This window comes from Gemmata obscuriglobus (assembly GCF_008065095.1).
GTDB classification, from domain to species: Bacteria; Planctomycetota; Planctomycetia; order Gemmatales; family Gemmataceae; genus Gemmata; species Gemmata obscuriglobus.
This window is the reverse complement of record NZ_CP042911.1, coordinates 2,295,958-2,411,300: the sequence shown is the minus strand read 5'-3', so window position 1 is coordinate 2,411,300 and position 115,343 is coordinate 2,295,958. Positions and strand designations below refer to the sequence as shown.

The window sequence follows — 115,343 nt, the reverse complement described above, 5'->3', positions numbered from 1 at the left end:
GCACGTGCTGGACCTCGTACAGGTCCGGGCGGCGGGGCACCCGGCGCCCGCCCACGGCCCCGTAGAACCGCAGCGCCCGCTCCCGGGTGGGCTGCACGGCCGAGACCGCGCACCCTTCGGCCCGGGCCAGGTCGGCGACCTGCTTCGCCGAGCGGGTGGCCCCGCGGGCGACGAACAGGTGGTCGCTGACCATGTGCAGAAACGGGCGGCCGGCGGTGAACTCGCGGGCGAGCAGCACCGCGTGGCCGTAGCCGAGCGGCTCGGGCTGTTCCACGAAGGTGAGCCGCCCCGCGTGGGGGCCGGCGGCCGCCCGGTACGCGGCCGCGTCGCCCGGCGCGATCACCAGGCACACCTCCTCGGCGCCCGCTTCGACCGCCTCGTCGAGCACGACCTCCAGCGCCCGCTTTTCCGCGCCGTCGCGGTCCACGAGGGCCTGCACCGGCAGCCCCCGCTGGCTGCGGCCCGCGGCCGTGATCACCGCCTTGGTCACTTCCATCGCACCACCCGCTTGGAACGAGACGACCGTGTGAAGTGTAGGAATACGGTCGCGCAGGGGCAGTGGCGGCCGCCCGGCGCCCCGTTTCGCCGGGCAAGACGCCCGGGGCCTTCACGCGCCGGACGAGCCGGGACGGCGGCGCCGTTGTGCCGCAACCGGTCTTGCCACTGCGCAACACAGATCGGCCTCCAAAACCCTGACGCGCAGCGACTTTTGTCGGGGCCGTGTTCTAGATTTGCGGGGTTACAAAATTGACCAGTCCCGCCCTTCGGCCACCCCTCTCCGCACCGGAGCGCCGAAAACGTATGGAACCGCCCAGCACCGAGCAGCCGTGCGTCACCCTTTCACTCGCCGGCGACGGCACCGCCCCGCGCACCTGGACCGCGTCCGGGCACCTGCGCATGGGCCGGCTCCCGGAACTCGAGGTCGCCCTCGACGACCTGTCCGTGAGCCGGTTGCACGCCGAAGTGTACCTGCTCGACGAGGTGTGGGTGGTCCGCGACCGCGGCAGTTCCAACGGCACGGTCCTGAACGGCGTACGCATCGGCCGCACCCCGCAGCCGTTGAAGGCCGGCGACACGATCCAGATCGGCGCGCTGGTGTTCACGGTGGACCTCGTCCGGGTTCGGCCGATCGCGGTGCGGCTCGGGAACCAAACGGTTCACGTCGAGGCCGCGGCCCGGCGGCACCCCGACCCGATCGACACGACCGCCCCGGTCGGCGCCGGCCCCGAGCGGCCGGGCTTCTTGCGACTGATCCGGGCGGCACACCGGCTGGCCGAAGCGCCGCGGCCCGCGGACGCGCTTCAGGCGCTAATCAGCGACGCGCTGGTCTGTTTCGGGGCCCGCCGGGCGGCGGTGTTCCTCGTGGACGACGCGACCGGCCACCTCGCCGCCCGGCACTTTGCCGCCCGCGGCGGGCGCCCGCCCGGCAAGACGCTCGCCGCGGTCGCGCTGCGGCGCCGGCAGTCGCTGCTGTTCGCGGACCGAACCGAGGCCGCCCGCTACCAGGCCGAGAGCGCCGTCAGCGGCGACCTGAACTCCGTCATCTGCGCGATCCTCCAGGCGCCGGACCGCGCGTTCGGTGCCCTCCACCTGGACCGCGGGATGGAGGCCGAACCGTTCACCGCCGCGGACCTGGAGCTGGCCGACACGCTGGCCGACGCGGTCGCGCTCGGGCTGGACCGGCAGCAACTGATCGAGCGGAACCGGGCCATGTTCGTCCAGACCGTCACGGCGCTGGCCCAGGCCGTGGAGATGCGCGACGAGTACACCGGCAACCACACCCAGCGGGTCACCACCTACGCGCTGCTGCTGGCCGACGAGTTGGGGCTGCCCGACGAGGACCGCAAGCAGCTCCAGGTGGCCACACTGCTCCACGACATCGGCAAGATCGGCATTGATGACGCCATCCTCCGGAAGCCGGGGCGGCTGTCGGACGCCGAGTTCACGCAGATGAAGACGCATGTGCTGCGCGGGGCGGAGATCGTCCAGATGATCCCCGGGCTCGCGTGGGCGCTGCCGGTCGTCCGGGGGCACCACGAGCGCTGGGACGGGCGCGGGTACCCGGACGCACTGAAGGGCGAAGAGATCCCCCTGACCGCTCGCGTGGTGGCGGTGGCGGACGCGTTCGACGCGATGACCTCGGACCGCCCGTACCGGGCCGGGATGCCGGCCGCGCGGGCGTTCGCCGAGCTGCAAACCGGCGCCGGCACCCACTTCGACCCGGCGTGCGTGGAAGCGTTCGCGCGCCTCCGGCCGCGGTTGGAAGCGCTCCTGGAGCGCGAAGCGCGGGAGCGGCGTGACGCCGAAGCCGGGCTCCACACGCTGACGCGCCAGGAGCTGGACCGCGAGCGGGCGGCGCTGGCCGGCGCGGCGCTCGCGGCGCTCCGCGACGCGGTCCACGAGAAGGCCGGCGCGGACCGGGTCTGATCCGCTCCGCCGGACCGGCGGAGCGACGTCCCGCCGCGAGGTCCATACAACACCACGGTTGCACCCCACCACCCTCCCCCCGCAACCGTGGCCGACTCCATCCGCATTGATGAGTTCGATCCGCTCCCGGTCGAACGGCCCGGCACCGTCGCCGAGTTGGGTGCGCTGGTCACCCGCACCCGCGCTCGGAAGCACGGCCTGTACCCGGTCGGCGGGCGCACCGCCATCGACTTCGGCCGGCCGCCGATCAAGCCGGGCGCCGCGTGCGACACCACGGCCCTTTCGGGCGTGATCGACTACCCGGCCCGCGACATGACCATCACGGCGCGCGCCGGCACCACCTTCGCGGCCCTCCGGGCGGAACTGGCCAAAGAGGGTCAGTGGCTCCCGATCGACGTTCCTTCGCCCGAAAGGGCGACCCTGGGTGGCGCGGTGGCGGTCAACGCGAGCGGCCCGCGCCGGTTCGGGCACGGCACGCTCCGCGACTACGTCATCGGCATCTCGTTCGTAACGGACGACGGGGTGGAGGTGAAGGCCGGCGGTCGCGTGGTGAAGAACGTGGCCGGCTACGATCTGATGAAGCTGCAAATCGGCGCGCTCGGCACGCTCGGCGTGGTGACGCAGCTCACCTTGAAAGTGAAGCCCAAGCCCGAGGCGAGTGCGGCCGTTATGTTCGGCTGCGACACCGACTCGCTCGCGGGCGTGCTCGACACGATTGCCGCGAGCAAGACGCGACCGGTGGCGGTCGAGCTGTTAAACCAGACCGCGTGGCGAACGGCGGGGATCAGCGCCACAAGCTCCGGACCGGATGCCGCCTGGGTGTTCGTTGTCGGCTTCGAAGAGAAAGGGGCAACGGTGCGGTGGCAGGCGGCGGCGCTGTTGAACGAGCTGAAGTCCGCCCCCATCCGCCACGTGACCGAGCTACCCGACACTTCGGCTCTCGACGCGCTGACGGCGCTGCAAGGACGTCAGCGCTCGCGGTTCATCGCGAAGCTCGCGGTCCTGCCGAGCAAGGTGGCGGAGGCGGTGGCGCGGCAACCCGCTGGAGCCGCCGTTCACGCGCACGCGCTGTCGGGTGTGATCTGGGTTCACTCGGACGAAGCACAGCCGGACGGGGCGGTGCTGCACCGGTGCCCGCCGGAGCAGAAAAAGGGGCTCCCGATCTGGGGCGCCGTGCCACCCGGATGGGAGCTGATGCGGCACATCAAGAAGACGCTCGACCCGGATAACGTGTTCAACCCCGGCCGCCTGTTTGGCGACGTGTGAGCCCGCTCGTGTACACCCGGCACGTAACCGGCCGGCCAGGGTGACGCCCACGGCCCGATCGCTCGCGCCGCGAGCCGCGGGCGCTCCGCGGTCGAGTCGGTAACGGATTTCGCGGCCCGGCGCCCCGGCCTCAAAGCCCCCACCAGCCCGCACGGAACGACATGGCCACACCCACTCCCAACCTGGCCGATTCCGAAGCGCAGCGGACCGCGCTGCCAATCCTCTCCGCGAGCGTCGCCGCCCCGACCGCGACCGGAGCCCCCCTCCCCGCCCCGCCGCACGGTCACGGCACCGGCTCGCATGGCCCGCGGGTCGATTACGAGCTCGTTCTCGACTGCGTCCATTGCGGCCTCTGCACCGCGAGCTGCCCCACGTACATGGAAACCGCGAACGAGGCGGACTCGCCCCGCGGGCGCATCTACCTCATGCGGGGCGTCATCGACGGCACGCTCGCGCTCGACAGCGACGTGAAGCAGCACCTCGACCTGTGCCTCAACTGCCGGGCGTGCGAGACCGCGTGCCCGTCGGGCGTGCAGTACGGGCGCCTCATCGAGCCGTTCCGCGAGTTCATGAACGAACTCGAACCCGAGCGGCAGGTGCAGTCGCTCAACGCGGTCCAGAAGTTCCTGCTGTTCCACGTGTTCCCGTACCGGTGGCGCAACCGGGCGTCGCTGGCCCCGGCCCGCCTGATGCAGTGGACCGGGTTGGACTGGCTCACCGAAAAGACCGGGCTCATGGAACTGGTGCCCGGGTCGCTCCGCAACATGAAGCGGATGCTCCCGGACCTGAAACCGCACTACGGACAGCTCCCCGAGGTGCTGGAGCCGATCGGCCCGAAGCGGGCGCGGGTGGCGCTGTTCTTGGGCTGCGTCGCGGACGCGCTCTACCCCGAAACGAACTACGCCACGGCGAAGGTGCTCCAGGCGAACGGGTGCGAGGTGTGGATCCCCCGGAACCAGGGGTGCTGCGGCGCGCTGCACTACCACGCCGCACAGGAAGGGCCGGCGCGGGAGTTCGCGGCACAGAACTGCGATACCTTCGGCGCGACCAACCCCGAGACGTTCAAAGATGTCGATGCGATCATCACCAACGCGGCCGGGTGCGGGTACCAGCTCAAGGACTACGCCCACATGATGCACGCCACGCCGCACGCGGAAGCGGCGGCGCGGCTCCAGAGCAAGGTCCGCGATGTCAGCGAGTTCCTCGTGGAACTCGGCCCGGTGCGACCGAAACACCCGCTCAACATCCGGGCCACTTACCACGACGCCTGCCACCTCCGGCACGCACAGCAGATTTTCAAACAACCGCGACAGTTGCTAGAAATGATCCCGGGGTTGGAACTGATACCACTGGCGGAAAGCGAACTGTGCTGCGGGGCCGCGGGCAGCTACAACCTGACACAGCCCGAAATGGCCGACCGGCTCGGGAAGCGAAAAACGGCCAACATCGCGGCCACCGGCGCAAAGGCGCTGTTCACGGGCAACGTCGGGTGCCTGATGCAGATCACGCGGCACTTGAAGGCGCTCGAACCGGGCGTGTGGTGCGCCCACCCGGTTGACGCGCTCTGGGCCAGCTACAGCGGCGAAATGCCGAAAGGACTTGAAGGGTGAGATCGGTGGCACGGGCAACTCGCACCCGGTCACGAGTTGCTCGGCAGGCGCTCCCGGCACCGAAGAGCGCTACTGCGGGCCGGTCACCTCGCGGTATATTTGCAGCAGTTGGGGGCCGTAACGCAGCGAGTCGAACTTCGCTTCGGCCGTCCGCCGCGCGTTCGCCCCGAGGCGCAACCGCAGTTCCGCACTTTCGGCAAAGCGCCGCACCGCCGCCGCGATTCCCGGCACGTCACCGGGGGCGGCGCCCAGTGCGTCATCACCGTCGGTAAACAGTTCGGCCGCTCCCCCCGCCGCAGAGACCACGACCGCGCGGCCGCACGCCATCGCTTCGGCGACCGTCAGCCCGAACGGCTCGGGCAGCGTGGACGCGTGGACCATAACGTCGAGCGCCCGATACACGTCCGCCGTATCGGTCTGAAACGGCACGAACGCGACCCGGTCCGCCAGCCCGCGTTCCGCGGCGGCGGCGCGCAGCTCCGCTTCCGAGAACTGCGCCGCGGTCGCGTAGATCGCACCGCCGACGATGTACCACCGCACCGGCAGGCTCGGCGCCTCGCGTGCCAGTTGTTGTGCGGCGTCGAGGAACGCGAGGTGCCCCTTCCAGCGAGCGTATGCGGCCACCAGTCCCACGCGCACCGTGCCCGCCGGGGCGGGCGCCACCCCGGCCAGCGCGTCAAGGTCGGTGCTACGGCCACCCGGCTCGAACCGGGTCAAATCCACCGCGTTCAGTGCGGTGCGGACCGGCACGCCCGGCAGCGCCTTCGCGGTGTCGGCGGCGACCGCCTCGGATATCGCCACCCCGGCGCGCACCCGCCCGCTCCCGCGCCGCAGCAGTTTCGCCGCCAGCGGGCGCAGCCCGTAAAAGTCGTGCAGGTGCCACACCACCGGCACCCGGCGCGGGACCGCGAACCGGGAGAGCAGGTGCGTCTTGATGCCGTTCGAGTGAACGACATCGGGCCGGAATCTCGCAACCGCAGCGCGAAGGGCCGCGACGTACCCCGCGCCGGCCGGTGCGGCCAGCGCGGTTCGCGCGAGCAGCGCCAGCCGGCCGGCCCATTTCCCACCCGACCGCAACTGGCTGTCGCCGAGCCGGGCCAGCGCGCCGGGGACCGGAACCGCCTCCACTTCGGCCCCGAGCGCACGCGCCTGGGCGAGCAACGGGCCGTCGCCCGCGGTCAGCACACCCACCGCAACCGACGGGTCGGCGCGGCGGACCCCGGCGACGGCCGTGATGAGCACCCGCTCGGCCCCGCCGAGCGTACTCACCGGGCTCAGAAACAGCACCCGCATCAGCCCCCCCCCGCCAGGCGCAGGTACGCGTCCGCGATGACCCGCGCGTGTTCGCGCCACGAATACAACGCCGCGCGCGCCAGCCGGTCCTCGCGCGGGGGCGCGAAGCCCGTACCGTTTAACACACGCGAAACCGCTTCGGCCCATGCGGGCACGTCCGCGACCGGCCGATACGCGACCGCCTCCCCGCCGACCTCACGTAAGACGGGGATGTCGCTCGCGACCACCGCCGCACCGCAGGCGAGCGCTTCGATCACCGGCAGCCCGAAGCCTTCCGCTGCGCTCGGCACCAGCACCACGCTGGCGCGGCGGTACAGTTCCGCAAGCTGCTCGCGCGACAGGCCCGCGAACCGCACGATGCGCCCGGCGGTGCCGAGGCGTTCGATCTGGTCCGCGAACGCCCGCGCCCACGGCGGGCCGACCTGCACCAAGCGCACGTCCGGGTGGCGCTTCAGCACCGCGGCGAACACGTCCAGCAGCACGTCGATGCGCTTCCGCGGAATGTGACTGCCGACGTGTAACAGGAACGGTTCGGGCGGGAGGCCCGGCGCGGGCAGTTCGACCGACCCGCCGTCCGGCGCGAACTCGTGCGCCACGCCGAGGGGCGCATGCACCAATTTTTCCGCGGGCACGAGCCCCGCATCGGTGAGCTGACGCCCCACTTCGCGCGAATTGTGAAACACCACGGCGGCGGCCTGCATCCCGCGAAGGGTGCGACGGGCCAGTCTCCGGAACCACCACGGGCGCGGCTCGCGCGCCGGCTCGAGTAGTGATCGGAACGCGTCGAGGTCGTGGCAGTACACACCGGCGCGCCCGGGGGGGAGGGCCAGAGTCGCGTGCGCGTAGCTGTGGTCGACAATGTGGAAGAGATCAAATTCGCGGGCGCGCGTTCGCAAGAACCGTGGGAGCGTCAGGTGCCGGTTGACAAGCCGGTCCACATTAAATGCCGCGTTCGTGCGGCCCACCACCGGTGACCGCTGGAACAGCCGCACGAACGGCGTTTCGAGGTCGGTCGCCGTTAGCGCCGTGCCCGGGAGGTGCGCGAGAAGTTGGTCCGCGCACAGGTCCATGCTGGGCCACGTTTCGGCGCGAAAGTCACGCACGACCCCGAGGCGCGCGGCGCTAACGGCGATCGGACAATGCTCTGGCGGCACGCAAAACACCCTGGGAAACGCAAGTTACGGAAGACCTACCCAAAGGTCCTAATTCCGCTTCTCTGCAAGGACGCGCTCGAAAAAGTTGAGGTACTGCCGCGCCACAACCGGCCAAGCGAACTCGTCCCGTGTGCGCTGCAACCCCTTGTCTGCAAGAACGCGGCGTTGGCCTGGGGACGCGATCAATTCTCCGATCGCGCGTGCCCAACCGGCAACGTCCTTCTCACCGACAATCAGACCGCTGTCACGAACGACGAACGGGATCTCACCGCTGTCGCTACCGATGAAGGGCACGCCGGCCGCGAAGGACTCCACGACCATGCGCCCGAATTGTTCTTTCCAGTTCGGCATTGTCTGGCTGGGGGCGCAGAGGACGGTCATCGCGTTCAGGTAAGCCGGCACAAAGTCGTGGGTCACGTCCGTGCAAATCCGGACGCGATCGCCATATTTAGAAGCCCATTCGCGCAGTTGCGATTCCGACGGCCCCGCACCGACGAACAAGGCGCGCCACTCCCCGGGCACCTCATCGAGTGCGGCGGTGAGCAGGTTCAGCCCCTTGTCCGGCACGAACCGGCCAAGGTAGCCGATCACTGGCGCCCCCCCCGCCCATCCGAGTTTCTGAAGCACGTTCCGCCCCGCCTCTGGGTCCGGCCGGAACGCCTCCGTGTCGACCCCCAGGGGGATGCGCGCGCGAGGCTTGTCGTACCCCCGGCGGGCGGACAACGTCTGCTCGACCAGTGAGCCGCTACAGATCCACCCCGCGGCTTTATGCATCGCGTACCGCTCGACGAGCGAGAACGGCAGCGGGTACGTCTTGTTGATACTCTGTGCGGTGCGGAACACGAGGGCCGAGTCGCGCGGGGTCCACCACGCCACCTCGCCCCCGGCAAGGATGTACGGCTCCTCCCACGCGTGAACCGCGTCCCAGCCCTCGCGCAGCAAGCTGCGGAGCTGCCGCCCGTACAGGAACAGGTGGGGCCGCCGGGTGAAGTACGCGTTCAGTGGAACGACCCGGCACGGTTCGTCGGCCCTGAGTTCGAGCCGCACCGGACGGAGGTCGCTGCCGTCGAAGTATTTCGGCGCCGCGGCGACCACTTCCCACGAGCCCCCGCCGACGCGGGACATCTCGTGCGCGAGTCGGCGGTTCATCCCGACCACGTAGGAGTGGGCGAGCGAGAGCAGCCGGCGGGGACGTTTTACCCGCACGAACTGGGGAGGGGCGACGACAGTCGTTTCAGCAGCATCACTCACACGCTCACCACTTGTCTTATTAAGCCGGTTGGCAGTCCGGCATGTGCGAATCTAAAACCGCAGCAGCGGCCCGAGCGGGCGCCCGTATCACGAACGCTCAGAGTCAAGCGTCAGTATCGTGCGCCCGAACCATGGACGCAATTACGACACGTTCGGCCCGCAGAGCGGGCTCAGGAGCAGTTCCGCGTCAGCCCACCTAAAACGGCGCGGCTACGCACCCGCGAGCGCTGGCGCCACGATCTGGAGCACCACCGTCGCGAAATCACGCACAACAGAGGGCCCAGTAGCCTGGTCGCCACTCCGCGGGCACTCATACACGACAATCGCCCCGATACAACCAGCAAAATTGATCAACCGCGATTATACCTGGAACGATCGAGCAACTCATTGAAAAAGTCCAAGTGTTGACCGGCAACGACCGGCCAGGCGAACGCGGTGCGAGCCCGCTCCAACCCGCGGGCCGCCAGTTCGTCGCGCGCGTTCCGGTTTTCGACCAGTTCGGCCAGTGTCACAGCCCACGCCGCCTCGTCGGCCTCGGGAACCACGCGCCCGGCGTCGCCAATGACGTGCGGGATCTCACCGGAATCGCTGCCGGCGACCGCAACCCCGCACGCGAACGCCTCGATCAGCATTCGACCGAGTTGCTCCTTCCACCGCGGCGTGGTTTGGCTCGGCGCCGCCAGTACGTCCATCGCGGCGAGGTGCGCGGGCACCCGATCGTGCGGCACCCCCGTAACCACCCGGACGCGGTCACCGTACTTCTGCCCCCAGGTCCGCAGTTCGATCTCGAGCGGCCCCCCCCCGACGAACAGCGCCCGCCACGGAACCGAGAGCATGTCAAGCGCCCGGGTCAGAAGCGGAAGCCCCTTCTCGCCGATGAACCGCCCCAAGTACCCGACCACCGGTGGGCCATTAACGTCCCACCCGAGTTGCCGGCGGACGGCCGCACCGGACACGGGATCCGGCCGAAACACATCAAGGTCAACGCCCAGCGGCATCACCCGGTGCGGCTTGCTGTCGTAGCCCGAGTCGCGTCCCAACTGTGCGTCCACCGTTGTCTGGCCGCACGCGAGCCAGCCGTCCGCCCGGCGCAGAACGGACCGCTCGAACCACCGGAACGGCAACGGGTACCGCTTTGCCAAGTTCTGGGCGGTCCAGAACACGAACGGCGCCCCGGCGGGCGCCCACCGGGCCACCTGAAAGCCGGAAAGCGTGTACGGCTCCCCCCAGCAGTGAACGAGATCCCACGGTTCGCGTAGCAGCGCCCGCACCCGCCGGCCGTAGGCCATAACGTGAATCCAGCGAGACAGGTACGCGGCGACCGGTTCCAGCCGGCACGCCTCGCCTGGATAAGGTTCCAATTCGATCTGCCGAAGGTCACCGTACACGAATTTCGGGGCGACCGCGGTCACCTCCCACGTCCCTCTTCCGGCAAGGGCCATCTCGTGCGCCAGCCGGCGATTTAGCGCCACCACGTACGAGTGGCCAACGGTTAGCAAACGACGGGCCTTCATTCGCTCTCCACCTGGAGCCCATCAGGGCCGCTTGCGGCTTTTTACCGCTACTGTCGATGTTACGGGTAGCAGCGGCCTAACAGCAGTGGCGCCCAAGGCGTTCGCTCACAACCGTCAGATGGCACGCGACTGGTTTAGAACTGTTCGCGCGAACAGTCTGTGAAAATGCCCTGCCGTTAGTGGGTAGCGAGTGGGTAGCGATGTACCAGCGGAGTGCCAGTTCGCGGCCAGCCGCGGTACCAGCGAACGTCTCATGACTCGGGCTTTATCCCGCCGCCGAGCGACCGCGAAGCACTTCGAGCGTATTCTCTAAACTAAATCGTTTGTGATACAGTTCCGCACCGCGCTGGCCGACGCCCTCCCGCGCCCCGGCGGGCAGCGCGATCAGGGCCTCGGCCTCGGCCGCCAGGGCGTCAGAACTGGCAGAGGGCGCAAGCGCGACACATCCCGCCCCCTCAACAGCCCACATCCTTTCCGTGGCCGCGCCCGCGTTCGACACCACGGGTATACCGTTCGCCAGCCCCGCCATCGCACTTCCGCGTCGGCAGCTGAGCCCATCAATGTACGGCTGAAGTAGCATGTCGCAGCGGTGGAAATGTTCCGCGATGCCGGAGCCCGACAGCCCCCCGACCGCGGTCACCCGGTGCGCCAGTGCGGGGTGCCGATCCCCGAACGAACCTGCGAACTTGCCCGCGCCGCGTCCGAGCAGTAACGCGACCCGTCCCGCGGGCGCGAGGAGGCGTGCGAGTGCGGGTTCGAGCAGGGGCGCGACGGCCGCCCCGTACGTCCCAAAATGGCCGATGGTAAAATTCCCATCCGCCTTGAGAGCCGGAACGCGCGGAACGTGCGGGATGTTACTCGGCACCGGCACCCACTCGCCTGGTCGCGCGCGCGGGCTGAGCCGGCGCAACCGCTCGGCCCACTGGGGCACCGAGACGAGCACTCGATCCGCCCCGCCGGCAACGAGCCGGGCCATAACCGCGTTCGCGGCTCCGAGGATCAGGTGCGGGTAGCGCCACGCGAACGGAAACGCAACCTCGTGAAACATCACCCAGACCGGTGCGATCCGGGGAGCCCGGGCCGCCACCCACGCAGCGAACGGTAGGTTCAGCGCCTTGTACCCGTAGGCGTGCGGCACGTACTGCACCAGTATCCGATCCGGGCGCAGCCGGGCGAGTTGGCCGTCGAGGGCGATCAGCCCGCGGGGGCCGAAATGGTCCAGCAACCGAACGACCGTCACACCTGGATCGTCCGCAGTCGGCCCTGAGTACCGGGGCGCGAACACCGTCACAGTGTCCCCGGCCGCGGCCAACCCACGAGCCACCAGTTGGGTGTAGTCCGCGACCCCGCCGGATTTCGTCGGGTACTCGCCGGTAATAATCGCCCAACGACGAGTCATTTTTAGGTAGCCGCCTGCCGAAGTACGTTGATCAATCGGCTGAGGTGCGCCTCAGCACTGAATCGCTTCGCGGTCTCCCACGCGCCAATACGTAGTTGGTGCCAATGGGCCTCGGTGGAGAGTATACGGACCAACGCCGAGGCCAACTCTTCGGCATTCGGATGGAGCCCCGGGGCAGACTCACCGGACACACCGGGTTCGAGCCAGTCCGGAACCCCACCCGTCGCAAAAGCTACAGCCGGCAGCCCGACGCAGCCGGCCTCGACACCGACCAACCCGAAGGGCTCCGGCCACACGCTGGGGACGGCGAGTACGTCGGCCGCTCGCATCTCGGCCGCCCGCCGGTCGGCCTTCACCCACCCCAGGAACTCAACCCGAACCCCGAAACGTGTCGCCTCGGTCGTCGCCGCTGAAAGCGCCGGACCGTCTCCGGCAACCACGAGCGTGAGTGTTCGCCCCAGTTCCGCACACGCCCGGGGCATCGCCTCAATCAGGTGCGTGAGCCCCTTCAGCGCGGTCACCCGGCCCACGAACAGCACCCGGTCGGACCGCCGGCGCGGCACGGGCGGCTCCGGGTCGGGCACGGCGTCCGGGGGGAACAGCGGCAGGAGCCGTAGCCGGTCCGCAGACACCCCGTGCCGCCCGTATTCGGCCGCCATGTGCCGGCTGGCGACGAGGACGGCACGGTACCGGTCCACGTTCGCGCGGCGCCGGCGCTGGGTCCGGTACAGGCCCAACATGGTGAGCGGGTTCCGCCCGCCGCACCCCCGCGGCAGGTACGCCGCGAGGCACCCCAACCCCAGCACCCGGTCGCAGGGCTCGAACCGGGGCCGCGAGTGGCACTTGGTTCCGCTCACGCAAGTGCCGTGGTAGTTGTGCGCGTAAAATATGGTTGGGAATCGGTCGGCGAGGGCGGCCTCCAGCACCGTGTCCGCCAGCCCTTGGCTGTACACCACGTCGGGCGCCCACCGCACCACCTCGCGAAAAGCCTCCGGCCCGACCCACACCGGCACCCCGGGGACGCCCGCGCCCACCCCCGCGTCGGTCGCGCCGTGCTCGGCCAGCAGGGCCACATCAAAACCGCGCGCACGGAGGTGCGGGAGCACGGCCCGAAGGTAGGTTTCGACGCCGCCAACGATACTCAAATGCTGTGTCGCAATCAGAACTCGCATGTCACCCTGCGGCATAGGCTTCCAGGCATCGCATCACGGTACCGCCCCAGGTGAAATGGTTCAGCACCCGCGTGCGGGCGGCCCGCCCGAGTTCGCCAACTGCGGTCGCATTGTCCCGGAGGAACTCGAGCCGCGCGCGGAGCGCGGAGGGGTCGTTGGGCGGCACCACGAACCCGGTTTCGCCGTCCGTGACCACTTCAGGCAGGCTGGCCACCGCGGTACAAATGCCGGGCGCACCGCAGGCCATTCCCTCGATCAGCGTCTGGCCGAGCAGCTCCGGCACCTTCGATTCATTGCCGTAGCAATCTCGATACAAACTTGGCAGCACTACGCACGCGGCCCGTCGGTAGGCGCGGACGATGTCGTCGTCCCCGCAGTCGGGCCGAAACGTGACCCGCTTGCCGGCCGCCAGCCGCTTCAGGTCGGCGAAGAACCGCTCGTGGTACGGCCGGCCGATCAGCTCCAGGTCCATCCCGCCGGGCAGCGCGTCAATAAGGACGTCCACGCCCTTGTGCGGCATCAGCCGGCCGACGAACACGACCAGCGGCTCGCGCGGCACGCTCGAATCAGGCGCGAACAGGTCGGTATTCACCCCGCCGTAAATGACGCCGGCACCGGGACGCCCGACGTGGCCAGCCACCTGGCGGCTGTACTCACTGATGTGCAAGTGCCCGTGGAACCAGCCGTCCGTATTCAGCCGGGAGGAGAACCCCCACCCCCCGGCGCCGAGGTCGGACGCGAACGCCCGCCGCCCGGTGGCGCGGGCGAGTAAAGCGCAAACCTCCGAGGCGAGCATGCGGGGCTGGTGGCAGTGGACCACATCGGCACCCGCAACCGCGCGCACGACCCCCGAGTGGAACCGGTTAAACGCCTGCCCGCGGACCCGCCACGCCGGCCCGAGCACGCGCACCCGGAGCCCTTCGGGGGTGGTGAACCGCCTGGGCTCGTCGCCGAAAGCCACAAGGGCAGTCGGCACGACCTTCGCCATGTGGCGGGCGAGTTCGAGCGAGTACCGCTCGGCGCCGCCGAACACGCCCCCCTCCCCGAACAGGGCGGGGGTGACGTGGACCACTCGCGGATGGCTCATTCGTCCAGAACGCATGGTTGGTACCGGCGCCGACGCGCCATCCGAGTTGCGTGCAAAAGGGCCAAGCCGAACGCGGCGTTCTTGGCCGCCAGTCGCCACGGCCACCGCGACAGCCCGACGTATCCACGGTACGCACGCCAGACCGCCGACCAACGCGCCGGGCCTCGCAGGTGGCGAAATAAGAAGTACAGGTTGTCGCGATAGTGCCGAAAGCTCTGCCGATAGATACCCCACTCGCGCCCCCAGTACCCGGCGGAGGTCTTCGCCTGGCGAGTGCCGCCGCTCGGCGTGCTCAGGTGGACGAGCCCCGCGGCGGGCGCGAACCGCACCTTCCACCCGCCCGCAATCACCCGTAGGGACATATCCGTGTCATCGCGGAAAATCTCGATGTTACGATCGAACCCGCCGAGCCGGCACAGTATCTCCCGGCGGAACGACATGTTACACCCCCGAGCAGTCAGCACGTCGGCCGGGGTGGTGTGGTCGAACGTGGCGTACTCCCAGCCCCGCCTCGAGTCGAAGGACCGGGGGTCGGGTTGCTCGGCCGCCGGCTCAACTCCGGGGTCCAGAATACGGCCCGCGACGCCACCGACCGCGGGATCGCGGTACGCGGCCAAATGCCCGTCGATCAGACCGGGGAGCGGCACGATGTCGTCGTCGAGGAACAGCACGATCTCCCCGCGTGCGCGGCGGATGCCATCGTTGCGGGCCGGGACCATCCCCGGCCGGTCCAGAGAGACGTACCGCAACCCGGGCGTGGCGAGGACGTCCGCGGGCAGAGGGCCGGGCGGTAACTGGTCGATCACCAGAACCTCGCCGACCGCCGGGTCGATGTGCGGACCGAGCGCGCGCAGCGTGTCGCACAGCGGTTCGTGGCGACGGTAGGTAACGATGACCACCGAGTACTGCAGGGCGGTAGGCGTTGGAGCTTGAACTTGTGCCATTCGTTCGCCTCGGTTGAGGCCGTCGCAGATTAGAAGGTCGAACGCCCGATGGCACGCACTTCCGCGGTGCGAACGTTCGAGCAGCAGCAACCCGAAGAACCACCACACCGTCGATCGCCCTTCACGAAATAAACGGAAGGACAGCAAAGCACTCTTTCGCAGTCTTGTTACGACCGTCGGCACTTGTTCAAGCGGCGGGCGCTCCGACCAAGCACCAATGGAGGAGCCGGCACCACGTCGTATACCTGTACTATGTCTGGTCGCACCGGCCAAGCGCCTTCTGATAAACCCGCCACGTCTGCTCAGCCATCCGGCTCACGGTATATTCCTCCGCCCGTGCGGCCGCCAACCGACCGAGGACAGAAGCGCGCTCGCTGTCGGCTAACAACCGATCGATGGCGCTCGCCAACTGCTCTGGATCGGCGGTTTCGACCAGCACGCCCGCGGGGCCTACCACTTCGGCCGGAGCCGAGGCAGTTCGCGCGACCACTCGCGCGCCCGCCGCCATCGCCTCAAGCACCGGATAACCAAACCCTTCGTACAAACTCGGGAACACAAACACGGACGCCCGGCGATACAACCATCTGAGCTCTGCGTCCGTCACATAGCCCACACGAATGACCTTCGGCGCGAGACCGAGTTCAGCAACTAAGGCATCAAACTCGGCCTCGCGTTGCGGCGTGACGGCGGCACGGCCATAGAGTACGAGTTGCGCACAGGCCGGGCGACACCGGGCGAAGGCGCGCAGCAGCCCTGCAAGGTTTTTACGCGGCTCAAGGTTGTACGGCGAAAGCACCACGCGATCGTGCGCCAGAACTTCTGCAACGGCCACTGCGGTCGAGTGGCCGAGAAAGTTGGTCCCCAGTTGAATCACATCAATCCGCGACGACGGCACGCGCCAAAGCCGCTTCACGTCATCGGCCGTGGTCGCGGAGATGCAGACGAGGCGCCGCGCCTGGTGCCGCGCCGCCCAACGGAACAACCGATACGGACGAGACCGTACCGCCTGCGCGTATTCGGGAAACAGCTCGAACATCAGATCAAGAACGGTCCCCACAACCGGGCACGGGGCTAAAACTGGCAGCGCGGTGTGCAGGCTGTGACACAGGTCAGCCTTCAGCCTCCACAGTACAATCGCAAGGCGGAGTTGGTCGAGCACCATTGAACCCCGCCCGTGCGTGCGGGGAAAGTGCTCGTATCGCCACCGGCTTCGGGCCTCGAACACGCCAGCAAATTCGGGCTGCGGTTCTGGAGTACCACCGAGGAATACGAACCGCGCAGGCGGGGCGATGTCTGCCAATCCACGAAGCAAGTCTGAGACGTAGCGAAACTGGCCGTTCCTCGGGACCGGAACATCAAGCCCGCCGCCGTCAAGAACGATGATCGGTCGGTTCATGCGGCCCCTGCTAGAATCACGTCACCTACGACCAGGACTATACGCGGCCGATACGGGCACTATCATTTAACATATCAGCAGTCGAAAATTACACGCAGCAGCACCAGGGCAACCACAGCCACCAAACAGCCCCCGAGTCACGCTGAAGCGACCGCCTTCAATCGGCACGACGGTTACGCGGGAGGGATGCTTGAACCGCCTGACGGCTCAGTTCTTTGAACAGCGTACGGCTCTGCCGGCGATTCACCAGCAGAAGCACCTTGAGGAGCCGCCTCTGCGCGGAGCGCATCAGACGCAGGAGGCGCAAAACCCAACTGGCGCCGGACTGACACACGGAACCCCCGGGTGTAGTCGCGCAGCGGGTCACGCCCAAGCAGCGGGTACAGCGCGAAGGCATAAACAATAAACCCAACGGCCGCGACTACCCCGGCCGCTGCGGGATCACTGGCCATTGACGAGTAGCCAAATGCCACGAATGGAATCAGCACTGCGGCTAACCGTACGATGAGCGGAGCGAGCCACCGGAACACCTCGACAGGGGCGAGCCCGAACCCGGTACGCAATACGTACAGCGTGACCGGGCCGTTCACGAGGCACGCGGCTGTCAGAGAGCCGAGTGGCACCCCGACCGGTCCAAGCAGGTACACCCACAGTGCAGCAGAAAGCACAAACACCAATCCATCCAACAACCCCATAACCGCCATCAATGCGTCGAACCTCAGGGCGGCCAGGACCACTCCGCTTGCACAAGCCATATGCCGAACGAACATCGCAACCACCGCCAAGAACGTGACCGTAGGGCCGACGTATTGAGCCGGCCCGACCCACAGCGGAACGAATGCGGCGTTCAGCGCCAGCACCGCAAGCATAAGGAGGCCACTCACCATCCCCATTCCCAGTCCCAACGCACGGCACGCCCGCCACACCCGCTCCCGGTTTCCAGCCGCGTGCAATTCAGCTACCGCTGGCAGTGACGAGATCGCCAGCAAATACGGCTGGTTATTCACCAAAGACACTATCTTAGTGGTACACACGTAAGCCACCACAACAGTCGGACCAGCGACCCATCCCAGCACGATCAACTCGACCCCGTTTAAAAGGAGCTGAGACACTTGCCTTATGCTCGTCCACAAGCTCGGTCCGATCAGACGCACCAGGCTTGCACGCCCAGGCCACCCGCTGACACCTTGAGCCGCAGGGAATCTCATCCGCACCCGCATCCACGTCGCCAGGACCGCGGCTACCTGCCCGGCAGTCCACCCCACCGACAGAGCAACGAGCCCGTACCCGGCCATCACAAGCCCCACCGACACCACCGTTGTCACGGCCCACGCCCCAGCCGCAATAGCAGATCCGAACGCCAGATCCTGGAGCCCTGCGAGAACGGCCCCGTACAACCTCAGAGGGAACTGGACCACAAATCCGACTAACACGATGGCCAGCGGCTCACCTAACTCGGGACGCACAAATGCAACCCCCATCCACACAGCAATCGCGGCCAGCGCAACCACTGGCGTCTGGAACCAGACCAACCACCTGGCCCGACGCACCACCTCTCCCACGGGTTCGACAGCGCCTACAGCCCGTGCAACCTCACGCGGCAGCACAGCCGTCACCCCGAGATCAAGCAGCGACATTAAGGCCAGCACCTGGCCCGCAACTAACCACCGCCCGTAGTCCACAGATCCAAGCCGCGACAGCATGAACGGGGTCAACATCAGCCCGGCAATCGCAACTGTGATTTGGAACCCATACCCGATGGTCAGTGCGCGGGCTATCTTCGCTGTGCGACTCACGAGAATCCTCTCAAGATTACGGTTGCCAGCACCTGCCCCCCACTCCGGTGACGAGTTATACACCCGACTCGCAGGGCCGCAGTAGCGCGCTCTCGCCCAAGACCGGCCATGCCCCAGAAGAGCGAACAAACAGTTCGCGAGAACGAGCCGTCGAGCCGCTAGGCTGGTCGCGGTCAAAGAACCATCAACACAACATCAAACAGACCGTTTACCGCCTACGCAACAGCTACGCCAGAAGCTCTCGCCACGTATCGCAACCGATCGGCTATCACCACAGCACATACAACACGCGTTGATCAAGGGTGTTTTGGCAACGGCGTCTATACTTCTCAGCGGCTCAGCTCTATACATCATTGAAGCCGCGTTACGCCCCGCAAGCCTGCACGAACCGCTTCCCCATATCATCCCAGGTAAATGCTCTGAGCGTGTCTGAAAGCACCTGAAGGTGGCCCCGAACCGCGGCCGAATCGGACCGCCACCGCCGCAAGCGCTGGACCAGATCGGGCGCGTCATCCGGATCGGGAAGCAGGAGGTGGGCCAGTTCGGGCGGGTACCGCTCGGCCACTCCCGCCGAAGCGGTGACCAGAGCCGGCAGGCCGCAACACAGCGCCTCATGCACCCCCAGCCCGTACGCCTCGTACCGCGTCGGGGCGACGAGCGCGTCCGCGGCGCGGAGCAGATCCGGAACGTCGCTGCGGAACCCCAGAAACCGGACACGGTCCGCCAACCCGCCCTGCCGCGCCCGCTCCTCCCACGCGGCGAGTTCTGCCCCGCGGCCGACAACGGCCAGAACCGGATCCCACCCCGACTCTTGGCACAGCGTCGACCACGCCGCAAACAGAGTGTCGAACCCCTTCCGCCGGTCACCGAGAGCGCCGATAAACATCACCACCGGCCGGTCGGACGGCCAGCCGAGTTTCGCACGTAGCTCCCTTCGGTCGTCTTCTGTTGCAGGCCTGAACAGGTCCGGATCGGTGCCGTAATAGACGACCACGGCCCGCTCCGGATCGACCCCACAGCGGTTGATGACGTCCGAGCGGGTCCGCTCCGAGTTGCAGACCACCGTTCGCGCGGCCCCCAGCGAGACACGCTCGGCCCGCAGCTCGAGCACCCGATCGACCCGCCCCTTTAACCGTCGGGCGAACGAGGCCGGCGCAGTCGGCCGGAACGCGGCGTGAACGTAATGAACCCAGTTGATGTCGGTCGAGACAAAATTGCCGCCGTTCGCCACAACCCGTTTGGACCCGCCCTCCCGAACGGCACGCGCCGCCGCCCACCGGAGCGGCCATCGGCCGAGGAAGTACGAGCCGAGCGGCTTGCGGGCCGTTCGCACGCGGACCCGGTCCAGGGCCGCGAGTTCAGGGCTCGCCCGGTGCGTAACCAGTTCGACGGCGTGCCCGGACCGAGCCAGATAGGACGCCAGGGCATAGTTCGCCCGATCCATCCCGCCCGTCGGAACAAAATCGCCTGTAACGATGGCAAAGGTAGTCGAGGGTGAGGTCACGCGATGAGCCGCCCTGGTGCGAATCGGTTCGGAGCGCAAGGAAAGGCACGGGCGTTCTGTACGCCCGTGAACACCCAGCACATCATTCCGGTCTGGCCCGTTGATCAAAAAAACGCGACCATTGGCCGCCCGAAAATCTAAAAACCCGCATACTATCCTCTCCCTAAACATCGCCAACCGCGTTGCCGACAGCTGGCCACAACTTCAGGCGCAAGTGTTGCCAAGTAACTCGGCGCCTCGTACACGCGGTGCGCCGTTTCGTCCGCCGGTTTGAGTACAGGACCGCGAAGCACCCAACCAATGGCGTACAATTTGTAACCATAGCTGCGTAGGATTTTGCCAACTGCTCCGCCTGGGCCAACGTGGTCTTCGAACACGATGTTTCGGATGCGGCCTGCCGCGAGGGAATGCGTGGCACCAGAGAGAACGGCTTGCTCATGCCCCTCCACATCGAGCTTCATCACCCCAACCTCCCGATTACCAAGAAGGGCATCAAGAGGAGCGACACGAACGGCAACGCTGCCGGAATCAGCTATACGCGCCAGTCCGTGGTTCTTATCGGAGCCATCTGGACAGGCGAGTCGAGCTTCGCCTTCATGGTCGCTTAGCGCGAGGGGAAACACCTGACAGTGAGCAAATTGGCCGGCCCCCGTGAGGCGACTCACATTACGACGCAACCGCTCAAGCACTGGCGGGTAAGGCTCGAACGCCCACACTTCGGCAGCCCGAGCCGCGAGCAGCCCAGACATCGAACCGATATTCGCCCCAACATCCAGCGCGAGCAGCGCGGGGTCCGCAGCTCGAAACAGCACCTCTGCGACAGCAAGATCAAACACACCAGCAGTCCACACACTACGGCCAATATCTTCACGAATATCAATTTCCAATGCACAACCCCACGGGAGTCGCACCACTTGGATGGGGTCCTTGGGCGGACGCAGGCCTCGCACTATTCGACGCAGCACCTGCCTGGGCCGGTAGACATACCACGGCTTTAGTACTGACAATGAAATCACAAACAACCCCTTTAATAACACGCTATAATAAATATAAAATCACCTCTTTAGCCCGCACCCCGGCCCAAGCGCAACGTCTCCACAAATCCAGCACGCCTGGACCGAGCCAGGTGGATGCCAGGGCGTAGTTCGCCCGATCCATCCCGCCCGTCGGAACAAAATCGCCTGCAACGATGGCAAAGGTAGTCGCGGGCGAGGTCACGCGATGGGCCGCCCTGGTGCGAATCGGTTCGGAGCGCAAGGAAAGGCGCGGGCATACAGAACGCCCGTGAACACCCAGCACATCATTCCGGTCTGGCTTGCAAAAATCGCATAGGAAAATGTGTTCGCGAGCGTGGCAATATTCATGGCAACGATCAACCCCCCCCACCCGGCTACAACCGGATCTTTCACCCAAAGCATGGCCCGGAGAGACGCCCAGCCCCCGACGAGCACGGCCACGTACCCCGCGAGCAGGAGGAACACACCGCCGTCATAAAGCCACGCCGTCGGTTGGATCTCGACCCACAGCGAGGGCGACTCCAGGTTCATCGGGTCGCCGAAGTAGGCCGTCATCATCCCCCAGCGCCCCGCGCCGGCCCCAACAGGGTACTCGGTGATCAAGTCAATCGTGTGCTCCAGGAAGCGACCACGGCTGGAGTAATAGACCTGATCGGCCCGGTCTGCGACCAGTGTTTCCAGCCGGGCCGTAACCGCGTCGCCGCCAACGGTCGTCGCCCAGACGAAGCCACTTGCAACTGCCGCCGCCGCCCCGCCACCGATCCAGGCCGCCTGAACGAGCCTTCCGCGAGACACCGCCAGAAGCAGTGACACGATGAGCCCAATGCCGGTGAGAACGATGCCGGTGCGAACTTGGCACACGTACAAGCAGAACATGCCTATGACCGCCCCGCCAGCACCAGCCAACCGGAGCAGTAACCTGCGCTCGTAAGAGACCAGAACCAAACCGGCGAGCACCGCAAACATTCCGGCACCGGCGGCACCGCCCGGCGTGTCAGTCAGACCGAACGGCCGCCACACGCGCTCGCCGTTGGCGAGTTCGATTTTTAGCCCCTCCGCCATTTCACCGCTCTGCGCCTTAACGAACTCTGGGTCCGGGGAGAACTGGTCCGGGTACATCACCTGCAAGACGCCAACGACCGCACTGAGCGTTTGAAAGCCCCACAGAAGCAGCATGGCCGTGCGAAAGTGCTGGGCGGTCAAGCGAAACCGGGTGGCCCAAAAAACCGGTGCCCAGATCGCAACAGTCAGCCCCAGTTGCGCCACGGCAGCGAGTCGCGAGTTGACATCCGGGTGAAGCGCCCCGAGCCCGGTCAGACCGATCACGAGCCACACCCAGGACGAGTTTGGGAGCGTCGGCCCGTAGCGCGGGAGCAGCACCAGCATCAGTAAGCTGCTCGCGAAAGTAGCAACCCGGAACCCGATCCGCAGCGGACCGAGCGGGGCAACAAGAGAGGCCTGGCAAACGAACTGGAAAAGTAAGAAGCCGTACAGCCAGCGTGCGGCGCCGGGACCGGTATAAGCGACCCCAACGGGATTCGGCGGTGCAACGGGCTGAGGGTACATTGCGATCACTTTACGCTGCGGAAACGGCTCGATAGTTTCACACCCGCCTGCGGCCATCACGTTCGACTTCGCACGGCCCGCAGGGGCCACCGCAATCATCGACGTTTTGCCTACCGATCGGAATGAACACCAGGGTCGCGTTCGAACCATTCCGCACCCCAGTCACCGGACCACTGACCGAGCCGGGGTGCCGGCACCTGATCATGTGCGATCGCCATTTGAGACCGGCCGCCGACCCACTACCAGCACGTTATCCGACAGCCTCCGGGGGAACAACCGGGACGCCCACCGAGGCCAGTGACGGCTGATGCCGGGAACACGACCGCTTTTGGTGTATTCGACAGCCACGTCGGCCAAGCCGCACTCACGAAAAATGCGCCGCAGATCGATCTCCAGCAGCGCCGTGATGTGCGCCGGGTAGAGGCCCGGGCGCTCCCGGAAACCGTTAAATTCGCCTTGCACAACCAGCGTGAGCAGGCTCAACAAGCTCAACTGATTCGGGGTCGTCACGACCACCCACCCGCCGGGCTTCACCAACCGCACGAGTTCACGGGCGAAAGCGCGAGGGTTTTCCAAGTGCTCGATCGTTTCCACGGCGACGACGCAGTCGGCGACGGCGTCCGGTAGCGCAACGCGGCCGCTGTCCAGGTCGGTGAGGTGGAACGCGCCTTCATCGGGGAAACCGTCGTAGCGGAGCACGTCCGTGCCGGCATACGACCCGAATCGGCCTTTGATGTACTGATACAACTCTCCACGCCCACAACCCACGTCGACGACGGTTCCCCCGCCGCTGTGACGCGCGGTCAAAACCGCTGCGACCAGTTGATAGATAGCCACACCACTGGTGCCGTGCGTTTGCTCGGCCCGGGCAAGAGTCGTCACGACGATACCTTTTGTAACAGACCCGCGATACGGTCCAGTTGACGGTGTGGGGCGCACAGTTCTTCAGCCCGCTTCGGCCCGCCCGCACCCAAGGCGGCGCGGCGGGCCGGATCGGAAATCAGTTCCGCCAGCGCGGCAGCAACCGCAGCAGGCTCGCCCGGCGGGACGAGCACCCCGCAGCTCGAATCGACCACCTCGCGCCCGCCGCCCAAGTCCGAGGTAACGACCGGCAGACCCGCGTACAGGGCCTCCACGAACACAACCCCGAACGGCTCGGGGCCGGCGTTCGGCTGGCAGTACACGTCCGCCGCGGCCATCAGCCGAGGCACGTCAGACCGCTGGCCCAAGAAACGCACCCGGTCCGAGATCCCAAGCTGAGCGACCGCCGCCCTGAGTTCGGCAAAAAATTCCGCTTCGCCGGCCTTCTGCGGGCCGCCCGCGAACCACACCTCCCACCCAGGCACACCCTTCAGCCGCCCCAAGGCCTCCACATGAACGCGCTGCCCTTTCCACCGCTCCAGCCGCGAGGCCTGGAGCAGCACGACCGCGTCGGCCGGCGCACCGAGTTCGGTCCGCACCGCGTGACGCGTGGCCGCGCGGTCGAACGACTCCGGAGGCGCAACCGGCAGGTACACGACTTCGACCGGTGAGCGGGCAAAGAACGTTGCCGCCGGGACGGCCGTAAACTGACTGTTGGCGAGCACCAAGTCAGGAGCGGTCCGGGCGGCCCACCGGTCCAACCAGATGGGCCGGGCGAGCGCGTCGTGAACCGCGTTGACCAACCCCACCCGGCTCCCACGTACCACCGGCGCAAACACCGCGTGCGGCCAGTTCGCGTGCGTCACCGCCGCACCGAACGGCGCCCCCCGGAGCACTCGTTTTAACCGCCGCCGCGCGCGGAGCACGGACCACGGGCGGCTGAACCGAACTGCTCCCAAGTCGTGAACCGGCACTCCCGCTGCAGACAACTCGTCCCACAGCCGCCCGCGGAAGCAAAGCCCGAACTCCGGTTCCATCTCTGGACACAGGTGCCGGGACCGGGCCAAGGTCACCAGGTATGTTTCGATACCACCGTACAAGTTCCCGGCAGTCAAATGGAGGACCCTCACATCGCCCTCCCCATTTGGCAATCGGCAGGCTCCCCACGGAGCACCCACTCGAGCTTGTTTACCACCGTCATCAGTGACTGATACCCTTCAGCGACCTGACGAGAACCGGCCGCAACCTCCGCGCGGTTTTCCAGGACCCGGCGGATCACCTCTCGCATCCCCGCGGCCGCAGCTTTCGGCGTGGCCGCCTCGAACGCAACCGAACTCGGTGCGATGCCTCAATTCGAGCCGCGCGGCGGGCGTAAACGCCCGTTTGACCGCGAGAACGCCTATGCAGGGTTCAGCAGCGAATTACTGGTCATGACTATCCATAAATTCGGAACCTTCTGCGTTATGTTGAACAACGTCTTCTTGCCGACGGTGAAGGCGATCTGCGTCACGTGTTTCTTAATCGGCTCAATCTAACCCGCCCCGCCGCCCGACGCAAGCGGCTACACCCGCCCGGCAACCTCGCCGTAAACGGCCAGACATCGCCTCCCCATCACCAGCCAGTCGAACTCAGCCGCGGCCCGCATACGCGCCGCAGCGACGAGTCGGTCCTTTAACCCAGCCTCTGTCAACAGACGGTTCGCCGCCGCCGCCAGGGCGGCCGAGTCGCTCACAGGAACCGTCAGCGATTCCTGTTCGTGCCGCGCGACCCAGGCAACACCGCTCGCAGGCACCGCGGTGTTGATCACCGGGCAACCGGCCGCCATGGCCTCCACTTGCACCAACCCGAACCCCTCACTCCGGGCCACGCTCGGAAACCAGAGAGCGGCGGACGCGAGGTACGCGCCAACGAGTTCGTCTGCGGACGCGTGCCCGTACCAGACCACCCGATCCGCAACCCCCAGCTCCTGTGCCTTACGATTGAGTTCGGCCCCGAGCGGGCCAGTGCCGATCACCACCAGCGTGCCGGGCACTCTTTTGAGCGCTTCGAGGGCGACGTGCAAACCCTTGTAGTAGATCAAACGGCCGACACAGAGCCACACCGGCCCCCGGAACCGCTCCCGGAACCGCTCCGCACACGCACGCGCTGCGGCCGAAGGGGTCTGAAACGGTGACAGGTCCATGCCGAGCGGAACCGGCGTGAGCTTATTCGCGAACTGCTGGAGCAGATCGGAGCCGTCAACGTACGACCCGCTGGTGGGGAGAATGCGGGCAGCCCTTCGGTACAGCGCCACTTCAAGCGGCCGGACGAAGTGCTTCAGCAACTTCTGCCGGACGATGTCGCTGTGGTGAGTGATGACGAGCGGGGCGAGCCAGCGGCACCGCAGCACCGCAAGCATCATCGTAATGTTCGGCGCATGCAGGTGCCACACGTCCGGCGGGTTCCGGGCCAGATCGTTGAGCAGACCAGACAGCCCCGGGGCCACATCCAGCTTCGCAACGTTCGCAAGTCGCCCGACCCGTGTGATCCGCACCTGGCCGTCGGCGTCTTCAGCCCACGGGGTGCGGGTCCATTTCTCGAAAGTCGCATCGTGGCCGTCGCGAGCGCGGTGGTTCACCACCACCACGCGCACATCGGCCCCAAGCGCCGCCTGCGCGCGGGCGAGAGATTGGGTGTGACCCTCGATTCCGCCGGGCGATGGCGGGTAATACTTGCCCAGGTGAATCACCCGCAGCCGACCGGTCTCGGGGGTAAACTGGTCCAGGGCAGCGCTCCGCGAGCCTTATGTCAGACATCCGACACAAGTCTTCAATGAATTCCGTTCAACCCGATCGAAGCAACGTCCGCCCGTGATCTTAGCGGCACCGCCCGAGTCGGCTTCATAATTGAGGCAAAATTTACGAACTTTTCGCCGTGGGTGTTAACAAAGGCTTGCGGATCCCGGAGGCAATTTCAGACCGCAATAACGCAATGAAGTGCAACGATCATTTTTCGTGAACGTGTTGCATCGACGCTCGAAACGCCCCTTGCACCCATCCCCCACCGGTATCGAGTGCTTGGCCACACTTTGCACGGCGGCAAACGGAAAAAGAGGCAGACTAAACGATTCGCTGCCGACGGCGCCCGTTTTTCTCCCGGCTCCTCGTAGTCCGCCTGAAAGTGTATTTCGACGCGCGTGCGGTGGAGCGGGGCGGTGCATGAACGCGAGCGATTACGGACGAAACACCAACACGACCCACAATTCGGACGAACTTCGCAAGACACGTCCCGTTGCTCCCATGCGAAGCCTTATCACTAGCGACCGTTTCACTTTCGGCCCAGAGCCGCGCAGCTTGAAGAGACCCTTAAAACACCGCGCCCGTGGCGACCGGGCGCGGCGATACGACTTCCGCGAAAGCCAAACGATACAGTAGCTGATTCAATGCGGCACGGGTTTTCGCCCCACACCGTCCCAGGATTCATCAGTTCGTATCGCCTAGATCGTTTCCACTGAATGTGTTGTTCGACTTAGTCGTGCCAATCGCAGACACCAGGTGCAGCCCGTAGCCGCCGTTGTTCCTGAGCGTGTAGTTTGTCACGCTGTTGTTGGCAGTGTCTTCGAGCAAAATGCCATCGAACCCGTTTGCGTTACTTGTGCCGAACGAAAGGGTATTATTACTACCCCGGAGCACCTTGACGCCATTCTGATCGTTCGCGCGAGTCGTGTTACTCGCCACGGTGTTGCTGCTCGAATCCTCAAGGAAAATGCCGTTGTAACCGTTGTTGCGTGAGACGTTGCTGCTGATCGTGTTGCCGCCCCCGCCGTACACATAAATCCCATCCGCCAGCACGTTGTCGAACACGTTATTCTCGTCGACCGTAATCTGGCTCGAATCGCCCAGCGCAATTCCGTTCAGAGTATCGTTGCTATACACCTCGTTGCCCGTGATCGACACGTCGGACGAGTCGATGACATCGATCCCAGCAAATCCAGTGTTGGAGTACACTTGATTGTTTGAGATCACGATGCTACCCGGGCCACCCGCGCTCGACTGCACCAAAATGCCGTCTTCGTTACCAAACACCCTGTTCGCGTCAACCAGAACGTCTTTCGCACCAACCTGATAGAGGAACACGCCGGCCGACACGTCGAACTGACCGAGATTCCCCGTGTCGTTGCCGCTGATCCGGTTGTACTCAATGCTACCGGAGGCCCCATAACTCATCTGCACGCCGTACTGCGTCACCCCGCCGTTAAGCCCCCGGCGGCCGATGATCGTGTTCTCGGTGACGGTCGCCGACGCAGCGCCCCCGTCCACCAGCACGCCCGCCGCAAAGTAATCGGTGATCTTGTTCTTTTCCAGAACCGCGTTCCCCGCACCAGCAACAATTCCGACCCGCCGGGAGCCGACCTGGATTCCGACACCGAACGCCGGATCAGCCGGAGCGTTGACCCCAGTTACGGTGTTGTTCCGAATGGTCGCGTCGCCACCTTTGATCACCCGAATGCCAGCGTTCGCGTTGCTGCCAGCGGCGTTTACCGTCAGCCCGGTGATCGTCACGTTCTTCGAATACACGTCGATCACCGCGCCACCGAGGGCGGCCAGATCGCTCGGGGCCGCGACCGTCGCCGGCGCCTTGATGATCGCATTCCCGCTCGCCCTCAGCGTCACCCCGAAGGTGTCGTTGATTACCACGGACTCAGTGTACGTGCCGGTTGGCACCACAACCGTGTCGAACCCAGTGCGCGCGGCGGCCGCGTTGAGAGCCGCCTGGATCGTGGTTAACCCGTTGGTGCCGACCGTGAAAGTCGCAGGCACGCTCCGGTCTTCTAGCACCTCCATCCGCAGCACCCTCGCCGGAGTTGGGCGAACCGGGACAGACGGCTTCGGGCTCAAGAGCTTCTTTAAGGTGGAACGCAACATCGGCAAGATCCTCCGAGGGGGGAAGGAGCGGTCATCAAATACCACCGCGGGATTGGCCCGTGGCAGAACGGTCCGCGTGCCGCTAAAGCGGCTCAGCGCGAATTATCGCGGGTACAAAAAAACTTACGACTCAAATAACACAAACCATCCATATCATTATCAAATTAGTAAAGCGGCGGCAATGAGCGGTCACCGCAACCCGGCCCGGGCGCGGACGATGGCGGCATTCAGATCGCGCGCCGCGGGCCAGTCCGGGCGGTCCCGGAGGACCTGCCGAACGTGCTCGGCGGCTGGTTCAATTTGGCCCTGCTCGAAGCACAGTTCGGCCAGCTCGAACCGCCACTCGGACCGACCGGGGGCTTTCAGCACGGCCCGCTCGTAAGCCCGCAACGCGTCCACCGGGCGCCCCACGTCGAGCAGGACCCGGGCTCGCAAGTGCAACTCGTCCGGGTCGCTGGCCGCCTCAAGCAGTTGCCCGACCCGTTCCAAAATGGCTACCCGATCCGCCGGCCGCTCGGCCAGCGCGGGAAGGCGCGACGCGGCAACCATCAGTTTCGGATCAGGAGGGAGAATTCGGTCGAGGAGCCCGGCCCCATCGAGCCGCGAAACCGCGGCCGCAACGATCCCTTCTAATTGCGCGTCCGAACAGATCAGGGACCGGCGCCAGCACTCCCATGCGGCGTCATCCGCGTTCGCATCAAGGTGCGCGAGGCCCGCAAGATACCAAAGGCCGGGGTCGGACGGGCGGAGGCGCGCCGCCCGGTCCAAATAAACTGCGGCCGGAGCCGAGTTGGTTAAGTGGGATCGCCCTGCGGCAAGCCGCGCGTGCGGTCGCTCCAAAAGCGGGTTCAGCGCCCGCGCCCGCAGGTAGCTCCGGAGCGCTGAACGCAGGCACTCACTTGCGGCGCCCGGGGCACGGCCCCGGAGCGCAAGGTGTTCCTCGTGCTGCACGTCAGCGAGCCGCAGCCACAGCGCCGCGTCATCTGGCGCAAACGCCACCGCAGCAGTGAGATACCCGACCACCGGCTCACGTTCGCCGGCCGGCAACCGCTTTTCCGCTCGGATCGCTGCGAGCCGGTAATGTTCGGCCCGCTCCCGGCGCCATCCTTCGGCCGGCAGCGTTACTGCCACGATGAGGCACCCCGCCACGACCGGTATAACGGCCCAACGCGGCCCGACGAGCCGGCCCGCGTGTACGGCCCCGGTCGCACCCGCGGCGGTCAAATGCGCGGCCAGCACCGTTACCAGGAATACGATCGCGGGCATGTGAAGCCCGAAGTCCGCGAGGCTGTGGAGCGCAACCGCGCTGAGCCCGAACAACCCACCGAGGCGCAACGCCGCGTCCGCTCGAGTGCCCGCGGTGCGAACCGCACGCACGCCGGCTCGGAACACCAGCGCTGCCACGAACAGCAGCAACACGAACTGAACGAGACCGCCCTCGACGAGGGTCTCAAGGTAATCGTTGTGTGCGTGCTCCCAGGTAACGAGTTGCGTGTCGCCCGGGTGCCGCTGCTGCGGCTCGGCCGACACGAACGTCCCCTGTCCCGTGCCCCAAATCGGGTACTTCAGTGCTAGCGGCAAAGTGCGCGCCCACAGGTCACGGCGGCCGACGTCAAGCGCATCGGCATCGCCCAAGGTGCCGAACCGCTTGCTCACCGCGTCCGCCCCGAACCAGCCGACCAGTCCCGCCGCGAGAGCCGAGATCAGCGCGACTACCGGGACAACTCGGGCCGCCCCGCCGGCTCGTCCGCCGATCAGTACGGCCAGCGCGGCACACACCACCCCGGCACCGACCAGGGCAACGATCCCACCCCGTGACAGGCTGTACAGGTTCGCTGCCAGCATGAGTCCCAGCGCGGCCAACAGCCACGGCGCGCGGGGGTCCCGTCCGAGTGCGGCCAAGCGCCCGGAGAGGCCGGCGGCCCGCTCACGAAACGCGTGCCCCCCGAGCAACAGCCCCAATCCCAGCCCAAAGCACACAGTGACGTAGTACGGGAAGTGGTTTTTACACACGAACGGGCCGAACACACTCCCTTGCGTCTCAAAGTTCCAGTAGATGGTGTGGGGGTTTGAGCTGAACCGCTGCGCGAGCGCGAGCACCGAAAGTGCAACCCCATTGGCGACGCACACCAGTGCGAACCGGCGGTAGCTGGCGGGGGTGGCTACGGCGTATCTTACAACTGCGAACAGGGCCATTACGGCGAGCAGCTTCGCGACCTCTCGCCGGGTCGCCCCCGGGTCGAAACTGATGCGGGCCGGCTCCGGCACCGGCACCTCACCGGTCAGCGATTCAGGTTCTGCGGGGACCAGTGAAGCGCGAGCCTCCGCCGTTGCCGGCGCCAGGGCGGAAAGGGCCGCAGGCGCAAGTGGCACGAGTTGCCACGCGCCGAGCGAGACGAACCCGGCGAAGCACACGAGCACCGGACACACCACCCCCACGAACCGGCGCTCGATCAGGAGCACCAAGGCCCAAAGCGCGAGGGCGACCGCAACTAAAACAAACAGTCCGAACACCGACACCGGGTGAACGGCCGCGAACGCCCACGGGGACAACACACACCCGCTCAGCACGACCGCTTCGATGGTCGCGCGCAGGAACCGCGTCCGCGGGTCGGGGGCTATGGGCGAATCGGTCGGTGAAGTCATCTCGCTCCGAAATGTCAGCGCGGCACGGGCCGCTCTCAGTGACACGTGCTCTTGAACCGGGACAACGGTTCTGTTCACGAAACGCCCCGCGCCCGCAGGGCGCGGGGCGCCAATAGACTTACCCCTTGGGCGAGCCACCTTTCCCCCTACCGCCGCCGGTCGGGTTCCACTCTCCGACAGCCCGCTCGGTATCCCCCTTACTCATGGCGACCGGGGCCACCGGGGTACCGACCTTATCGACCGGTTCGATCACGTTCAGACCGATGGCATCGGCCGGCGCGACGGCCGGCGCGGCCGCGGCGCCCGCCCACGGGTTCAGTGCGACCACGGCGCCGAGTGGCGCCACGAGGAGCACGAGTACCGCCCCCAAGGAGGCCCGTCGCGACGGCCCCCCTCTGAGCATCGACACTGCATTCATCAGTTCAAGCCCTCCAAGTAAATGAACTAGCCAAACCGGGCCGCCCCACGAAACAATCGCCGGGCCGCCAGCCGAGGACACCCCAGCCAGCCCGCGCTCACCGGTCCTCTTCGACGATCCATCCCAGCGCGTTCGCTTTGAGAAACGCCCGCACTTCGTCCACATGCACGTAATAGCCAGTTTTTCCGTCGTGCCCGGTCGCGACCCCAATTACCCGCCCCGACTCGTCGAGCAGCGGCCCGCCGGAACGGCCCTCCGCCTGTTTGCGAACCGTTTCGAAGCACGCCACCACGTTCGCCGCACCAGGCTTCCGCAAGCTCACTCGCCCCTTGAGCGACTCATCGAGTGCCCCCGGGGCGTCACCCTTTTCCCATCCGACGCTCAGAACCAGTTTCGGCTTGACCCCAGCGGGTGCGAGGGGCACGGCCCCGGGAACGCCCTCAACGGACAACCGCAGAACCGCCAAATCCGCCGCCGGCTCGCGTTCCAGCACCTCGGCCTTCAGCGTTTTTCCAGGTGTATCTTTTGTTCCAGGAACCCGCACCTCCACCACCTTCGCCTTCTCGACGACGTGACACGCCGTCAGCACAAACGCTTGCGTCTTGGTGCGCCGGATCACCACCCCGCTGCCGATCTTATCGTCGGCAGCGCTGGTAACCTTGACCGTCGCGCTCACCCCACGTTCGCGGGCCGCGGGTGAAAATCCGCTCGCAGGGTCCGCACCCACTATACCCGCGAGCACGACCACGGCGAAGCACACCCGCATAATGCCCCCTACTCACCGCCACCAAACCGCCCAGTCGGCACAATCAATCCTACCGTCAAGTCCGGTTCCCCGGCAGCCGATATTCTCTGCAACCGTCTGCCTGTGCGTCACACAGGCAGTTCCACTTGTTCGCGGGTCTGGCCCAATGAACCCAGTTCGTGCCGCACTGCTCGGGCTCGCAACGCTTACCGGGTCGGGGTGTTTCAACGCGCGTCTGTCCGGCCCCGATTGGTTTTACCACCATGCCGCCCGCAACCTGACCGAGAAACCGATCGCCCACCACGACGAGCGCAAATTCACCCGCATGGTCGAGCGCCGCGCGAAGGACGCCTGGGAGCAGGTGTGCGGCTCGTCCGGGTGGCGACACAGCGACCCGTACGGCCACGGGTTCCGCGAGGGCTTCGTCGATTACGTTGAGGCCGGCGGGACGGGCGAACCGCCCTACTTGCCCCCGTTCCGCTATCGGCTCACCAAGTACCGCACCACCGAGGGCCTCCGAGCCATTGAGGATTGGTACGCTGGGTTCCGGCACGGCGCCGCCGTGGCCCGGGGTAGTGGGTTGCGAGAGCTGAACTACATCCCGCTTCCCGGCCCGGCGATTCCAGTAGACGCACACGGCGCGCCCCCCTCAGCCCCCCATGCCGCAACCGTTCCACCCGCCCCAACGGGATCGGGTCCGAAATCCGAAGCGCTGCCCGCCCCGCGACAGGCGCCGGGCAGCCTTCCGCAGATGCCACCGCCGATCCCGCCGGCGTCCAAGTTTGGCGGCGCGCAGGCGACACCGGCATCGGCGATTGCCGCCCCAGCGGGCGAAGCCGCCGAACCCGCGGGCCCGTGGGAGCCCAATCAATCAACCGCCGAAAACCGTAAACCGGTAGTAAGGGTCAAAACCCACCCACCCACCGTGCTGGAGATACTCACTGCATCCAGCCGTTCGAAGCTAAAAGGCGATTTCGGCTCGTGGCAGTCGGCTGAAACGGTCGCGAAACTTCTCCGCACATCACAACTTGTTCGCGACCAGTGATTTCTGGCTTGGTGGCACCGCCGAACACCTAAAGGATAGCGACCAATGAACCGCCCCGGTTCCTCGCTCCGAATCGCTGCTACCGTGGTAGGCCTGGCGGCCGCACTGACGAGCGGATGCGCGTCGGTCACCAATCCGGTGGCCGACGGCATACCCGTCAGGCGGCTCCCGCCAGAGGCACTCGGCGAGAGCAAGGCGGACCTCCACTCGGTGCCGTTAGCAGCACTAATACCGCCCGTTCCACCCGTGCACCTGATCGGCCCCGGAGACACCCTCGGCGTGTTCATTGAGGGCATCCTCGGCGAGCGCGGCGGTCAACCACCGGTCCGTATCCCCGAGCAAGGGAGCGCGCCGCCGGGCATCGGCTTCCCCATTCCGGTTCGCGAGGACGGGACAGTCCCGTTGCCCCTCATCGCGCCCCTCAAACTCGAAGGGCTAACGCTAGCACAGGCACAAGATCGAGTGCGAGACGCCTATCTCAAACCCAAAGAGCTACTCGCGGATCCGGACAAAGCGAGAATCATCGTCACTTTGCTCCGGCCGCGACAGTACCACGTCCTCGTCCTCCGGGAGGATGCGGGCGGCACCACCTTCGGTTCGTCCGGCGGAGCGGGCGGATTCGGCAACACCGGCGCCACGTTCTCCCAAACCCGGCGTGCCGCTGGCTACCCACTCGATCTGCCCATATACGAAAACAACCTCTTGAACGCCCTCACTCGCTCGGGCGGGCTACCAGGTGCCGAGGCACAGGACGAGGTTCTCATTCTCCGCGGAGCGTACCAACCGGGTGCAAACGGGCAGGTGCCCGAAATCCCGGCCGCGGCCACTGAAAAGGCGCAGTCACTTCGCGTCCCCCTGCGATTGCGTCCCGGCGAGCCTCTGACCGTGCGCCCGGAGGACCTTGTGCTCCAGAGCGGTGACATCGTGCTTGTCAAAGCGCGGTCCGGTGAGCTTTTCTACACCGGCGGGTTGCTGCCGCCGCGAACGTTTCCGCTACCTGCAGACCGCGATCTTGATGTGATCGAGGCGCTCCTCCTCGTCGGCGGGCCGTTACTCAACGGCGGGTTGAACACCAACAACCTGTCCGGCCAGATCGTGCAAACCGGTCTCGGGTTCCCGTCACCGAGCCAAGTGACCATCTTGCGTCGCCTGAAGTCGGGGGCCCAGATCCCGATCATTGTGAATCTGAACCGGGCATTGAAAGACCCGCGAGAACGGATCGCGTTGCGATCCGGCGATATCATGCTGCTCCAATCCACAGTTGGAGAAGCCGGCGCGCAATACCTGACCTCGAACTTCCGGTTCAACTCGGCCTACCAAGCGATCCGGAGCCGATTCTTCAACACCGTCGGCACAGCAACCCTCCCGTAAGCTACGCCCGGCGGTTCGAGCAACAGCCGCCGCGCGAACTCAGGTACCAAAGAGCGTCCGGAAGGACCACCAACGCCGCTCCGCCAACGGCGGAGCAGGCGTCAAAACCTCACCACGCAATACCCTTTCACCATTACACCCGCAAATGGCCTGCGCAGCCTCACGCCCGACCCATTCCTGCACCTTGCCTGCCGCAGCAGCCAGGAGCGGGCGGCGCTTTCGCGGGGAGTGCCCATCCGACCCCAAAAGGTGGACGCAGCCGCGCCGGAACCACGCCCTGAGTGCCGCCTCATCGGCAGGAGTTTTCGGCCCAGTGATGTTACCAGATGACACCTGAACCAAGCACCCCATTCCAATCAGCTCTTCGATCCGCCCCGATTCGTGGAGCAGCTCGGGGTGCTGCTCGGGGTGCGCCAAAATGACGCGCACGCCGCGCGCCACGAACCGTTGCACGACTGGTCGCAGGTCGATGAACAGTCGGTGAGGCATTTCAATCAATATGTACTTTCGGTGGTCCCCAATACTTAGCAATCGGCCAGTATCCCACGCCTCAGGCAGGTCCGGAGCGGCCATCACCTCAGCACCCGGAAACACTTCGAGCGGGATTCCCTGCTCGACCAACAGTCGCCGGAGTTCCAGAACAGCGGTACGAATCTGGCCGGGTGTCACACCCCATCGTTCGCTTTGGTGCGCAAGGGCAACAGTGTGTCTAACACCTTCGCTGACCGCGATGCGGCACATCGCCAATGAGTCTTCCCAGGTGCGCGGCCCGTCATCAAGGGCGGCGAGCAGGTGAAGATGCAGGTCGGCGAGCGGAGTCACTACTCGGGCCTCACCTTCAGAAAGTCGCCCTTGCGGGACACAACCACGTGACGATCTCAGCCACCACAGGTGCTTGCATTATTCCGGGGCGTGCGCCGGCCCGTTTGCAACCGGCTCAACGTGACCGGCTGGTTCCGAGCTCAGCCGCGCAGGAGGAGTTAACGGTTGGCCTTCGCCCATACCTGGCTCGTCGTGATCGGCAGTGGTGTACGGAGCGCTGTAGTCGTCCGCGTGCCGATAATAATCGTACCCATAACCAGCCATCGCACCCTGTTTGCCGACACCGTTCACCACAACACCGAGGCAGTTCACTTTCAACCGGACAAGCAGGTCGCGCGCACGCTCGGCCGCCGGGCGTCCGTTTTTAGTGACCCGGATGGTCAGAACGAGGCCGTCGACTCGCGGGGCGACGACGCACGGGTCGCTCACTGCCAGAAGCGGCGGGCTGTCAACAAGAACGTAGTCGTAAGCCGCACGAAGGTCGTCGAGCACGTCCTCAAACGCCGGTGTCGTGAGCAACTCCGCCGGATTGCTTGGCCGGCGCCCGCAGGGCAGCACGGACAGGTTCGGGATCGCGGTCATCTGAATCGCATCAGCCAGTTCGGCGGTACCCGTGAGCACCTCCGCCAACCCGATCCGGCTGGTCAAACCAAACGCACGGTGGACCCGCGGGCGCCGAAGATCTGCGTCCAAAAGCAGCACCTTGCGGCCCGCTTGCGCAATCGACACCGCGAGATTAATGATGAGTGTTGTTTTACCGTCTCCCATGTGTGGGCTAGTCACCTGAATGACTTTATGCCGTTCGCCATGGGTGCTGAAGAACAGCGCCGTCCGAACCCCGCGATACGCCTCGGCCTCTGGCGACATGGCACTGTGGACCGTGGCAAGGCCCGAATCCAACTCGACCGCGTTACCGGCCGCGTCGGCCACCGTCACAGGAGCCGAAGGCTTATGGGCAAACGGGATGTGCCCAATGAGCGCCAGCCCGAGCCGCCTGCGGATCTCTTCAGGGGTGCGGAAGCTCTTGTCGGCCACGTCCAACAAATACGCCCCGCCGGCCCCCAAAGCCAGCCCCAAAGCCCCCCCCATAAAGATGAACTGCCACAAAACTGGCGACACCTTCAAACCGACACCCGGGGGAGTGATCGCCTGAGCACTAAACCCACCGGAGCCGCGGCTCGTATCGACCTCTTGGAGGCGCTTCAAAATTCCGTCGAGCCACACGGTGGTGCGTTTAATGTCTTCGCGGTACTGCTTATCGGCAGCATGCAACCCTTCTTGCGCCTTCGCCTGTTTGACCTCATCCTCGAGCACCGACTTCGCATATTGGTGATTGCCCTCGGCAAGCACCAATTCGATCTCGAGCGCGTTCAGCGCCGCCTGGGCGGGGCTCTGCTCGTTCGGCCCCTTTACCTCAGCAACAATGGCATCGAGCCCCTTGTAGAACACTTTTGTAGCTTCAATCTTTTGACGAATACGCTGAACGTCTGGATGATCCTTACCATAAAACTGGACCAGATCGAGCTCCTGCTGCTGCAAAGGAAACAGCGAGGCCTGCAACGCAGCAGCCCCGGCCGCTTCAGCTTTCGCCACCGGGGCGTCGCGATCGTACTTTTTCTCCGCCAAAGCCAAAATGAGGGGGAGCGGTTTGTTCTCGTCAATCGCCTTCCGAACAGTCGCAAGACGGTCACGCAACTCTTTCGCGTCGTCGCGTTTAGCGGCCTCCCTCCGCACATACTCTTGAATCTTTGTCTCGTTAAACGGCAGCCCATCAGCCGTCGTCAGTAGACTTTTATCCTGACGGAACTTGGCGTACGCGTCATCCTTTTCCTTCAGCTGTTTGGTAAGCTTCCGGGCTTCCTCCTGCACCAACTCAAACGTACCCTCGGCCGTCGTCCTATATGTACGATCGAGGAAATCCTTATAGCTCTCAATTACCGCATTTATAATAATCTCACAATCACCCGGATCCCCGCCGCTGTACGACAGGTTGATAATGTTACTGCTCGCCCCGACGGGGGCGTCCTTACTCACCTCGCGCTCAGCACGCAAACCGGCCTGAATGATAGTGGCCGGATGACCGCCCTGCAACGACCGGAGCGAGCCCAGGTCACGCTTCCGTACAGCCTCTTCGATCAGCAGCGGGCTGCGAAGCACGAGCAAGTGTGACCCGATGTAATCATCAACGAGGCGAGTGTTGGGGTCCGTTCTGTCACCAATGAGTGTGCCGATTGATTGCTTCTTAACGACGAGAACCTGCGCGTACGACCGGTACACAGGCTGCCTGCGAGAAAAGCCGAGCCCACCGAGCACCAACCCGACAACAAGCCCCAACAACAGCAACCCGCGGTGCTGCCAAAACACCTGAAACACGTCCCGCCCACCGCGAGCGGAACCAGAAGCATTAGGGGCCAGATCGGGCTGCTGGGAAAAATCGTCCATGGCGCGCTCGGGCGGTGCGAAGGAAAGGGCACACTCACGCAGAAACGGTTTCAGCCACAGTTGCGGCCGGCACGGTTACGGGCGGCCGGGCAGCTTCTGCAAGAACCGTTTCAGCCGCGTCCGTCACGCGACCGAGTGCGGCAAGCTTCTGCCACACCGGTTCGCCGTCGGGTAACCCACTCACCGTCACCTGCCCAACCGTTTGCCCCCACGCCGTTAGCAGCAGCACGGCCGACCAGCAGACCGGCTCTTCGCCACGGGTCTCCATTGGACGAGACCAGCGGGCGTGGTACGCCTCATGATGCGCCGGCGCGTTCACGTCGAGAGCGACGGTCCGCAAATTGAGCCGGCCGGCACAGTCAGTAAGCCGGGTCCACAGCTCACCCCACTCAGCCGTGCCTTGCAGGCGCACCTCCAACCGCTTACCGCACGGCGGCGCCCCCCCCAAAACCGAACGAGACAAGGCGCGAGCGGACTGCACGAGCAGCATAAACTCCGCGTGCCCAAACAATCGCGTAGCAACCAAGATCACAACAACAACCAGGGCCGACGCCACTGCCAGCGCCTCATTGTGGTAAGCAATACTGGCGAGCACCCCGAAAACTGCAACGATGCACAGGCTGGCGACCAGTAGGAGCACCCGCGGACGGGACAGGCCACCACGAAGGAGGCAGTGGTGGAGGTGCCCCCGGTCCGTGCTAAAAATGCTGCGACCGGTGAGCTTCCGCCGGACCACCGCGGCCAGCGTATCAAAAATGGGTAGCACCAACAGAGCGGCCGGCGCGGCGAGAGCTACGGTGGTCGGCCCCTTGAGAGAGCACCGAATGGCGAGGACGCCGATCACCAAGCCGATCAACATGCTGCCCGCATCTCCCAAAAAAATGGTTGCGGGGGGAAGGTTGTAGCGCAAGAAGCCGACCAGCGAACCGGCCAGAGTCACCGCGACGCACGCCTCCACGTACTGCCCGTGCATCGCAGCCATACCCGCAATGGCCAGGCAGATGATGGTAGCCACCGTGCCCAGCAGCCCATCCATACCATCAAGCAGGTTTAGCGAATTGATGGCCCCGAGCAACCAGAACGCGGTCAGCGGAATCGCCAAATAGCCCAGTTCAACAGTCCAACCGAACAGTGCAACGGAGGTGATCTGCGGCCCGGTCGCCACAACCACCATTACGGCAACAATCTGACCACATAGCTTGTAGCGCCCGCGCAACCCGCGAGCGTCGTCGACAACACCAACCAGACAGATTAGCGCTGATGCGATCAGCAGCCACAAAAGCGCGTTAAGGTGGCCAGCAACCGCTTCGGCCACTGCACCCGGAAGCAGCGAGGCCGGAGCCAAGACAAGCACTGTGGACGTGAAAACGGCAATGCCGCCCGCAACCGGCACCACGCGCCCGTGCATTTTCCGACGGCCGTCCGGCTTATCCACCAAACCGATCCGGCGGGCCGCAATCCGCGCCAAACCGGTAAAGCCGACGGAACATACAAGCCCTAGGGCAAAGAGCATTGCCAAGAAACCAACAGGCGAATTCATAGGCACCCTCTACGTCGAGTCGGGCGGCGCAAACCGGGACGGGCGATCGTCCCGGTACACATCAGCGGAGAGGTAAAGCTCGCAGCAGACCAGTTCGCGGCGCAACCTCGATCCGGAGCGGACATCCGGATATTACCCGAACGACGAACATAACCACCAGCCGCGACATCTCCGGTAGTCCGGGAGGATTGCGACCCGAGCCGCCTCCGAGCCAGACTCAGGCTACTCAATATATGAGTAAATTGCATGTGGAAAATTTATTTTTCCTGTGGAATCAACAAAATTTGTCAATTTAGCGCAATCATGCCGAGGGACACCTCCGAATGACCGGCAGAGGCATTGGCAGTGAACCAACCCATAAAAGCCCTGCCAGCAACTTCAGTATTTTTACGGCGTACAGCACCAAACTCATTCCGCGACAACCACAAAATCCATTACGCCGAGAGAAAAGCGATACAGCATTAACAGCAAAACGGCCGTACCTCATAGAAGCGTCAGAGGTGGTCGGTGAGCATCACGAGCCATGTCGGCCGGAAGCGAGCGCCAACCCTTCACCTCGAACACCTCATGAGCCATCTGTCGATCATCGCCCAAAAACACAAGAAACGCGTCATATCCGCAAGTTCTCGCCGGCACTCAACAACCTTGCAATTACCTATGCATTCACTTCGACAATATTGCTTGAGCGCCAAGGGAGCCCACTTAATGCAGTTGGCCGCAAAACACGCGACCATCACATCACTAACAACTGTGATTATTGTTTTGCACCACCCTCTGCCGCCCATCTCTCTCGCAGGTGCGACTGAAGCGCGACGAACAATTGCCGCACATCCTCTTCACCTTCAGCCGCGAGAGGGCTTGCCCCTTCCACAAACACTTGAAATTGGTAAGCCGCTCCCGTGGGCTCAGGGGGAGGCAGCGGTCGCCCTTCGAGCCGCCTTTGAATTCGGTCGAACGATGCTTCGTGCCGAAACAGCGGCTCACGCGCGCCACCCGGGCGAGCAAGAAACGGACGCCCCGAGCGATCAAACTCACAAAATACCAAGAACCCATGCCGAAACCCCGGCTTAGACAGCCGCACCTGCACAAACCCGCCTGGCACATTAGCCGGGGTCCGCACTTCCTGGCTGTCGATCTGCCAGCCGGTACTGCGGTAACACCACGTCAAATCGTGCCACCCGGGAAACGGATACGCCAGAGAGGATTTGACAGCCATTTCTGGACGAGAATAGAGCCAGTTCTGAGAGTGCTCGCCAAAGAAGTTGTGCGCCTCGCGAGTCTCGGTGCCGAAGTCGCGCCGCTCCCACTCGCCCACTTTCGCGGGGAGCAGTTCGGGGCTCGACGCTAGTTCCGACGGCACGGTCACGGGTGCAATCGATTCGTTACCCCGTGCCGCCCAGTGCAGGCCGGCAATCACGAGGAACGAAGGCACGACGACCGCAGCGACCCGCACGGCTTGTTTTGGGGGCACCGGCATTTGCACAGTAGCAGCAGCCGGCACCGGGCGCGGCGATTCGGCGGCACGTGCGCTCGGACGGGTCAGAAACTCAAGCAGCCGATCGGTGCTCAGCAACAGCCCAACGGCTACCGTAAACAGGCTCACCCCAATCGCCTCGTGTCGCCAACCGGTCGCAGCGGTCACCCCCCAACGGGTCTCAAGCATGGCAACCAGCACCACACGGGTCACGTTGGCTACCAGCACCCACCCAACCGCCGCCAACATCAAAAGCGTTCCGCGCCCCCACCCGCGACGGGTCAGCAAAACGAGGAACAGCGTGCAAGCCAATAGCGAGAACAACGAGTTAATGCCGCTGCACGCCTGCTCGACGAGCAAAGACCGACCGTCGATCTCGATCACGTTCCCGGCAGCAAGGTGAAACACCTCCAGCGCATCCAGAACCGCGCCGCTCCACACGGTCGTGAGGCCCTGGAGTTGGAGAATCAGAAGCCGATCGAAATCCATCGGCGGCGGCACGAGCAGCCAAAGCAGCCCCCACGCAGGAAGCACTCGCCGGAACACTTCGCGCCCACCGAGCCCGTACGCCAGCGGGGGAACCAGTATCATCACAGACACGCACGCCAGCCACGAGGAGCTTAGCACCTCGGCCGCAACCACCCCAACCCACCCAACTAGAAGACCAGCCCACATCATCCGCGGCGCCGCCGGCCCTTCGCTCGCACAAGTCAGCGGATGGCGGAACCGCACCCAAGCGAGGACGGCGGCGCCGAGCACAACGAGCGGGAACGCCTCGTAGTGCGCGCGCACCGACATCCAGCGCAGGTGCCATACAAGGAACGGCGCGACCGCCACAGCGACCGCCGCAACTGCGGCGGCAGCCGCCCAACCCCGTGAGCAGGTCTTGCCAGTCGGTATGGTTGCGGCGGTCGGCGCGGTCAGCATAGGCGTATGCTCGAGCAAAGAAATAGGACAACGCATTACCTGCGGCATGAAGCAGATGGCGAATGATATCTGTGGCGCTCTGCTAAAAACCGACACGTTGGACGGCACTTTGGTGAAAACAGTTCCACCAACCATCCTGAAAAATCAACCCAATTCAACTCGAACAGCTTTAACAAAACCCTCATTCACTCCTGAACAAAACGCAGCCCCCAAGGCCCTCCAAACTTGCCGTAGCCACCTCGGCAACGGCCGCGAGCAACGCAAACACCAAAAGACCTCGCAAGCCGCAACATCTCATCAGCCGACCACTTGCGACAAGAATACCAAGCTTACAGGGTTAGAGTACGCGATCGATCCCGTACAGGGGGAGTGAACATCAGCGTTTCGGATTATGTTTGCGGGGAACCTGCTGCCGGTATTTGTCGGCCAACTCAGTTTGCCCGATGCCATCGTAGGCGGCCGCCAGAGCGGCATGCACCCCGTCGATATCTGGAGCCCGAGTCAGCACAGCATCAAGATCACTTATCGCATCCTTCCACCGCTCCAGCTTCAAGTAAATGCGCCCTCGAGTATCAAGGAACACCGGGTTGGCAGGCTCACGCCCGAGCGCAACGTTAACTGTCGCCAACGCTCGCTGGAGATTGGAGTGAGGGGGCTCCATAAGAGCACAGGCCAAGTTGTTCGCTACCACCGCCGCTTGCGGATCTGCAGCGAGCGCAAGCTCAAGGTGCATCTTCTCTGTCGCGTGATCCTTCCGCATCCGAGCGTCTACGGCCAGCGCGAAGTGCACATGGGCCGACGCAGCAGTCCCCTTCGCGAGCAGATCACGCAGAACACCGCGAGCTTGATCCGCATCGCCGCCGCCGATCTGCAAATGGTACAACATGCGATCCAGCAGTTCTCGGCTCCCAGGCTCATGGGCGAGCCCTTTAGCGAGCAGAGCAATAAGCTCGCCGGCCGCCCCGTCTTGCCTCTTGCGCACGTCGTACCATCCAACGTACGTCTTAGCCAGTGCCGCACGGAAAATCGGCGCGCCGGTCGCGCCAAACCCCTCTTCAAGGATCGCAACGGCGCCCGAGAAGTCCTCAAGGAAGGCTGTTGCGGTGGCCCACGAGAGCCGCGCCGGATAATTATTCAAATCATCTTTGGTGCGGTCACGAAAGTGGTTCGCGGCCAGTTCGGCCTCTTTCCGGGCTCGTCCGATGTCAGGCGGTGACCTTTTGAGGTACAGTTGCGCGAGGTGCAATCGGCTCATCGGGATGGTAGACGCCGCCTGCCCAAGGCGAGTTTCGGCCTCATCGAACCGGCCGGCAACGAGGTACAACTGGCCGAGCAACCCGAGAGCCGCCGGGCGGTCGCCCCCGAGATCGCCGTCCAGAGCGCGCACCAAATGCGATTCGGCTCGCGCCCGGAGCGCGGGCGGCATCTTATCCAAGTTCGGTTCGGGCGACGAGGCGAGCAGTTGACGCGCCCGCCAGTAGTGCGCGGGCGCGTACCCGGGCCGGCCGTCGGGAGCGAGACCGTGTATCAGCGCGCTCGCCCGGCCGTAGTCGCCGGTGGCGGCGGCGGCAAGCGCCAGCCGGTAATGCGCGTCCGGGTCGTTGGCGGTCGGCGACACCCTCTCGAAACACGTTAGCGCACGCGGGTAGTCCTTGGCCTGCAACGCCGCTTTGCCCTGCGCGAGGTACCGGGCCTCAAGTTCGCGGGGCGACTGCGAAGCGCACACGAACACGACGAACAGAACACCCAGCGCAGCAATCGCGGCCGGCGCAGCGGAGCGAAACACCCGCCAGTCGCGCCCGCGCCACCAGCGCCGGACAGAGGCCCACGCCCGGCCGGTTGCGGTTTGCGACTGCCCCGTCAGGATCGGCGAAGCCATAGCTGCTTTCTCGTGGTGCTCGCCGGCGTGTTGGCACGTACCGGCACGCCGGTGCCGCGGGAAACCTAGTTACAATTATAAGCTGCGCCCGGCTGCCGCGTGCAGATTGAATCAATATCTGCTGACGGTTCGCCCGCGCGGCCGCTTTAACGAGGCCCAAGGCTCCGCAACTTCTGGCACCGCCAAAACACAAATATGGGCTGGCGCGACTCGACGCAGCGGCGTTGCCGATTCCATTATGTCTTCACCCCCCGACCTTCTTTCACGTCCTCATAATCGGTACGTTAGCTGTGGCTCGGGCCGTAACTGGCCACCCCGCTGTCCGCGCCGACCGCTCGGCCACCAGACAGTCCCATTCACTCCTTGTGGAGCGTTCCGATGTCCGATGTTCCGTTCACCGAAGTCGTCCCCCCGGCGGCCGCGCAGCCGACCCAAGTCGCGATCCGCGATGCCGACCTCGAGGTCATGTACGTGAACTTTTTCCGCGTGACCGGTAACGCGGACGAAGTGCTGCTCGACCTGGGCATGTTCTCCCAGGTGGTCACGCCGACCGGCCCCGAGCCGGTGAACCTGACCCACCGTGCCGTGATCAACTTCGTAACCGCCAAGAAGTTGGCCGACGTCATGCGCATGGTCGTGGCCCGTCACGAACAGGCCTACGGTCCGATCGAAGTGGACCCGAACCGCCGTCTGCGCCCACAAGGTTGAGTTCGCGTTCCACCGGCCGGATAACGCACGGCCGGTGGGCCGTCATGAGAGCCGCCGGCACACCCGGAAATGAGTTGCCGCTTGGCTCCCACCCTACCGACCGGCAGCGCCTGTGAGCGCATCGGCATTTGCAACCGCTCCCTTCCACACGCTGGCGAGTTTCGAGCCACGCGATCTTGGTGTAAGGAGGCGCGACAGGCAGGTAGGTTCTGCCGCCGGAACATAAAATGTCCCGAGTCGGCCGAGTCCGGCCGTCTTGGAGTGCCCGCAGATGCCCGCGCCCGAATCCCCGTCCGACACGTCCGTCGAACCTCCATCGAGGCCGGGGGAGCCGAAACACGGAACTCCCCCACAACTCAGCAACCCCGCGACGCCGCCCCCGTTCAGGGCGGCGTGGCCCTGGGTCCTATGCGTCATCGGGCTGGACTATCTCAGCACCCTGGCGTACCAACCGTCGGTCGCGTTCGGAGCCGCCGGTCGGCTCGCACCGCTCGTCACCGTGCTGATCGCCCTCGTCACACTCTTCTTCGCCTTACCGGTTTACTGCTACATCGCGGGCCGCTCGCCGCTCGGCGGCGGGTCCACGGCGTTACTTGAATGGGCCGTCCCCGGGTGGTTCGGGAAGTTGCTCCTCTTGGTGCTCCTCGCATTCGGCGCCGTGGACCTCATGTTCACGCGCACCTTCTCAACCGCGTCGGCCGCCGAGCACCTGACGCACAACCCGCACCCTCAATGGCAGCAGGCCCTCGACGACGCCACCCGACAGGGCGACCAACTGCGCGACCGGCTCCCGGAGGCGACCAAGCGGCGCACCGAGGGGGTGTGGAACCGTGCCACCGCCGTGTCGCTGGTGCTACTGGTGGTCAGCACGGTCGCGGGGCTGATCTTCTTCAAGGGTTACACCCGGAACTTCGTTCGGCTCGCCGCTCTCACGGTTCTGGTGTACCTCGCGCTGACGCTGGTTGTGGTCGGCAGCGGGGTCGCGTACCTGATCGAACGCCCCCAACTGCTGGAAGAATGGTGGCACGACGTGTGGGCCGGGAACTGGAAGCCCGACGTCGTCGCGCGCCCGGCGGGGTCGTGGGGCGCGCTGCTGGGCTTGTGCGTGCCCCTGGTCCCGGCGCTGTGTTTGGGGCTGAGCGGATTCGAACTGACGCTCATGGCAATGCCGCTCGTGCGCGGGGAGCCGACCGACGACCCGAACCGACCGCGGGCCGTGATCCGCAACACCCGCGTTCTTCTGACGCTCGCGGCGGGTTCCATGTCGGCGTACTTGCTCACGTCGACGGTCGTGACCACCGTTCTGATCCCGCCGGGCGCCCAGGAGGCGAGTGGCGCGGCGAAGTACCGCGCGCTCGCGTACCTCGCCCACGGCGGCACGCTCGCCGACGGCCGCCCGGCGACCGCACTGAACCCGAACTTCGGGCTGACGTTCGGCACCGCCTACGACCTCGCCACGGTATCGATCTTGGCCCTCGCGGGCCTCAGCTTCGCGCTCACGCTGTCGTCGTGGATACCGCCGTACCTGAACCGACTCGGGATGGAGTTCAACTGGTCCGTGAAGCTCGGCGTGCTGGCGTACCTGTTTTTAGCCGCGAAGTTCGCGGTGACGGCCTACTACGGAGCGGACGTGGACGCGCACCGGGCCGCGTACCTGACCGCGGTGCTCGCGCTGTTCGCGTTCGCTGCACTCGCAGCGACGGTGGACGTGTGGCGCCGGCGTGCCGAGCGTAACTGGGGGAAGGCGTTCCGCATCCCGCCGCTGTTTCTGCTCGCGTTCGTGACGTTCACCGTGTGCGCGGCGGCGGTGGCGTGGAACCGGCCCGTCGGCGCCGTGATCGCCGGCGCGTTCGTGCTGGTGGTGCTGGCGGTGTCCGTACTCAGTCGGGCGTGGCGGAGCACCGAGTTCCGGTTCGAGTCCTTCGACTTCGCCGACGAATCGAGTGAACGAGAGTGGCGGCATCTGGCGGCCGCGGACCTGGCCATCCTCGTCCCGCTGCGCCCCGGGCGACACGACCTGCGCGATAAGGAGATCGAGATCCGCACCCGGCACCGCATCCCTGGCGCGTTGCCGGTGCTGTTCATCCTCGCGGAACTCGGGGACCCGAGCAATTTCCAGCAGCGCCCGCTGGTGCGCATCGCACGCGAGAGCGGACGGGTGGTGATCCACATTACCCGGTGCTGTTCGGTCCCGCACGCGCTGGCGGCGGCGGCACTCGAGTTGTCAAAGACCGGCGGGGTGCCGGAGATCCACTTCGGATGGTCGCTCGAAAACCCGGTGACGGCGAACCTGCATTTCGTGCTGTTCGGCATCGGTAACGTGCCGTGGATGGTGTACACGCTGATCCGCCGCGCCGACGTGCCCGAGGACCGCAAGCCGCACGTGGTTGTCGCATAGCAAAAGGCGCCATCGCACAGGTGCAAACGTCAACACGAAGGAGCACAACGAACACGCGGGAGCCGAAGTTGAAGACACCGGGCCTCGTGCCCGATGACGACCGATGTCCCCTCGTCAGCACGCCTTCGTATCGGTCTTTGCGCCTGTGCGGTGAGAGCCTTCACAGCTCCAGGGCTTTGCTGATGGCCTCGCGCATGCGTTTCTCGCTGCCGGGGTTCACCCAGCACCAGTCGGCCAGGTTCCCGTCGTTCTCCTTCCACGCCCGCTCGATCGGAATGTACCCCGGGCCGCACTCGCCGTACCCTGCGACCAACACGAACCCGTTCGGGCGCGCCTCCTGCGCGGCAAGTTGGTACTCGACGTAGCTTTCCGCCGGGAGCAGCGTGACCGCAGCGCCGCCGAAATCCAGAACGGGAAGGTCGATCGGCTTCCCGGAATCGCACCGCCTATTCCAGCTCAGGCCCAGAGCCGCGAGGCACTGACCGAACGGCTTGGTGTCGTCCTTCAGTTTCTTCAGCAGTGCCTCCTCGGAGAAGCCCTCGGACGAGCGCGGCTCCAGCACGAGCGGTACCGATCGGAAGTTCGCCCCCTTCACCGGAACCTTTTTGGTGGCCCGCCACGCGGCGGCCATTGCGGCGTGAATGCGAGCGGCGAGTGCCCCGCGGTTGTCGGTGGAGCCGTCGTTGTACTTGCCGGCGGTGACGTTCCCGCTGCACCCGCTCGCGTACATCTGAAACGCGCCCTTCGTTTCGCTCTGCCGCTTCCGGCGTGCGATCCCGACGAAGTCCGCGGTGACGCCGCCCCGCCCGTAGTAGCTCATGGGATGTGTGGCGTAAGCGGACAGCGCGCAGAGCGGCGTGTCGCCGTTCCAAAAGCTGATCGTCTTCAGTAGTGGGTCCACGGTGCCCTCGTCGGCGTCGCGAATCTTCGGGTCGCGCGTCGCGGACATGCGGTCGTAGCGAACCTTGCCGTCCGCATCGATGTAGCGCCGGTTGGACGCGACCTTCTCGACCTTCGCCTCTCCGGTCCCAAGATGTGTGACCGGCTTCGCCTCTTTGAGGCACGCTTTCGCCGCACCGGCAACGCGCCCGACGGCCTTCTCAAGAAAGGCCAGGTCGCAAATCGCGCCTTTCGCCTTATACCGCTCCAACAGTTGTTGTGCTTCGAGATCCGCGACGGGCGCGTCGTGCTGGTGAACCGCGCACAGCATCACGCGCACCGGTTCCGTGCCGACGGCCTTCGCGATCGCTTCGCGGAACATTTCGTAGGCGCCGTTCCGGACCTCACACCAGTCGAGGGTGACGAACACGACCGGCTTCCCGGCACCGCTCAGCACGAACCCGTGGGCGAGCAGCGGGTCGAGAACTTCCTTCGCAGGCGCGATCCCGCCACCCATGCACGGGTGCCCGAGGGGGATGGTGACATCGGTCTCGAACGTCGCGAGTGTGAGCTTACGCTCCTCGCCACAAGCGGGCTGAAGGTACGAGCCGCCAGAGTTTGCAGCCACGGCTAGCGCCGCAGCGAGGGCGTCGCGTCGGGTTGGGTTCATGGCGGGCTCCGGGTACTCACTTTACTGAGCTGAGGATGAAGCGGGCGGCGGCCAAGAAGGCTTCCGACTCCTGCTCTTGCCCGACCTGCGACGCCATCCGGTGCTGACCCTCGAACAGCATGATGACGGCGTGCGATTTTTTCCACCACGTCACGGAAATTGCGACCAGAATGCGGCCGTCCGAACCGGCCTCCTCGCCGATGAGTCGCCAGTGTTCGGACCCGTTCGCAGTCGGCTCTCGCCTCTCTTCAATGATCTTGAACCCGGGCGCGCGGGTCACAAGTCGTTTCATGTCGCTCACGGCATTCTCAAAGTCAGAAGCACCGGGAGCCGGACGGACTTCCTTGACACCGGATACCATCTGAGGGTTCCGGCTCGCGAACATGGCGATGTCGCCGGGGCGATCAAACTTCTTCCATCGAGCCGAGGGAAGCGACACCTCGAAACCGGGCGGTTCTACCCGGTGTGCCCACACAGACGCGTCGTCTTCATACGGCATCACAACTAACGGGAGTGCGATCATCCCGAACCCGAACACAATCCCTACGAAGCCCAGCGCAGTTGCGACGAAGCCGCTCGCACCGCTGCGCCCGCCGTCGCTCTTTCGGGCCGACCGGGCCGTAATGACAAGGGCAACGGCCGCGAGACCGGCGGCGGTTGTAATCGCCCCAACTCCGAAGAAAATGAACCGCGCGGCCGGACCGCGAGCCAGTGTCGTCGCGCAGACCAGCGGGAAGAGGGCCAGCCCACACCCGAGGCCCAGGAGTTGGAGCCGGCGCGACCGCGTCTCCGCGTTCAGCGCCCGGCGGACGACCACGAACACGACGACAAGGGAGATGAGGAGAGGAATCAACTTGCCGATCAGCTCGCCGAGTTCGCGCGGGTTCAAAAGAGTACCCCGAATAGGAAGTTAGGCCAGAGGCGTAGCACTGCCGCTGCGGAACAGCCAGTACAGGATCGTCTTGATCTCGAACGGCTTCAGGTCCGGCTTCAGCGACAGCACGCGGGCCGCGATCCCGGCCAGGTGCGGCGTCGCCCAGCTCGTGGCCGGTTCGCGTGCGAACGGTCCCAGGTAGCCCCGGCTGTGCGCCTGGAACTCTACCTGTTCGCTCAGCTTGTACGCGAACCGCAGCGGGTCGTCGAACAGCCCCTTATCGACCGAGATGAGCGGCGGGGCGAACGCAGCGGGGTAGCTCCGCGTCAGCGGGTGCTCGTTGTGCGCCGCCGCGAACACCAGCACGTCGCGGAAGTACGCCTCCTCGATCGCCCGCTGCAACTGGTGCCGCCGGGGCAACTGCTGGAGCTTGTGCTCCGGCACCCCGAGCGACAGATTCACCACCTTCACCTTCCACACGTCGATCGCGTGGCGCAGGGCCGCGATCACCGTTTCCACCTCGCACGACCCGGTCGGGCCGAACACATCGGCGGAGTAGAGCTTCACCCGCGGGGCGATCGTGAGCACGATGTCCGCGACGGTGGTGCCGTGGGGCGACGACTGGTGGCCGGTGTACGGCAGCGGCGGGCCGCTGGGCCGGAACACCGCGCCCTCGATCGTGTTGATGGACGTGCCGGCGCCGGCGAACTTCGTTTCCAGCACGGACCGCTCGACGCCGGAGTCGATCACCGCGACCGCGATCCCTTCGCCGGTCGCGCGGGGGTCACGGAGGATGCTGTCCGGCGTGAGCCGGGCGAAGATCTCGTCGAACACCGTCGAGGCCGTCTCGGTCATCTGAGTCCCAGAAAAATACCGCTGCGGGTGCGGGGGGGAAGCAACGGGCGCTGCCGCACGCGGGCGCGCATCACGGGGCCTCTGCGCCGTCCGCGCCTGCGAACGGGTGGCGTCACAGGCCGGTGAGTTCGTCGAGCAGCTTGTGCAGGTCGTTGACCACCTTCACGCAGTGGTTCACCGCACTCGGGCCGTGCTTCACGGCCAGGGCACGAACCGCTTCGACCAGGCGCAACGTGGTGTCGGGGTCGGCGATCGCGTTCGAGTCGGCACTCAGCCCTTCCTTCAGTCGCGCCAGAACCGACGGCGGCGGTCCGGGTTCCGGTCCCGCCGACGCCTCGCCGAGTTGTGCCGTCGCCTGCAGCGCGGCGTCGACGGCATCGAACAGCAGCTTGTGCGTTTGCCGCTCCGCGACCGCCTGCCGCAACAGGTCCGTACCGACCTCGGCCGCCGACGTTACAAGCCGCCGGTCTTCGTCGGTGAAGCCGGGCGCGGCTTTGTCGAACAGTTCTACCACGACGACCGTGTCCGGGGCCACCCGGAGCGGCGCCGCGAGGATGCAGGCGCGGTTCGCCTCGAACGGCAGGAGTTCCAGCGGCCCGAGCGCGCGGGGGTCGAAATCGTTAATCGCGACCGGCTCTTGAAAGCTGATGACGCTGGCCGCGAGCGACCGCGCGAACGGCACCGTCGGCGTGGGCAGCGGTTGCCCCTCCGCACCGTAGGCGACGGTCGATTCGGTCCCGTCGAGGGCGGTGTGCCGGACGATCAGCGCGCCGTCGGCGGCACGGGTGCCGCGGATCACGAACCTAAGCAGCGACTTCACCGCCGCGGGCAGCGGCACCGGGTCGTTGAACGCCGCGGAGGTCTGCACGATCGGCAGCACCTTCTCGACCGCCTCGCGGAACGCCGCCAGGCGCTGGTTGATTTCGCGCTGCTGCTTCGCGGGCCGGATGCGGTCCAGTTGCCGCCGGATGGCGGCGACGAACGTGTCGCGGTTCAGGTCCTGGTTCTTGTCGATGTAGTCGCGCACGCCCATGCGGAGCGCGTCGAGCGGCGTCGCCTGGTGGGCGAAGCCCGTTACGAGAATCGCGACCACATCCGGCCGGAACTCCACGAGGTCTTCGAGAAGCCGCAGCCCGTCGCTGCCCGACCCGAGGTTCCAGTCGAGGATGGCGAGATCGACCGGCTGCTCGTTGGCGATCTGGAGCGCCGACTCCGAGTCCGCCACGGCGAACACGCGGGCGTCCGGCATAGCGCCGGTGAGCCACTCGCGGAACGTCCGGCGGACGGATTCCTCGTCGTCAACGATAAGTACGGTGTCGGTCATGCGTGTCATTTTAGGCAGCGGGACTGTTGTTGAACGCTTGCAGGAGGAAAGGTTGCGCGCCACCACCAGCGGTCACACAAACCGCACTCCGTGTCCGAGCCGTGCGGTCAGCACCGCGCGCGTCGACTCGCTGAACGACCTCTGGGCGAACACAAGCGTGGGGAGGCGATGGAGCGGACCGGCCATCAGCGGCTGAACGGCGGCATCGCGCAAATCGCACTCGCGCAGATCGATCACCCGGGGCCGGTCCGCCCAGGAGTGAGTCCACAACGGTGCAAGGAACGGGCTGATTACGTCTTCGCCCGGCCGAGCGTGGAACCGGGCGATTAGGTGCAACTCGTCGAACCGCTCTAGCCCGGGCCAACTAAGCAGTCCAACACAGTCCTCTGGGGAATTGCCGTCCCACCGGGCAAAGTGGGCACGCAACGCACGCAATGGGACGTGTGCGAACAGGTTGACCAGATCGGAAGGCACGGCCGGGGTCCAGTAGCGGAGCTTCAGAGTAACCGATTCGACCATCCCGCGTTCAAAGGGTCCCCACCTGACTCGCGGTATCTTCGGCAGTTCTTTCCGCCACCCTTCCGAGTGAGCGCAAAGCAAAACACGGACGCGGGCCTGCCAAGCGTTTCGTTGCGCGGTAGTGTCCTCGTCTTTCGAGCGAATCAGCCCGATTTGTGCGCGAATCAGTTCCGCCCGCTCGTGCCTGCCGTGCTCGTCTAGCCAGTCGGCGTACACGAGGCGCGGCGTGTCTTCGTCCGGTTCGGCGATGATCGCGTCGAGGAGCGCTCGTTCGTCCGCGTCCATTCACTCCTCCACGCACACGCCGAACACGAGGCGCCCCGGCCGCTTCCCATACGCTACGAGGGACGGGAACCGCTCACCGCCAGGAACCAGTGATGCACCGCTTTCTTTACCTCTTGCTCGCTGCCATCGGTCTGGCCCCGGCCGTCAACGCACAGCCCCCGAAAGGCGATGTGCGGGTCATGAGCTTCAACATCCGCTACGGAACCGCCAAGGACGGCGAGAACCACTGGGACAAGCGGAAGGAGTTCCTCGCGGACACGGTCAAGGCGTTCGGCCCGGACCTGCTCGGCACCCAGGAAACCCTCATCTTCCAGCGCGACTTCCTGAGCCAAAAGCTGACCGGGTACGAGGGCCTCGGGGTCGGCCGGGAAGACGGCAAGGAGAAGGGCGAGACGACGGCTCTGTACTGGCGCAAAGCGCGGTTCGAGAAAACCGACGGCGGGCACTTCTGGCTCAGCGAAACCCCAAACGTGGCGGGCAGCAAGAGCTGGGACAGTTCGCTCCCACGCATGGCAACGTGGGTGAAACTGAAGGACCTTGCGAAGCCGAACGCGAAACCCGTTCTGTTCGTGAACACGCACTTCGACCACATCGGAAAGAAGGCACGGATCGAAGGGGCCAAGCTGATCCGCGACCGGATCGGAGCACTCGGGGCCGGTTGCTCGGTGGTCGTGACCGGCGACTTCAACTCGGGCGAAGACAGCGAGCCGTACCGGACGCTGTTCGCCGCGCGCGACAAGAATGAGTCGCCGGTAATGGACAGCTTCCGCGCCGCGCACCCGAAGCGCGAGCCGAACGAAGGTACGTTCACTAACTTCAAGGCCGGTCCGGTCAAGGGCGACCGGATCGACTGGATCGGCGTTTCTCGGGACTGGACCGTTACCGGTGCCGGGATCGACCGCACCGAGAAGGACGGCCGCACCCCGTCGGACCACTTCCCGGTGACCGCCACACTGAGCCGGTGAACGGTCGCGCCGCTGCTTGACCGCGGGCCGGGCTCACTTCGCGAGTTGCTCGCGGAGCCAGCCCGGCCGGTCGGTGGTGATCCCATCGACCCCGAGCCGCACCATCCGCTTCGCCACTTCGACATCATTCACCGTCCACACGTACAGCTTCAGCCCGGCTTCACGCACCGCCTTCGCGAACGCCTCGTCCAGAGCCGCAGAGGCGGACAGGTCCACCCCGTCCGCCTTGATCTCCTTCGCCTTGGCGACCACCTCGGCGGCGGTCGGCGCTTTCGCCCCCTTCCTCGGCGCCAGGCTGACGAGCCAGTACGCCGGAACCTCGGGCCGGGCCTTCTTCAGTGCCGCGACGACCGCGGCGTCGAACGCGATCACCGGGGTCTGCTCGGGCCGCAGCTTCGACGCCGTCAGCGCGCGAACCAACTCGGGCACCGCCTCGGGGCCGCACTTCACCTCGACGAACACCCGCTTGCCGTCCGGCACAACGGCCAGCATGTCGCCGAGCGAAGGCAGCGGCTCGCCCTTGAACTTGGCCCCCTTCCACGAGCCCACGTCGAGGGCGTGCAACTCGTCGAAGGTGCTGTCCGCGACCGACTTGCTCACCCCGGCGGTGCGCTTGGTGTCCTTGTCGTGGATGACGGCGAGCTTTCCGTCCTTCGTCAGGTAGATGTCGAACTCGGACCCGTCCGCCTTCTGGTCCCACGCCAAGCGGAGGGCGGCCACGGTGTTTTCGGGCGCGTCGTAGGACGCGCCGCGGTGGGCGACGATTTCGACTTTCGGCGTTGCGTCGGGCGCGTGAGTCATCATGCACAGGGTCGCAATGGTGGCAGTGAACATGGACGGCCTCGTGGTAGCGGGTGAGCGACTGAGCCGATGGTAGCGGGGCACGCGACAGCGGCGAGTTCTTAACACCGTTTTCAAACTGCCGCCGGTCGCAACGGACTCGAAAGCGCCCCTACCCTTCTGATGTCACCGCACGCAATTCCCGTGATTCGGCCTCAAAATCGGGCGTTTGGGACGCGATTCGCGTGGTAGCAGCACCCCAGCGAACCGCCAGCTCCCGACCAGTCGATTGGTAGCGAATGGCCAGTCGCCGCCCCACTTCCCCGCCGCACGTCAGGAACGACCGGACATCCGAATGACAGAGCGTTGCGCCGCTCAGTCGGGCTTTACACAGCGCAGTTCGTTCTGCGACAATTCGCAAAACGCGCCCTGCACGGAGGCAACAGCGTGGCGATTCCCTTCTGGCTCACGAAGCTACTCGTCCGCACCCGGCTCGCCCGGTTCACCCCGCGCGCCCGGCGCCTCACCGACGGCGGCACCGCGTACCTCAAATACTACTCCGACCGTGTCCTCGCCGCGCCGGTGGAGGAACTACTCGACCCGGCGTTCGTGCCCGCCGCGCCGAACTTCGACGTCCTCGACCTGAACCAGCCCACCCCCGACGCGCCCGCAGCCCGCGGCGCGGTCAGCGTAGGCCGCACTGACGCCCTCTGTGCCCCCGGGCGCGTTCCCGTCACGCTGCCCGAGTTGAGTAAGGCCATCGCGGACCGCTACAAACAGGCCGGGCGGACCGTGAACCCGGCAACCGATATTCTCGCCACCCACGGCGCAACCGGCGCACTGGCGGCGGCGCTTGATGCGTTCGTGAACCCCGGCGACCGGGTGGTGCTGTTCGACCCGTGTTCGTCGCTGTTCAACCTGGGCGTGCGGTCGCGACACGCGAACGTGAGCCGGGTGCCGACGTGGGTCGAGGACGGCCGGCTCCGGTACATCGCACGCGACTTCGAGCGGGCGATGCGCGGCGCCAAGATGCTGGTCCTCAGCGACCCGAACAACCCGACCGGCGCCAGCCTCGCGAACGAAGACCTCGAACACATCGCCTGGATCGCCGGCGGGTACGGCATACTCGTGTACCTGGACGAGTCGTTCGCGGCGTTCCGGGGCGAGCGGACCCGCACGTTCGCCGCCATGCCGGGTGCGGACCGGGTCACGATCACCGCCGGGTCGGTGTCGCAAGAGTTCGGACAGGCCGGGATGCGGGTGGGCTGGCTCGCGGGGCCGCGGCACCTCGTCCGCGCCTGCCAGCTCACCGCGAACCTCAGCGCGCCTTACGTACCGCCCGTGTGCCAGCAGGCCGCCGCAAAGCTCCTTACAGAACCGATGGCACCGGAAGCCGCGCAGCGGTTTCGGTCCAAGCGGCAGTACACGCTCGACCGGCTCCGGGCGATGGGGCTCGAACCGGAAGCGCCGAGCGGCGGCTACTTTACGTGGGTCCCGGTGACCGGGTTGAACCTCGACGGCCGCGCCTTCGCCGAGCGCCTGCTGCGCGAGGAGCGCGTGCAGGTCGGCCCCGGGGTCGCGTTCGGGCCGAGCGGAGTCGGTCACGTTCGCGTGAGCTTCGCGACGGACGACGGCCGGTTGCGCGAGGGGCTGAACCGCATGGCCGCGTTCGTGGAACGGCTCCGAAAGCCGGAAGTACCGGCGCCGAAGACAGAAGAGACCAGCGAAACCGCTGTGAAGGAAAAAGAACAGTCGGAAGAGAAAAAGCCGGCGTTCAGCCGGGCATGAGTTCCGTGCCGGTCGGGCGAGCGGGCGCGTTGCGCAACCAGTATTGAGAACCCCGTCGTCTCGAATCCAGTCGTTGCGAGGTCATTGGTTGTGCGCCACCCGCCTGCTGACGCAGGCGGTTCGACAAGCCCCGGTCGAACCGCCTGCGTCAGCAGGCGGGTGTAACCTGAGCGTGTTCCGATTTCACCTCTTTTGCCCGGTCGTACCCCAGCACCTCCCTTCCGCGGCTGCTAGAACGTCACGCGACTGCATCCGTCCACGCGCCCCGGCCAAATCTAACAGCTCTCCGATCTTCATCTTACGGCTCCGCTTCGCGTTACCGTTTTGCCATTTCTCCGGCCCGGTGAGGCCACTCGTTCCGCGGCGGCCATAACTCGGGTACAAGGGTGTCACGGACGCAAGATCCGAAAACGGGAGGCGCAGCAATGCCACGCATTGCGAACCGGCTCATTCTCATACCGCGGGCAGTCGACACGGACCGGCAACTCCTCCACCGGTTCGCGACCGAAGGGACCCAGGACGCCTTCGCCGCGTTGGTCCGCCGGCACGCGGGCATGGTATTCCGGGTTTGCCGGCGCGCGCTGCCGACCGCGCAGGACGCCGAGGACGCATGCCAGGCGACGTTCCTGGTTCTGGCCCGGCGGGCGGCCGAGCGGTGGCACGAGTCGGTCGCGGACTGGCTCTTCGTCACCGCCCGCCGAGTCGCGAGGGACGCCCGGAGGGCGGCCGAGCGGCGGACCCGCCGGGAGCGCCGCGTTGCCGTCCCGGAGGCGGTCCCGGCGCTCGACCAACTCAGCGCCCGGGAATTCCTGCTGGCGCTGGACGAAGAGCTGGAACGGCTCCCGCCGCTGTATCGTGAGCCGCTCGTGCTGTACCACCTGGAGGAGTTGACCCGCGACGAGATCGCGGCCCGGCTTGGTGTCCCGAACGCTACCGTCAAGATCCGGCTCGAACGCGGCCGCGCACGACTTCGCACCGCCTTGACCCGGCGCGGGGTGGCTCTGAGCGGCGTGCTTCTGGCCGTCGCAGCCACACACCCGGCCGGCGCGGTCCCCCCACAGATGTGCGCGGCGATCCTGGCGGCGACGTTCGGTCCCCCGCCTGCGGCCGTCGCCTCACTTGCGCGGGGACCGATCGCGAGCGGGCCGGTCGCGAAGGTCGGCGCCGTCGCGTGTGCGATCGCGGCCGTTGTGGCGGCCGCACTGGCCCTTGGGGCCAGCGTGTCGGCGGACCCGCCCACGCCGGGCATCCCGGCACCGAAAGACCGCGAACCAGGTGCCAACCCGACGGCCAGCGCGGACGCACAGGGAGACGCACTGCCGGCCGGCGCGATACTACGAATCGGCACGCTACGCTATCGGGACGGCGCGGGCACCAACAACGCCGCCCTGTCACCCGACGGAAAGACCATTGCCACCACGTCCGAATCCGGCCTAACGCTTCTCGACCTCGCCACCGGCCGCCGAACCCTCTGGATCGGCAATTCGGAGGGGCCAAACGGGTTTCAGGCGAACGGCTCGTTGCTCGCATTTGCCCCTGACGGCAAGACTCTTTATGCCCTCCACGCCCCTGGCGCAGTAGCGATTGCGGCGACCGGGTCGATCGTCGGGTTAGACCCGAACAGCGGCAAACGACTCGTCACCTTCAAGCCACCGCCCGCGCCCCGCGGCCCGAACCAGCCCTTCGACTACGGCTACACCCGGCTGTGGTTTCCGACCGGCTCCGCGCATCTGGTCGCGGTGCGTCAAAAAAGCACGGTTCTGATCGATCCGCCCACGGGAAAAGAAATTCGATCGTTGGGATTCGCCGCGGAGGCGGCGTCGCCGTCGCCGAACGGGCTGCGCTTGTACGAAGTCTCGAATAACACGATCACGGCCTACGACTCGGACGGTAAACAAGCACGACAGTTCGAGCACACGGCCCCGCCCGAGGCGATCGGGCTCGACCCGATGGGCACAACGCTGGCCGCAGCGGACGGTTCAGAAGGTCGCATACGGGTGTGGGACGTGGCAACCGGTCAAGTACTCAACAACGTCGTCGTGACCAGCAAGGATAAAGAGCTTCCCGCGATCACAGTCCTGGCGATCACCCCCGACCGCAAGACGCTGCTGGTGGGGACGCAACGGGGCGTTATCCACCGGTTCGACATCGGCACCGGGAAATCGCTCACGCCGATCCGAGAGCACGCGGACTGGGTCACCGGCCTTGCCTTCATCGACGAGGGACGAACACTGGTCTCAACGAGCTGGGATCACCGGGTCTGTCGTTGCGATCTGGCTACGGGCAAACCGCTTCGTGATCCGGGCAGGTATTCGGGGCACCTGCGACTGGATCGCTCTCGCGACGGAAAGTGGATCGTCGCAGCCGACGGCAGCGGGCGTGTCGAGTTGCTCGACGCAGCGACCGGGCAGTTGGTCCGAACCCTTCAATCAGCGGGGCCGCCGGCCAGCCGGTTGGCGTTCGCACCGGACGGAAAGAGCGTCGCCACGGCCCACAAGGACGCCAAGATCCGAATCTGGGAGATTGAGAGCGGTCTCCTCGCACGAGAAATCGAAATCGCCCCGTCTCCAAAGGAGCAACCGGTTTGGTTCTCGGGCCTGAAGTTTGCGCCGAACAGCCGCGTGGTCGTCAGCTCGTGCGAGCCGTTCGGGACCGTCGCGTTCGACTCGGCAACCGGCAAGCGTCTCTGGGCCGAGGCGAAGTACGGAGCCGTGGCGTTCCACAGCGACGGCCGAACGCTCGCCGTGGGATCTCGGGACGGCAAGCTCCACCTGATGGACGCGGCGACCGGCAAATCGCGGGCATCGGCGCCGGCTCAGGACACCGTGAACGACATCGCCGTTTCGCCGGACGGTCGCGTTCTGGCGACGGTTGGCCACCAGGGTCTTGTCTACCTGTGTAACCCGGCCACCGGCGAGGTTCAGAAGCAGTGGCAGGCGCACACGCAGGGGCACGTCGCCTGGGGTGCGTCGTTCGGTCCCGGGGGCATCTGGCTGGCGACCGCGGGCGACCGGACCGTGGCGATCTGGGACGTGGCCACCGGCACCCTGCTCCGCCGGTTCGAGGGGCACACCAGCCGGGCGTACTCGGTCGATTTTGCGCCGGACGGGCGCACCGTTCTGTCGTCTTCTATGGACCTGACCGGCTACGTCTGGGACGTGCGCCCGGCGCCCGCTCCGGGGGCGCCCCGAACGACGGCGCAGTTATGGGACGACCTGCTCGGCGAACCAGCGGATGCGTTCCGGGCAGTGTGGCTCGCGGCGGCGGACCCGAAGGCGCCGGCGGTGTTCGGCGAGAAGCTCCCCTCGCCCCGAAAGCCCGACCCCGAGCGGTTCAAGAAACTGGTCGGGCAGTTGGCTGATGAAGACTTCAAAACCCGAGAGGCCGCCGAGGCGGAACTGACCCGATTCGGCCCGCCCGCGCTGGCCCTCGCCCGAACCGCCCGCCCGGGCGCGGAATCGCCCGAGGTCCGGACCCGGTTGGACGTTCTGATCCGGAGTTGGACCGAGGGAGCGACCTCGCCCGAAAGCTGGCGCCGCCGCCGGGCGGTGGTGGCGATGGAACTGGCCGGAACCCCTGCGGCGGTCGAACTGCTCAAACGGTGGGCGGCCGACGCACCCGGAACGGTACTATCAGACGCAGCATCCGCGGCGGTGAATCGGATCAACGAATCGAAGCTGCGTTGAGGGTGCCACGAAGGATGTTTGTAACGTTCGGAAACGAGCCGCGACCGCCAGGGAGTGGGGTACGTATCCCGCTCCCTGGCGATCGCGGCTCGTCAAAACGCACAGCACAACCACGACCGCCTGCTGAGGTGTGCTACGGGTGATGTTCTTACAGTCGGTTCAGACCACCGAGTGAAAGCGGTCCGCTCACGGGGATGCGCGTCTGGTTAACTGATAACTGTTTAACGTCAGCGGCGGTCCGACGGGTGTGTCCCACCCATCGGACCGCCGCTGACGTTGCTAACTCTTCAGCACGGAACGTGCCTTACCGTCCGGGGCCGTAGCTCTTCTGGAGAGCGAAGTGAACTTCCGCCGACGCCCGCACGATGATCGCGGCACTCGGAGCGTGGTACGTTACTGTCCCCGGACCGCTGCCGTTGGCGCGCCACGACAACGGATCGATCGACCCCGTAACCATGGAGGTGATGTTCTGCGCGTTCAGGGCCGCTTGTTCCGCGTTCAACGCCGGCCCCCACTGCGGACCGCTGAACGGCCCCTTACCCAGGGTCAGGTCGCCGATGTAGTACACGCGCGTGGTCAGCAGGTTGCGAGCGCGTTCGACGGTGACGATCTGAATCGTCTCGTCCTTCACCACGAACGTGAGCCCCTGAGCCGCGAGTATCGACCGCAGCACGGTGCGGCCCGCGAGCCCCTTGGCTTCGAGGGTTGCCCCCTTCTTCAGGTCCGTTTCCAGGTCTTGCAGGGACTGCTTGTCGAGCAGCAGCGGTTGGTCGAGCATGTTCGACAGGTCTTGCAGCGCTTCCTCGAAGGGGCGGTCACGGAAGTTCACGCTGACCGGCTTCTCCAGTGCCTCAATTATCTTCTTCTCTTTGGCGGTCATTTCGACCGGCTTCAGCCGGCGATTGGACTTCTCCACCCAGTCGGGCGGAAACTCCACATCCATGATCGCCGGCGTCGCAGACCGGGTCAGATCCTGCTGGCTCTTGACCCACCGGGCACGCATCTGCACCTGAATCGCGATGGCCTCTTCGAGCCGGGTGGCGATGCTCCCGGTGTACCCCAGCGCCTGCACGGACGGGTTGGTCGGGTACAGTTTCGTGAGCCGCGCGATCTCGGCGCTGGCAACGGCCGTCTCTTTGGAATCGTTGGCCCGCTGAATCGACTTCAGCCCCTCAACCACGTCCTTGTACTCGAGCGCGGCCTTTTCCGCGGCCGCCTTCTGGGCCGCAATAACTTCGGGGCTCTTCGGGTCGAGTTTAACGCCCGTGGAGGGATTCGTTACCACCGGACGCCGGCCTTCGAGCTCATCGAGTTTGGCATCGACGCGGCTCGTGAGATAGGTTCGAGTCGCCTCTGTGATTCCGACGGACGGGATGTCTTGTTTGGCCTTCTTCAAGGTCTCCGTGGCCTTTGAGCGCAGTCCGAGCCGCAACTGGGCGTCCGCGAACTTGAACGCTTCGGCAAGGTTGCGCTCAGCGTTCTGCTCGTTCGCTTTCGCTTTCTGCTCGGCGAGTTTGGATTCGAGCGGCCCCGGTGGTGGAGTCGGTTGGGCGGCCGAAGGCGGGGCGAGCATCCCGAGAGCCACCACCCCCGCACCAAGCTCGCGGCAGTACCGGAAGCGCGTCATGTTCGGCCCCTTCATACTCAAGCACGACTTGACTGTCACATCCCCAACGTAACGCAGGACATCGGCGTTTGCCAAGTTCCCATTTTCCTTTACGCCCCCGCACAACCGGGCGGGCGCGGCGCAACCGCGCCCGACGGTCGGAGTTGACCAGTTTCCGCGTCCCGTGTATCCCGCTGCCCGGAGGGATCAGTAATGAGGCGTCGTCGGCCGATGTTCCTGGCGCTGGCAATGCTGGCCGCGTTCGCGGCCCTGGCGACCAGCGCCCTCCTATTCGCCGCAAAGCGAGACCCGGCCTTCTACACCGCCGCCGCCAGCCGGCCGATCGATTACGACTCGCACGAAAAGGCCGCGAAGCTCCTCACCCGCGTCCTCGACCTTCAGAACGACATCCGGGCCAAAGAGACCTGGGGCGACACGTTCACCGCGGAGGAACTGAACTGTTTCTTCGCCGAGAACATGGGGGCGAAGGACGGGTTGTGCGAGTTGCTCCCGAAGGGCTTCCACTCCCCGCGCATCGCTATTGACGGTGACCGCCTCAAAATCGGCTTGCGTTACCGCGAAGGGTTCTGGAGCGGGGTCATCTGGCTGGAAGCGAAAATCTGGCTGGTGGCGGATCAGGTGAACGTTGCGGCCGTCGAGGTGTGCGACCTGAAAGCCGGCGCGATACCGTTCGGCTCGCAGTCCATCCTCGACCGCATCGGCGACGTGGCCCGTGAATCCAGCATGAGCGTCACGTGGTACCGCAACAAGAGCAACCCGGTGGGGGTGTTCAAGTTCTTCGCGAAGCAACCGCGGCCCACGTCTCAGATTCTCACGCTCGAAGTCAAGGACGGCAAACTGGCGATCGCGGGGCGTTCGTTCCTCGAGACGGCACCGGCGGTGCCGGCAGGGGTCAACCCGGTTGCCCAGCTCCCGTGAGCCGAAAGAACCACGTGTCCCCGCGCCGAGCGATCACGGCCCGGCCGCTCAACCGGGTTCCCAAAATCGAGAGCTGGACGCGGTGTGGCTCGTCCGCCTCCCAGACGCAAGTCCCAACATCCCATCGCGATACGCTCCCGCGACCGCCTGAAAGCGGCCCCTCGTATTCGAGGTACACGAGCCGGTGCGGGAAGTTCGGCGCGGCCGGAACATCGCACCCGGCCTGCGGTTCGCACAACAACCGCCACGCCCGGAGCCGGCCGGCCTCTTCAACGAGCAGGTCGAAGTGCGGCTCGGGCCAATCGTGGGTGAGGACGACGAACCGGGTCACGGAAATCGGCCTACGAACTGTGGGTGCGCAACGGTAGAATACCCCGGGCGATACCGCATTGAGACGGACATCATGGCGAAGTCGGGCAAGAAAGACAAGAAGGAGGCGGCGGACGGCACGGTCAACATTTGCCGGAACCGGCGCGCGCTCCACGAGTACGAAATCTCGGACCGGCTCGAATGCGGTATCGTGCTCGTCGGCACCGAGGTGAAGAGCCTCCGCGACGGGCACGCAAACCTTGAGGACGCCTACGCCCGCATCGACGGAGACGAGCTGTGGCTCATCGGGGCAGAGATCCCGGAGTACCTGTACGGGAACCGTCTGAACCACAAGCCGAAGCGCACGCGGAAGTTGCTGCTCCACCGCCGGGAGATCACGAAGTTCGCGGCCAAAGCGGACGACAAGGGGCTGACGCTCGTGCCCCTTCAGATGTACTTCCGGGACGGCAAGGCGAAGGTGGAGATCGCGGTGGCGAAGGGCAAGCAGACCCACGATAAGCGGCAGTCGATGAAGACCGCCGACGCGAAACGCGACATCGATCGGGCGCTCGCGTCGCGGCGGGGCAGAAAGTCATAACGTCGTCGGTTCGAAAGTTGTAAAGTCAATAACAACGGACCGTTTACGACTTTCAACCCGACGACGTTCGACGTACGCAGACCAAGGAGGGTCGCGGTGCGGCTGGTTGCGCTGGTGGAGTCCGAGTCACACGTGTGCTGCCGGTACCGGCTCACCGCGTTCCGCCGCGCGCTCGCCGATGCCGGCCACTCCCTCGAGTTCCGCGAGCTGCCGCAATCGCTGGCCGGGCGCCTCGCGCTGGGCCGCGATCTCACCTCATACGACGCCGCCGTTCTCCAGCGCAAGCTGCTCCCGCGCTGGGCCGTCACACTCCTGCGCCACCGCGTCCGGCGGCTCCTGTTCGACTTCGACGACGCCGTCTACCTCCGCGACTCGTACTCCGCGAAGGGCTTCGACGACCCCAAGCGGGCCACCCGGTTCCGCGCCACCGTCGAAGCCTGTGACCTCGTCATCGCCGGTAACCGGTTTCTCGCCGAGGAAGCCCAGAAGTACGTCCCGGCCGATCGCGTCACCGTGATCCCGACGTGCGTGGACCTGGACCGGTACCCGGTCGCAGAGCACAGCGCGACCGGTGCCATCAAACTCGTGTGGGTCGGGTCGTCGAGCACGCTGAAGGGCCTGGAGCGGTTCGCGCCCACGCTCAGCGCGATCGGTCGGGCCGTTCCCGGTGTGCGGCTCAAGCTCATCTGCGACCGGTTCACGGAGTTCCCGCCGCTGCCGGTCGAGCGGTGCGTGTGGTCGGAGCCGCGCGAGGCGGAAGAGATCGCCGCCGCGGACATCGGCATTGGGTGGGTTCCGGACGACCCGTGGAGCCGCGGCAAGTGCGCGCTGAAGGTGCTCCAGTACCAGGCCGCCGGGCTGCCGGTGGTGGCGAACCCGGTCGGCGTGCAGGGCGACTTCGTGCGGGACAACGAAACGGGCTTCTGCGCGAGCACCACCGACGAGTGGATCGGGGCCGTGCGCGCGCTGGCCGGCGCGGCCACGCTGCGAAAGCGGTTGGGTGAAACGGCCCGCCGCGAGGTGCGGGCGCGGTACAGCGTCGCGGCCGGGGTGTGGCTGTGGATCGAGGCGCTCGAACGGCTCGGGTCGGCGCGAAAGGCCGGTTAGGGGAAACCATGCTCGCGGACGTTCTGCGCAAGTGCGGTTCGCTCGTCGCCCCGGCGGCGGGCTCAAGCGTGCGCGCGAACGGCCGGGTCTGGCGCCTGTCCCCCGAGGGCGCGGCGCTGTTCGGGGCGGCCGGCCCCGCGCTCGACGAATGGCTCGCGGGCGGCTCGGCGGCGGTCGTGAAGCACGGTCCGCACCGGACGGTCTACCGCGTCGCTCTGGCGTCGGGCACGATCTACGTGAAGCACTGCCGGATCAACGGCCCGCGGGCGTGGGCCCGCGAGGTGCTCCGGCTCCCGAAAGCGCAACTGGAGTTCGAGAACGCCGCACGGCTTCGCGCGCTGGGCATCGGGGCCGCGGCCCCCCTCGCCTGGGGCACGTCCGACTCCCGGTGGCCCGGGCAGAGCTACCTCATCACGCGCGATCTGGACCCCGCGGTACCGCTCCCCGACTTCCTCGAAGCGCGCCCGCTCACCGCGTCCCAGCGGCAGGTACTCGCGCGCGACCTCGGGACGTTCATCGCGAAGCTCCACGAGAACGGCGTCGCCCACCCGGACCCCCACCCCGGGAACCTGCTCGTCGCGTGGGAGGGAGAGGACCGTCCTCGCGCCGAGAGAAGAACGGTGCGGAACGGCTTCCACTTCGCCCTCCTCGATGTCCACGCGATCCGGTTCGGCCCTCCCCTCCCCTGGGCCGCGAGCCGCGAGAACCTCGTCCTGTTCAACCGGTGGTTCCAGCTCCGCGCCAGCCGCGCGGACCGGCTGCGGTTCTGGCTCAGTTACCGCACGGCCCGCGCGGGGCTGGTGTGCCCAGAAGGGCCGAAGCATTTGGAGCGGGCCACCCTCGCCTCGAACCGGCGGTTCTGGGTCGCCCGCACGGCCCGGTACAAGGGCACACACCGGACCGTCCGCAAGGTGCGAGCGGGCCGCGTCCGCGGCCTCGCGGTGCGCGACCTGCCCGACGCGTTCCTCCGCACGCTGCTCGCCGCGCCCGACGCCGCGTTCTCTCAGCCCGGCACCCGGCTCCTCAAAGACTGCGTCGGTTCGACCGTCGCAGAGATCGAACTTCCGACAGCCGAAGGGACACGCACCGTCATTCTGAAACGGGTCAACACGCCAAGCGCCTCCGGCGCCCTCAAGAACCTGTTCCGCGCGTCGAGCGTGCGGCGGTCGTGGCTGTTCGGCCACGGGCTGTGCGAGCGCTGGCTGCCGACCCCGCGCCCGCTCGCGGTGTTTCACCGGTACCGCGCCGGGTTTCTCCCCGCCGAGGGCTATCTGCTCACGGAGAAGGTTCACGATGCCGTCGGACTACCGGAAGCGGTGAAAGCGTGTCGCGAGGCACCCGTCCTCCGCGCATGGATGGAGAGACTGGCCCGCGTGGTTCGCGCGATGCACGACCGCGGGGTCTCCCACCGCGACCTCAAAGCGCCCAACATCATGCTCGCCGGGGCCGCCCGCGACCCGGCGACCGCGACGCCCGTTCTGATCGACCTCGTCGGCGTGCGGGCCGGTACGGGCGCGGTGCCCTTCGCCCGGTGCGCCAAGGAACTTGCGCGGCTGAACGCGAGCTTCCTGGCCGTGCGACACGTCACGCGCACCGAGTGCCTGCGGTTCCTGCGCGCCTACCTCGGCGCCGGAGCCAGTGGGCGGGGCTGGAAAACGTGGTGGAGCGCGATCTGCCGCGCGACGCGGGCGAAAGTGGCCAAGAACGCGCGGAACGGGCGCCCGATCGGATAATCGATATTACCCGCGAAATGTGAAGTGCCGCCGGCCCGGCGGCCGAATACTGTCAGGTCGCGCCACCCGGCGCTCCGGTCTCACGCCACGCAGGGCGATGTGTATGCCGAGTTCGCCGCTGCGCCTCTCTGCTTTCGCGACCCTCGTGGCCCTGATTGGGGCGCTCGCGGGGTGCGAAACGATGCGCACCGACCCGAGCGCCAACAGCACGCGAAACGCCGAGGTCGCTCCGGTCCCGCCGGCGCCCACACCCGCCCCCACCGCGCCGCCGGGTAAGAAGCACACCCGCGCCGGCTACTACGTCCTGTACCACGACTTCGAGATCGACAAGACCGACCCGCTGTTCGCGGAACTCGACGCGCTGCCCGACCAGGTGTTCGGCGAACTGAAGCTGCCGCCGAGCAACGGCATCGTGCAGGTGTTCCTGTTCGACACGCAGGAGCGGTACGAGCGGTACATGCGGGCCAAGTACCGGAACCTGCCGCCCCGCCGCGCCTACTTCATCGCCGAGCCCCGGGCCGGCGGCACCGACGAACTCAAGATCTTCACCTGGCTCGGCGACCACCTCAGCACGGACCTGCGGCACGAGCTGACGCACGCACTCCTGCGGGGCGTGCTGAAGGACGTGCCGCTGTGGCTCGACGAGGGGCTGGCCGGGTACTTCGAGCTGCCGCCGAATCAGGATGGCGTGAACGCCCAGCACCTGGATACACTGCGGCGCGGGCCGTTCCAGCCGGACCTCGCGCGGCTGGAAAAGCTGAAGGACGTGGCCGAGATGCAGAAGCCCGAGTACCGGGAGGCGTGGGCGTGGGTCCACCTGATGCTGCGGTCCGGCCCCGGCCCCAAAAAGGTGCTGCACGACTACCTCCAGGCCCTGCGCGCCGACCCGGCCCCCGGGCCGCTGCTGCCGAAGCTGCGCGAGGTCATGGACGTCCCCGAGCAGGCCCTGGCCGACCACCTGGGGACGGTCGAGGCACCCAAGATGCGCACCCGGGCACGCGCCGGCGCGCCGAAGTGAGTCCGAATATAAGAGTGGCCACAAAGACGCACAAAGGGCACAAAGGAAAACCAATAAGAAAACAAGATCAACTCAGTGCAGCTTCACGCCGATCGTGATCGCTGTCTTTGGTTTCTTTTTGTGCCCTTTGTGCGTCTTTGTGGCCACTCTTCGGTTCTTCCAAGCACCACGGAGGGGCACCATGATCGCCGTCACCGGCGCGGCCGGGTTCATCGGCTCGAACCTCGCGCACACGCTCGCGGCCGAAGGGCACGCGCTCCTGCTCGTCGATCACGAGCTGACGCCCGCGAAGGCCGCCAACTTGGTCGGGCTGTCGCGGTTCCGGTTCAGCCGGCACGACCACTTTCTGGACGACCTGAGCGCCGGGCGCGTTGAGCCGGACGCGGTGTTCCACCTCGGCGCGTGCAGCTCCACGACGGAGACGAGCTGGGACTACCTGTCCCGCAACAACGTCGAGTACACCCGGCACCTCTGGAACTGGTGCGCGGAACGGCGGAAGCCGCTCTTCTACGCCTCCAGCGCCGCGACCTACGGCGACGGCACACTCGGGTTCGACGACCGCACCCCGCCGCACGAACTCCGCCCGCTCAACCTCTACGGCAAGAGCAAGAACGACTTCGACATCTGGGCGCTCGCGGAGGTGGCCGCCGGGCGCGCGGCGCCGCCGCAGTGGGCCGGGCTGAAGTTCTTCAACGTGTACGGGCCGCGCGAGCCGCACAAGGGCCGCATGGCCAGCGTCGTGTTCCAGACGCACAAGCAGGTGAAGGCGACCGGCGAGATGAAGCTGTTCCGCTCCACCGACCCGGCGTTCACCGACGGCGGCCAGCGCCGCGACTTCGTGTTCGTGGGCGACTGCGTGAGCCACATGCTGTGGCTGTGGCGGAACGCGGCGCCCGGCGGCGTGTACAACTCGGGCAGCGGCGCGGCGCGGACCTTCTACGACCTCGCGCACGCGGTGTTCGTCGCGCTGGGGCTGGAACCGCGAATCGGCTTCGTCGACATGCCGGCGGACCTCGCGGGCAAGTACCAGAACTTCACACAGGCGGACATGTCGAAGTTGCGGGGCGCCGGGTGGGACGCCCCCTCGACCGCGCTGGAGGACGGCGTTCGCGAAACGGTGCGGTGGCTGGAGGGCGCGGCCGAAGTGCGCCGGGCGGCTTAGCGCTCGCGCGGCGAATCCGCTAACCTAACGGTGTCGCCCCCCTCACGGCGCCGCCCGCCATGAACTTTCTCGTCACCGCCGGCAGCACGCACGCGCCCGTCGACCGGGTCCGCTGCGTCACCAACTCGCACCCCGGGCGGGCCGGCACCGTGGTCGCCCGCACCGCGTGGGGCCGCGGGCACACGGTCACGCTCGTCACCTCGCGGCCCGACGCCCTCCTCGAGCACGGGATCAACCCGCGCGACCCGGGCGAGCGGTTCTCCGTGTTGCCCTACCACACCTACGACGAACTGACCTCGATTTTGCAGAACCAACTTCGCGTCACCGCCTTCGACGTGGTATGTCATGCCGCGTCGGTCAGCGACTACCTTTCGGGTGGCGCGTTCACGCCGGCGGCCGGGACGTTCTTCAACGCCCGGACCGGACAGTGGGAGGCCCGCACCGGCGCGCCGACCCTCGCGAAACAGGCGGCCGATAAAATTAACGGCGCGGAGCCGGAGCTGTGGGTCCGCCTCCTGCGCGCCCCCCGGCTCGCGGACCGCATCCGGCACCCGTGGGGCTTCCCCGGGCTGCTGGTCAAGTTCGAGACCGAGGCCGGCCTGAGCGAGCAGCAGCTCGTCGACACCGCGGAGGCGTCGCGGCAGCAGTCCGCGGCCGACGTGATCGTCGCGACCACGGTCGACGGGGAGGCGCACTGGGCGTACCTGGGGCCGGTCACCGACCGGTACGAGCGGGTTACGCGGCGCGAGCTGCCCGACCGGCTGGTGCTGGCCCTCGAAGACCTTTACCAGAAGCGGACGTAGCAACATGGCGAACGTACTCCTCGGGGCGACCGGCAGCGTGGCGGCGGTGCGCGTGCCCGCCCTTTACGACGCCTTCACCGGCGCCGGGCACGCGGTCAAGATCGTGGCGACGAGCGCCGCAACGTACTTCTTCGACCCCGCCCCGTTCCGCGCCGCGGGCGTGCTGTCCCTCGACGAGGACGAATGGCCCGGGCGCGCGGACGGGCAGCTCTACCAGCGCGGCGACGCGGTGCGACACATCGAGCTGCGGAAGTGGGCGGACGTCTTCGCCCTCGCGCCGCTGGACGCCAACACCCTGGCGAAGCTGGCGGTCGGGCTGTGCGACAACTGCCTGACGTGCGTGTGGCGCGCCTGGGACCTCGCCCGCCCGGTGGTCATGGCCCCCGCGATGAACACCCTCATGTGGCAGCACCCGTTCACGCGGCGGCACCTGCGCGCCCTCGCGGCCGACGCCGGCGCCGGCCACATCCCGGCGCACCTCGCCGACGACGCGCTGATCCAGCAGATCAACGACCGCAGCCCGACGCTCCGGGTGGTGGCCCCGGTGACGAAGCAGCTCGCCTGCGGGGACACCGGCCCCGGCGCGCTGGCGGAGGTCGCGGACATCGCGAACGCGGTTCAGTTCATGCTCGGCCGGGCGCGGGCCGCGTAACCACGCACGTTCATCATGACGCGCCATTGACCCGCCGCGTAGCATAACGCGCCCGGGGCGCATCCGGCGCCCGGGCGGGCCAAACGCAGTGCTCAAGGAACGACCACAATGAAGACCCTTCTGGCCGCCGTGTTCGCATTCGCGGCGCTCGGGCTCGTCGGGACCGTCCCGGCGAAAGCCGACGACACCCCCAAGCTGCTCGGCAAGTGGGAGGTGACGAAATCCGCCAGTGACACGCCCGTCGGAACGGTGATCGAGTTCGCCAAAGATGGAAAGCTGTTGGTGACGATCAACAACGAGGGCAAGGACTTGAAGCTCGACGGCACCTACAAGCTCACGGGCAAAAAAATCGCCCTAAAACTGTCGCTGAACGAGCAGAAGATCGAGCAGGACCTGACCGTCACCTTCAAGGGCGAAGACGGAATGGAACTCGAAGACGCCGACAAGAAGGTAGACACGCTCAAGAAGAAGAAGTAGCCGCCGGCACCGAAGCGCGGCTCTCCTCATTCACAGTCCGACTGGTTGTGTCTGTTTCTTGTGGCACAGACATTCCTGTCTGTGCGGCGCGAGAAGGCCGCACAGGCAGGAATGTCTGTGCCACAAAGGCAAATCCAAAACGGGCACCGAAGCACGGATCTCTTCCGTGCGGGCCGCAGCGGTAGCCGAGACCGAATACCTCGCGCCCACGTTTGAAGCCCGTCTCGCCCGTGTAAGTAACGACTCGGCCCGTTCGCCCCGCGCGAACGGGCCGAACGTGTTATGTGCTGGCTCCGCGCACCGTTATTTTGCCGCCGAGTGACTTTGCGGGTGGTTCGCAGCGCGGTCCTTCCTATTAGGTCAGAACGCGGCGCTCGCCGCGACGACGGGGCCTCTTTCGGAAGAGCTGGGATGGACGTTCGCCTCTGGGAATACCTGCAGCGGATTTTGACCGCGCGCGTCTACGATGTCGCGGTCGAGACCCCTTTGGAGCGCGCGGAGAAGCTCTCGGCCCGGCTCGGCACACCTGTCTGGCTCAAGCGGGAAGACACGCAGCCGGTGTTCAGCTTCAAGCTCCGCGGGGCGTACAACAAGATGGTTCGGCTGCCCGCCGACCAGTTGGCCCGCGGGGTCGTGTGCGCGTCCGCCGGGAACCACGCCCAGGGCGTCGCACTGAGCGCCCGCCGGCTCGGGTGCCGGGCCGTGGTGGTCATGCCGGTCACCACCCCGCGGCTGAAGTCCGACGCGGTCCGCGGGTTCGGGGCCGAGGTCGTGCTGCACGGCGACAGCTACTCCGACGCCTACCAGCACGCGGCCGAACTGGGCGCCGCCAACGGGCTCACCTTTGTCCACCCCTTCGACGACCCGGACGTGATCGCCGGCCAGGGCACCGTCGGGATGGAAATCCTCCGCCAGCACCAGGACCCGATCCACGCGATCTTCGTCGCGGTCGGCGGCGGCGGGTTGCTCGCCGGGGTGGCGGCGTACGTCAAGGCGGTGCGCCCCGAGATCAAGGTGATCGGGGTGCAGATGACCGACTCCGACGCGATGGCCCGCTCCGTCCGTAGCGGGGAGCGGGTCCGACTCAACGACGTGGGGCTGTTCTCCGACGGCACGGCCGTCAAGCAGGTGGGCGAGGAGACGTTCCGGCTGGCCCGCGAACTGGCCGACGGGTTCATCGAGGTCGACACCGACGCGGTGTGTGCGGCGATCAAGGACGTGTTCGAGGACACCCGCACCGTGCTCGAACCGGCGGGAGCGATGGGGGTGGCCGCCGTCAAGCAGTACGCGGCCGAACACGGCCCACACATCGGCTCGCTGGTGGCGGTCACCTGCGGGGCGAACATGAACTTCGACCGCCTACGCTTCGTCGCCGAGCGGGCCGAAGCGGGCGAGGGGCGGGAGGCGCTGTTCGCGGTCACCATCCCGGAAGAGCGCGGGAGCTTCCGACGGCTGTGTGAGGTGATCGGGCGGCGGAACGTGACCGAGTTCAACTACCGCATCTCCGACGAGCGGGTAGCGCACGTGTTCGTCGGCCTGGCGGTGACGGATCGGGGAGAAGCGGCGGCCACCGGCCGGGCGTTCACCGAGAGCGGCTTCGCCGCCCTCGACCTGCTGGACGACGACCTGGCCAAGGACCACATCCGGCACATGGTTGGCGGCCCCAGCCCGCTGGCCAGCGGCGAGCGGCTGTACCGGTTCCAGTTCCCGGAGCGGCCCGGCGCGCTCGTCAAGTTCCTGACGAGCATGCACCCGGACTGGAACATCAGCCTGTTCCACTACCGCAACCAGGGGGCGGATTACGGCCGCATCCTGGTCGGCGTCCAGGTGCCCGACGCGACCGCGTTCCGCGCGTTCGCCGACACGCTGGGGTACCCATGGGTCGACGAAACCGAGAACCCCGTCTACCGCCTGTTCCTGCGGTAGCCGGCGGCGCTCACCGGCCTGTCCCGGCCTTGCGAGTGGGCGCCACGAACTCCCGGGTCCACTCCGGGCGCGCGGGCACCTTGCCCTGAGCGATCATCTGGTGCCACTCGGGGTCGGTGAGCCGCTTATCGACCGGTTGCCGGAACTCGTAGTACGAGTACAGCGGGCCGACGTAGGTCATGCGGTCCGTGTCGTTATCGACCGCGATCACCCCGAACATGGTGTCGCCCACGGCCACTTCCAGGCAGCTCTGCGACGCCGGGTCGGTGTGAACGTCGGCCACCACCGGCGCCCACTTCGCGCACTCGTCGCGGTTGAAGAACAGCTTCGGGTACCAGCCGTCGTACCGCGGCGGGCCGCTCCCCCCGCCCCGCGCGTCCACCGTCTTTTTGATGAACGCCTTCTCGGCGTCGGTGAACGCCTCGCCCGCCAGTTCTTTCTTCGCGAGCGTTTCTAACTGCCCGACCGTCGCGCTGAACTGCCGGAAGAACGTGACGTAGCCTTTCTTCGCTTCGGCATTCAGACCGGGAAACTCCGCCGCGGCGAACAGCTTGCCGGCCTCGTCCGCGAAGAACTTCACCTTCGCGTAGAACTCGGGGTACGGCTCGACGTACCCCGCCGGGTACTCGCACGTGACCATCCCGGTGTACGACTGCTTCGCGTACAGGATCGTGTCGTGACGCAGTTCCGCCCAGGAGCCGAGCTGGGTGTTCAGTTGCTTCATGGCCCACCCCTTCGACCGCATCGCCTGCGGGAACCGCTTGTGCCCGGTCATGTCGGCGTTCAGCGCGCGGAGGCAGTCGAGCCACAGCACGTACAGGTTGCTCTTCCAGTACGTTTCCGGATGCAGGTTGATAAAGTCGCGGCACGCGAGCAGGTTCGCCGAGTAGTTCCACCGCTTCAGTTCGGGTTCGAGCAGCAGCACGGCCTCGTCGCTACCGAGCGCGGCCAGGGCGTCGAGCCCGGTGGGCATCATCCGCTGCATCTTCTGGTTCTTGAAAACGATGCTGTCGAACACGACCTGCGACAGCACGAACGAGTCGAGGATGAACCGCTGACCGAACACCTGGAACACCGCCGGCGGCGGGACCTTGATCGTACTACCGATGTCCGAGAGTACGAGCTGCGACCGAATCATCTGGGCCGCGAGCTTGCCGCTCTTCAGTTCCGCCTTCACCTTATCGAGGTCCTTCACTGTTCCCTTCGCTGAAGCGGTTCCCAGCTTCGCGCAAACGTCGAGCAGCGCGAACACGGTGAGGTTGTCGCTGCGCCCGACCATGAACCCGATGATGTCGTCGAGCGACTTGAGCGCCTTCAGGCTTCCGGACTCCTTCAGCGCTTCGCAGAACAGGATGGCGGCGGTCAGCTCACGGTCACTGTTCGCCTTGACGCCCGGCGTGTCGTCCGTGGGGAGCACGTTCCAGCCGCAATCGACCCGCCCGAGCCACATCATGCAGCGGAAGTAGTTCTTCAGCTCCTGGGCCTTCGTGTAGTGCCCGCGCGGGCGGAACTGCGAGAAGTCCGGGTACCGCTCGCCGCCGTAAATCTTCGTCGGCGCCGAGCCCACGTGGGGGGCCTTGAGCTTGAGTTCCCGCACCTCGGAGAGCAGCGCCTGGACGGCCTCGTCCTGACCGTGGTTCGAGCGGACCTTCAGCTTGCCGTCCCACGTCGGTTTTTTGGCGTAATCGACCTCGTCGGCCGGCGCCCCGGCGCCTTCGAGCAGGTTCCGCGCGACAGTCAGGTACAGGTCTACGTCCGCCACGCTCTCGGGAGCCGCGCCGCCCGCGTATGGCGCGCTGAGCTTCGCGTGCGTGTCGGCCAGAATCTGGCGAACCGTCGGCACGAAGACGGCACGCTCCATATCCATCAGGATGTCGTCGTAGGATTTGTGCATTGCGTGCAGAACGGAATCCGTGGTGACCAGCACCGGCAGGTCGGCCGAGTAGATCTGGAAGTACGCGGACGCGAACGAGTGCCGGCGGTTCTGGTCGATTGATACGAAGCCGGCCTTCTTGAAGAGAGCGAGTTCGTCGTCGGTCAGGCCGAGTTTGGTTTTCACTGTGTCGAAGTGCGCAGTCTTGGTCGGGTCGAAGTCGATCCCCGAATACGCGCGCGGCTTGACCGCCCGGCCCTTGAGTTGATCGAACGTCAGGTCCTGGTGTTTGGCCAGGATCTGGTCGAAGATCTGCCCTTCGAGGTGTTTGAGCGGCTTCTTCTCGTCCGCTGCCGGTGCGGGCACCGCCCACACGCCGACGAGGACCGCGACCGCAACAACCGGCAGGAGCTTGTTCATCGGAGATGACTCCCGGGAGGTGAAACGCGCCACACGGGTACGACGAACGAGCGGCCGAAACGGATTGGCCCGGCTGGGTCCGGCGATACGCCAGAAGCAGACCGAACTCCTCTTTGTCTTTGTTTCTTGTGGCACAGACATTCCTGTCTGTGCGGCAACGAGGTTTAAAGTCGCACAGACAGGAATGTCTGTGCCACAAGAACAAAGACAAACACGCGGGCTGTCACTTAATAGCTGGTCTGCCACAACTCTAATCCGGCGTCTTTCGCCCACTCCGCACAGTCGAGCCGCAGTTGGTCGGTCGCCTTGGGGTTCCGCCCTTGCACGTTCAGCGAGAAGTAGACCCGACTGCCCTTGGCCAGCTTCAGCTTTTCGAGTGTGCCCCGGACCGATGCCCCCAAGCCGTCCGCCTGCCACACGTCCCCCTGGCACATGACCGGCGTTTTTACGATGAGCACTCCGCTGACCGAGCCGGTCAACACCTGACTGAGCGGCGTTCGCACCGGGTACGCAACCACCCGCTCGTCACCCACGCCAACCTCGGCCGTGTCGCCCGCCGCCTTCTCCTTCAGTGGGCTGATGTACTTGACGAAATCGAACGCCTGGTTGTGTACGGTGTGGTATCCGAGCGGCGTAACCGGAGCGAACTCTTCAGCGCGCGCCGCACCGGCGAGCACGAAATCGAGCGCGTCCGCGCTGTCACCTGATATTTCGCGACCGAACGGATAGTGAACCGCGCTGTGGGCGACAGATTGGCCTTTCGCTCGCCGGAATGCTCGTAGGCCCTTCCGCATCTCGGCGAGCTGAAGGGCGCCGACATCGAGTGTCTTATCGTCCTTTAGCAGCGTTTGCGCGTCCACAATCAGAAGCACCGCTGAGTCGGCCCCGGCGCCGCGAATGAGCTGACGCTGGAGGTCGGTGGTGATCGGGGCGATAGCGAACGCCTTGCCGATCACCGGAGCCGGCACCTTCGGAGCAGGCGGCTTTTCGGCCGCCACGTGCGGGGCCGGGGTAGGCGCGGCGGGTGGTTCGGGCGGCCCGCTCATCCCGAAGCTCAGGCACGCACCAGCCACGACCAGCACGAGCGCGGCAGCGCCGCCGAGCACTCTCTTGAGGGCCATCACGCGCAACTCCTGATTGACGAGTTCGAGAACGGGGCCGGGCACACCGACGCGGCCTTCCGCCGCAAAGGTGATTGCGATGTGGGCGGTGGCCGACACGAACGCCGGAACGATCAGAACACCGGCTGAAGGGAGAACGGCGAGCGAGAGGCCGCGCCGCCTCAGCCGGACGGCCAGAACCTCTTTGGCCCGCGCGATCCGCCCCGCCACGGTGCCGACGGGAACACCGAGCCGCCGGGCCGCTTCGGCGTGGGTCAGCCCTTCAAAGAAGCACAGAAGCACCGGCGCCCGATGCGATTCCGGCAGCCGCGCGACCTCCTCCTGAACCGCGCGTTCGGCGTCACGGTCCGGTTCAGGAGCGTCAGGCGCGGGGAGCGCGTCGAGATCGGAAGCTGGCACAGGAACCGCGACTCGGCGCCGCGCCGCCCGAGCAGACACCCGACGCGACACCCGAAACAGCCAGCCGGCGGCGGTCCCGGACCGACCGACCGAGCCGGCCTGACGGGCCAGGGCCAAAAACACGGCTTGAGCGGCGTCCTCCGCGGCGTGCCGGTCGCGGAGGGCCGCGCGGCACACGCGAAGCACAAGCCCGGCGTGGCGCCAGACCAACAGTTCGAACGCGCCGGCGTCGCGCCCGGCGGCGAACCGAGCGAGCAGTTCCGCATCGGTCGGCAATTCGCGCTCGGGAACGAGTGCTGCGACGAAACGGGCGGTGCGGTGCGACATGGCCCCCTCCTACCCATTCAGTAGCCGCTCGGCCCGTACCACATACACGAATTGGAACAAATTCGGCGCGCGTTTGTTCCGATCCGGCGCACCGAACCGGGCACCCACTTGCCCCCTCTGTCCCGATGCGTCACACTGTGCGATCCTGTTCCGGGAGCGTTCATGGCGGTTGAGATCGAGTTCCCCGTTTCCCTCGCCCTGCGCAAGCTCGGCCCCGGGGCGGTGCTGGCGGAACCGCTGTTCTTCCCCGAACTCGCTCGCCTCGGGGCGAACCGCGCCCTTGCGGGTACGGCCGCGCGGCGAAACCTCACTGAGCTGATTCCCAAACTCGATCCCGAAACGCTGCTCCGGCGGCGCCGCTCCCGGGCGGCACGAGAACTCACGTTCACGCTGGAACTGTCCCCGCCGCGCACGAACGAAGCTTGGCGCGACCCGCTGCTGCTCACGTTCCACGCCGCGGTGTGGGATCAGAGCGCCTCGGACAGCCCCTCCGACCCAGACGGAGCGCCGTTCGGCCCCAGCGCGCCCCAATTCAAGGGCTACACCCTGGCGCGTGTTCTGGAACTCGGGATCGAGGTGATCGCGGACCCGGCCGACAACCTCGTGCGGTTGCTCCAGAAGGACACGCTGGCGGCGCTGCGGCGGTTGAACCTGTCGGTGAACCTGAAGTCGGTCGCCGGCGTTCAGACCACGCTCGGGTTCGCCGTGGAGTCCCACGCGCTCGCCGTCCGCATCCCGACCCTCAAGGACCGCGCGATCCGCGCCGAAACCGATCAGCAGGACGGAAAGCTCACGCTGCTGCAACAGATCGCCACACTTCTCGGGCGCGACGACGAAAAGACCTACGAGGCCGATGAGACGGTCTCGGAACTCACCCGCGCGCTGACGGGCAACCCGACGCAAAGCGTCCTGCTGATCGGCCCGAGCGGGGTCGGCAAAACGGCCGCGGTGCGCGAACTCGCCCGCCGCTGGCGCGCGTCGGCGCGTGCCCCGGTCTTCCAGACCAGCGGCGCGCGGGTCGTCGCCGGCCAGACCGGGTTCGGCATGTGGCAGGAGCGGTGCCAGGACCTCATCAAGGACGCGACGAAGCGCAAGGCCGTGATCCACTTCGGCCCCCTGGTGGAACTGCTCGAGGTGGGCAAGAGCGAGCACAACTCGTCCGGCCTCGCCACGTTCCTGCGCCCGGCGATCGGCCGCGGCGAGCTGCTGTGCGTCGCGGAATGCACCCCCGAGCAACTGCCGCTCATCGAGAAGCTGGACCCGCAGTTGCTCGACGCGTTCCGGCACATCACGGTCGAGGAGCCCGGCACCGCCAAGGGGCGCGCGATCCTCGCGAGCTTCGCACGCGACAACGCCCGCCGCGTGACCGAGCCGGCCGCGCTCGCCGCAACGGACCGCCTCCACCGCCGGTACGCGACGTACTCCGCGTACCCGGGCCGGCCGCTCCGGTTCCTCGAAAACCTGATCCGCGACGGCGCCAAGGGCGAGCCGATCACCGAAACCGAGGTGTACGATGCGTTCACGCGCGAAACCGGGCTGCCGCGCGCCGTCCTGGACCCGTCGGTGCCCCTCGACCTGGCGGCCACGCACGACTGGTTCGCCCGGCGCGTGATCGGCCAGCCCGACGCCGTGAGCTTGGTGACGGACCTGCTCGCCACCGTGAAGGCGGGGCTGACGCGCCCCAACCGGCCCATCGCGTCGCTGCTGTTCATCGGCCCGACGGGCGTCGGCAAGACCGAGATGGCGAAGGCGGTGGCGGAGTTCCTGTTCGGCTCGAAGGACCGGCTCACGCGGTTCGATATGAGCGAGTACGCCGACCCGGTGTCGGTGCGCCGGCTCGTCGGCGGGGCGTTCGGGAGCGAGGGGCTGCTCACCGCGAGGGTGCGCGAGCAGCCGTTCGCGGTGCTGCTCCTTGATGAGGTGGAAAAGGCGGACCACTCGTTCTTCGATCTGCTGCTCCAGGCGCTCGGCGAGGCGCGCCTCACGGACGCCGGCGGCCGGCTCGCGGACTTCCGCAACACCGTCGTCATCCTCACGTCGAACCTGGGCGCGGACTCGTTCCGCCGCGGCTCGTCCGGGTTCCTGACCGGCGCGGTCGGGAAAACCGAATCGCAGGAGCACTTCGCGCGGGCGGTGGAGCAGTTCCTGCGGCCCGAGATGTTCAACCGGCTCGACCGGATCGTGCCCTTCGCGCCGCTCGGGCCGGAGGTGATCCGCGGCATCACGGACCGCGAGTGGCACAAGGTGCAGGGCCGCGACGGGGTGCGGTTCCGTGACCTGTCGCTCGCGACGGACCCGGCGCTGCTGGACCACCTGGCGGCGGTCGGTTACGACCCGCGGTACGGCGCGCGCCCGCTGAAGCGGGCGATGGAGCGCGAGCTGCTCGCGCCGCTCGCCCGGCAGATGAACCGGCACGCCGGCAACGTGCCGCTGGCCGTTGAGGTGGGCGTGGCGGACGGCGTGCCGATCGTCGCCGTGCGCGCCCTTCAGGGGGCGCGGGCGAAATCGGCGCGTGAGCCGTCCGGGCCGAGCGGGAAGCTCGCGGCCGGCGCGCAGGTGATGCGCCGGTGGCACCAGGTGCTGGCCGCGTCGTCCGCGGTGCGCGAGCTGAACAACGAGGTGTACCAGCTCGCGCAGCAAGAGGTCCGCATCCTCAAGAGGCAGGCCGCAAAGAAGAAGATCAGCGGCGCGGAGGCCGAGGCGCTGGCGAAGCTCGGCCGGCTCCGGGAACTGGCCGACGAGGTCGCGCGCCAGCGGGACGCCGCGTTCGCGCTCGAGGACGCCACCGTGATCGCGTTCCACGAAACGGCGGAACCGCCCGCCCGGGAGATTCAGGAGCGGCTCGACGAAGCGAACCGCGCCTGGGACAAGTTGCTCCTTCGGTTGTACGCCTTGAGCGCACCGGAGGGGGATCGCGTCACACTCGCGCTGTTCTCCGAGCACCGCGGGAACCTCGCGGAGATGGCCGCCGCCTACCGCGCGATCGCGCACGAGCACGGGATGACGGTGCGTGTGTTCCGCTACGCGTTGCCGGCCCCGAACGACCCGCCCGCGACGCCGCCCGAGCGCGCCCCGCTCGGCCGTGCAGCGGACCCGAACCTGCCGAAAACGGTGTGGGTGAACGACAACTACTTTTTCAGGGACCCGGAGAAGCTGTTGTTCAAGCGGGTCGCGGTGGCGCCGGCAGAACACGCCCCCGACACAACCGCCGGCACCATCGGCCTCGTTCTGGAAATCGGCGGCGTGGGCGCGCAACTACGGTTCTGGGGCGAAACCGGGCGGCACGAGATCAAACGGCCCGACGACAAAACCGGCGACGGCCCGGACGTGATGGTGCGGGCGAGCAGCGGCCCAGCGCGCGAGTACCTGCCGCCGGAGACGGTCGTTCGCCGCGGCTGGTTCAGCGACGAGCCGGTGCGCCGGCAGTACGACTTCGGCACCGGCGAGATGCACGACGCGGTGGTCGAGCGCGTGTGGTCGAACGTGTACGGCGGCTTCGACCGGTGGCTGGCGCCGGCGCTGGCGGCGAACGTGCGGTCCACGCTGCTCAAGATGATCTCGGAGTAGGGGGGAGGACCTACCCCCCCGGCCCCCTTCCCTGAAGGGAAGGGGGTGAACGCGGGCAACGCCTCCTGCGCAGCCGTGTGGCGTGAGTCGTATTTCGACGCGGGCCACACCGGACCGTTAAACGGTTCCAAGGAGGCATTACCCGCGTTCACCCCCTTCCCTTCAGGGAAGGGGGCCGGGGGGTTAGGTCCACGCACCGCGCGCCGAACTCGCTGCGGGTTAGCGGTGTCGCTTGTTGGCACTGAAGCATCGGGAATGGGCCTTTTTCGCCATGAACTTCCGCGTCCCGATTTACGTCTTCCAGCACAAGAACGGGTACACCGCGCGCCCGCTGTTCTTCGGCGGCCCCGAGCGCACCGACGGGAACCTCAACCGGCTGCTCACGAAGCTCACCCGGGAGCTGGTCGAGCACCTCGAAGCGCTCGGCCGCAAGGAGCGGCACGACGAACTCGCGGCCTGGGCGTTCTGCCCGGCCGTCACCGCGCACCGCACCACCGTCGATGTCGAGCTGCGGCGCCGGGTCGCGCGCACCAAGTACCTCGTGCTGGCGTTCGACCACCTCGGCCGCCGGCTCGCGTTCACGCCCGCGGTGCCCGAGTTGTGGTTCGAGGTGCCCCGCGGCGAGCCCCTGGAGGACCGCGCACAGGCGGTTTACACGGAGCACTGGCGCGGGGTCGAACGCGACGCCGACGTTGACGAGGAGGTGCGCCCCGAACTCGGCTCCCTGTCGGGCAAGGCGTGGGTCCAGGTGCTGGACCTGAGCGCCAGCGTGCCCGCGGTGGTGCCGAAGAAGCCGCCCGCCAACTTCCTGTCGCTCGGCGGCGGGGAAACGGGGGACGGCGCCACCGAGCTGCGTCGCGTCGGCCGGTGCCTCGACTGGCTGTACCCCGACGAACTCGACCGCGCCGTGCTGCGCGACCGCGAGGTGAACGAACTCCACCGGCTCCTGGAGCTGGGCGACCGGCGCCCCGTGCTGCTGTGCGGCCCCCGCCTCGTCGGCAAATCCGCCATCGTCCACGAGTGCGTGTACCGCCGCGTCGCGGAGCGCAAGGCGAACCAGCGGCAGTGGTTCAACACGTGGCTGGTGTCGCCACAGCGGCTCATCTCGGGCATGTCCTACGTGGGCCAGTGGGAGGGCCGGCTGCTCGCGATCCTGAAGCACGCCAAGAAGCGCGACCACGTGCTCTACTTCGACGACCTGCTCGGCCTGTTCCTCGCCGGCGTCACGAGCCAGTCGTCGCTCAGTGCCGCGGTGGTCCTGAAACCGTACCTCGAACGGCGCGACGTGCGGGTGCTCGCCGAGATCACCCCCGAGAGCCTGCGCGTGCTCCAGGAGCGGGACCGCGGGCTCAGCGACCTGTTCCACATCATCCCGGTGCGCCAGCCGACCGACGCCGACACGCTCCGCGTCCTGGTGGACCAGCAGCGGCGACTCGAAGGCAAGCACGCCTGCGTGTTCGGGCTCGACGTGCTGCCCGCGGTCATCGACCAGCAACGCCGCTACGACCGCACCGCCGCGTTCCCGGGGAAGGCCGCCGCGGTGCTGACGCGCCTGGCGGTGCGCGCCACCACGAACCCCGACGAACGCGCCGCGGAGGTCGGGTCCAGCGCGACGCGCCCGGCCGACGGGTACGAGTTCCCGCCGCGCCCCGAGATCACCCGCGACGACGTGCTGAACGACTTCGCCGCCCGGAGCGGGCTGTCGCTCGCGTTCCTCGACCCGAAGCAGCGGCTGGACCGCGACGCAGTCCGGGACAAGCTTCAAGAGCAGGTGATCGGCCAGCCCGACGCGGTGGACGCCCTCGCCGACGTGGTGAGCGTCGCCAAGGCGCGGCTGAACGACCCGGACCGGCCGCTCGCGGCGTTCCTGTTCCTCGGCCCCACGGGCGTCGGCAAGACGGAGTGCGCCAAGGCCATCGCGCGCACGCTGTTCGGCGATTCTGATCGGCTGCTGCGCTTCGACCTGAACGAGTACAACCAGCCCGGCGCCGCGGCGCGGCTCGTGGGCACGTTCCAGCAACCCGAAGGGCTGCTCACGAGCGCGATCCGGCGCCAGCCGTTCGCGGTGGTGCTGCTGGACGAGATCGAAAAGGCCGATCCCGAGGTGTTCGACCTGCTCCTGCAACTGCTGGGCGAGGGGCGGCTGACGGACTCGCTCGGCCGCACCGCGGACTTCACCTCCGCGCTCGTCCTCATGACCTCGAACCTCGGCGTACGCGACGCCGAAGGGAACCTCGGGTTCGTGACCGAAGCGGACCGGTCGTTCGCGTACACGCGGGCGGCGGAGAAGTTCTTCCGGCCCGAGTTCTTCAACCGCCTGGACCGGGTGATCCCGTTCCGCAAGCTGTCGCGCGAGGAGATGGCGCGGATCGCCCGGCGGCTGGTGGGTGAGGTGCTCGCCCGCGAGGGCTTTAGCCAGCGGAAGTGTGTGCTGAACGTCGCCCCCGACGCGCTGGACCGCGTCATCCAGGCGGGCTACGACCCTGCACTCGGCGCCCGCGCCATGAAACGCGCGGTGGAGCACGAACTGACTCAGCCCGCGGCCTCTCGGCTCGCGGCACTCGCGGTGAACGACCTCACGATCGTAACGGTGCGCGCCGCGGCCGGCACACTGGCCGTTGATGTGCAGGCACCGGAATGGGCGGCCAAGCTCCCGCTCGACGAGCGCGCCGCCCGGCCGCTCCGGGACCGCCTATCGGCCGCATGGGACGCGCTCGACAAGGTGGACGCGGTGCTCGACGCCATTCGCCCGGGGACCGTACTGACCGCCGGGCGGGTGACGCGCGACCACGAGCGCTACTTCGCGCTCAAGGAACTGGCCGACGCCATCGCCGGCACACTCGACGCCTACGAGGCCCGGCTCGAAGCCCGGCGCAACTCGTACCTCGAAGCCTCCCAGCCCGAATCGACCGGGCGCCGCGCCCGTTACCGCGCGATCAAGATCAACCGTTACTCTCTCAGCTCGGGCCGCGGTGAGGGTTGGCACGAGCGGGACCAACCGCTCCGTTCGGTGATGTCGTCGGAAGACATGCAAGGGGCGCTCCGCGAGCTATTCGAGGGGTCCGAACCGCTGCCCGACGACCAGGACGTGTTCGACCTGGAGAACCGGCTCGCGCTGCTGAACCTGATGGTGTCGGCGCCGGTCGATGAGAGGCCGGTGTACCTGCTGATCCGCGGGTTCCCCGAGGGCGAAGCGTGCCCCGGCGCGGCCGCGCTGCACGGCTGGTACCTGCGCGTCTGGGCGCACGGGTTGGGGCTGGAACTGGAAAACGTTCCGATCGCGTCCGAACAGCGTGGAACGCTCGCCCTGCGATTGAAGGGGCTCCACGCCCGCGCACTGGCACAGGCCGAGGCCGGAACGCACCTGTTCCTGCCGAAGCACGGCGGCCCGGTGCCGGTGCGCGTGGACGTGCTCGACGGGTGGCTCGGCGCGGTGCCGGACCCGTTCGCGTTCGGCCCGATCCTGCGCGTGTACGCCGACGGCCAACCGGTCGCGGACCTGCGCACCGGGCTCGTCTCGCCGCTGCCGTCGCGGGCCGAGTTCGCCGACGTGTTCCGCACCTTCACGCTCGCCGCACTGCCGCGGGCAACCAAGTAAAAAGGAGCAAGTTAAAAGGCAAAAAAGAAGCAACTCGTGAGGCGGCTCGCCTTGCGTTTTGCCTTTTGCCTTCACACTTTTGCCTTATCGCCATGCCCACCGCACGCTACCACGCCCTGCTCTGTCGCGACGCCGCCGGCGGGCACTCCGCGATCGCGCTGGACCTCGGCACCACCGGGTTCGGCAAGACCGCCAACGACGCCCGCGACGACCTCAAGGAGTACCTGCGCTGGCTGCACCGCAAGGACGAGCACGCCGAGGCGCCGGACTTCGGCGAGCCCGAGCTGCGCTGGTTCACCGTCAACGTGCGGCCCGAGTACAAGGGGAAGAACCGGCTGTACCCCACGGACGCCGAGGTGCCGGTGCGGGTGCCGTGCGTCGTCGGCACCCGCAAGAGCGGTCAGTTCGCCGCGGACCTGCCGCTGCTCGGGCTCCGGTTCGACTACCCCAACGGGACCGAACTCGAAAAGCTCGTCGAGCGGTACGTCTCGCAGAAGCTCGAAGGGCTGACGCCGGAAGAGGTGGGCGCGTACCTGCCGCCGGTCGAGGCCGAGCTGCTCGAGCTCGTCGTTCCCGTTCCGAAGGAACCGCCAGGCGGCCCGCTCACGGTACCCCCGCCGCCCACGCTGGCGAAGGTGGCCGAACCGGTCGGCGACCGCGCGGTGCGCAAGGGCTACGCCCGCGCCTGGGGCCGCGAAGCCGACCTCGCCGCGCTCGTCCGCAAGCTGCACCACGAAAAGGCCAACGTGCTGCTCCTGGGCGAGGCGGGCGTCGGCAAAACCACGCTCATGGTCGACGCCGTCCGGGAGGCCGAGAAGAAAGCCCTCGCCGACACCAACCGCTCTCGCGACGCCGACGAACCGCGGCCGCAGAAGCGGAAGTTCTGGCTCACGTCCGCCGGCCGCATCGTCGCCGGGATGCGGTACCTCGGGCAGTGGGAGGAGCGCGTCGAGTCGCTGATTGCGGAACTGGGCGAAATCAACGGCGTCCTGTGCGCGGAGCGGCTGCTGGAACTCGTGCGCACCGGCGGGCTCGGCCCCACCGACAGCATCGCGGCGTTCCTGGTCCCGTACCTCGCCCGCGGCGAACTGCGCATGATCGCCGAGGTAACGCCCGCGGAGTTGGACGCGTGCCACCGGCTCATGCCCGGGCTACCGGACCTGTTCCAGATCGTCCGCGTCGAACCGTTCGACCGTGCCACCGCGCTGTCGGTCATCGACCGGCAGCTCGACGCGTCCGCGAGCGGTCCCGGGGTAGAGGTCGAGCGCGGGACCGGCGAGCGCATCGTCCGCCTGTTCCGGCGGTTCATGCCCTACGCGGCGTTCCCCGGCCCCGCGTCCGGGTTCGCGCGACAGTTGGTAGACGAACACGTCCGCGACGGCAAGAAGCCGGTCACCCCGACCGCGGTGGTGGACCGGTTCCGCCGGCAGACCGGGCTACCGGAGCTGTTCCTGCGCGACGAGATCACGCTCCAGCGCGACGACGTGCGGAGCTGGTTCCGGGCGCGCGTCATCGACCAGCCGGAGGCGTGCGAGGCCGCCACCAACGTCGTGATGACCGTGAAGGCGGGGCTGAACGACCCGAACCGCCCGCCCGCGGTGATGCTGTTCTGCGGTCCGACGGGGGTCGGCAAAACGCACATGGCCCAGGCGCTCGCCGACTACTTCTTCGGACACGGGGGAAGTAATTCGGAACGCGGAATTCGGAATGCGGAATTGCAGCAGGAAAACCAACGAAGCAGCGGTACCGCCTCTCCGCATTCCGAATCCCGAATTCCGCATTCCGCACGGGACCGGCGGTTGATCCGGCTGGACATGAGCGAGTACGGCGGGTTCGACGCGGTGTACCGGCTGCTCGGGCCGCCCCGCGGCGAGCCCGGCGAGTTGGTGAAGCGGGTGCGCCAGCAGCCGTTCAGCGTGCTGCTGTTGGACGAGATCGAGAAGGCGGCTGCGGACGTGTTCGACACGCTCATGGGCGTGTTCGATGAAGGCCGGCTCACGGACCAGTACGGCCGCGTCACCAACTTCCGCAGCACGATCATCATCATGACCTCGAACCTCGGGGCCGGGCAGTCGCGCGCGGTGGGGTTCGGTGCGGATTCGGGGGTGCGGTACCAGGACGCCGCGATGAAGTTCTTCCGCCCGGAGTTCTTCAACCGGATGGACGCCGTAGTCACGTTCCGGTCACTGCTCCCGGCGTCCGTGCGGGCCATCACCCGGCGCGAGTTGGAGTCCATCGCCGCCCGCGAGGGGCTGGTGCGCAGCGGGGCCGCGGTGCGGTGGTCGGAGCGACTGGTGGAGCGTCTCGCCGAGGTGGGATTTGACCCGCGGTACGGGGCACGACCGCTCCAGCGCGCGATCGAGCGCGAGGTGGTTGCCCCTCTCGCCCGATGGCTGCTCGCGAACCCGATCACAGACGGGAAGGTAATCGCAGCCGACTGGTGCGACGGCGTGTGTGTGTTTTCGTAGACACCGCACAGTGCGCGGGATTCACTGACGAACGTGGCGCCGGGAACGGCCCCCCGGTCTCCTAGAGAGGGCCGAGGGGCCGTCCCCGGCGCCACGCGTAAAACGTTTTCAGCGCAAGCGCGTTTTTTTGCGCGACCACCTCACGGCTGTTCGGGGCGCACCACGATCTCGCCGAGGTCGATCGTCTCGCCGCCTTTCGCGACCGTGTCCGTGGACGTAGCCGCGTCGACCGTCCACCCGTTGACGCCCCACCGGTACGTCAAGCCGGGTACCAAGCCAGTGATGCGGAAGCACCCGTCCTCGCCAGTGTAGACACCCGCAATCGCCGGGTTCCAGATGGGCGTCGACCCGAACTTGAGATCTGGTTTGCGAACGAAGTCGGTAGAGAGATCGAGGCGGACGTCGACCGGCTTACCGTCGGCGTTCACGATGCGCCCCTTGACTTCACCCCACGGGACCATTCGCACCTCGACCGGGTCCTTCGCCCCGCCGACCACGACCGCGGACCCGGCCAGTTTGCGGTCAGTGTGCACGAACATCACCCGCCGCTGCTCGCCGGCGCGCAGGGCGACCGCGGTCGGCGTCGCGTCGGCCAGCGGCCGGGACCACCGCGCGCCCCCGGCCGGGTGGACCAGCCCGTAACTCTCGGCCCCGGCGACCGGTCGCCCGTCGGCGTCGATCAGCCGGACCGGCGCCGTCAACCCGCGGTCCAGTTCGAGCGTGACCGCGAACGACTTCGCGTCGGCCGGCACGTCGATCTCGGCGAACGTGTGCCAGTCCCGGACGGAGGTTCTGCTCACCCCGGTCGTGCCGACCAACTCGTCGCCCCGCCGGTGCTTCTCGAACGTCCCGGCCCCGACCCCGCAGAGGTACGCGCCGCCGAACGCGCCGACTTCCGGGACCTGCACGGCCAGCATCCCTTTGCCGGGGAATGCGACGATACGGAACTCCGACTCGTACGAGATGTACGGCCGACGCGGGTGCTCGGTCTGGTGAAAGTGGCGCACGTTCGGCACCGCTTTCTGGTTCGGATTGTCGCCCGGAAACACGCCGTACCGGAGCTGCGACTCTACCGGCGCGCGGGTCACCTTATCAACGACCTTCACCGTGACCGGCACGCCACGAGTCAGCTTGATGTCGAAACCGGCGCGGCCGGCGGGCTCGTCGGGGACGCTCACCTTGAGTGCGTGATATAAAGTGTCGCCCGGCGGGAGGACGAACGCGTGCGGCCGCCCGCCCGGCGGCAGCCCGGGCAGCACGAACGTCCCGTCCCGGCCCGCAACCGCGATCAGTTCCGCCAGCCTCGACGAACCGTGCAGCCCACCGACCCGCAGCACGGTACCCGGGACGGGCTCGCCGGTGGCGTCGTCGAGCACCCGACCGGTGGTGACCGGCACCGGCGCGGCCACCACCACCGGCTCGCACCCGTGGACCTCCTCTGCGCTGCCGGTGATGGCAGTGTCGGCGCGGGCGGTGAACCGCTCGACCTTCCGCGTCACCACGGTCAGTTCGTGCGTGGCGGTGGTAGGGCTGGAGGCACGGAGGACCACGACCCGGTCGCGGCCGATGCCGCGAAGCTCGAACCGGCCGTCGCGGTCGGAAGTGGCCGGCTCGATCGGTCCGGTGAATCCACGCTCTGTGCCGTAGATCGGCTCACCGCCTCTCGCCACCTCCTTACAATCCGGGTCGCGTGCCGCCTTCAACCAGCGATCGAAATCCTTCTCACCGTGGTACATGTACAGCGCGCGGGCCGACACCGACACGCCAGCGACCGGTTTGCCCTCCGGGTCCACGACACGCCCGCGGACCGGCTCGTCTGGGGTCAGCCGGAGCGTGAACTCCGCCACCGGGCGCCCGTTCAGGGGCCACCGCCCCACCCCCTGCCCAGGCGCAGTGGCAAGCAGCAAGGGCAATGTGTCACCCGAGATTGTGAACAGGAAGCGGCCGTCGTCGCCCGCAGCCACCTGCTGCGCCGGCACTATCGTGTGCCCCAAGTGCAGGAACAGCTTCGCCCCTGGCAGCGGTTTGTCGTTCGCGTCGACCACCCGCCCCTTGATCTCAACTCGCGCCGCCGAAGGCGCCACCACAGGCGGTTCCCCCTTCGCCGCGGTCGGTCGGGCCACGCCCCCACGCGATGGTGCCACCGACGCCAGCCCGGCGGCCAGCGCGCAGGCGCACGCCAACGCCACGAGCGCACACACCAGCGACTTCGCCGTTCCGGTCGTGGCGATTCCGTTCGCCAGCTCCGCGACCGCGACCGGCACCGGCCCCGCCACCGCCGCGAGGGCCAGCCCGACCAGCCGCGCCGACGCCGGGTTCGCGACCGCGAGAGCCAGTAACCCGGCGGTCGGCGCGAGCCCGGCCCGCACCAGCGCCGCGTGCAACCGCTTTCGCCCGCGGTCCACCCGTGTGCCGACCGTGCCCCGCGGCACGCCCAGCCGGGCCGCCGCCTCATCGTGCGTCAGCCCCTCTAGGTAACACAGTACCAGCGGCTCGCGGTACGCCGGCGGCAACCGATCGATCGCCGCGTCGAGGGCCGCCAACATCTCGCGCCCGGTCACCCGGTCGACTGGCTCGACCACCTCCGGCACCGCCGCCCGGGCCTCACGCTCGACCCGCCGGGCGGCCGCAACGCGAGCGTTCCGCGCGACCAGGCGGGCGGTGGTGTACAGCCAACTCGCGACCGACTCGCTCCACCGGACGGCGGCGGCACGGCGGGCCAGCACCACAAACGTCGCCTGGCACGCGTCTTCGGCGTCCTGAACGGTCGGCAGCGACCGACGGCACACGCCCAGCACCATGCCGGCGTGTCGCCTCACGAGCGCCTCAAACGCCGTTTGGTCGCCGTCGCGCGCAAACCGGCGGAGTAACTCGCGGTCGGTGTCTGTCCCGCCCCCCGCCCCCACGACCGCCCGGCCCAACGAGACAGTTTGGCTTACCCTCATGGCTTCCTCCCTGCGCACGGTTTCCTTACCGGTTGCATGTGCGCCGGCGGCCCTCTGTCTTCACTTATTCGCGGTTCAGTCGCCGCGGCGTTTCGCCCCAACGACTTGCGCGGATGTGGCAGCCACGCGCGAAGTGCCCGCCTTCAGCCAACCGGACCGAACCAAGCACCTGTCCGAGATCGCTTGGCGCGGGAGCGCCGGCGGCCCGCATGGTTCAACACGCGACCCGCCGACTACCCGAACCACCTACCCCATGCCCATGCGACCTAAACTACCGACTTTACTTCTCCTTCATCGCTCGGCGAATGAAGTCGAGTTGCAGCCGCGAGTAGTGCCCGCCGCCGATCCCGTGCCGGGCTTGCGGGTACAGCATCAGCTCGAAGTCCTTCCCGGCCCGCTGAAGCGCGTCCACAAGTTGCACGCTGTTCTGCATGTGGACGTTGTCGTCCATCATCCCGTGAACGATGAGGAGCTTCCCGGCAAGGTTCTTCGCCGCGGCCACACAACTCGATTTCGCGTACCCCTCCGGGTTCTCCTTCGGGGTGAGCATGTAGCGCTCGGTGTAGATAGAATCGTACAGCTTCCAGTCCGTCACCGGCCCCGATGCGATCCCCGCGCTGAAGGTTTTGGAGTGGGTCAGCGCGTACGCGGCCATGAACCCGCCGTAGCTGTGCCCGCTGATGCCGACCCGCTTGGCGTCGATGTACGGCTTCTCCGCGAGCCACGCCACCGCCTCTTCCAGGTCCTTGAGTTCCTGCACGCCGAGTTGCTTGTAGCACGCCCACGCGGACTTCGCCCCCTTCCCGCTCGCGCTCCGGGGGTCTACCCGAAAGGTGATGATGCCGGAGGTACCGAGGGACTGCTCCATGACGCGCCCGCCGCCGAACTCGTCGCGCAGCGTGGGGCTGTGCGGCCCGGCGTAGGTGAACAGCCAGACCGGGTACTTCTTCTTCGGGTCGAAGTCCGGCGGGTAGGTGATCGCGCCTTCCAGCACGAACCCGTCCTTCAGCGTGATCTTCACCCGCTCGTACTTGCCGAACTTAAACTCGTTGCGCTCGCGCACCGGGTTGGTGTCGAGCTTGCGCACCACGCCCTTCCCCACCTCGTACAGGTTCGACTGGGTCGGCGTCATCGGGTCGCTGAACCGGTCCACGAAGAGTTCCCCCTCCAGTGCGAGCGAAACGCGGTGCGTTTTGCCCTTCTCCGTGAGCAGTTCGGTGTCGGAGCCGAACGTCACGCGGCACAGGTCGGTGCCGGTGGGGCTGGTGAGCGCCGCGCTGAAGTAGACCGTTTTCTCCTTCGCGTCCACGCGCAGAACGTCTTTCACCTCCCAGTCGCCCTGGGTGACCGCCGCGAGCAGTTTACCCTCGGCGGAGTAGTGATACAGGTGCTTCCAGCCGGTCCGCTCGCTGAGGAACAGGAAGGTGCCGTCCGGCAGCCAGCGCGGCTCGCCCGCGTCGTCCACCCACGCCTGCGTCGTCTCGCGGAAAAGGGTTTTGGGTTTCGCGGTCGGCGAGTCCCACACCACGAAGTCGAGCCACGTCTGCGTGCGGTTCTGGACGTAGGCGAACACCGTGCCCGACTTGCCGACCCAACCCACGCGGGAGATCAGCGTCTCTTCGGGTTTGTAGCCGCCCAGGTCGAGGAAGGTCGGTTTCCCGCCGTCGGCACTCACCACACCGACCTTCACCAGCGGGTTCGGGTCGCCGGGCTTCGGGTACGCGTAGCTCTCCAGACGGCCGCCGACCGGTTGCAGGTCCACGAGGTTGAACTTCTTCACCGGGGCGTCGTCGAACCGCAGGAACGCGAGCTGTTTTCCGTCCGGCGACCACCAGTAGGCCTTCCCGTTACGGTTGAAGATCTCCTCCTCATACACCCAGTCGCCTTTGGCGTTGAACACCTCGCCGCCGCCGTCGGCGGTGAGTTTGTGCTCTTCGAGCGGCTTCTCCACACTCACGGCGAAGAGGTTCGCACCGCGAACGAACGCCACCCGCTTCCCGTCCGGAGAGAACGTCACGTGCTCCTTCGCGCCGTCGCTCTTGGTGAGCCGCGCCCCCGGGTTGCCGTCGAAGTACCCGATACCGATGTCCGGCCCGATGTCGAACAGGAACGCGGCCCGGTCCGGGCTGGTGCGGAACGAGGTACCCTTCGCGAGCCGGTCGCGGGTGGCGTTGTCGAGTCCTTTGATCGCGTCGAGCGAGCTCTTGATCTTCGCCGGGTCGGTGAACGGCTCCCCCTTGCCCGTCCGCGCCTTCACCTTCAGAAGCACCCCGTCCTTGACCTGTAAGAAGTGTTCACCGTCGATCCACGCCCCGGTGGTGAGCGGCGTGCCGGAGAACCCGAACGCGGACATCCCACCGCGCCCGGTCAGTTGAGCGTCGGTGATCGGCTGGTTCGTGCGGCGGGCTTCGGGGAGCTTCGGCGCGGCGCCCAGGGCGAGCGGAACGGCAGCGGGGAGGCGCAGCACCGGGAAGTGCGTCTGGGTGCCGCCGACCGGCAGTTGCCCCCAGGTGGTCAGGCCGTCCTCGGAGCGCGGGTCGAGCAGGTACCCGGCCAGCGCGCCGAGCGGTTGTCCCGTCTTCACGACGATCGTGCCGGCCGGAACCCGGTGCGTCTCGCGGTCCCACCGTCCGACCACACTGGTCACGGTCGCGGACTGCGATTGGCCCGCCTTCTCGACGCTCGTGACCAGCATGCGCTCCGCGTCCAGGTCCACGTCCTCGCGCAGCTCTTCGACCTGAATGCCGTGCCGCTGGAGCGTCTCGACCGCCGCGGTGCAGTCCGCGGGCACGAGGTACGCGAACGGCAGGTCCGCGAACTCGGTCGGTGCCACGCGGCCGGCGTAGTCGAGGTGGTACGCTTTGTGCGCGGCCGTCACGACGCGCTTACCGTCCTTCTCGATTTCCTCGAAGCCCAGAACCTGCAACTTTTCCGGGAACGCCTCGGTCTTCGTCCGCACGGCGACCCGGGCGGGCTTTTCGAGCGCGACGAGTTTCGCCACGCCCTTGCGGTTCTCGGCCACCACCTCCAGGCACGCGGTCACGAACGCCCGCGTCGCATCGATGCGCTCCTTGAACGTGGCGTAACTGTAGGACTCGCTCAGGATGCCGAGCCGCCCGCACAGCGCGAAGTACTGGATGCTGTACCGCGGCGTGGCCGGGTACGTCTCCCAGCGGGTGCGGTCGGGACTGAAGTTGCCGTAGGGCGCGATGTCGAACCCGGTCGCGTCCTTCACCTTCTTCGTCACTTCCGGGAAGAGGGTGCCGTCGGCCCACTTCGCGAGGTCGGACGACGAGGGGTAGCGCGGGCCGTCGTAGGTGAGCTTGAACCGGTGCTTGCTGCCGTTGGTGGTGTGACAATCGATCACCACCGCCGGGTTCCATTCGTTCACCAGCTTGATGAGCGCCCGGATCTCGGGCGACTCCAGCTTCACGAAGTCCCGGTTCAGGTCGAGCTTCTGCGCGTTGGCCCGGGTGCCGGCGCCCTCAATGGGGCCGTTGTCGCCCAGGCGGTTCTTGGGGTCGATCTTCTCGTTCCCGTCGGCGTTCAGGTTCGGGACGAGCACGAGCACCAGGTTCTTCAGCAGCGGGTGGTCGGTGCGGTCCGTGAGGTCGCGGGCGAGAGCGAGTAGCGCCTCTTTGCCGTCCACCTCGCCGGCGTGAATGTTGGCGAACGCCAGCGCGACCAGCTTGCCCGACTTCTTCGCGTCCTCGGGCGTCGCGATCCGCTCGTGGGACAGCACGAGGTACGGCAGCTTGCGGCCCTCGTGCGAGGCGCCGAAGTAGTCGAGCCGCGCGACCGGGCCGCGCTTCGCGACCGCCTCGCAGAAGGCCACCACGTCCGCGCCGCGCGAGGTGGCCTTGTAATCGGTCTTCTCCGCGACCGTCTGCAGCGCCTGTGCGCGAGCGGCCGCCGGCGCCGCGAGTGCGGCCAGCAAGGCGAGGGTGCGGGTCATTGAAACAATCTCCCGACTGGTGCGTGCTGAGAAGTGTACCGAACCGCGAGCCGTCGCGGAGGGCCGGGAGAGGTTCTCATGTCTTAGCGAGCCGGCCGGCCCCGGCGACGGGACGGTCGGCCGAACGGCTCGGCGCAGTTGGCCCCAGAAACCGTTTCCCGCTTGCGCTTTGCAGTTCATGAGTTACGGTTACAAGTGTTGCGTACTCCGTCGTGCGGGTTCCGATGTTCGAGGACGTGTCTCACCTGATCGCCGACAACCCGCCGGGGTTCCACTACGGCGCAGCCGTGGCGGACCTCGACCGCGGACGGTTCTCCTTCGTCGTCGCGGGGTTCGCGGGGCCGAATCGGGTGCTGTCGTGGTCCGGAGGGGCGCTGCGAGACGCCGCGCCGGCGGAACTGGCCGACCCGGACGCGCCCGCGGTGGGGGTCGCAGCCGGCGACCTCGACGGCGACGGGCGGGAGGAGTTATACGTCCTCAACTGCGACTCGTTCTCCGGAGCCAAGAGGGTCGCGGACCGACTGTTCAAGCGCGGCCCGGACGGCACCTGGGAGGACCTGTTCGACCGGCCCGCGAACCGCGCGGCGCGGAACCTGTCGTCGGGCCGGAGCGTCGCGGTCCTGGACCGGCGGGGGGTGGGTCGGTACGGGTTTTTCGTGGCGAACCACGGCCAGCCGATGCGTCTGTACGAGTTGAACCCGGCCGGCACGCTGGTCGATCTCGCGCCGGCCCTGGGGCTGGCGCGCACCGGGGGCGGGCGCGGCGTGCTAGCGCTGCCCCTCTTCGGCCCCCACGTCGATCTCTTCTGTGCGAACGAGCGCGGCCCCAACTTCGCCTTCCGCAACCTGGGCGGCGGCACTTTCGAGGAGCTCGCGTCGCCGCTCCGGTTGCGCGACTGCGAAGAGCACGCCCGCGGACTCACCGCGTTCGACGCCGGTGGCGAGTTCGGCCTCGCGTGGGGCAACTGGGACGGCCCACACCGTTTGATGGCACGGGCCGGCGACGGCTGGAAGGATTTCGCCACGCCCGGGTTCGCGTTCCCGTCGGCGGTGCGCACGGTGCTCGCGGCCGATTTCGATAACGACGGCAACGACGAGATCTTCCTGAACCACCTGTGCGAGCCGAACCGCGTGTTCCGGGTGGCGGGAGCGGGCCCCCCCCCCGGCCCCGGACCGGCGTTCGGCGTAACGATGCTCGATGCCGGTGCCGCGCTGGACCCCGACGGGTACGGCACCGGGGCGGCCGTTGCCGACGTCGACGGGGACGGGGTGCTGGAACTGCTCGTTTCACGCGGCGAAAAGGCCGCACAGCCGTTGGGCGTGTTCAAAGCCCGGGCGGCGCACCCGAACTGGCTGCGGGTGCGGCCGTTAACGCGGTTCGGGGCGCCGGCACGCGGGGCGGTGGTGCGTGCGGAGTACGCCGGCCGCGTGCGGGTGAAGGGGATTTGCGGCGGGAGCGGCTACCTGTGTCAGATGGAACCGGTCGCCCACTTCGGGTTGGGGGACGCGACCGCCGCGGAGCGTGTGACCGTGACGTGGCCGGACGGGGCCGGCGTGGTGCTGCTGAACCCCGGCGGAAACCGTGTGCTCACGGTGCCCTACCCGCGGGGGTGAAGCAGCGCTTGACCGGCTCTTCGCGAGCTGGTGAAATAGAGCGACGGCGCGCGAAACTTCCAGGTGCCCGACGTGAGCAGGAAAAACGACGCCGAGGTCGTCCGAGAGGTCACGGCGTGCATCGAAGCGGCGATTGCCAAGAACCGGCGCCAGGAGTGGATCGTTGTCGGGGTTCTGCTCGCACTATTCACAACCGGCCTGAGTTTGCTCGTTTATGGTGCCGTCTCACAGATATGGGCGCTGTTAGCATCGGGCGGCTTGGTTCAGGTAACGATCGCCTTTCCCGTCTACCGGTTGATCCAGCTTCGGGAAGACAACATGCGGCTGCAAATTCTCCCCCAGTTGATGCGACTCGCCGAAACAAATGAGGCGAAAGTGTTGGCCGCTCAACTGGTGCGACGACTCATCGAGAAGGTGTAACCGTGACAGCCGCGACCCGTGAAGCACTGGAACACGTAAACCGCATCCTGCACGATGCCGGTTGGGACGCGCCTACTGCGCCTGCGGCCGAGGTGAGTGACAGCGAACTGATCGCACTCCGGGCGGCCTACGCGGGCATTCGGAACGACCACTTGGAACTGCTGCAACGGACGCTCGGCGGCGACGAGAGGGTCGAGGACGTCGGCCGACGAATGGGCCTGCCGCCGGAACAGGCAAGATCCTTGTTCCGTGAAGCCCTGGACCGCTTACGGGCGCTCGCGAGCGCGGCCCTCTGACCGCGCCGGCACATGGCACCTCAGCTCTCCCGCGGTATCATACGCACATGAACACCGCGCCGAGCGACCCTTCCGAATCCCTCGCCGCCGCGCTGGGCCGCGTCCCCAGCGGGCTGTTCGTTCTCACCGCCAAAAGTGGCGACCGCGAGACGGGGATGCTCGCGTCCTGGGTGCAGCAGTGCAGTTTCCACCCGCCACAAGTCTCGGTCGCACTCAATAACCAGCGGTATGCCCTGGAATGGCTGGGCGCCGGGGCGACGTTCGTCGTCAACGTGATCCCGGAGGGCGGCAAGGCGCTGGTCGCGCACTTCGGCAAAGGGTTCGAGCCCGGCGAAGCGGCGTTCACGGGGCTCGACGTGCGGCGCGACGGCCCCGCCCCGCCGGTGCTGCTGGCCGCTCACGCGTACCTGGTGTGCCGGGTGGCGAACCGGGTCGCGGTCGGCGATCATACACTCGTCATCGGTGAAGTGACCGCGGGCGGCGTACTCCACGACGCAAAGCCCACGATTCACACCCGTAAGAACGGTCTGCGGTACTGACGGGAGCACCGACATGGACGACCCCATCATCAGCTCGGACACGCAGCGCCCCAACCGGCTCCCGCCCCGCCAGGTGCAGACCCACAAGTGGCCCGTCCTCCACGCCGGCAGCGTTCCGCCGTTCGACCCCGCCCGGTGGACGTTTACCGTTTTTCCGATCCCCCTGGTTAGCACGGTCAAGCAATTCACCTGGGCCGAGTTCTCGGCGCTCCCGCGGGTGCGGGTGTTCGCCGACATGCACTGCGTCACCCGGTGGAGCAAACTCGACAACCTCTGGGAAGGGGTCGGCACGCGCGAGTTGCTGAACCACGTTACCGTCTCGCCACGGGCGAAGTTCGTCATGGTTCACTGCGAGTACGGGTTCACCACCAACCTGCCGATCGACTATTTCTTCGGGGACGACTGCTTGTTCGCGACGCACCACAACGGGCAGCTCCTCTCCCCCGACCACGGCCACCCGCTGCGGCTCGTGGTGCCGAAGTTGTACGCGTGGAAGAGCGCGAAGTGGGTCCGCGGGATCGAGTTCATGGAAGAAGATCGGCCGGGGTTCTGGGAGAGCGGAGAGCGCGGCGGCTACCACATGCGCGGCGACCCGTGGCAGGGCGGCCCCGACGGCGACGGCGAGCGGTTCCGCACCCACACGTGAGGCCACCACGAACACGACCGCAGCGCCAATTACGCTCATCACCCGGTCAACAACCGTTTCGCCCCCCAAATCAGGATTCCGAGAATCTCCGGCATCGGGTATTCCGTCGGAAGATGAGCCCCGTGGGAACTGCCATCCCTCTTATCGGAGCGCGAAAACTGATGCTGACCTCGTTCGTTCTGTCGATGACCCTCGCTGCCCCCGTGCCCCCTCCGGGTCCCGCGGTCCCGGTCGGCCCGGCCCCCCGCATCCTCGAACTGAAGCCGGGCGCCGACGGCAAGATCATGGTCACCGTGACCCGAACCGAGAAATTGCCGAACGCTCCGGTCGCGGCCAACCCGAACGGCATCGCCCCGGCAGTCGTCGCTCGTGAGATCTCCCGCACGAAAGTGATCGAACTGAGCGAAGTGAAGGACCTGACCGTCACCACCGCCGACGGCAAGAAGATCGCGACCGAAGACGCGCTGAAGACCCTGAGCACCGGAGCGATCGTCGTGGTTTCGACCGACGGCAAGCCGGTCAGCCCGACGTTCCTGAAGATGTTCAAGGACGATGTGCTGGTGCTGGTGTCGCCGGAACTGAGCGGTCCTGCCACCGGTCGTCCGGTCGCCCGCCCGCTGCCCGCGATCCAGGGCGGGATTCAGGTGTTACCGGCCCAGCCCGGCATCCAGATCCAGGTCGCCCCTGTTCAGATCGCCCCGGCCGTGCCGGCACAAGTACTCCCGGGACCGTTGCCGCCAGCCCCCGGAAAGTAAAAGCGACCGTGTAACGGCAAAGAGGACCGCTGCGAACCACTGATGGCTCGCGGCGGTCCTCTTTGCCGTTACACGGTCGCTTTTGGGCACAACCGACTTGTCCCAAAACTGTAACACCACTAACCAGTGGCTTTACCGCTCCTTTTCGACGGGTTATCCTGCTGGTGTTGCCGATTCTGCACCCAGGAGCCGCGTCGCATGTATCCCTCGCTGGTCCTTTCGGCCGCCCTCGTCGCACCGGCCGCCCCCCTTCCCCGCGACACCGTCCCGAACGTCACCGGCCCGGCCCCACGCGTCCTCGCACTCAAGGCCGACGGCAGCGGCTCGGTTCGCGTGACCGCCCTCCTGTACGTCAAGCAAACGGTAACGGCCACGCAGTTCATTGTGGAAGGCAACAAGCAGGTCCAGAAGCAGATCGAGTACGACACCATCACCACCCAATACCTGAACAAGGTGCTCGCCGACTTCGACGGCAAGTTCACCACCGCCGACGGCCGCCAACTGACCGCGAACGAGGCCACGGCCCGTGTAAAGGCCGGCGCGACCGTGCTGGCATCCGCCGACGGGCAACCGATCAGTAAGGCGTGGCTCCAGTCGGCCCACCCCGATACGGTGGTGATGGTCGCGGACGGACTGAAGCACGCACAGATCCAGTGGGGCAGCGAGCCGTACCCGAACACCCCGCCGCCGCAACTCGCGATGCTCTCGGCACAGAACAAAGGTGGAGTGATCGCTCAGGTGACGACCCAGGCGACGGGCCAGACGTATTACGACAACATCCAGTTCGAGGGGCGGGTGAACCGCCGCGGCATCGCCCAATGGGCCGGCGACGGCATCTACTACCCCGGTAACTCCACAAGTGATGCAAAAGTGGTGAGTAAGCCGCTGGCTGAAGTGAAGTTCGAGGCGTACGACTTGAACGGCAAGCTGGTTTCGCGCAACGAAACGCTGAAGCGGCTCGCGGCCGGCGGGATGGTACTCGTCGCCGGCGACAACCGCATGCCCGACGCCGCCTACCTGAAGGGTTTCCGTGAGGACATCCTGGTGCTGGTCGGCAGCGAGTTGGTGCTGCCGATCCCGCCCCTCGATCAAACGAAGAAAAAGCAAGAAGTGGTCAAGCAGCAGATCCGCATCTTCCGCGACTGAACGGGCAACCGAAACCGGACCGGCCCCGATGCCACGTGCCGGGGCCGGTCCGCGCAGCGAACCGGCTTACGCCATACCGCACACCCAACTACTCCGCGGCCGACTCGGGTCCGGGCGGCCACAACACCAGCATCACCATCAGAGCTAACAGCGGAAATAACCCGACCCCGCCCAGCACCCATTCTTTCGATCCGGTCGCAACGCAAATGAGCCCCTCGACGGGGTACACAGCCGCCAACGACAGGTGCGCGCACGCCCCGAGCGTGCCGGTCACCTTCCCCTGGTGCTTCGCGGACAGTTCCTGGCTCAGCGCGAAGTACGTCGGGAACAGCCCGAGCGCCCCGAACGCGACCACCAGCAGCCCCGCTTCGAGCACCCACCCGTCTGGCAGGAACGGAACCGCAGCGGTGCAGGTCGCCAGCAGCGAACAGCCCCCGAACGCCAGCAGCCGGCTCGTGTGAACCCGCACCCCGCGCTTGCACAGGAGCAGCGTCAGCAGTCCGACCGTCCACGAGCCGACGTCGGCCACGAGGTAGTACACCGTCGTGAACGCGCTCATCTGCTCGCGCGAGTACCCGCGCTGCTCGCGCAGGTACAGCGGCAGCCAGGTGCGGTACCCGTGCCAGGTGACGTTCACCGCCACCACCACCGCGACCAGCGCCCAGAACCGGCGGTCACGGAACACCTCCGCGAACCGGGCGTCGTTCCGGTTCGCGGGTCCGGTTCCGTCGCTCCCGGCCAACATCCTTTCGGGAATGGTGATGAACCACAGCGCGACCCACACCAGCCCGAGCGCGCCGATGACCCGGAACGGCACCCGCCACGTGTCCGTGATCTCAAGCGACTCGGCCCGCTGGAGGATCGCGAGAACCATCAGCGGGGTGACCACCGCCCCCAGCGCGGTGCCGCTCTGGAACAGGGCGTTGCCGAGCGACCGCTCGGCGGGCGGCAGCACCGCGCGCGTGGTGCGGATGCCGCAGGGCCAGTTCCCCGCTTCGAACAGCCCGAGCAAGAACCGACAGGTGAGCAGCGCCCAGAACGAGCCGGCGAACCCGGTCAGAATGCCGGCCAGCGACCAGCCCACCACCATCAGCGGGTACACCCACCACACGCGGGCGCGGTCCACGACGTACCCGGTGACGAGCGCCCCGCACGCGAACGCGAGGGAAAACACGCTTTCGAGCCAACTGTATTGCAGGTCGGTCAGGTCGAGCGCGGCCTTGATCTCTACGGCCATCTGGTTCAGGGCCATGCGGTCCATATAGTTGATGACGGTCGCGAGCATCAACAGGGCGCACACCCACCAGCGCCACGGGGAGAGGTCGGGAGCGGTGCTCATTGCGGCTTCGGGAGAAGGTGCCGGGCGGGAACGCGCCCACCATACCCGACGCGTGGGGGCGAATCCAGTAAGGGGCGGAACAATGGTCACGGGCTCGACGCGCGGCGCACCGGTTCACCCGACGGCCTGGGCCGGGATCGTGGTCGCCACGGTCGCCGGCGTGCTCGGGCTGTACGGCTCGATGTACGCGGAAAAGCAGCTCGCCGGCAGCCCGCTGCTCGAGGCACGGGGCGCGTCGAGCGGCGCCCCGCGCCCCGAATCGCTCCCCGCGCGCAAGCTGGCCGAGGGCGAGAATGCGGTCTTTGGTGACAGCCTCGACGGGGCGCTGGTCCGCGAAACCCAGAGGTCGAAGGTCGCGAACTACACGCTCCAGATCGTGGCGTTCGTGCTGCCGTTCGTTCTCGGGTTGGGCGCCGCGCTGCTCGGCGGGTCGGCAATGAGCGCGGTCGAACGCGCCGGCGGCAAGTACGCCGGTAACGCCCTGGCCGTGTTCGCGATGCTGATCGGCGGGCTGGCCGCGGTCACCGCCGCGTGCATGATGGTGAGCCTGTACGTGTGGCCCCGGATGCCGTCGCTCTACACGACGTGATGACGGAAAGCTCAGCCGAACGGGCCGTCACGCTCGCTCGACAGGGCGAGCGCGTCGAGCAACTCGGTGAGATGTCGAGGACCTCAATTCACGCGCCCTTCAGTTCAGTTCGTGGTGAGCAGGTCGTTCCAGTCGGTTGCGGTAAGAACACGTCGCGCGAGCCGTTCCAATCGACTACGATCTGTTACAGCCCGCAGTGCAGCCTCAATTGCCGACGGAGCCATACCGAACCGCTCCTGCCCCAGCAGTAGCAGCAGCCGTTGGGCTTCCGCAACGGCCCCCCGGGCCTCACCTTGAGCCACCCCCCGGTTGAGAATGAGTTGGTACGTCGTCGAGTCTTCGAGGGTCATACTCAGCTCCCGATACAGGGTCTCGACGCGAGCCGGGTCATAGCGCAAGCCGCACAGCACGAACGTGGAGCCCAGCAACCCACGTTCCACACTATCGGGAACGGCGGCCGATCGCAACGCCTGCCGGAAGCGAACGAACGCCGCCGGCAGGTCCGCATCCGCCTCGTTGGTGAGCAGCGCCAGCGGAGCCACACCCGGCCCCGCAGCCAACAGCGCGTCCACGGTTTCGAGCCACACTCGAATCACCGTGTACCGGAACGTCAGGTACGGTGCCCCGTCCGCGCCGGCCAACTCCAGCGTGCCGGTGAGATCAGTGGCGGTGGCCTTCGGGCGCAGCAGCACGAGCACCGAGTGGACGGGCAAACCGTTCACGGCCCAGGCCGCAACGTTGTACCGCAACAATTCGCCCGGAATGCCGAGCCGGCCGCTGGATTCCAGTTCCAGGTGCAACGCCGCGGGCGACACGCCGTCGATGCGGAACAGGCGGTCCGCTTGCAGCGTCGCTGACAGATCGGTGTCGAGAGGCGCAGCCGGTCCGGGCGGCACACCGGCGCGAGCGCCCAGAAACGCGGCCCAATCGCCGAGGTGGGCATCAATGAGGGTGTTCAGGGTCGCGTCGAACGGTTTGCCCATACTCGCGAGCCCCGGACAGGCGCCCTTGTTGCCGAACGTTCCCCGGGCAACAAGGGCGGTGAACTCCGCCGACAGGTTCACTGCGCCGCCGGAGCGGCAACGGCGGCGTCGATCTTGGCCTGAAGCTCGGGGCTGATCTTCCCCTTGCCCTTACACTTCGGCCCCTTCGAGCAGCCCAGGTAGTAGCCGGGCCCGAACCGCGACTTCCGCAGCTTCAGCGGCGCGCCGCACTCCGGGCACGTCTCGGTCACTTCCACCGACAGCGCCGGGTCCTCCTTCTTCTCAACCTTCTCCTGTGGCGGCGGGAGGATGTCCTTGAGCTTCTCGCGCAGCTCGGCGTTGATCGACTTCGCGTTGCGGCACTTCGGGTACCCGCTGCACGACAGGAACGGCCCGCGCCACGCCACCTTGATCACCATCGGGCTGCCGCACTTCTCGCACGCGACACCCGTGTCGGCCGGCTTCACCGGCGCGCCGTCGGCGTCGGCGTCGCTGATGAACTTGCACTTCGCGTCGGGGCACTGCACATACTTCTTGCCCGCCTTGCTCTCCTTCAGGAGCAGGTTGTGCTTCTCGCACTTCGGGCACTTGTGCTTGGTCGGCAGCGCGGTGACGGTGCGAACGCCCTCGGCGTTCTCGTTCATCGTCGTGGGGCAATCGGGTGCCCCCTCGCACGTGTAGAACACGCCGAACCGGCCGACCTTCCGGACCATGTGCTTGCCGCACGCCGGGCACGGGATGTCGGTGACCGTCGGCCCCTCGCGCTCGGCCTCGCCCGGGCGCGGCTTGATGTACTTGCACGGCGGGTCGGCGCTGTAGCCGGTGCAGCCCTCGAAGAAGCCGCCGGTCGTGGTGCTGTACCGCTTCTGCATGTCGCGCCCGCACTTCGGGCACTTCTCGCCGGTCAGCTCGCGCGCCACCGGCATCTCGGCGTCGGCGCTCTTGAGGGTTTTCGAGAACGAGTCCCAGAACTCGTCCAGCACCTCGCGGTACCGGAACTTGCCGGTCTCGATCTCGTCCAGCTCCGTCTCGAACTTGCTCGTGAACTGCGTGTCCATGATGTTCGGGAAGTGCTTCACGAGCAGGTCCGTCACCACCTTCCCGATCTCGGTCGCGAAGAACCGCCCGCGGTCCTGCGTGACGTACCCGCGCTTCTGGATCGTGCTGATGATGCTCGCGTAGGTGCTCGGGCGGCCGATGCCCTCTTTTTCAAGCGCCTTCACCAGCGAGCCTTCGTTGAACCGCGGCGGCGGCTGCGTGAAGTGCTGGCTCTCGAACAGGTCGAGGCGGTTCAGCACGTCCTTCTCTTTCACCGGCGGCAGTTCGGGCTCCTCCTGCCGGCCCACCGGCGGCAGCACCTTGCGGTAGCCGTCGAACGTGATCACCCGGCCGCTGGCGCGGAACAGCCCGCGCCCGGCCGTGATCTCGTAGGTCGTCACGTCCATCTCGGCGGGGGTACACTGGCTCGCCACGAACCGCTGCCAGATCAGGGTGTAGAGCCGCAACTGGTCGCCCCCGAGCCCGGCCTTCTCGGCGTCCTTGGGGGTGATCTTCACGTCCGTCGGGCGGACCGCCTCGTGCCCCTCCTGCGCGCTCTTGCCCGACTTGTACGCGTTCGGCTGCGCCGGCAGGTACCGGGGGCCGAGGAACGTGGTGCCCTGGATGTAGGCCCGCACCGCGGTGAGCGCGTCGTTCGACACGCGGGTGCTGTCGGTACGCATGTACGTAATCAGCGCGACCTGCCCCATTCCGGTCAGTTCGACACCCTCGTACAGCTTCTGCGCCGTCTGCATCGTGCGGCTGGCGCTGAACCGCATCCGCGCGTTCGCCTGCTGCTGGAGCGTGCTGGTGGTGAACGGCGGGAGCGGGCGGTCCTGCCGCGTCTTCTTTTCCGCCTTCGACACCACGAACGGCACGCCCGCGAGCGCGGCGACCACCGCGTCGGCGTCGGCCTCGCTCGCGAGTTTGGGCTCGGCGTTGTCCCACTTCGCGAGGTTCGCCAGGAACGTGTCCTTCGGCGGCGTCGGGATGCCGCCCGCGTCACTCGCGGGCGCCGCGGCGGCGGCCTCGGCGCCTTCAGGCGTGTCCGCCGTTTCGCTGTCCACGACCGGTTCGTCCGGGTCGCCTTGCGTGTCCTCTTCCGTGGGCTTGTGCCACGCGACCGGCTTCGCGGCCTCGGTCTTCTTTTTGGCAAAGATCTTCGACTTCGCGGGGTCCGGGGTCCACGCCGCCTTCACCCCGGGCGCCGCCAGCAGCGCGGTGATCTTCCAGTATTCCTCGGTCTTGAACGCCTCGATCTCGCGCTCGCGGTCTACGATCAGCTTGACCGCGACCGACTGCACGCGGCCCGCGCTCAGACGGCTCGCGACCTTCTTGCCGAGCAGGTTCGAGAGCGGGAACCCCACGACGCGGTCCATCGCCCGGCGCGCCTCCTGGGCCGACACGCGCAGGTCGTTGATCTTCTCCGCACCGGCGAGCGCCGCGTTCACGGCGTTCTTCGTGATCTCGTTGAAGCGGATGCGGTAGGTGGTCGCGTCCGGCAGCTTCAGTTCGTCCGCGATGTGCCACGCGATCGACTCGCCCTCGCGGTCGGGGTCGCTCGCGAGGTAGACCTTGTTGGCCCGGCTCGCCTCGCGGCCGATCTCGCCGAGGATCTCTTTCGCGGTCCGGAACCGCTTGCGCCCGCCCTCCGACTTGCTGCCGTCGTCGACGGTGTAGCGCAGCTTCCACCCGTTCGCGATGTCGATGCCCGCGATGTCCTCGCCCTTCTTTTTCTTGGTGTCGAGGTCGCGGACGTGACCATAACTGGCCAGCACCCGGAAATTCGGGCCGAGGTACTTGTTAATGGTCTTGGCCTTCGCCGGCGACTCGACCACAACGAGGTCGAACCCGCCCTTGGGGCCGGCCGGCGACGCGACGGGCGCATCGCTCTCGGGGGCCGTGGCCTTCGTAGAGGCCTTTGCAGGAGCCTTTTTGGCGGCGCGGGGCTTCTTCGGTGCCGCGTCGGTCGCCGCTGGTTTTTTCGATGTCGGCACTCTGGTGTCACTCCGTCAACAGGGCTAATGCGAGTTCGAGTCGCCCGTGCTGTTCTTTTAGTTGGGGCAGCCGGCGCCGCGAAACGCGCGGGGCGGATTTCGTGGCCCGCAGGTCTTCTTCGGGCGAAAGACGGCTCCGGCTCGCCCGGTCTACCACGCCTACCTTATTAGAGGGGCGGGCCGCGGGTCCGTTTCCAATTGTTCCGAGGAGCACATTCCGTACAATCGGATAACCGGTCGAAGCTGGCAAGGGCCGAACGCGCCCACCACCCTTAGTACAGTGCTACGAAGGCTGTCAACCCCCGCGGCCCTCCTGCGCAACGAAGGCGTCGGCGCATCCCGAGGAATTGTAATGGCTTACAACCCGTTCAACATTTTCCGCCGGAACCAGAAGGCGTTGTTCGCGGTTCTGACCGTCTTCATCATGATCATGTTCACGCTGTCGTTCGGCTCGAACGACGCGTTCGACCGGCTGTCGCGCTGGCTCGGCGGCGGACGGAAGGGCGAGGTCGTCTGCCGGCTCGACGGCAGCACGATCAAGGAGAGTGACGTCTCGCGCGTGCGCCGCGGGCGGGTCATGGCGAACTCGTTCATGAACCTCGCCGCCAGCGAGACTCTTGAAAGCCTCCGCCGGTACACCGATCAGCAGCGCGGCAAGCTGGGCGACGACGGCCAGCAGATGGCGTCGGCGGTCCAGATGGCCGAATTTTCGCTCATGAGCCAGCAGTTCGGCAACCCGCAACAGACCATCCCCCGCGCCCGGATGACGATCCGCGCGGTGTCCGAGAACCCCGCCGCGAAGAGCGAGGACAAGGACGCCGCCCGCGCGTACATGGCGCAGCTCGACCTGATCCAGCGGCGGTTCGTCGGTGCCGACGGGCTGTTCTTCCTCAACGCCCCGAACCGGACGACGCGCGAAACGATCGAGTTCATGCTGTGGGAGAAGAAGGCCGACCAGCTCGGCATCCGCTTCACCCGGGCCGACGTTCACACGCTCATCGCGCGTGAATTCTACAGCTTCTTCAAGTCCGACGTCGAGGTCCGTAAGGCGCTCCAGAAGCAGATCGACGGGTTCAACCTGGACGCCTGCATGGACGCGCTGGCGGTCGAGTTCAAGGTACGCGCCGCGCAGACCGCGGTGTTCGGCCCGGCCGGCCGGATCGGACCGGACGCGGCGGTGTACCCCGCCCCGTATGAGATGTTCGAGTACTACCGCCGGCAGTGCAGCCCGGCGAAGTACGAGATCGTGCCGGTGCCGGCGGAGGCGTTCGTCGAGAAGGTTCCGGGCGAGCCGTCGGAGAGCGAACTGAAGGCGCTGTACGACAAATACGCCAACGACGAACCGAACCCGGCGAAGGAAGGGTTCGGGTTCAAGGAACCGCGGAAGCTGTCGGTCAGTTGGCTCGCGCTCACCGGGGACGAGCCGTACTACCAGAAGCTCGCCGCGGACCAGCTCAGGGTCGGCGAGGTGATGGCGAAGGTGTCGGGTCTGACGGCCGTACCGGTGCCCGGCGTGGGCGCCGCGTGGGCGGAGGCCGCGGTCGCGCCGCTGGCGCTCAAAGAGCCCGCGGTGGACGCCGCGTACACGCGGTACAAGACCGAGTTCGCCGACAAGGTGCATCAGATGTTCGGGGGCGGCGCGTACGACCGCTCAACGCTGTTCACCCGCGACCTGCTCCCGACCAGTACGGTGCGGCCCGGAACGCTTGCGGCCGCGCTCGGCGGCTTCAGCGGGCAAACGGTGCCGTTCGGGCACCCCGCCGCCGGAGCGTCGGTCGCGGTCAGCGCGGCCATCGCCTACGAGATCCGCGACCGCGTTAAGACGGGCCTGCCTCTGGTGCTCGGCGCCGTGCCGAGCCCGGGGCTGTTCCCGACGGCCCTCGGCGGCGCGGCGGTGTACCAGGCGACCGCGCCGCAACCGCTGTCCATCGAGACGGTCCGCCCGGAACTGATGAAAACCGCCACCAGCGAGCGCGCGAAAACGCTGGCCTTCGGGTCGCAGTCGAACCGGTTCGACCCGAGCGGCTCGGGCGAGAAGGGCGACATCGAGCGGTTCAAGGAGCAGCTCGAAAAGCTGTCCGACAAGGGCCGCGCCAAGGATAAGACGGCCGTCAACGACTACATCAAGAAGTTCATGGCCGACCGCGGGCTGACGAAGCCGGGCGAGCAGTTCGGCTCGACCGCCGCGCCGCGCGACGAGTGGACGCTCGAAGAGGACCCCGGGATGCGTCCGCTGGTGCAGGCCCAGCAGTCGAGCCTGGGCCGCGCGTTCGGCGCGCACGGCGGGAGCCGGTACCTGCCGTTCGGTCGGAGCTTCTTCTGGACGGCACAGCCGAACCAGGGCCGCCGACCGAGCACCGGCACCTTCGTCGCCACCCTGTACCCGCCCGACGACCGCAGCTCCTTCGGCAGCGAGGGCCGCGCGCGGTACGTCTACTGGGTCACCGAGGACGTTCAGGCGAAGAAGACGAACTACCTCACGATGAAGGATCAGGTGCGGGCGACCTGGAAGCGGATTAAGGCGCGCGAACTGGCCCAGCAGCGGGCCGAGGCCGTCGCCGAGGCGATCCGTAAGGACCCGGCGAGCAGCTCGGTTACCCTGCACCAGGCCGTGGCGGAACAAGCGAACAAGCTGCAAAGCGAAATTCCGGCGGGGAACAAAGCGTACTTCCGCGCGAAGGCGTTCGAGATCGACAACGTCAGCCCGCTGACCCCGATCGACCTGGCGAGCCTCAGCCCGGAAGTGCTCCAACAGATGTTCTCGCAGGGGATGAACCTGGCCGGGCGGCTCCAACCGTTCGGGCTGAACGAGTCGGAGAACATCCCGTACCCGACCCGCGAGTTTGTGTCCGCCCTGATCGACAACCGTGACAAGCCGTTCAAGAACGCGCTGGTGCTGCCGGACGCGCCGAAGGACACGTTCTACGTGGCGGTGCTGGTGCGGCCGTCGACCGACCCGCTGGCGCTCCAGAGCGCGGACAGCTTCGCGAAGGACGTGTACCCGCCGACCGCTCCGAAGCACGCCGTGATCAACGAGTTCCGGTTCGAGGCGGCCCGCGATGCGCGACAGTCGGTCGTGGCCCTTCTGAAGAAAGAGTTCCGGTACGAGGAGACCGAGGAGCAGAAAAAGAAGCTGGACGAGAACGCCAAGTCCGGCGGCCGGGACTGATCCGGAACCGTTCGGAGTGTTTTCTGTCGCCGAGTTGTTGTGAGACCGGCAACGGAAGTGGGTCGTTCCGCACGGCACACGTGAAACAAGCGACCGTAACCCACGTGGGTTACGGTCGCTTGCGTTTCGGGCCGTCGCAACTCTGTTATCATGGAACCGGCCCTCACCTCGTTCCCGGTGCCGACATGCCACGTCCCCCTCTGTCGGACGAAGACAAGCAGTTCCTCCGCGCGATCCTTGCGGAACCGGCCGAGCTGACCGCGTGGCTCGCCTACGCCGACTGGCTGGACGAGTACGAGGAGCGCGATCGGTCCGAGTTCCTCCGGCTCGAAGTGCGGTTCGTGGCTCGGGGCACGAGCCAAGTCGAGCGGCACCGGATCGCCACCCGGCTCGAAACGCTCCGCCCGACCCTCGACCCGGACTGGGTCGCGATTTTCGACCGCCCGCCGATCGAAAACTGCGACAAGGTGTTCGAGTTCAGATGCCCGAAGAAATGGGAACAGCTTCAGGGCACCGACGATCCGAACGTGCGGCACTGTCGATCGTGCGGTGAAGACGTGTTCTACAGCCAGTCGCTAGCCGAAGCGCGAACGCACGCTCAGATGGGCCGGTGCGTCGCGGTGGCGACCGGGGTCGACCGGTTCCCGGGCGACCTCGATCAGGCCCGGCCACCCGAGGGTGTGTTCATGGGCATGATCCGGGCGCACGCACCAGAACCGCGTGCGCAACCCGACGGGCCGAAGCGCCCGTGGTGGAAGTTTTGGTAAGCGGTGGTGCACTCACTCGATGACAACTTCGGACGAAACACCCGGGAACTCGGAATCGACCCGCCGCACCCTCCCCTTGTAGCGGCCCGCGAGCCACACCTGCAGTTCGTTGTCGGATAGGGCTCCGCCCTCCGGTTGTGGGAAGTCGTTCGGCCACCGCCCGCTGTACCCGTTCACCACCGGCACGTTAGCTCGCATCCCGACCCACATCGAGAACACCTCACCGTAGGCGCCGGTGCTCACCAACCCTTCGCCGTCCACGAACCGGGGCACAACGTAGCCCGCGTCCCCGCCCCGCAGGGTTTCGGCGTGCTGGTCGACGAACGGGTAGAAGTCTTTGCGCGAGAAGCTCTCCTGGTGGTACCCGGTCTGCTCCCATACCAGAAGGGCCAGCACTGGGACGAGCGCGATTCGTACCCACCCGAGGCCGGGCCGCTCCAGCACGGACGACAGCCACAGGAGCATTCCCATTGTGCCGAACAGGTACACGGTGACGTACACCCGCGAAACCACCCGGATCGCGTTCCCACCGGGAATGAGCCGCACGACCCGCCACAGCGATTCGCCGGTCTGGGACGCGGGCATCGTGAACAGCACCCAAAGGGCGGCCGTCACCAGGGCCGCGGCGGCCGCCGGCCACAGCGGCCCACGCCGGTCGCGGCCGATGAGTGGCAGATGTACGCACGCGGCCAGGATCAGGCCGTAGAGCGCGAACCCGGAGAACAGCAGACACTCGTAAGGCGCCGGGTCGCGAACCTGTGCGAGCGTTTCCGACCACCGCGCGTCCTTCGGCCCGGTGAACCAAGCACTCGGGGTCGGGAACAGGTTGTAGCACTCCTCGTAGGTGCGCGTGACCCCGAAGTTCACCAGGATGTACGGTACGAACAGCGCGAGCATCGCGCCCGCCCAGAGGAGCAAGATGCCGCCCACCCGCCGCTTGTTCGCGACAGCAAACGCCCGCAACTCGCCCGCCGAACCCGGCCGCAAAGCGACCAGGAGCGGGAAAAACACCGCCAATCCGGTCGCGAGGAACCACCCGGTGTAGACGCACGCGAGGCACTGCAAGAACAGGGCGCCCAGCATCCGGTTGAGAGCCTTCGCCTTCCCCTCGGCCTCGGTGACCAGCACGATCGCGTAGTAGACGACGAACGGCGAATAGAACCGCGGGATCATCTGCGCGTGCTTGATCTGGTCGGCGTAGACGACCGCGAACGCCCCCACGAACGCGCCGGTGAGCGCGAGCGCGTGCGGCATCCGCAGCCAGCGGCACACCACCGCGAGCGCCACGAAGTTGAGGGCCGTACACACGATCTGCCACCATGCGTAAGCCAGTTCGTGCCCGGTCACGAGCCGAAGCGCCCAGTAAACGGGGGCCGAGCCGAACAGGTTCTCGGAGTAGGCGATGGTGTACCGTTCCGGGAAAAAGAACGGGGCTGTCGCGAGCGTCCCCCGGTAGTCGGGGTCCGACAGCGCGAGCCACGAATTCTCCAGGATCAGGTGATTCAGCATCCCGTCGCCGCGCTCGGTCTGAACGTTGGCGAACCCCGTGTCGAACGTGGGGTAAAACGTCTGGTACGTGCCCAGAGCCAGAGCCCCGGCGTAGGCCGACAAGAGTGCAAGGGTGCGCATGGAAACAGTGGTACGGCGCGACCACTCAGTTGGACATTCTGATGGGATCGGGTAGTTTCAAGAGTCGAGAGTCCAAGGGCAGGAGGCAGCAATCGGGAGGCCGGGATCGGGGAACATAAGACCGGTATGGGTGTTGCGCCCTTCCGGCACTCGGCACGCGTGCTCTTCTCCCCGATTCCGACCGCCGATTACTGGTACGGAATGACTGAGCAAGTGACCGGCGTCATCGAACGCATCACACACCACAACCCGGACACCGGGTACTGTGTGCTGCGTGTGCTCGCGCGCGGCCACCGCGACATCGTGACCGTAATCGGCAGCGCCCAGCAGGTGGTGGCAGGCGAGTACGTCACCGCGACCGGCGTGTGGGTCAACGACCGCAACTACGGAAAGCAGTTTAAAGCGGCGGAGGTCAAGACGAACCCGCCGCACACCAAGGAGGGCATCGTCAAGTACCTCGGGTCGGGGCTGGTGAAGGGCATCGGTCCCGGGTACGCGCGGCGCATCGTGGACGTGTTCGGCGATCGAACGCTGGAGGTGATCGACGCCACCCCCGTCATGCTCACGCAGGTGAAGGGCATCGGCCCGAAACTCGTCGAGAAGATCCGCAAGAGCTGGGAGGAGCAGCGGGAATCGCAGAAGATCCTGGTGTTCCTTCAGTCGCACGGGATCGGCACCGCGCGGGCGGTACGCATCTATAAGACCTACGGCGACCAGGCGATCGAGCTGATCAAAGCCAACCCGTACCGACTGAGCGGGGACATCTGGGGGTTCGGGTTCAAGACCGCCGATCAACTGGCGGTGAGCCTCGGCATCCCGCCCGACTCGCCGTTCCGGGCGCAGGCGGCGGTTCGGCACGTGCTCCAGGAGGAAACGGGGAACGGGCACGTCGGCTTTCCAGAGGAGTTGCTCCGGGAGAAGGCCGCCGAGCTCACCGGGATCGAACCAAACGGGATCATCGACGCCGTCGAACAGTTGCGCATCACCGACGAGATCGTGCGCGACAGCGTCGGCAAGGCGACCGGGGGGAAGGTCAACGCCCCGCCACCTCAACCCCAGTCCCCGGGAGAGGGACCGGACGGTGAACCGGCGAAGGTCCGCATCTCCGAAGAGGACCTCCTGTTCCTCAAGCCGATGTTCCTGGCAGAAGTCGGGGTCGCGCGGTCGATCCGGGCGCTGGCGGCCGGCCCGCACCCCTTGCCGTCGGTGAACGTCGAGGCCGCGGTCAACTGGATCGAACAGAAAATGGGGATCGCGTTCGCGACCAGCCAGCGCGCCGCGATCAAAGCCGCGGTCACCAACAAGATGATGGTGGTCACCGGCGGCCCCGGGACCGGCAAGACCACCATCGTCCGGGCCATCATCGAGATGTTCCTGGCGAAGTCCCTCCGGGTGCTGCTGACGGCCCCCACCGGGCGCGCGGCGAAGCGGTTGAACGAGTCCACCGGGCGAGAAGCGAAGACCATCCACCGCCTGCTCGAGTTCAACCCGCAGCAGCGGCAGTTCACCCGCAACGCGGAGAACCCGCTCGACGTGGACCTGCTCGTCGTCGACGAGACGTCGATGGTCGATGTCGTGCTGATGAACAGGCTTCTGCAAGCGGTGCCGCCGTATGCGTGCGTCGTGCTGGTCGGCGACGTCGATCAGCTCCCGTCGGTGGGCGCGGGCTCCGTTCTGACGGACCTCATCGACTCGAAGGTGGTGCCGGTGGCCCGGCTCACGGAAGTTCACCGGCAGGCAGAAAGTAGCTGGATCGTCCGGGCGGCCCACGCGATCAACAGCGGACAGGAACCGCAGTCCGCGCCGGCGGGCGGGGACGGCGATTTCTATTTCGTCGAAGCGAACGACGCCGACACCGTGATCCAGCGCGTCGTTCAGATGGTGAAGGAGCGGATCCCCGCCCGGTTCAACCTGAACCCGTTCCGCGACATTCAGGTGCTGTCGCCGCAGGTCAAAACCGCGCTCGGCGTGGCGAACATGAACCGCGAACTCCAACAGGCACTGAACCCCGCCCGCCCCGGCCTGGCCGAGGTGCAGCGGAACGGCGAAACGTACCGGATCGGCGACAAGGTGATGCAGGTTCAGAACAACTACGACCGCGAGGTGTTCAACGGCGACATCGGCCGCATCGACGCCATCGACACCGACGAACAGATGCTGGTGGTGGACTACGACGGGCGGTTCGTGGAGTACGAGTTCAGCGACCTGGACGAGTTGCAGCTCTCGTTCGCCTGCACCATTCACAAGTCACAGGGGAGCGAGTACCCGGCGGTGGTGATCCCGGTCCACACGCAGCACTTCGTGATGCTCCAGCGGAACCTGCTGTACACCGGCATCACCCGCGGCCGGAAGCTCGTGGCCCTGGTCGGCAGCCGAAAGGCGATGCGGATCGCGGTCAGCACGGCGGACACCAAGAAGCGGTTCTCGCTACTGAAGTGGCGGATCAAACCGCAAGACTGACACCGTCCAGAGCACTATCACGAGCCGGAAATGAGTCCCACCGGAACGGTAACCGCGCCCGCGGGCAGGGCAATCCCACCGCGGGCCAGCGCGGCCAGTGTCAGTTCCACCACGAACCGCTCGTAAGAACTCCCGCGCGCCTTCAAGCCGTCCACGAGGGTGATGCTGTTCAGGTACGGGTTCGGGTTCACTTCGAGGACGTGGAACGCACCGCCGGCGTCCATGCGCACATCGACGCGCGCGTAGTCACGGCACCCGACCACACGGAACGAGCGTTGCACGATCTGCGCGAGCCGGGCGAAATCGGCCGCGGGCAGATCAACCGGGAACTTGAGCGACGCGGCCTTGTACTCGTCGCTCTGCTCGTGCCATTTGGCGGCGAAGGTGTAGACCGCCCAGCGCCCCGGCTCGTCCTTCTGGAACGCGATCTCGGTCGGTGCGAGCGCCACCGGTTCGCCGCCGGTCGCGCCGAACGGTTCGATTACGTTGACGTGAAGCTCGCGCCCCTTAATGTAGCGCTCGACGATCGCGGGCGGACCGTAGGTCGCGAGCGTGTGTGCAACTTGGGCTTGGAGCTGTTCCTGCGAGGTAACCACACTGCTCTGCTCGATGCCGACGCTCGCGTCCTGGTAAGCGGGCTTCACGATCGCGGGCCAGCCATGGCACCAAGTCGGAACCGGCAGCGTGTCGACGATGAGGTAGTCCGGCGTGGGAACCCCGCTGGCCGCGAGGACGTGTTTGGTGCGGACCTTGTCGCGCCCCAGCGCAAGCGCCGCCGCAGGGCAGCCCGTGAACGGCACGTTGAGCCACTCGAGCAGCGCCGCCGCCGAAACCTCGGTGCTCGTTTGGGTCGCGATGCCCTCGAAGAGGTTGAACACGGCGGCCGGGCGGTCGCGTTTGAGCGCATCGAGTAGCGGTTGCGGATCGTGGTTGATGCCGAGCTTGGTTGTAACGAACCCGGCCGCGACCAGCACCTTGTAGGCGTCGCCGACGGTGTCGTAGATGTCGTGTTCGGAGTTGGCGTCCGGGTGGTCGGGCGGCAGCACCGGTTCGTTGTAGAGGACGAGTACGGAAGGCGCGGTCATGGGTTCGCTCGTCGCGGTGCGCGGGCAGGGGTCGCGTTGGTGTCACCGTCCGGCGCGGCGAAGCCACCAAGAGTGTTTTCTAATCCTTCTTGGCACCGCGTCGCGGATAACCGATTTCTTCGATGTCGCCGTCGAGGTCGCCCAGCGGCAACTCGGGGTTAATCTCCCGCACCAGTTCCGCGGTCAATGGTTTGTGGTCATAGACGTGCTGAACGTGTTCGAGTGTGAGGTTTTCACCCGTCAAACCGCCGAAGCGGTAGATCGCCCAGGCGAGATACGTTACTGGATTACCATCGTAGGGTGAGAGCAAATCACCAGAGCCGTCGGGATCGAGTGGCGCCCCATCGAAACGGAGTTTCGGCGGCGGAAACTCAATCACACCGCGGTGCCATTGTTCGTCGCCGTACTGGCGCCAAATGCAAAACGTGGTGTCTTCCATCGCAAACGCCGGCTCACTCAACCCGCGTTCAAACGCCTTCGGGACAGCGTCCAACACTCCTGGCCACACCGCCTTCGGCTGCCGACCGTATGGAGACATCAGTGCCTCGTGGTCGAATCCTTTGATAAAGCAGCCGTGCGCATTAAAAAGCGCGAACAGGTCGTCGCCGCTTCCATTCCGCATCGACCCCATTTGCTCTTCGGGCGCCCACTTCACGTTGAACGAGTAGTAACGGTACTCCCACTCCGGCGAAAGAATCGCGTCGAGCATCGCCATGCTCTGCATGATGCGTTTCAGCAGATCGACGGGCAGCAGGCCGGACAAATCGCGCGTTGAGATCACGGATTGCCCCGGTAGTTGCACAGAACACGACCAATAATGTAGTATCCCGTTGAGGTGACACATGACGCAAGCTGCGAACGCGATTCTCGAAACACTGCTCCAGTTGCCCAACGCGGACCGCGCCGAACTGGCCGCGCACTTACTCGACAGCCTCGAACCCAATGCGGGTACCGAAGACGAGGGTGGATGGGGCCAGGAACTCCAAGCGCGAATCGAAGAGGTGCGCAGCGGCCAAGTGAAAGCGGTTCCTTGGGCCACCGCTCGGCAGCAAATCTTGGACGACGCCGATGGCGGCCGTTGACCTTCACCCGCGGGCAATCGAGGAGGCTCGGCTGGCGCGCCGACGCTACGCCCGCGTCAGCCAGCGTCTGGTCGCACGGTTCCTGGACGAATTCGATACCGGAATCGCGTCCATCGGGGCTGCTCCCGCCAGTTTTGCACCGCACACCGATGGAACAAGGTTCTACCGCCTGCCCAGTTTCCCGTACCTGCTGGTTTACCTCGAACTCGATGCGAACACGGTTCTGCTGCTCGCGGTGATGCACACGAGCCGACGACCGGGCTACTGGCGCCGGCGGTTACCGTAATCCGTAGCGCGCGGCCGCGGAGTCGAGGATCAGCCCGATGAGTTCCGGGTACGTCAGCCCCATGCGGTACGCGAGGTAGCACAGGTCGCCCGAGTCGGGGTTCAGCCCGGGAAGTGGGTTGATCTCCAGGAAGTACGGCACACCGTCTCGCACGCGGAAATCGAGCCGCGCCACGTCCCGGCAGCCGAGGCCCGCGTACAGGGCCATCGCGTCGGCCTCGATCGCGTGCAGCACCTCGCGCGGCAGCTTCGCGGGGGCAACGTAGTCGACCGCATCGGCCCAGTTGCGCTTCACCTCGAGGCTGTACACGAAGCTCTCGGGCGACTGCTTCGGCACGATCTGCATCACCCCGATCGGCTGCGGCGGGTCGCTCCCGTACAACCCAATGGTGATCTCGTCGCCGGCAATGTACTCCTCCACCAAGACCGGTTGCTGGTAGTTCCTCCACAGTTCGACCACGGCGGGACCGAACTCGGCCGCTGAGGTGATGAGGCACTTCCCGCGGATGCCCTTGCTCGACCCCTCGCAGGTCGGCTTCGCGATCACCGGGAGCGTCAGCCCGGCGTCTTCGAGGGCCGGGGCGAACTCCGCGAAATCCCCGTCGTACTCGCCCGCGACCGGTGCCAGGGTGATGCCTTTGGGAACCGTCAGCCCGTAGGATTCGGCGAGCCGCCGGGTCGCGTCCTTGTCGAGCGCGACCGCCAGTGCGAACGGATCTGAGCCGGTATACGGGACGCCCAGCATCTCGCACACCGCCGGCACACGGGCCTCGCGCGACCGGCTCACCCCGGCCCCTTCCGCGAAGTTGAACACCAGATCCGGGGGAGCGTTTAGTAGAGATTCGATCAGTGCGCGGCCGTCACCGAGCAGGGCGACGGTGTGACCGAGAGACGCGAGCACGTCCGCGATGGCCTTGACGGTCGCGGGGGAGTCGAACTCCTCGTGCAGATCGTCCGGCGCGCCGGGCGGGAGCGGGCCGTCCGGCTTCAAAGTACACGCGATTCCGATTCGCACGGCCGGTTCGCCTCCGCAGGAAGCCCGCTACTTGGCAGCGGGCGGATGAGCGTTCTTGTAGAGCGACCAGGCGCCGTACCCGTTAACCGCGGCGACCGCCGCCGCCAGCCCCGCCAGGATGTAATACGTTTTTTGCTTCCCGGGTTCGATCCGGCCGGCGTACATCAACAGGCCGACCGCGACCGCCGCAGACGCCAGCGCCCACACGACCGCGTTGGACCGCTCCTGTTTCGCGTCGTCCTTCGGGTCCGGTGCCGGCGCGGACATGCGAACCTCCTTGCACGACT

General features: G+C 66.8%; 83 protein-coding genes (1 of these 83 running past the window's edge). 37 read left to right on the top strand and 46 right to left on the bottom strand.

Annotated elements, in window-relative coordinates; translation table 11 throughout:
• Positions 1–496, bottom strand: the 5' portion of a protein-coding gene (locus GobsT_RS10105) for a sugar phosphate nucleotidyltransferase (RefSeq protein WP_010034969.1). Its footprint begins 341 nt before the window's first position; only the first 496 of its 837 coding nucleotides appear in the window; its start codon is at positions 494–496; the stop codon falls past the left edge of the window.
• Positions 497–801: 305 nt separating this feature from the next.
• On the opposite strand from GobsT_RS10105, the gene GobsT_RS10100 reads away from it, so the two are divergent.
• The 3 genes from GobsT_RS10100 (at position 802) to GobsT_RS10090 (ending at position 5,303) form a co-directional block, all read left to right on the top strand.
• Positions 802–2,427, top strand: a complete 1,626-nt coding sequence (locus tag GobsT_RS10100; RefSeq protein WP_010034972.1) for an HD domain-containing phosphohydrolase — start codon at positions 802–804, stop codon at positions 2,425–2,427.
• A gap of 87 nt (positions 2,428–2,514) precedes the next feature.
• Entirely contained in the window at positions 2,515–3,693 is a 1,179-nt protein-coding gene (locus GobsT_RS10095) for an FAD-binding oxidoreductase (protein ID WP_010034975.1), read from the top strand.
• A 161-nt stretch (positions 3,694–3,854) separates the two neighbouring features.
• On the top strand, positions 3,855–5,303 hold the full coding sequence (locus GobsT_RS10090; RefSeq protein WP_010034978.1) for a (Fe-S)-binding protein: 1,449 nt from the start codon (positions 3,855–3,857) through the stop codon (positions 5,301–5,303).
• Positions 5,304–5,372: 69 nt separating this feature from the next.
• Here GobsT_RS10090 and GobsT_RS10085 read toward each other — a convergent pair whose 3' ends face one another.
• The 15 genes from GobsT_RS10085 to GobsT_RS10015 all read right to left on the bottom strand — a co-directional run bounded on the left by GobsT_RS10085 (position 5,373) and on the right by GobsT_RS10015 (position 24,293).
• Positions 5,373–6,596, bottom strand: a complete 1,224-nt coding sequence (locus GobsT_RS10085; RefSeq protein ID WP_010034981.1) for a glycosyltransferase family 4 protein — start codon at positions 6,594–6,596, stop codon at positions 5,373–5,375.
• Positions 6,596–7,666 (bottom strand): glycosyltransferase family 4 protein, encoded by a 1,071-nt coding sequence (locus GobsT_RS10080; protein ID WP_010034984.1) that lies wholly within the window; start codon positions 7,664–7,666, stop codon positions 6,596–6,598. The genes GobsT_RS10085 and GobsT_RS10080 overlap by 1 nt, the downstream gene beginning before the upstream one ends.
• Before the next feature lie 132 nt (positions 7,667–7,798).
• Positions 7,799–9,001 carry a glycosyltransferase family 4 protein gene (locus tag GobsT_RS10075; protein ID WP_202903382.1) on the bottom strand — a complete coding sequence of 401 codons (1,203 nt, stop codon included), beginning with the start codon at positions 8,999–9,001 and terminating at the stop codon, positions 7,799–7,801.
• A 350-nt stretch (positions 9,002–9,351) separates the two neighbouring features.
• The gene (locus GobsT_RS10070; RefSeq protein WP_029600680.1) at positions 9,352–10,515 is read right to left on the bottom strand and encodes a glycosyltransferase family 4 protein; all 1,164 of its coding nucleotides are present in this window, start codon (positions 10,513–10,515) and stop codon (positions 9,352–9,354) included.
• Positions 10,516–10,780: 265 nt separating this feature from the next.
• Entirely contained in the window at positions 10,781–11,914 is a 1,134-nt protein-coding gene (locus GobsT_RS10065; RefSeq protein ID WP_010034995.1) for a glycosyltransferase, read from the bottom strand.
• A 2-nt stretch (positions 11,915–11,916) separates the two neighbouring features.
• A complete protein-coding gene (locus GobsT_RS10060; protein ID WP_162097339.1) occupies positions 11,917–13,086 on the bottom strand; it encodes a glycosyltransferase family 4 protein in 1,170 nt (389 codons plus the stop codon).
• 1 nt (position 13,087) lies between these two features.
• Positions 13,088–14,173: a glycosyltransferase family 4 protein gene (locus GobsT_RS10055; protein WP_157506547.1), complete on the bottom strand. Its 1,086-nt coding sequence runs from the start codon at positions 14,171–14,173 to the stop codon at positions 13,088–13,090.
• Complete coding sequence (locus GobsT_RS10050) at positions 14,170–15,117, bottom strand: glycosyltransferase family 2 protein (RefSeq protein WP_109571169.1); 948 nt, start codon at positions 15,115–15,117, stop codon at positions 14,170–14,172. Before GobsT_RS10050 ends, GobsT_RS10055 begins: the two co-directional genes overlap by 4 nt.
• Before the next feature lie 250 nt (positions 15,118–15,367).
• Positions 15,368–16,513, bottom strand: coding sequence for a glycosyltransferase family 4 protein (locus GobsT_RS10045; protein ID WP_071529237.1), 1,146 nt, complete (start codon positions 16,511–16,513; stop codon positions 15,368–15,370).
• Between the two features lie 173 nt (positions 16,514–16,686).
• The gene (locus GobsT_RS10040; RefSeq protein ID WP_010035008.1) at positions 16,687–18,309 is read right to left on the bottom strand and encodes a lipopolysaccharide biosynthesis protein; all 1,623 of its coding nucleotides are present in this window, start codon (positions 18,307–18,309) and stop codon (positions 16,687–16,689) included.
• 364 nt (positions 18,310–18,673) lie between these two features.
• On the bottom strand, positions 18,674–19,753 hold the full coding sequence (locus tag GobsT_RS10035) for a glycosyltransferase family 4 protein (protein ID WP_010035009.1): 1,080 nt from the start codon (positions 19,751–19,753) through the stop codon (positions 18,674–18,676).
• Positions 19,754–19,965: 212 nt separating this feature from the next.
• Positions 19,966–20,700 (bottom strand): FkbM family methyltransferase, encoded by a 735-nt coding sequence (locus tag GobsT_RS10030; protein WP_148087684.1) that lies wholly within the window; start codon positions 20,698–20,700, stop codon positions 19,966–19,968.
• Positions 20,701–21,027: 327 nt separating this feature from the next.
• Positions 21,028–22,494 (bottom strand): hypothetical protein, encoded by a 1,467-nt coding sequence (locus GobsT_RS10025; RefSeq protein ID WP_010035012.1) that lies wholly within the window; start codon positions 22,492–22,494, stop codon positions 21,028–21,030.
• Between the two features lie 102 nt (positions 22,495–22,596).
• The gene (locus GobsT_RS10020; RefSeq protein WP_197905108.1) at positions 22,597–23,277 is read right to left on the bottom strand and encodes a class I SAM-dependent methyltransferase; all 681 of its coding nucleotides are present in this window, start codon (positions 23,275–23,277) and stop codon (positions 22,597–22,599) included.
• Positions 23,274–24,293 (bottom strand): glycosyltransferase, encoded by a 1,020-nt coding sequence (locus GobsT_RS10015; protein WP_010035017.1) that lies wholly within the window; start codon positions 24,291–24,293, stop codon positions 23,274–23,276. The genes GobsT_RS10020 and GobsT_RS10015 overlap by 4 nt, the downstream gene beginning before the upstream one ends.
• Positions 24,294–24,566: 273 nt before the next feature.
• Here GobsT_RS10015 and GobsT_RS10010 point away from each other — a divergent pair, with 273 nt between their 5' ends.
• On the top strand, positions 24,567–24,791 hold the full coding sequence (locus GobsT_RS10010; RefSeq protein ID WP_148087683.1) for a hypothetical protein: 225 nt from the start codon (positions 24,567–24,569) through the stop codon (positions 24,789–24,791).
• A 26-nt stretch (positions 24,792–24,817) separates the two neighbouring features.
• Here GobsT_RS10010 and GobsT_RS10005 read toward each other — a convergent pair whose 3' ends face one another.
• The 5 genes from GobsT_RS10005 to GobsT_RS09985 form a co-directional block, all read right to left on the bottom strand.
• Entirely contained in the window at positions 24,818–25,984 is a 1,167-nt protein-coding gene (locus tag GobsT_RS10005; RefSeq protein ID WP_010035023.1) for a glycosyltransferase, read from the bottom strand.
• 733 nt (positions 25,985–26,717) lie between these two features.
• Positions 26,718–28,160, bottom strand: a complete 1,443-nt coding sequence (locus GobsT_RS10000; RefSeq protein ID WP_081471449.1) for a right-handed parallel beta-helix repeat-containing protein — start codon at positions 28,158–28,160, stop codon at positions 26,718–26,720.
• Between the two features lie 189 nt (positions 28,161–28,349).
• Positions 28,350–30,806 (bottom strand): O-antigen ligase family protein, encoded by a 2,457-nt coding sequence (locus GobsT_RS09995; RefSeq protein WP_010035027.1) that lies wholly within the window; start codon positions 30,804–30,806, stop codon positions 28,350–28,352.
• Positions 30,807–30,924: 118 nt separating this feature from the next.
• Entirely contained in the window at positions 30,925–31,224 is a 300-nt protein-coding gene (locus GobsT_RS09990) for a hypothetical protein (RefSeq protein WP_148087682.1), read from the bottom strand.
• Positions 31,225–31,321: 97 nt separating this feature from the next.
• A complete protein-coding gene (locus GobsT_RS09985; RefSeq protein WP_010035033.1) occupies positions 31,322–31,900 on the bottom strand; it encodes a S1 family peptidase in 579 nt (192 codons plus the stop codon).
• 235 nt (positions 31,901–32,135) lie between these two features.
• Here GobsT_RS09985 and GobsT_RS09980 point away from each other — a divergent pair, with 235 nt between their 5' ends.
• Together GobsT_RS09980 and GobsT_RS09975 are read left to right on the top strand one after the other, a co-directional pair.
• The gene (locus GobsT_RS09980) at positions 32,136–33,014 is read left to right on the top strand and encodes a hypothetical protein (protein ID WP_010035035.1); all 879 of its coding nucleotides are present in this window, start codon (positions 32,136–32,138) and stop codon (positions 33,012–33,014) included.
• A 45-nt stretch (positions 33,015–33,059) separates the two neighbouring features.
• Positions 33,060–34,385, top strand: a complete 1,326-nt coding sequence (locus tag GobsT_RS09975; protein WP_081471451.1) for a polysaccharide biosynthesis/export family protein — start codon at positions 33,060–33,062, stop codon at positions 34,383–34,385.
• A gap of 39 nt (positions 34,386–34,424) precedes the next feature.
• Here GobsT_RS09975 and GobsT_RS09970 read toward each other — a convergent pair whose 3' ends face one another.
• From GobsT_RS09970 to GobsT_RS09950, 5 genes are all read right to left on the bottom strand, one after another.
• A complete protein-coding gene (locus tag GobsT_RS09970; RefSeq protein WP_010035041.1) occupies positions 34,425–35,207 on the bottom strand; it encodes a tyrosine-protein phosphatase in 783 nt (260 codons plus the stop codon).
• A gap of 78 nt (positions 35,208–35,285) precedes the next feature.
• On the bottom strand, positions 35,286–37,649 hold the full coding sequence (locus tag GobsT_RS09965; RefSeq protein ID WP_010035046.1) for a polysaccharide biosynthesis tyrosine autokinase: 2,364 nt from the start codon (positions 37,647–37,649) through the stop codon (positions 35,286–35,288).
• Positions 37,650–37,683: 34 nt separating this feature from the next.
• Positions 37,684–39,189, bottom strand: a complete 1,506-nt coding sequence (locus tag GobsT_RS09960) for an MraY family glycosyltransferase (RefSeq protein ID WP_081471452.1) — start codon at positions 39,187–39,189, stop codon at positions 37,684–37,686.
• Between the two features lie 754 nt (positions 39,190–39,943).
• Positions 39,944–41,590, bottom strand: coding sequence for an exosortase U (gene xrtU, locus GobsT_RS09955; protein WP_010035051.1), 1,647 nt, complete (start codon positions 41,588–41,590; stop codon positions 39,944–39,946).
• A 376-nt stretch (positions 41,591–41,966) separates the two neighbouring features.
• Entirely contained in the window at positions 41,967–43,469 is a 1,503-nt protein-coding gene (locus tag GobsT_RS09950) for a tetratricopeptide repeat protein (RefSeq protein ID WP_010035053.1), read from the bottom strand.
• 378 nt (positions 43,470–43,847) lie between these two features.
• On the opposite strand from GobsT_RS09950, the gene GobsT_RS09945 reads away from it, so the two are divergent.
• Together GobsT_RS09945 and GobsT_RS09940 are read left to right on the top strand one after the other, a co-directional pair.
• Entirely contained in the window at positions 43,848–44,177 is a 330-nt protein-coding gene (locus tag GobsT_RS09945; protein WP_010035055.1) for a DUF3467 domain-containing protein, read from the top strand.
• A 271-nt stretch (positions 44,178–44,448) separates the two neighbouring features.
• Positions 44,449–46,575: a hypothetical protein gene (locus GobsT_RS09940; RefSeq protein ID WP_010035058.1), complete on the top strand. Its 2,127-nt coding sequence runs from the start codon at positions 44,449–44,451 to the stop codon at positions 46,573–46,575.
• Between the two features lie 160 nt (positions 46,576–46,735).
• Here GobsT_RS09940 and GobsT_RS09935 read toward each other — a convergent pair whose 3' ends face one another.
• The 5 genes from GobsT_RS09935 to GobsT_RS09915 all read right to left on the bottom strand — a co-directional run bounded on the left by GobsT_RS09935 (position 46,736) and on the right by GobsT_RS09915 (position 51,981).
• Positions 46,736–48,124: a hypothetical protein gene (locus tag GobsT_RS09935; RefSeq protein WP_010035061.1), complete on the bottom strand. Its 1,389-nt coding sequence runs from the start codon at positions 48,122–48,124 to the stop codon at positions 46,736–46,738.
• A gap of 16 nt (positions 48,125–48,140) precedes the next feature.
• Positions 48,141–49,013 carry a hypothetical protein gene (locus GobsT_RS09930; protein WP_010035064.1) on the bottom strand — a complete coding sequence of 291 codons (873 nt, stop codon included), beginning with the start codon at positions 49,011–49,013 and terminating at the stop codon, positions 48,141–48,143.
• Between the two features lie 21 nt (positions 49,014–49,034).
• On the bottom strand, positions 49,035–49,853 hold the full coding sequence (locus GobsT_RS09925) for a S8 family serine peptidase (protein WP_010035068.1): 819 nt from the start codon (positions 49,851–49,853) through the stop codon (positions 49,035–49,037).
• Between the two features lie 112 nt (positions 49,854–49,965).
• Positions 49,966–51,177: a response regulator gene (locus tag GobsT_RS09920; RefSeq protein ID WP_010035072.1), complete on the bottom strand. Its 1,212-nt coding sequence runs from the start codon at positions 51,175–51,177 to the stop codon at positions 49,966–49,968.
• A gap of 72 nt (positions 51,178–51,249) precedes the next feature.
• A complete protein-coding gene (locus GobsT_RS09915) occupies positions 51,250–51,981 on the bottom strand; it encodes a TIGR02996 domain-containing protein (RefSeq protein ID WP_010035078.1) in 732 nt (243 codons plus the stop codon).
• 92 nt (positions 51,982–52,073) lie between these two features.
• Here GobsT_RS09915 and GobsT_RS09910 point away from each other — a divergent pair, with 92 nt between their 5' ends.
• The gene (locus GobsT_RS09910; protein ID WP_010035080.1) at positions 52,074–52,946 is read left to right on the top strand and encodes an endonuclease/exonuclease/phosphatase family protein; all 873 of its coding nucleotides are present in this window, start codon (positions 52,074–52,076) and stop codon (positions 52,944–52,946) included.
• 33 nt (positions 52,947–52,979) lie between these two features.
• Here the strand turns inward: GobsT_RS09910 and GobsT_RS09905 are convergent, their stop codons facing one another.
• A complete protein-coding gene (locus GobsT_RS09905) occupies positions 52,980–53,780 on the bottom strand; it encodes a glycerophosphodiester phosphodiesterase (RefSeq protein ID WP_010035083.1) in 801 nt (266 codons plus the stop codon).
• A 393-nt stretch (positions 53,781–54,173) separates the two neighbouring features.
• Here GobsT_RS09905 and GobsT_RS09900 point away from each other — a divergent pair, with 393 nt between their 5' ends.
• Positions 54,174–55,514, top strand: a complete 1,341-nt coding sequence (locus GobsT_RS09900; RefSeq protein WP_010035086.1) for a pyridoxal phosphate-dependent aminotransferase — start codon at positions 54,174–54,176, stop codon at positions 55,512–55,514.
• A 425-nt stretch (positions 55,515–55,939) separates the two neighbouring features.
• On the top strand, positions 55,940–59,200 hold the full coding sequence (locus GobsT_RS09895) for a sigma-70 family RNA polymerase sigma factor (RefSeq protein ID WP_010047520.1): 3,261 nt from the start codon (positions 55,940–55,942) through the stop codon (positions 59,198–59,200).
• Positions 59,201–59,504: 304 nt separating this feature from the next.
• Here the strand turns inward: GobsT_RS09895 and GobsT_RS09890 are convergent, their stop codons facing one another.
• Positions 59,505–60,827: a hypothetical protein gene (locus GobsT_RS09890; RefSeq protein ID WP_148087681.1), complete on the bottom strand. Its 1,323-nt coding sequence runs from the start codon at positions 60,825–60,827 to the stop codon at positions 59,505–59,507.
• A 192-nt stretch (positions 60,828–61,019) separates the two neighbouring features.
• Between GobsT_RS09890 and GobsT_RS09885 the strand changes: the two genes are divergently transcribed.
• Positions 61,020–61,745 carry a hypothetical protein gene (locus GobsT_RS09885; RefSeq protein ID WP_148087680.1) on the top strand — a complete coding sequence of 242 codons (726 nt, stop codon included), beginning with the start codon at positions 61,020–61,022 and terminating at the stop codon, positions 61,743–61,745.
• Here GobsT_RS09885 and GobsT_RS09880 read toward each other — a convergent pair.
• Positions 61,720–62,076 (bottom strand): hypothetical protein, encoded by a 357-nt coding sequence (locus GobsT_RS09880; protein ID WP_071529342.1) that lies wholly within the window; start codon positions 62,074–62,076, stop codon positions 61,720–61,722. The genes GobsT_RS09885 and GobsT_RS09880 overlap by 26 nt on opposite strands.
• Before the next feature lie 72 nt (positions 62,077–62,148).
• Between GobsT_RS09880 and smpB the strand changes: the two genes are divergently transcribed.
• The 9 genes from smpB to ilvA all read left to right on the top strand — a co-directional run bounded on the left by smpB (position 62,149) and on the right by ilvA (position 71,530).
• Entirely contained in the window at positions 62,149–62,652 is a 504-nt protein-coding gene (smpB, locus tag GobsT_RS09875) for an SsrA-binding protein SmpB (RefSeq protein ID WP_029601197.1), read from the top strand.
• 96 nt (positions 62,653–62,748) lie between these two features.
• The gene (locus GobsT_RS09870; RefSeq protein WP_010047528.1) at positions 62,749–63,759 is read left to right on the top strand and encodes a glycosyltransferase family 4 protein; all 1,011 of its coding nucleotides are present in this window, start codon (positions 62,749–62,751) and stop codon (positions 63,757–63,759) included.
• 8 nt (positions 63,760–63,767) lie between these two features.
• The gene (locus GobsT_RS09865; protein WP_010047530.1) at positions 63,768–65,492 is read left to right on the top strand and encodes a lipopolysaccharide kinase InaA family protein; all 1,725 of its coding nucleotides are present in this window, start codon (positions 63,768–63,770) and stop codon (positions 65,490–65,492) included.
• Between the two features lie 103 nt (positions 65,493–65,595).
• Positions 65,596–66,510, top strand: a complete 915-nt coding sequence (locus tag GobsT_RS09860) for a hypothetical protein (protein ID WP_010047531.1) — start codon at positions 65,596–65,598, stop codon at positions 66,508–66,510.
• Between the two features lie 181 nt (positions 66,511–66,691).
• Positions 66,692–67,672, top strand: a complete 981-nt coding sequence (rfaD, locus tag GobsT_RS09850; protein WP_109571174.1) for an ADP-glyceromanno-heptose 6-epimerase — start codon at positions 66,692–66,694, stop codon at positions 67,670–67,672.
• 59 nt (positions 67,673–67,731) lie between these two features.
• A complete protein-coding gene (locus GobsT_RS09845; RefSeq protein WP_010049319.1) occupies positions 67,732–68,475 on the top strand; it encodes a phosphopantothenoylcysteine decarboxylase domain-containing protein in 744 nt (247 codons plus the stop codon).
• Between the two features lie 4 nt (positions 68,476–68,479).
• A complete protein-coding gene (locus GobsT_RS09840) occupies positions 68,480–69,127 on the top strand; it encodes a flavoprotein (RefSeq protein ID WP_010049317.1) in 648 nt (215 codons plus the stop codon).
• Between the two features lie 108 nt (positions 69,128–69,235).
• Entirely contained in the window at positions 69,236–69,604 is a 369-nt protein-coding gene (locus tag GobsT_RS09835) for a TIGR03066 family protein (protein ID WP_010049315.1), read from the top strand.
• A 411-nt stretch (positions 69,605–70,015) separates the two neighbouring features.
• Positions 70,016–71,530, top strand: a complete 1,515-nt coding sequence (gene ilvA / locus GobsT_RS09830) for a threonine ammonia-lyase, biosynthetic (protein ID WP_010049313.1) — start codon at positions 70,016–70,018, stop codon at positions 71,528–71,530.
• 10 nt (positions 71,531–71,540) lie between these two features.
• Here ilvA and GobsT_RS09825 read toward each other — a convergent pair whose 3' ends face one another.
• Positions 71,541–73,823: a DUF3160 domain-containing protein gene (locus tag GobsT_RS09825; protein ID WP_010049312.1), complete on the bottom strand. Its 2,283-nt coding sequence runs from the start codon at positions 73,821–73,823 to the stop codon at positions 71,541–71,543.
• A 227-nt stretch (positions 73,824–74,050) separates the two neighbouring features.
• The gene (locus tag GobsT_RS09820) at positions 74,051–75,670 is read right to left on the bottom strand and encodes a sigma-70 family RNA polymerase sigma factor (protein WP_010047535.1); all 1,620 of its coding nucleotides are present in this window, start codon (positions 75,668–75,670) and stop codon (positions 74,051–74,053) included.
• A gap of 162 nt (positions 75,671–75,832) precedes the next feature.
• Between GobsT_RS09820 and GobsT_RS09815 the strand changes: the two genes are divergently transcribed.
• The 3 genes from GobsT_RS09815 (at position 75,833) to GobsT_RS09805 (ending at position 85,303) form a co-directional block, all read left to right on the top strand.
• The gene (locus GobsT_RS09815) at positions 75,833–79,237 is read left to right on the top strand and encodes an AAA family ATPase (protein ID WP_010047536.1); all 3,405 of its coding nucleotides are present in this window, start codon (positions 75,833–75,835) and stop codon (positions 79,235–79,237) included.
• 271 nt (positions 79,238–79,508) lie between these two features.
• Entirely contained in the window at positions 79,509–82,835 is a 3,327-nt protein-coding gene (locus tag GobsT_RS09810) for an AAA family ATPase (RefSeq protein ID WP_010047537.1), read from the top strand.
• 92 nt (positions 82,836–82,927) lie between these two features.
• A complete protein-coding gene (locus GobsT_RS09805) occupies positions 82,928–85,303 on the top strand; it encodes an AAA family ATPase (RefSeq protein ID WP_010047538.1) in 2,376 nt (791 codons plus the stop codon).
• Positions 85,304–85,443: 140 nt separating this feature from the next.
• On the opposite strand, the gene GobsT_RS09800 is transcribed toward GobsT_RS09805, so the two are convergent.
• Positions 85,444–88,248, bottom strand: a complete 2,805-nt coding sequence (locus tag GobsT_RS09800; RefSeq protein WP_081471962.1) for a sigma-70 family RNA polymerase sigma factor — start codon at positions 88,246–88,248, stop codon at positions 85,444–85,446.
• Positions 88,249–88,528: 280 nt separating this feature from the next.
• Positions 88,529–92,203, bottom strand: coding sequence for a DPP IV N-terminal domain-containing protein (locus tag GobsT_RS09795; RefSeq protein WP_010049309.1), 3,675 nt, complete (start codon positions 92,201–92,203; stop codon positions 88,529–88,531).
• Positions 92,204–92,439: 236 nt separating this feature from the next.
• Between GobsT_RS09795 and GobsT_RS09790 the strand changes: the two genes are divergently transcribed.
• The 7 genes from GobsT_RS09790 to GobsT_RS09760 all read left to right on the top strand — a co-directional run bounded on the left by GobsT_RS09790 (position 92,440) and on the right by GobsT_RS09760 (position 97,618).
• The gene (locus GobsT_RS09790) at positions 92,440–93,816 is read left to right on the top strand and encodes a CRTAC1 family protein (RefSeq protein ID WP_210418838.1); all 1,377 of its coding nucleotides are present in this window, start codon (positions 92,440–92,442) and stop codon (positions 93,814–93,816) included.
• Between the two features lie 63 nt (positions 93,817–93,879).
• Positions 93,880–94,236 carry a hypothetical protein gene (locus GobsT_RS09785; RefSeq protein WP_010052062.1) on the top strand — a complete coding sequence of 119 codons (357 nt, stop codon included), beginning with the start codon at positions 93,880–93,882 and terminating at the stop codon, positions 94,234–94,236.
• A gap of 2 nt (positions 94,237–94,238) precedes the next feature.
• On the top strand, positions 94,239–94,532 hold the full coding sequence (locus tag GobsT_RS09780; protein WP_010052063.1) for a hypothetical protein: 294 nt from the start codon (positions 94,239–94,241) through the stop codon (positions 94,530–94,532).
• Between the two features lie 47 nt (positions 94,533–94,579).
• The gene (locus GobsT_RS09775) at positions 94,580–95,071 is read left to right on the top strand and encodes a flavin reductase family protein (RefSeq protein WP_010052064.1); all 492 of its coding nucleotides are present in this window, start codon (positions 94,580–94,582) and stop codon (positions 95,069–95,071) included.
• Between the two features lie 13 nt (positions 95,072–95,084).
• A complete protein-coding gene (locus GobsT_RS09770) occupies positions 95,085–95,717 on the top strand; it encodes a sulfite oxidase-like oxidoreductase (protein WP_010052066.1) in 633 nt (210 codons plus the stop codon).
• A 161-nt stretch (positions 95,718–95,878) separates the two neighbouring features.
• Positions 95,879–96,472, top strand: a complete 594-nt coding sequence (locus tag GobsT_RS09765) for a hypothetical protein (protein ID WP_010052068.1) — start codon at positions 95,879–95,881, stop codon at positions 96,470–96,472.
• Positions 96,473–96,670: 198 nt separating this feature from the next.
• Positions 96,671–97,618, top strand: a complete 948-nt coding sequence (locus GobsT_RS09760) for a hypothetical protein (RefSeq protein ID WP_010036371.1) — start codon at positions 96,671–96,673, stop codon at positions 97,616–97,618.
• An 88-nt stretch (positions 97,619–97,706) separates the two neighbouring features.
• On the opposite strand, the gene GobsT_RS09755 is transcribed toward GobsT_RS09760, so the two are convergent.
• A complete protein-coding gene (locus GobsT_RS09755) occupies positions 97,707–98,957 on the bottom strand; it encodes an MFS transporter (RefSeq protein ID WP_010036372.1) in 1,251 nt (416 codons plus the stop codon).
• Positions 98,958–99,039: 82 nt separating this feature from the next.
• Between GobsT_RS09755 and GobsT_RS09750 the strand changes: the two genes are divergently transcribed.
• A complete protein-coding gene (locus GobsT_RS09750; RefSeq protein WP_010036374.1) occupies positions 99,040–99,546 on the top strand; it encodes a hypothetical protein in 507 nt (168 codons plus the stop codon).
• Positions 99,547–99,650: 104 nt separating this feature from the next.
• On the opposite strand, the gene GobsT_RS09745 is transcribed toward GobsT_RS09750, so the two are convergent.
• Together GobsT_RS09745 and topA are read right to left on the bottom strand one after the other, a co-directional pair.
• Positions 99,651–100,610 (bottom strand): RpnC/YadD family protein, encoded by a 960-nt coding sequence (locus tag GobsT_RS09745; RefSeq protein WP_010036376.1) that lies wholly within the window; start codon positions 100,608–100,610, stop codon positions 99,651–99,653.
• Positions 100,607–103,564 (bottom strand): type I DNA topoisomerase, encoded by a 2,958-nt coding sequence (gene topA / locus GobsT_RS09740; RefSeq protein ID WP_010036379.1) that lies wholly within the window; start codon positions 103,562–103,564, stop codon positions 100,607–100,609. The genes GobsT_RS09745 and topA overlap by 4 nt, the downstream gene beginning before the upstream one ends.
• A 352-nt stretch (positions 103,565–103,916) precedes the next feature.
• Between topA and GobsT_RS09735 the strand changes: the two genes are divergently transcribed.
• Together GobsT_RS09735 and GobsT_RS09730 are read left to right on the top strand one after the other, a co-directional pair.
• Positions 103,917–106,733, top strand: a complete 2,817-nt coding sequence (locus GobsT_RS09735; protein ID WP_010036382.1) for a hypothetical protein — start codon at positions 103,917–103,919, stop codon at positions 106,731–106,733.
• A 185-nt stretch (positions 106,734–106,918) separates the two neighbouring features.
• Entirely contained in the window at positions 106,919–107,500 is a 582-nt protein-coding gene (locus GobsT_RS09730; protein ID WP_010036383.1) for a TIGR02996 domain-containing protein, read from the top strand.
• Between the two features lie 12 nt (positions 107,501–107,512).
• Here the strand turns inward: GobsT_RS09730 and GobsT_RS09725 are convergent, their stop codons facing one another.
• Positions 107,513–109,129, bottom strand: coding sequence for a hypothetical protein (locus GobsT_RS09725; RefSeq protein WP_010036385.1), 1,617 nt, complete (start codon positions 109,127–109,129; stop codon positions 107,513–107,515).
• A 126-nt stretch (positions 109,130–109,255) separates the two neighbouring features.
• On the opposite strand from GobsT_RS09725, the gene recD2 reads away from it, so the two are divergent.
• The gene (recD2, locus tag GobsT_RS09720; protein ID WP_010036387.1) at positions 109,256–111,589 is read left to right on the top strand and encodes an SF1B family DNA helicase RecD2; all 2,334 of its coding nucleotides are present in this window, start codon (positions 109,256–109,258) and stop codon (positions 111,587–111,589) included.
• A gap of 17 nt (positions 111,590–111,606) precedes the next feature.
• Here recD2 and GobsT_RS09715 read toward each other — a convergent pair whose 3' ends face one another.
• A complete protein-coding gene (locus GobsT_RS09715; RefSeq protein WP_010036389.1) occupies positions 111,607–112,674 on the bottom strand; it encodes a D-alanine--D-alanine ligase family protein in 1,068 nt (355 codons plus the stop codon).
• A gap of 79 nt (positions 112,675–112,753) precedes the next feature.
• On the bottom strand, positions 112,754–113,455 hold the full coding sequence (locus tag GobsT_RS09710) for a hypothetical protein (RefSeq protein WP_010036390.1): 702 nt from the start codon (positions 113,453–113,455) through the stop codon (positions 112,754–112,756).
• A 61-nt stretch (positions 113,456–113,516) separates the two neighbouring features.
• Here GobsT_RS09710 and GobsT_RS09705 point away from each other — a divergent pair, with 61 nt between their 5' ends.
• The gene (locus tag GobsT_RS09705; protein ID WP_010036391.1) at positions 113,517–113,756 is read left to right on the top strand and encodes an addiction module protein; all 240 of its coding nucleotides are present in this window, start codon (positions 113,517–113,519) and stop codon (positions 113,754–113,756) included.
• On the top strand, positions 113,743–114,042 hold the full coding sequence (locus GobsT_RS09700) for a type II toxin-antitoxin system RelE/ParE family toxin (protein ID WP_010036395.1): 300 nt from the start codon (positions 113,743–113,745) through the stop codon (positions 114,040–114,042). Before GobsT_RS09705 ends, GobsT_RS09700 begins: the two co-directional genes overlap by 14 nt.
• Here GobsT_RS09700 and GobsT_RS09695 read toward each other — a convergent pair.
• Together GobsT_RS09695 and GobsT_RS09690 are read right to left on the bottom strand one after the other, a co-directional pair.
• The gene (locus tag GobsT_RS09695) at positions 114,034–115,056 is read right to left on the bottom strand and encodes a D-alanine--D-alanine ligase family protein (protein WP_029600730.1); all 1,023 of its coding nucleotides are present in this window, start codon (positions 115,054–115,056) and stop codon (positions 114,034–114,036) included. The two genes, GobsT_RS09700 and GobsT_RS09695, sit on opposite strands and share 9 nt — an antisense overlap.
• 27 nt (positions 115,057–115,083) lie before the next feature.
• Positions 115,084–115,323 carry a hypothetical protein gene (locus GobsT_RS09690; protein WP_010036399.1) on the bottom strand — a complete coding sequence of 80 codons (240 nt, stop codon included), beginning with the start codon at positions 115,321–115,323 and terminating at the stop codon, positions 115,084–115,086.
• Positions 115,324–115,343: the final 20 nt, after the last annotated feature.

Excerpts from the sequence above, each read along its gene's own strand:
- GobsT_RS09725 (WP_010036385.1), bottom strand. The coding sequence starts at position 109,129 with ATGCGCACCCTTGCACTCTTGTCGGCCTACGCCGGGGCTCTGGCTCTG.
- GobsT_RS10085 (WP_010034981.1), bottom strand. The coding sequence starts at position 6,596 with ATGCGGGTGCTGTTTCTGAGCCCGGTGAGTACGCTCGGCGGGGCCGAG.
- GobsT_RS09730 (WP_010036383.1), top strand. The coding sequence starts at position 106,919 with ATGCCACGTCCCCCTCTGTCGGACGAAGACAAGCAGTTCCTCCGCGCG.
- GobsT_RS09795 (WP_010049309.1), bottom strand. The coding sequence starts at position 92,203 with ATGACCCGCACCCTCGCCTTGCTGGCCGCACTCGCGGCGCCGGCGGCC.
- GobsT_RS10015 (WP_010035017.1), bottom strand. The coding sequence starts at position 24,293 with ATGGAACCGGAGTTCGGGCTTTGCTTCCGCGGGCGGCTGTGGGACGAG.
- GobsT_RS09760 (WP_010036371.1), top strand. The coding sequence starts at position 96,671 with ATGTATCCCTCGCTGGTCCTTTCGGCCGCCCTCGTCGCACCGGCCGCC.
- rfaD (WP_109571174.1), top strand. The coding sequence starts at position 66,692 with ATGATCGCCGTCACCGGCGCGGCCGGGTTCATCGGCTCGAACCTCGCG.
- GobsT_RS09925 (WP_010035068.1), bottom strand. The coding sequence starts at position 49,853 with ATGACCGAGACGGCCTCGACGGTGTTCGACGAGATCTTCGCCCGGCTC.
- GobsT_RS09950 (WP_010035053.1), bottom strand. The coding sequence starts at position 43,469 with ATGGCTTCGCCGATCCTGACGGGGCAGTCGCAAACCGCAACCGGCCGG.
- GobsT_RS10000 (WP_081471449.1), bottom strand. The coding sequence starts at position 28,160 with ATGTTGCGTTCCACCTTAAAGAAGCTCTTGAGCCCGAAGCCGTCTGTC.
- GobsT_RS09815 (WP_010047536.1), top strand. The coding sequence starts at position 75,833 with ATGGCGGTTGAGATCGAGTTCCCCGTTTCCCTCGCCCTGCGCAAGCTC.
- GobsT_RS09810 (WP_010047537.1), top strand. The coding sequence starts at position 79,509 with ATGAACTTCCGCGTCCCGATTTACGTCTTCCAGCACAAGAACGGGTAC.
- GobsT_RS09825 (WP_010049312.1), bottom strand. The coding sequence starts at position 73,823 with ATGAACAAGCTCCTGCCGGTTGTTGCGGTCGCGGTCCTCGTCGGCGTG.
- GobsT_RS09865 (WP_010047530.1), top strand. The coding sequence starts at position 63,768 with ATGCTCGCGGACGTTCTGCGCAAGTGCGGTTCGCTCGTCGCCCCGGCG.
- GobsT_RS10080 (WP_010034984.1), bottom strand. The coding sequence starts at position 7,666 with ATGGACCTGTGCGCGGACCAACTTCTCGCGCACCTCCCGGGCACGGCG.
- GobsT_RS09945 (WP_010035055.1), top strand. The coding sequence starts at position 43,848 with ATGTCCGATGTTCCGTTCACCGAAGTCGTCCCCCCGGCGGCCGCGCAG.
- GobsT_RS09715 (WP_010036389.1), bottom strand. The coding sequence starts at position 112,674 with ATGACCGCGCCTTCCGTACTCGTCCTCTACAACGAACCGGTGCTGCCG.
- GobsT_RS09735 (WP_010036382.1), top strand. The coding sequence starts at position 103,917 with ATGGCTTACAACCCGTTCAACATTTTCCGCCGGAACCAGAAGGCGTTG.
- ilvA (WP_010049313.1), top strand. The coding sequence starts at position 70,016 with ATGGACGTTCGCCTCTGGGAATACCTGCAGCGGATTTTGACCGCGCGC.
- GobsT_RS09755 (WP_010036372.1), bottom strand. The coding sequence starts at position 98,957 with ATGAGCACCGCTCCCGACCTCTCCCCGTGGCGCTGGTGGGTGTGCGCC.
- GobsT_RS09835 (WP_010049315.1), top strand. The coding sequence starts at position 69,236 with ATGAAGACCCTTCTGGCCGCCGTGTTCGCATTCGCGGCGCTCGGGCTC.
- GobsT_RS10060 (WP_162097339.1), bottom strand. The coding sequence starts at position 13,086 with ATGCGAGTTCTGATTGCGACACAGCATTTGAGTATCGTTGGCGGCGTC.
- GobsT_RS09705 (WP_010036391.1), top strand. The coding sequence starts at position 113,517 with ATGACGCAAGCTGCGAACGCGATTCTCGAAACACTGCTCCAGTTGCCC.
- GobsT_RS09805 (WP_010047538.1), top strand. The coding sequence starts at position 82,928 with ATGCCCACCGCACGCTACCACGCCCTGCTCTGTCGCGACGCCGCCGGC.
- GobsT_RS09770 (WP_010052066.1), top strand. The coding sequence starts at position 95,085 with ATGGACGACCCCATCATCAGCTCGGACACGCAGCGCCCCAACCGGCTC.
- GobsT_RS09980 (WP_010035035.1), top strand. The coding sequence starts at position 32,136 with ATGAACCCAGTTCGTGCCGCACTGCTCGGGCTCGCAACGCTTACCGGG.
- GobsT_RS10065 (WP_010034995.1), bottom strand. The coding sequence starts at position 11,914 with ATGACTCGTCGTTGGGCGATTATTACCGGCGAGTACCCGACGAAATCC.
- GobsT_RS09690 (WP_010036399.1), bottom strand. The coding sequence starts at position 115,323 with ATGTCCGCGCCGGCACCGGACCCGAAGGACGACGCGAAACAGGAGCGG.
- GobsT_RS09750 (WP_010036374.1), top strand. The coding sequence starts at position 99,040 with ATGGTCACGGGCTCGACGCGCGGCGCACCGGTTCACCCGACGGCCTGG.
- GobsT_RS10045 (WP_071529237.1), bottom strand. The coding sequence starts at position 16,513 with ATGAACCGACCGATCATCGTTCTTGACGGCGGCGGGCTTGATGTTCCG.
- GobsT_RS09845 (WP_010049319.1), top strand. The coding sequence starts at position 67,732 with ATGAACTTTCTCGTCACCGCCGGCAGCACGCACGCGCCCGTCGACCGG.
- GobsT_RS09975 (WP_081471451.1), top strand. The coding sequence starts at position 33,060 with ATGAACCGCCCCGGTTCCTCGCTCCGAATCGCTGCTACCGTGGTAGGC.
- GobsT_RS10070 (WP_029600680.1), bottom strand. The coding sequence starts at position 10,515 with ATGAAGGCCCGTCGTTTGCTAACCGTTGGCCACTCGTACGTGGTGGCG.
- GobsT_RS10025 (WP_010035012.1), bottom strand. The coding sequence starts at position 22,494 with ATGATTGCGGTGGCCCCTGCGGGCCGTGCGAAGTCGAACGTGATGGCC.
- GobsT_RS09960 (WP_081471452.1), bottom strand. The coding sequence starts at position 39,189 with ATGAATTCGCCTGTTGGTTTCTTGGCAATGCTCTTTGCCCTAGGGCTT.
- GobsT_RS09990 (WP_148087682.1), bottom strand. The coding sequence starts at position 31,224 with ATGAATGCAGTGTCGATGCTCAGAGGGGGGCCGTCGCGACGGGCCTCC.
- GobsT_RS10090 (WP_010034978.1), top strand. The coding sequence starts at position 3,855 with ATGGCCACACCCACTCCCAACCTGGCCGATTCCGAAGCGCAGCGGACC.
- GobsT_RS09915 (WP_010035078.1), bottom strand. The coding sequence starts at position 51,981 with ATGGACGCGGACGAACGAGCGCTCCTCGACGCGATCATCGCCGAACCG.
- GobsT_RS09885 (WP_148087680.1), top strand. The coding sequence starts at position 61,020 with ATGAGGCGTCGTCGGCCGATGTTCCTGGCGCTGGCAATGCTGGCCGCG.
- xrtU (WP_010035051.1), bottom strand. The coding sequence starts at position 41,590 with ATGCTGACCGCGCCGACCGCCGCAACCATACCGACTGGCAAGACCTGC.
- GobsT_RS09910 (WP_010035080.1), top strand. The coding sequence starts at position 52,074 with ATGCACCGCTTTCTTTACCTCTTGCTCGCTGCCATCGGTCTGGCCCCG.
- GobsT_RS09820 (WP_010047535.1), bottom strand. The coding sequence starts at position 75,670 with ATGTCGCACCGCACCGCCCGTTTCGTCGCAGCACTCGTTCCCGAGCGC.
- GobsT_RS09800 (WP_081471962.1), bottom strand. The coding sequence starts at position 88,248 with ATGAGGGTAAGCCAAACTGTCTCGTTGGGCCGGGCGGTCGTGGGGGCG.
- GobsT_RS09860 (WP_010047531.1), top strand. The coding sequence starts at position 65,596 with ATGCCGAGTTCGCCGCTGCGCCTCTCTGCTTTCGCGACCCTCGTGGCC.
- GobsT_RS09840 (WP_010049317.1), top strand. The coding sequence starts at position 68,480 with ATGGCGAACGTACTCCTCGGGGCGACCGGCAGCGTGGCGGCGGTGCGC.
- GobsT_RS09775 (WP_010052064.1), top strand. The coding sequence starts at position 94,580 with ATGAACACCGCGCCGAGCGACCCTTCCGAATCCCTCGCCGCCGCGCTG.
- GobsT_RS09995 (WP_010035027.1), bottom strand. The coding sequence starts at position 30,806 with ATGACTTCACCGACCGATTCGCCCATAGCCCCCGACCCGCGGACGCGG.
- GobsT_RS10050 (WP_109571169.1), bottom strand. The coding sequence starts at position 15,117 with ATGGCACAAGTTCAAGCTCCAACGCCTACCGCCCTGCAGTACTCGGTG.
- GobsT_RS09890 (WP_148087681.1), bottom strand. The coding sequence starts at position 60,827 with ATGACGCGCTTCCGGTACTGCCGCGAGCTTGGTGCGGGGGTGGTGGCT.
- GobsT_RS09935 (WP_010035061.1), bottom strand. The coding sequence starts at position 48,124 with ATGAACCCAACCCGACGCGACGCCCTCGCTGCGGCGCTAGCCGTGGCT.
- GobsT_RS09965 (WP_010035046.1), bottom strand. The coding sequence starts at position 37,649 with ATGGACGATTTTTCCCAGCAGCCCGATCTGGCCCCTAATGCTTCTGGT.
- GobsT_RS09765 (WP_010052068.1), top strand. The coding sequence starts at position 95,879 with ATGCTGACCTCGTTCGTTCTGTCGATGACCCTCGCTGCCCCCGTGCCC.
- GobsT_RS10035 (WP_010035009.1), bottom strand. The coding sequence starts at position 19,753 with ATGGATCGGGCGAACTATGCCCTGGCGTCCTATCTGGCTCGGTCCGGG.
- GobsT_RS09905 (WP_010035083.1), bottom strand. The coding sequence starts at position 53,780 with ATGTTCACTGCCACCATTGCGACCCTGTGCATGATGACTCACGCGCCC.
- GobsT_RS09940 (WP_010035058.1), top strand. The coding sequence starts at position 44,449 with ATGCCCGCGCCCGAATCCCCGTCCGACACGTCCGTCGAACCTCCATCG.
- recD2 (WP_010036387.1), top strand. The coding sequence starts at position 109,256 with ATGGGTGTTGCGCCCTTCCGGCACTCGGCACGCGTGCTCTTCTCCCCG.
- GobsT_RS09920 (WP_010035072.1), bottom strand. The coding sequence starts at position 51,177 with ATGACCGACACCGTACTTATCGTTGACGACGAGGAATCCGTCCGCCGG.
- GobsT_RS10055 (WP_157506547.1), bottom strand. The coding sequence starts at position 14,173 with ATGAGCCATCCGCGAGTGGTCCACGTCACCCCCGCCCTGTTCGGGGAG.
- GobsT_RS10100 (WP_010034972.1), top strand. The coding sequence starts at position 802 with ATGGAACCGCCCAGCACCGAGCAGCCGTGCGTCACCCTTTCACTCGCC.
- GobsT_RS09895 (WP_010047520.1), top strand. The coding sequence starts at position 55,940 with ATGCCACGCATTGCGAACCGGCTCATTCTCATACCGCGGGCAGTCGAC.
- smpB (WP_029601197.1), top strand. The coding sequence starts at position 62,149 with ATGGCGAAGTCGGGCAAGAAAGACAAGAAGGAGGCGGCGGACGGCACG.
- GobsT_RS09700 (WP_010036395.1), top strand. The coding sequence starts at position 113,743 with ATGGCGGCCGTTGACCTTCACCCGCGGGCAATCGAGGAGGCTCGGCTG.